103 protein-coding genes, 13 tRNA genes and 10 pseudogenes (1 of these 126 running past the window's edge) are annotated in these 104,071 nt (G+C 61.5%); 78 read left to right on the forward strand and 48 right to left on the reverse strand.

From position 1 onward, the window contains the following. The 3 genes from EXE52_RS03540 to EXE52_RS03550 all read left to right on the forward strand — a co-directional run. Nucleotides 1-860 carry the 3' portion of a zinc-dependent alcohol dehydrogenase family protein gene (locus EXE52_RS03540; protein ID WP_049931862.1) on the forward strand. It extends 181 nt beyond the left edge of the window, so 860 of the gene's 1,041 nt are visible here — the last part of the coding sequence; its start codon lies beyond the left edge, outside the window; it ends in the stop codon at nucleotides 858-860. 101 nt (nucleotides 861-961) lie between these two features. Next, nucleotides 962-1,873 (forward strand): CoA ester lyase, encoded by a 912-nt coding sequence (locus EXE52_RS03545; RefSeq protein WP_049931863.1) that lies wholly within the window; start codon nucleotides 962-964, stop codon nucleotides 1,871-1,873. A gap of 67 nt (nucleotides 1,874-1,940) precedes the next feature. Beyond that, nucleotides 1,941-2,210, forward strand: a complete 270-nt coding sequence (locus EXE52_RS03550) for a hypothetical protein (protein WP_086220733.1) — start codon at nucleotides 1,941-1,943, stop codon at nucleotides 2,208-2,210. A 156-nt stretch (nucleotides 2,211-2,366) separates the two neighbouring features. Here EXE52_RS03550 and EXE52_RS03555 read toward each other — a convergent pair whose 3' ends face one another. Continuing rightward, nucleotides 2,367-2,735 (reverse strand): VOC family protein, encoded by a 369-nt coding sequence (locus EXE52_RS03555; protein ID WP_049931864.1) that lies wholly within the window; start codon nucleotides 2,733-2,735, stop codon nucleotides 2,367-2,369. A gap of 220 nt (nucleotides 2,736-2,955) precedes the next feature. On the opposite strand from EXE52_RS03555, the gene EXE52_RS03560 reads away from it, so the two are divergent. The 9 genes from EXE52_RS03560 (at nucleotide 2,956) to EXE52_RS03595 (ending at nucleotide 10,179) form a co-directional block, all read left to right on the forward strand. Next, a complete protein-coding gene (locus EXE52_RS03560) occupies nucleotides 2,956-6,042 on the forward strand; it encodes an FAD-binding and (Fe-S)-binding domain-containing protein (protein ID WP_137703437.1) in 3,087 nt (1,028 codons plus the stop codon). 164 nt (nucleotides 6,043-6,206) lie between these two features. Further along, nucleotides 6,207-6,383 carry a hypothetical protein gene (locus EXE52_RS18425; RefSeq protein ID WP_167373103.1) on the forward strand — a complete coding sequence of 59 codons (177 nt, stop codon included), beginning with the start codon at nucleotides 6,207-6,209 and terminating at the stop codon, nucleotides 6,381-6,383. A gap of 147 nt (nucleotides 6,384-6,530) precedes the next feature. Next, on the forward strand, nucleotides 6,531-7,175 hold the full coding sequence (locus EXE52_RS03565) for a class I SAM-dependent methyltransferase (RefSeq protein WP_049931868.1): 645 nt from the start codon (nucleotides 6,531-6,533) through the stop codon (nucleotides 7,173-7,175). Continuing rightward, entirely contained in the window at nucleotides 7,172-7,438 is a 267-nt protein-coding gene (locus EXE52_RS03570; protein ID WP_089308860.1) for a hypothetical protein, read from the forward strand. The genes EXE52_RS03565 and EXE52_RS03570 overlap by 4 nt, the downstream gene beginning before the upstream one ends. Before the next feature lie 291 nt (nucleotides 7,439-7,729). Beyond that, a complete protein-coding gene (locus tag EXE52_RS03575; RefSeq protein ID WP_089308861.1) occupies nucleotides 7,730-8,674 on the forward strand; it encodes an ABC transporter substrate-binding protein in 945 nt (314 codons plus the stop codon). A 335-nt stretch (nucleotides 8,675-9,009) separates the two neighbouring features. Next, on the forward strand, nucleotides 9,010-9,309 hold the full coding sequence (locus EXE52_RS03580) for a hypothetical protein (RefSeq protein ID WP_089308862.1): 300 nt from the start codon (nucleotides 9,010-9,012) through the stop codon (nucleotides 9,307-9,309). A 2-nt stretch (nucleotides 9,310-9,311) separates the two neighbouring features. Then, nucleotides 9,312-9,584, forward strand: a complete 273-nt coding sequence (locus EXE52_RS03585; RefSeq protein WP_199237918.1) for a hypothetical protein — start codon at nucleotides 9,312-9,314, stop codon at nucleotides 9,582-9,584. Beyond that, nucleotides 9,581-9,979, forward strand: a complete 399-nt coding sequence (locus tag EXE52_RS03590; protein ID WP_089308864.1) for a hypothetical protein — start codon at nucleotides 9,581-9,583, stop codon at nucleotides 9,977-9,979. Before EXE52_RS03585 ends, EXE52_RS03590 begins: the two co-directional genes overlap by 4 nt. Continuing rightward, nucleotides 9,976-10,179: a helix-turn-helix transcriptional regulator gene (locus EXE52_RS03595; protein ID WP_049931877.1), complete on the forward strand. Its 204-nt coding sequence runs from the start codon at nucleotides 9,976-9,978 to the stop codon at nucleotides 10,177-10,179. The genes EXE52_RS03590 and EXE52_RS03595 overlap by 4 nt, the downstream gene beginning before the upstream one ends. A gap of 55 nt (nucleotides 10,180-10,234) precedes the next feature. On the opposite strand, the gene EXE52_RS03600 is transcribed toward EXE52_RS03595, so the two are convergent. Both EXE52_RS03600 and EXE52_RS03605 read right to left on the reverse strand, forming a co-directional pair. After that, the gene (locus EXE52_RS03600; protein WP_089308865.1) at nucleotides 10,235-11,503 is read right to left on the reverse strand and encodes a hypothetical protein; all 1,269 of its coding nucleotides are present in this window, start codon (nucleotides 11,501-11,503) and stop codon (nucleotides 10,235-10,237) included. Nucleotides 11,504-11,618: 115 nt separating this feature from the next. Further along, nucleotides 11,619-12,077: a hypothetical protein gene (locus EXE52_RS03605; RefSeq protein ID WP_049931879.1), complete on the reverse strand. Its 459-nt coding sequence runs from the start codon at nucleotides 12,075-12,077 to the stop codon at nucleotides 11,619-11,621. A gap of 56 nt (nucleotides 12,078-12,133) precedes the next feature. Here EXE52_RS03605 and EXE52_RS03610 point away from each other — a divergent pair, with 56 nt between their 5' ends. Both EXE52_RS03610 and EXE52_RS03615 read left to right on the forward strand, forming a co-directional pair. Beyond that, nucleotides 12,134-13,201, forward strand: coding sequence for an ABC transporter ATP-binding protein (locus tag EXE52_RS03610; RefSeq protein WP_086215459.1), 1,068 nt, complete (start codon nucleotides 12,134-12,136; stop codon nucleotides 13,199-13,201). After that, on the forward strand, nucleotides 13,198-14,061 hold the full coding sequence (locus EXE52_RS03615; protein WP_049931883.1) for an ABC transporter permease: 864 nt from the start codon (nucleotides 13,198-13,200) through the stop codon (nucleotides 14,059-14,061). The genes EXE52_RS03610 and EXE52_RS03615 overlap by 4 nt, the downstream gene beginning before the upstream one ends. On the opposite strand, the gene EXE52_RS18210 is transcribed toward EXE52_RS03615, so the two are convergent. From EXE52_RS18210 to EXE52_RS03625, 3 genes are all read right to left on the reverse strand, one after another. Next, nucleotides 14,055-14,231 (reverse strand): hypothetical protein, encoded by a 177-nt coding sequence (locus EXE52_RS18210; protein WP_155120039.1) that lies wholly within the window; start codon nucleotides 14,229-14,231, stop codon nucleotides 14,055-14,057. The two genes, EXE52_RS03615 and EXE52_RS18210, sit on opposite strands and share 7 nt — an antisense overlap. 75 nt (nucleotides 14,232-14,306) lie before the next feature. After that, on the reverse strand, nucleotides 14,307-14,945 hold the full coding sequence (locus tag EXE52_RS03620; protein ID WP_049931885.1) for a bifunctional 4-hydroxy-2-oxoglutarate aldolase/2-dehydro-3-deoxy-phosphogluconate aldolase: 639 nt from the start codon (nucleotides 14,943-14,945) through the stop codon (nucleotides 14,307-14,309). Between the two features lie 60 nt (nucleotides 14,946-15,005). Further along, nucleotides 15,006-15,752, reverse strand: a complete 747-nt coding sequence (locus tag EXE52_RS03625) for an IclR family transcriptional regulator (protein ID WP_049931886.1) — start codon at nucleotides 15,750-15,752, stop codon at nucleotides 15,006-15,008. A gap of 324 nt (nucleotides 15,753-16,076) precedes the next feature. On the opposite strand from EXE52_RS03625, the gene EXE52_RS03630 reads away from it, so the two are divergent. The 6 genes from EXE52_RS03630 to EXE52_RS03655 are packed head-to-tail and all read left to right on the forward strand — an operon-like array spanning nucleotide 16,077 to nucleotide 22,520. Further along, nucleotides 16,077-17,420 carry an extracellular solute-binding protein gene (locus EXE52_RS03630; RefSeq protein WP_137703438.1) on the forward strand — a complete coding sequence of 448 codons (1,344 nt, stop codon included), beginning with the start codon at nucleotides 16,077-16,079 and terminating at the stop codon, nucleotides 17,418-17,420. A gap of 18 nt (nucleotides 17,421-17,438) precedes the next feature. Next, nucleotides 17,439-18,509: a carbohydrate ABC transporter permease gene (locus EXE52_RS03635; RefSeq protein WP_049931889.1), complete on the forward strand. Its 1,071-nt coding sequence runs from the start codon at nucleotides 17,439-17,441 to the stop codon at nucleotides 18,507-18,509. Continuing rightward, nucleotides 18,509-19,345, forward strand: coding sequence for a carbohydrate ABC transporter permease (locus tag EXE52_RS03640; RefSeq protein WP_049931890.1), 837 nt, complete (start codon nucleotides 18,509-18,511; stop codon nucleotides 19,343-19,345). The genes EXE52_RS03635 and EXE52_RS03640 overlap by 1 nt, the downstream gene beginning before the upstream one ends. A gap of 3 nt (nucleotides 19,346-19,348) precedes the next feature. Beyond that, nucleotides 19,349-20,470 (forward strand): ABC transporter ATP-binding protein, encoded by a 1,122-nt coding sequence (locus tag EXE52_RS03645; RefSeq protein ID WP_086215462.1) that lies wholly within the window; start codon nucleotides 19,349-19,351, stop codon nucleotides 20,468-20,470. Between the two features lie 6 nt (nucleotides 20,471-20,476). Next, the gene (gene dgoD / locus EXE52_RS03650) at nucleotides 20,477-21,625 is read left to right on the forward strand and encodes a galactonate dehydratase (protein ID WP_049931892.1); all 1,149 of its coding nucleotides are present in this window, start codon (nucleotides 20,477-20,479) and stop codon (nucleotides 21,623-21,625) included. A 40-nt stretch (nucleotides 21,626-21,665) separates the two neighbouring features. Next, nucleotides 21,666-22,520 (forward strand): SDR family NAD(P)-dependent oxidoreductase, encoded by an 855-nt coding sequence (locus EXE52_RS03655; protein ID WP_094494349.1) that lies wholly within the window; start codon nucleotides 21,666-21,668, stop codon nucleotides 22,518-22,520. A gap of 640 nt (nucleotides 22,521-23,160) precedes the next feature. Here the strand turns inward: EXE52_RS03655 and bga are convergent. Next, on the reverse strand, nucleotides 23,161-25,272 hold the full coding sequence (gene bga / locus EXE52_RS03660; RefSeq protein ID WP_137703439.1) for a beta-galactosidase Bga: 2,112 nt from the start codon (nucleotides 25,270-25,272) through the stop codon (nucleotides 23,161-23,163). Between the two features lie 121 nt (nucleotides 25,273-25,393). Between bga and EXE52_RS03665 the strand changes: the two genes are divergently transcribed. Continuing rightward, nucleotides 25,394-27,415 (forward strand): glycoside hydrolase family 36 protein, encoded by a 2,022-nt coding sequence (locus tag EXE52_RS03665; RefSeq protein ID WP_137691265.1) that lies wholly within the window; start codon nucleotides 25,394-25,396, stop codon nucleotides 27,413-27,415. 89 nt (nucleotides 27,416-27,504) lie between these two features. Further along, nucleotides 27,505-28,461 (forward strand): bifunctional 2-dehydro-3-deoxygluconokinase/2-dehydro-3-deoxygalactonokinase, encoded by a 957-nt coding sequence (gene kdgK1, locus EXE52_RS03670; RefSeq protein WP_137703440.1) that lies wholly within the window; start codon nucleotides 27,505-27,507, stop codon nucleotides 28,459-28,461. Nucleotides 28,462-28,536: 75 nt separating this feature from the next. On the opposite strand, the gene EXE52_RS03675 is transcribed toward kdgK1, so the two are convergent. After that, nucleotides 28,537-28,986, reverse strand: a complete 450-nt coding sequence (locus EXE52_RS03675; RefSeq protein WP_049931896.1) for an acyl-CoA thioesterase — start codon at nucleotides 28,984-28,986, stop codon at nucleotides 28,537-28,539. Between the two features lie 180 nt (nucleotides 28,987-29,166). Here EXE52_RS03675 and EXE52_RS03680 point away from each other — a divergent pair, with 180 nt between their 5' ends. The 3 genes from EXE52_RS03680 (at nucleotide 29,167) to EXE52_RS03690 (ending at nucleotide 32,912) form a co-directional block, all read left to right on the forward strand. Beyond that, on the forward strand, nucleotides 29,167-30,774 hold the full coding sequence (locus EXE52_RS03680; RefSeq protein ID WP_137703441.1) for a methyl-accepting chemotaxis protein: 1,608 nt from the start codon (nucleotides 29,167-29,169) through the stop codon (nucleotides 30,772-30,774). Next, on the forward strand, nucleotides 30,767-31,507 hold the full coding sequence (locus tag EXE52_RS03685) for a bacteriorhodopsin (protein WP_137703442.1): 741 nt from the start codon (nucleotides 30,767-30,769) through the stop codon (nucleotides 31,505-31,507). The genes EXE52_RS03680 and EXE52_RS03685 overlap by 8 nt, the downstream gene beginning before the upstream one ends. Nucleotides 31,508-31,652: 145 nt before the next feature. After that, nucleotides 31,653-32,912, forward strand: coding sequence for an RNA-guided endonuclease TnpB family protein (locus tag EXE52_RS03690; protein ID WP_137703443.1), 1,260 nt, complete (start codon nucleotides 31,653-31,655; stop codon nucleotides 32,910-32,912). A 59-nt stretch (nucleotides 32,913-32,971) separates the two neighbouring features. On the opposite strand, the gene EXE52_RS03695 is transcribed toward EXE52_RS03690, so the two are convergent. From EXE52_RS03695 to EXE52_RS03705, 3 genes are read right to left on the reverse strand one after another with little or no spacing between them, the layout of a single operon-like run. Continuing rightward, nucleotides 32,972-33,799, reverse strand: a complete 828-nt coding sequence (locus EXE52_RS03695) for an undecaprenyl-diphosphate phosphatase (protein WP_049931899.1) — start codon at nucleotides 33,797-33,799, stop codon at nucleotides 32,972-32,974. A gap of 45 nt (nucleotides 33,800-33,844) precedes the next feature. After that, nucleotides 33,845-34,507, reverse strand: coding sequence for a hypothetical protein (locus tag EXE52_RS03700; protein ID WP_094520790.1), 663 nt, complete (start codon nucleotides 34,505-34,507; stop codon nucleotides 33,845-33,847). Nucleotides 34,508-34,567: 60 nt separating this feature from the next. Next, nucleotides 34,568-35,668, reverse strand: a complete 1,101-nt coding sequence (locus tag EXE52_RS03705) for a DUF4330 family protein (protein ID WP_137703444.1) — start codon at nucleotides 35,666-35,668, stop codon at nucleotides 34,568-34,570. A gap of 128 nt (nucleotides 35,669-35,796) precedes the next feature. Here EXE52_RS03705 and EXE52_RS03710 point away from each other — a divergent pair, with 128 nt between their 5' ends. Both EXE52_RS03710 and EXE52_RS03715 read left to right on the forward strand, forming a co-directional pair. Then, nucleotides 35,797-36,243, forward strand: coding sequence for a VanZ family protein (locus tag EXE52_RS03710; RefSeq protein ID WP_049931902.1), 447 nt, complete (start codon nucleotides 35,797-35,799; stop codon nucleotides 36,241-36,243). Further along, entirely contained in the window at nucleotides 36,240-36,713 is a 474-nt protein-coding gene (locus EXE52_RS03715; RefSeq protein WP_199237899.1) for a hypothetical protein, read from the forward strand. The genes EXE52_RS03710 and EXE52_RS03715 overlap by 4 nt, the downstream gene beginning before the upstream one ends. 3 nt (nucleotides 36,714-36,716) lie before the next feature. On the opposite strand, the pseudogene EXE52_RS18675 reads toward EXE52_RS03715, so the two are convergent. Together EXE52_RS18675 and EXE52_RS18970 are read right to left on the reverse strand one after the other, a co-directional pair. Then, nucleotides 36,717-37,211 (reverse strand): annotated as a pseudogene (locus EXE52_RS18675) (UDP binding domain-containing protein); the annotation flags it as partial. A 3-nt stretch (nucleotides 37,212-37,214) separates the two neighbouring features. Continuing rightward, nucleotides 37,215-39,428: pseudogene (locus EXE52_RS18970) on the reverse strand (nucleotide sugar dehydrogenase); the annotation flags it as partial. On the opposite strand from EXE52_RS18970, the gene EXE52_RS18690 reads away from it, so the two are divergent. The 3 genes from EXE52_RS18690 (at nucleotide 39,415) to EXE52_RS03735 (ending at nucleotide 40,607) form a co-directional block, all read left to right on the forward strand. Continuing rightward, nucleotides 39,415-39,750, forward strand: coding sequence for a hypothetical protein (locus tag EXE52_RS18690; RefSeq protein WP_085682621.1), 336 nt, complete (start codon nucleotides 39,415-39,417; stop codon nucleotides 39,748-39,750). The pseudogene EXE52_RS18970 and the gene EXE52_RS18690 overlap by 14 nt on opposite strands. Before the next feature lie 123 nt (nucleotides 39,751-39,873). Continuing rightward, nucleotides 39,874-40,179, forward strand: a complete 306-nt coding sequence (locus EXE52_RS03730) for a DUF6516 family protein (RefSeq protein ID WP_049931908.1) — start codon at nucleotides 39,874-39,876, stop codon at nucleotides 40,177-40,179. A 23-nt stretch (nucleotides 40,180-40,202) separates the two neighbouring features. Next, on the forward strand, nucleotides 40,203-40,607 hold the full coding sequence (locus EXE52_RS03735) for a hypothetical protein (RefSeq protein WP_049931933.1): 405 nt from the start codon (nucleotides 40,203-40,205) through the stop codon (nucleotides 40,605-40,607). A gap of 48 nt (nucleotides 40,608-40,655) precedes the next feature. Here EXE52_RS03735 and EXE52_RS03740 read toward each other — a convergent pair. Further along, nucleotides 40,656-40,865 (reverse strand): annotated as a pseudogene (locus EXE52_RS03740) (UTP--glucose-1-phosphate uridylyltransferase); the annotation flags it as partial. Nucleotides 40,866-40,955: 90 nt separating this feature from the next. Here EXE52_RS03740 and EXE52_RS03745 point away from each other — a divergent pair. Both EXE52_RS03745 and EXE52_RS03750 read left to right on the forward strand, forming a co-directional pair. Then, nucleotides 40,956-41,474: a hypothetical protein gene (locus tag EXE52_RS03745; protein ID WP_049931910.1), complete on the forward strand. Its 519-nt coding sequence runs from the start codon at nucleotides 40,956-40,958 to the stop codon at nucleotides 41,472-41,474. Further along, nucleotides 41,471-41,911 carry a hypothetical protein gene (locus EXE52_RS03750; RefSeq protein ID WP_049931912.1) on the forward strand — a complete coding sequence of 147 codons (441 nt, stop codon included), beginning with the start codon at nucleotides 41,471-41,473 and terminating at the stop codon, nucleotides 41,909-41,911. Before EXE52_RS03745 ends, EXE52_RS03750 begins: the two co-directional genes overlap by 4 nt. Nucleotides 41,912-42,015: 104 nt before the next feature. Here EXE52_RS03750 and aglF (EXE52_RS03755) read toward each other — a convergent pair whose 3' ends face one another. Continuing rightward, complete coding sequence (gene aglF / locus EXE52_RS03755; protein WP_049931913.1) at nucleotides 42,016-42,786, reverse strand: UTP--glucose-1-phosphate uridylyltransferase AglF; 771 nt, start codon at nucleotides 42,784-42,786, stop codon at nucleotides 42,016-42,018. A gap of 273 nt (nucleotides 42,787-43,059) precedes the next feature. Here aglF (EXE52_RS03755) and EXE52_RS03760 point away from each other — a divergent pair, with 273 nt between their 5' ends. From EXE52_RS03760 to EXE52_RS03855, 21 genes and pseudogenes are all read left to right on the forward strand, one after another. Next, nucleotides 43,060-43,311, forward strand: coding sequence for a hypothetical protein (locus EXE52_RS03760; protein WP_137703446.1), 252 nt, complete (start codon nucleotides 43,060-43,062; stop codon nucleotides 43,309-43,311). Between the two features lie 15 nt (nucleotides 43,312-43,326). Continuing rightward, on the forward strand, nucleotides 43,327-43,599 hold the full coding sequence (locus EXE52_RS03765; protein ID WP_129452297.1) for a hypothetical protein: 273 nt from the start codon (nucleotides 43,327-43,329) through the stop codon (nucleotides 43,597-43,599). 43 nt (nucleotides 43,600-43,642) lie between these two features. After that, on the forward strand, nucleotides 43,643-44,035 hold the full coding sequence (locus EXE52_RS03770) for a hypothetical protein (RefSeq protein WP_089309112.1): 393 nt from the start codon (nucleotides 43,643-43,645) through the stop codon (nucleotides 44,033-44,035). A 2-nt stretch (nucleotides 44,036-44,037) separates the two neighbouring features. Further along, the gene (locus tag EXE52_RS03775) at nucleotides 44,038-44,598 is read left to right on the forward strand and encodes a hypothetical protein (protein WP_137703447.1); all 561 of its coding nucleotides are present in this window, start codon (nucleotides 44,038-44,040) and stop codon (nucleotides 44,596-44,598) included. Nucleotides 44,599-44,662: 64 nt separating this feature from the next. Continuing rightward, nucleotides 44,663-45,106 (forward strand): annotated as a pseudogene (locus EXE52_RS03780) (zinc ribbon domain-containing protein); the annotation flags it as partial. A gap of 627 nt (nucleotides 45,107-45,733) precedes the next feature. Then, nucleotides 45,734-45,809 (forward strand) — tRNA-Gln (locus EXE52_RS03785). A 3-nt stretch (nucleotides 45,810-45,812) separates the two neighbouring features. Then, nucleotides 45,813-45,886: transfer RNA gene (locus tag EXE52_RS03790), tRNA-Asp, on the forward strand. Nucleotides 45,887-46,138: 252 nt separating this feature from the next. Beyond that, a tRNA-Pro gene (locus EXE52_RS03795) sits at nucleotides 46,139-46,211 on the forward strand. Nucleotides 46,212-46,215: 4 nt separating this feature from the next. Further along, nucleotides 46,216-46,298 (forward strand) — tRNA-Ser (locus EXE52_RS18215). A 369-nt stretch (nucleotides 46,299-46,667) separates the two neighbouring features. Continuing rightward, a tRNA-Ser gene (locus EXE52_RS03800) sits at nucleotides 46,668-46,753 on the forward strand. Nucleotides 46,754-46,800: 47 nt separating this feature from the next. After that, nucleotides 46,801-46,882 (forward strand) — tRNA-Leu (locus EXE52_RS03805). Nucleotides 46,883-46,924: 42 nt separating this feature from the next. After that, nucleotides 46,925-47,007, forward strand: a tRNA-Leu gene (locus EXE52_RS03810). 80 nt (nucleotides 47,008-47,087) lie between these two features. Further along, nucleotides 47,088-47,214: transfer RNA gene (locus EXE52_RS18220), tRNA-Thr, on the forward strand. Nucleotides 47,215-47,248: 34 nt separating this feature from the next. Beyond that, nucleotides 47,249-47,321, forward strand: a tRNA-Glu gene (locus EXE52_RS03820). Nucleotides 47,322-47,425: 104 nt separating this feature from the next. Continuing rightward, a tRNA-Met gene (locus EXE52_RS03825) sits at nucleotides 47,426-47,496 on the forward strand. 12 nt (nucleotides 47,497-47,508) lie between these two features. Next, nucleotides 47,509-47,913 (forward strand): hypothetical protein, encoded by a 405-nt coding sequence (locus EXE52_RS03830; protein ID WP_137703448.1) that lies wholly within the window; start codon nucleotides 47,509-47,511, stop codon nucleotides 47,911-47,913. Between the two features lie 47 nt (nucleotides 47,914-47,960). Beyond that, nucleotides 47,961-48,036, forward strand: a tRNA-Glu gene (locus EXE52_RS03835). Nucleotides 48,037-48,516: 480 nt separating this feature from the next. Continuing rightward, nucleotides 48,517-48,591: transfer RNA gene (locus EXE52_RS03840), tRNA-Arg, on the forward strand. 68 nt (nucleotides 48,592-48,659) lie between these two features. Then, the gene (locus tag EXE52_RS03845) at nucleotides 48,660-50,189 is read left to right on the forward strand and encodes a TROVE domain-containing protein (protein WP_137703449.1); all 1,530 of its coding nucleotides are present in this window, start codon (nucleotides 48,660-48,662) and stop codon (nucleotides 50,187-50,189) included. 24 nt (nucleotides 50,190-50,213) lie between these two features. Continuing rightward, nucleotides 50,214-50,286 (forward strand) — tRNA-Gly (locus EXE52_RS03850). A gap of 59 nt (nucleotides 50,287-50,345) precedes the next feature. Continuing rightward, complete coding sequence (locus EXE52_RS03855) at nucleotides 50,346-50,657, forward strand: hypothetical protein (RefSeq protein ID WP_137708407.1); 312 nt, start codon at nucleotides 50,346-50,348, stop codon at nucleotides 50,655-50,657. A 101-nt stretch (nucleotides 50,658-50,758) separates the two neighbouring features. On the opposite strand, the gene EXE52_RS03860 is transcribed toward EXE52_RS03855, so the two are convergent. Genes EXE52_RS03860 through EXE52_RS03870 form a run of 3 tightly spaced genes read right to left on the reverse strand, consistent with a single transcriptional unit; the run spans nucleotide 50,759 to nucleotide 52,041 of the window. Next, on the reverse strand, nucleotides 50,759-51,040 hold the full coding sequence (locus tag EXE52_RS03860) for a hypothetical protein (RefSeq protein ID WP_089309116.1): 282 nt from the start codon (nucleotides 51,038-51,040) through the stop codon (nucleotides 50,759-50,761). Continuing rightward, on the reverse strand, nucleotides 51,018-51,620 hold the full coding sequence (locus EXE52_RS03865; protein ID WP_089309117.1) for a hypothetical protein: 603 nt from the start codon (nucleotides 51,618-51,620) through the stop codon (nucleotides 51,018-51,020). The genes EXE52_RS03860 and EXE52_RS03865 overlap by 23 nt, the downstream gene beginning before the upstream one ends. A gap of 22 nt (nucleotides 51,621-51,642) precedes the next feature. Further along, nucleotides 51,643-52,041 (reverse strand): hypothetical protein, encoded by a 399-nt coding sequence (locus tag EXE52_RS03870; protein WP_089309118.1) that lies wholly within the window; start codon nucleotides 52,039-52,041, stop codon nucleotides 51,643-51,645. A 1,031-nt stretch (nucleotides 52,042-53,072) separates the two neighbouring features. On the opposite strand from EXE52_RS03870, the gene EXE52_RS03880 reads away from it, so the two are divergent. The 3 genes from EXE52_RS03880 to EXE52_RS03890 all read left to right on the forward strand — a co-directional run bounded on the left by EXE52_RS03880 (nucleotide 53,073) and on the right by EXE52_RS03890 (nucleotide 55,787). Further along, nucleotides 53,073-54,017 (forward strand): hypothetical protein, encoded by a 945-nt coding sequence (locus tag EXE52_RS03880; protein ID WP_089309120.1) that lies wholly within the window; start codon nucleotides 53,073-53,075, stop codon nucleotides 54,015-54,017. A gap of 220 nt (nucleotides 54,018-54,237) precedes the next feature. Then, complete coding sequence (locus EXE52_RS03885) at nucleotides 54,238-55,431, forward strand: RNA-guided endonuclease TnpB family protein (RefSeq protein ID WP_089309121.1); 1,194 nt, start codon at nucleotides 54,238-54,240, stop codon at nucleotides 55,429-55,431. 92 nt (nucleotides 55,432-55,523) lie between these two features. Then, nucleotides 55,524-55,787 (forward strand): nucleotidyltransferase family protein, encoded by a 264-nt coding sequence (locus tag EXE52_RS03890; RefSeq protein WP_089309122.1) that lies wholly within the window; start codon nucleotides 55,524-55,526, stop codon nucleotides 55,785-55,787. 48 nt (nucleotides 55,788-55,835) lie between these two features. Here the strand turns inward: EXE52_RS03890 and EXE52_RS03895 are convergent. Beyond that, nucleotides 55,836-56,183 (reverse strand): annotated as a pseudogene (locus EXE52_RS03895) (hypothetical protein); the annotation flags it as partial. A gap of 112 nt (nucleotides 56,184-56,295) precedes the next feature. Here EXE52_RS03895 and EXE52_RS03900 point away from each other — a divergent pair. Further along, nucleotides 56,296-57,588, forward strand: a complete 1,293-nt coding sequence (locus EXE52_RS03900) for an RNA-guided endonuclease TnpB family protein (RefSeq protein WP_089309123.1) — start codon at nucleotides 56,296-56,298, stop codon at nucleotides 57,586-57,588. On the opposite strand, the pseudogene EXE52_RS19090 reads toward EXE52_RS03900, so the two are convergent. Then, a pseudogene (locus tag EXE52_RS19090) lies at nucleotides 57,587-57,832 on the reverse strand (hypothetical protein); the annotation flags it as partial. The gene EXE52_RS03900 and the pseudogene EXE52_RS19090 sit on opposite strands and share 2 nt — an antisense overlap. Before the next feature lie 127 nt (nucleotides 57,833-57,959). Here EXE52_RS19090 and EXE52_RS03910 point away from each other — a divergent pair. Then, nucleotides 57,960-58,373 (forward strand): PadR family transcriptional regulator, encoded by a 414-nt coding sequence (locus tag EXE52_RS03910; RefSeq protein WP_089309124.1) that lies wholly within the window; start codon nucleotides 57,960-57,962, stop codon nucleotides 58,371-58,373. A gap of 143 nt (nucleotides 58,374-58,516) precedes the next feature. Here the strand turns inward: EXE52_RS03910 and EXE52_RS03915 are convergent, their stop codons facing one another. From EXE52_RS03915 to EXE52_RS03965, 12 genes are all read right to left on the reverse strand, one after another. After that, nucleotides 58,517-58,948, reverse strand: coding sequence for a nucleotidyltransferase domain-containing protein (locus EXE52_RS03915; protein ID WP_158228701.1), 432 nt, complete (start codon nucleotides 58,946-58,948; stop codon nucleotides 58,517-58,519). A gap of 324 nt (nucleotides 58,949-59,272) precedes the next feature. Continuing rightward, nucleotides 59,273-59,440 carry a hypothetical protein gene (locus EXE52_RS18225; RefSeq protein WP_158228702.1) on the reverse strand — a complete coding sequence of 56 codons (168 nt, stop codon included), beginning with the start codon at nucleotides 59,438-59,440 and terminating at the stop codon, nucleotides 59,273-59,275. 137 nt (nucleotides 59,441-59,577) lie between these two features. Then, a complete protein-coding gene (locus EXE52_RS03920) occupies nucleotides 59,578-60,045 on the reverse strand; it encodes a hypothetical protein (RefSeq protein WP_089309125.1) in 468 nt (155 codons plus the stop codon). Continuing rightward, the gene (locus EXE52_RS03925; protein WP_089309126.1) at nucleotides 60,042-60,374 is read right to left on the reverse strand and encodes a ribbon-helix-helix domain-containing protein; all 333 of its coding nucleotides are present in this window, start codon (nucleotides 60,372-60,374) and stop codon (nucleotides 60,042-60,044) included. Before EXE52_RS03925 ends, EXE52_RS03920 begins: the two co-directional genes overlap by 4 nt. 71 nt (nucleotides 60,375-60,445) lie before the next feature. Then, complete coding sequence (locus EXE52_RS18430; RefSeq protein WP_199239132.1) at nucleotides 60,446-61,054, reverse strand: restriction endonuclease; 609 nt, start codon at nucleotides 61,052-61,054, stop codon at nucleotides 60,446-60,448. A 38-nt stretch (nucleotides 61,055-61,092) separates the two neighbouring features. Next, the gene (locus EXE52_RS19105; protein WP_158293615.1) at nucleotides 61,093-61,440 is read right to left on the reverse strand and encodes a type II toxin-antitoxin system PemK/MazF family toxin; all 348 of its coding nucleotides are present in this window, start codon (nucleotides 61,438-61,440) and stop codon (nucleotides 61,093-61,095) included. A gap of 30 nt (nucleotides 61,441-61,470) precedes the next feature. Then, nucleotides 61,471-61,971, reverse strand: coding sequence for a BlaI/MecI/CopY family transcriptional regulator (locus EXE52_RS03940; protein ID WP_137703450.1), 501 nt, complete (start codon nucleotides 61,969-61,971; stop codon nucleotides 61,471-61,473). A 128-nt stretch (nucleotides 61,972-62,099) separates the two neighbouring features. Continuing rightward, nucleotides 62,100-62,750, reverse strand: a complete 651-nt coding sequence (locus EXE52_RS18235) for a restriction endonuclease (protein ID WP_158413984.1) — start codon at nucleotides 62,748-62,750, stop codon at nucleotides 62,100-62,102. After that, nucleotides 62,743-63,000, reverse strand: a complete 258-nt coding sequence (locus EXE52_RS03950) for a hypothetical protein (RefSeq protein WP_137703452.1) — start codon at nucleotides 62,998-63,000, stop codon at nucleotides 62,743-62,745. Before EXE52_RS03950 ends, EXE52_RS18235 begins: the two co-directional genes overlap by 8 nt. Then, nucleotides 62,997-65,855, reverse strand: a complete 2,859-nt coding sequence (locus EXE52_RS03955; protein ID WP_137703453.1) for a helix-turn-helix transcriptional regulator — start codon at nucleotides 65,853-65,855, stop codon at nucleotides 62,997-62,999. Before EXE52_RS03955 ends, EXE52_RS03950 begins: the two co-directional genes overlap by 4 nt. Before the next feature lie 32 nt (nucleotides 65,856-65,887). Then, nucleotides 65,888-66,358 (reverse strand): hypothetical protein, encoded by a 471-nt coding sequence (locus tag EXE52_RS03960; RefSeq protein WP_137703454.1) that lies wholly within the window; start codon nucleotides 66,356-66,358, stop codon nucleotides 65,888-65,890. Next, nucleotides 66,355-66,672 (reverse strand): helix-turn-helix transcriptional regulator, encoded by a 318-nt coding sequence (locus EXE52_RS03965; protein ID WP_137703455.1) that lies wholly within the window; start codon nucleotides 66,670-66,672, stop codon nucleotides 66,355-66,357. The genes EXE52_RS03960 and EXE52_RS03965 overlap by 4 nt, the downstream gene beginning before the upstream one ends. A 400-nt stretch (nucleotides 66,673-67,072) precedes the next feature. Between EXE52_RS03965 and EXE52_RS03970 the strand changes: the two genes are divergently transcribed. The 3 genes from EXE52_RS03970 (at nucleotide 67,073) to EXE52_RS03980 (ending at nucleotide 70,709) form a co-directional block, all read left to right on the forward strand. After that, the gene (locus EXE52_RS03970; RefSeq protein WP_137703487.1) at nucleotides 67,073-67,390 is read left to right on the forward strand and encodes a MarR family transcriptional regulator; all 318 of its coding nucleotides are present in this window, start codon (nucleotides 67,073-67,075) and stop codon (nucleotides 67,388-67,390) included. A gap of 722 nt (nucleotides 67,391-68,112) precedes the next feature. Further along, nucleotides 68,113-69,387 carry an RNA-guided endonuclease TnpB family protein gene (locus EXE52_RS03975; protein ID WP_137703456.1) on the forward strand — a complete coding sequence of 425 codons (1,275 nt, stop codon included), beginning with the start codon at nucleotides 68,113-68,115 and terminating at the stop codon, nucleotides 69,385-69,387. Between the two features lie 209 nt (nucleotides 69,388-69,596). Continuing rightward, nucleotides 69,597-70,709 (forward strand): glycosyltransferase family 4 protein, encoded by a 1,113-nt coding sequence (locus tag EXE52_RS03980; protein WP_137703457.1) that lies wholly within the window; start codon nucleotides 69,597-69,599, stop codon nucleotides 70,707-70,709. Nucleotides 70,710-70,876: 167 nt separating this feature from the next. Here the strand turns inward: EXE52_RS03980 and EXE52_RS03985 are convergent, their stop codons facing one another. After that, on the reverse strand, nucleotides 70,877-72,133 hold the full coding sequence (locus EXE52_RS03985; RefSeq protein WP_137703458.1) for a hypothetical protein: 1,257 nt from the start codon (nucleotides 72,131-72,133) through the stop codon (nucleotides 70,877-70,879). 120 nt (nucleotides 72,134-72,253) lie between these two features. On the opposite strand from EXE52_RS03985, the gene EXE52_RS03990 reads away from it, so the two are divergent. After that, nucleotides 72,254-73,339, forward strand: coding sequence for a glycosyltransferase (locus EXE52_RS03990; protein WP_137703459.1), 1,086 nt, complete (start codon nucleotides 72,254-72,256; stop codon nucleotides 73,337-73,339). A 120-nt stretch (nucleotides 73,340-73,459) separates the two neighbouring features. On the opposite strand, the gene EXE52_RS03995 is transcribed toward EXE52_RS03990, so the two are convergent. Then, complete coding sequence (locus EXE52_RS03995) at nucleotides 73,460-73,720, reverse strand: hypothetical protein (protein WP_137703460.1); 261 nt, start codon at nucleotides 73,718-73,720, stop codon at nucleotides 73,460-73,462. 160 nt (nucleotides 73,721-73,880) lie between these two features. Between EXE52_RS03995 and EXE52_RS04000 the strand changes: the two genes are divergently transcribed. Together EXE52_RS04000 and EXE52_RS18695 are read left to right on the forward strand one after the other, a co-directional pair. Continuing rightward, nucleotides 73,881-74,765 carry an IS1595 family transposase gene (locus EXE52_RS04000; protein ID WP_137703461.1) on the forward strand — a complete coding sequence of 295 codons (885 nt, stop codon included), beginning with the start codon at nucleotides 73,881-73,883 and terminating at the stop codon, nucleotides 74,763-74,765. Further along, nucleotides 74,758-75,247, forward strand: a pseudogene (locus tag EXE52_RS18695) (IS6 family transposase); the annotation flags it as partial. The gene EXE52_RS04000 and the pseudogene EXE52_RS18695, both read left to right, overlap by 8 nt. Before the next feature lie 42 nt (nucleotides 75,248-75,289). On the opposite strand, the gene EXE52_RS04005 reads toward EXE52_RS18695, so the two are convergent. After that, a complete protein-coding gene (locus tag EXE52_RS04005) occupies nucleotides 75,290-76,498 on the reverse strand; it encodes a glycosyltransferase (RefSeq protein ID WP_137703462.1) in 1,209 nt (402 codons plus the stop codon). Between the two features lie 449 nt (nucleotides 76,499-76,947). On the opposite strand from EXE52_RS04005, the gene EXE52_RS19110 reads away from it, so the two are divergent. The 4 genes and pseudogenes from EXE52_RS19110 (at nucleotide 76,948) to EXE52_RS04020 (ending at nucleotide 80,338) form a co-directional block, all read left to right on the forward strand. After that, nucleotides 76,948-77,187 (forward strand): transposase, encoded by a 240-nt coding sequence (locus EXE52_RS19110; protein WP_394347640.1) that lies wholly within the window; start codon nucleotides 76,948-76,950, stop codon nucleotides 77,185-77,187. Between the two features lie 121 nt (nucleotides 77,188-77,308). Beyond that, a complete protein-coding gene (locus EXE52_RS18975) occupies nucleotides 77,309-77,443 on the forward strand; it encodes a hypothetical protein (protein WP_255510311.1) in 135 nt (44 codons plus the stop codon). A 280-nt stretch (nucleotides 77,444-77,723) separates the two neighbouring features. Continuing rightward, nucleotides 77,724-79,142 (forward strand): sulfatase, encoded by a 1,419-nt coding sequence (locus tag EXE52_RS04015; protein WP_137703463.1) that lies wholly within the window; start codon nucleotides 77,724-77,726, stop codon nucleotides 79,140-79,142. 367 nt (nucleotides 79,143-79,509) lie between these two features. Further along, nucleotides 79,510-80,338, forward strand: a pseudogene (locus EXE52_RS04020) (IS5 family transposase). A 35-nt stretch (nucleotides 80,339-80,373) separates the two neighbouring features. Here EXE52_RS04020 and EXE52_RS04025 read toward each other — a convergent pair. Together EXE52_RS04025 and EXE52_RS04030 are read right to left on the reverse strand one after the other, a co-directional pair. Then, on the reverse strand, nucleotides 80,374-81,729 hold the full coding sequence (locus EXE52_RS04025; RefSeq protein ID WP_137703464.1) for a sulfatase: 1,356 nt from the start codon (nucleotides 81,727-81,729) through the stop codon (nucleotides 80,374-80,376). Nucleotides 81,730-81,743: 14 nt separating this feature from the next. Further along, nucleotides 81,744-83,288 carry a flippase gene (locus EXE52_RS04030; RefSeq protein ID WP_137703465.1) on the reverse strand — a complete coding sequence of 515 codons (1,545 nt, stop codon included), beginning with the start codon at nucleotides 83,286-83,288 and terminating at the stop codon, nucleotides 81,744-81,746. A 191-nt stretch (nucleotides 83,289-83,479) separates the two neighbouring features. On the opposite strand from EXE52_RS04030, the pseudogene EXE52_RS04035 reads away from it, so the two are divergent. From EXE52_RS04035 to EXE52_RS19115, 4 genes and pseudogenes are all read left to right on the forward strand, one after another. Next, a pseudogene (locus EXE52_RS04035) lies at nucleotides 83,480-84,117 on the forward strand (IS6 family transposase). A gap of 138 nt (nucleotides 84,118-84,255) precedes the next feature. Next, nucleotides 84,256-84,720 carry a dTDP-4-dehydrorhamnose 3,5-epimerase family protein gene (locus tag EXE52_RS04040; RefSeq protein ID WP_137703466.1) on the forward strand — a complete coding sequence of 155 codons (465 nt, stop codon included), beginning with the start codon at nucleotides 84,256-84,258 and terminating at the stop codon, nucleotides 84,718-84,720. Continuing rightward, the gene (locus EXE52_RS04045) at nucleotides 84,717-85,790 is read left to right on the forward strand and encodes a glucose-1-phosphate thymidylyltransferase (protein WP_137703467.1); all 1,074 of its coding nucleotides are present in this window, start codon (nucleotides 84,717-84,719) and stop codon (nucleotides 85,788-85,790) included. The genes EXE52_RS04040 and EXE52_RS04045 overlap by 4 nt, the downstream gene beginning before the upstream one ends. Nucleotides 85,791-85,792: 2 nt before the next feature. Continuing rightward, nucleotides 85,793-85,972: a hypothetical protein gene (locus EXE52_RS19115; RefSeq protein WP_137703468.1), complete on the forward strand. Its 180-nt coding sequence runs from the start codon at nucleotides 85,793-85,795 to the stop codon at nucleotides 85,970-85,972. 1 nt (nucleotide 85,973) lies between these two features. Here the strand turns inward: EXE52_RS19115 and EXE52_RS04055 are convergent, their stop codons facing one another. Then, nucleotides 85,974-86,864, reverse strand: coding sequence for an NAD(P)-dependent oxidoreductase (locus tag EXE52_RS04055; protein ID WP_137703469.1), 891 nt, complete (start codon nucleotides 86,862-86,864; stop codon nucleotides 85,974-85,976). A 51-nt stretch (nucleotides 86,865-86,915) separates the two neighbouring features. On the opposite strand from EXE52_RS04055, the gene rfbB reads away from it, so the two are divergent. After that, the gene (gene rfbB, locus EXE52_RS04060; RefSeq protein ID WP_137703470.1) at nucleotides 86,916-87,842 is read left to right on the forward strand and encodes a dTDP-glucose 4,6-dehydratase; all 927 of its coding nucleotides are present in this window, start codon (nucleotides 86,916-86,918) and stop codon (nucleotides 87,840-87,842) included. Nucleotides 87,843-87,845: 3 nt separating this feature from the next. Continuing rightward, nucleotides 87,846-88,292: pseudogene (locus EXE52_RS04065) on the forward strand (NUDIX domain-containing protein); the annotation flags it as partial. Nucleotides 88,293-88,471: 179 nt separating this feature from the next. Here EXE52_RS04065 and EXE52_RS04070 read toward each other — a convergent pair. The 6 genes from EXE52_RS04070 to aglF (EXE52_RS04095) form a co-directional block, all read right to left on the reverse strand. Further along, nucleotides 88,472-89,668, reverse strand: coding sequence for an orc1/cdc6 family replication initiation protein (locus EXE52_RS04070; protein WP_137703488.1), 1,197 nt, complete (start codon nucleotides 89,666-89,668; stop codon nucleotides 88,472-88,474). 288 nt (nucleotides 89,669-89,956) lie between these two features. After that, nucleotides 89,957-90,943 (reverse strand): NAD-dependent epimerase/dehydratase family protein, encoded by a 987-nt coding sequence (locus EXE52_RS04075; protein WP_137703472.1) that lies wholly within the window; start codon nucleotides 90,941-90,943, stop codon nucleotides 89,957-89,959. 300 nt (nucleotides 90,944-91,243) lie between these two features. Further along, a complete protein-coding gene (locus tag EXE52_RS04080; protein WP_137703473.1) occupies nucleotides 91,244-91,570 on the reverse strand; it encodes a DUF5615 family PIN-like protein in 327 nt (108 codons plus the stop codon). After that, the gene (locus EXE52_RS04085) at nucleotides 91,570-91,845 is read right to left on the reverse strand and encodes a DUF433 domain-containing protein (protein ID WP_137703474.1); all 276 of its coding nucleotides are present in this window, start codon (nucleotides 91,843-91,845) and stop codon (nucleotides 91,570-91,572) included. The genes EXE52_RS04080 and EXE52_RS04085 overlap by 1 nt, the downstream gene beginning before the upstream one ends. 151 nt (nucleotides 91,846-91,996) lie before the next feature. Beyond that, the gene (locus EXE52_RS04090) at nucleotides 91,997-92,227 is read right to left on the reverse strand and encodes a DUF433 domain-containing protein (protein WP_137703475.1); all 231 of its coding nucleotides are present in this window, start codon (nucleotides 92,225-92,227) and stop codon (nucleotides 91,997-91,999) included. Between the two features lie 285 nt (nucleotides 92,228-92,512). Then, on the reverse strand, nucleotides 92,513-93,295 hold the full coding sequence (gene aglF, locus EXE52_RS04095) for a UTP--glucose-1-phosphate uridylyltransferase AglF (protein WP_137703476.1): 783 nt from the start codon (nucleotides 93,293-93,295) through the stop codon (nucleotides 92,513-92,515). Nucleotides 93,296-93,476: 181 nt separating this feature from the next. Between aglF (EXE52_RS04095) and aglM the strand changes: the two genes are divergently transcribed. Then, a complete protein-coding gene (gene aglM / locus EXE52_RS04100) occupies nucleotides 93,477-94,781 on the forward strand; it encodes a UDP-glucose 6-dehydrogenase AglM (protein ID WP_137703477.1) in 1,305 nt (434 codons plus the stop codon). A 250-nt stretch (nucleotides 94,782-95,031) separates the two neighbouring features. Here aglM and EXE52_RS04105 read toward each other — a convergent pair whose 3' ends face one another. From EXE52_RS04105 to EXE52_RS04115, 3 genes are all read right to left on the reverse strand, one after another. Continuing rightward, on the reverse strand, nucleotides 95,032-95,559 hold the full coding sequence (locus tag EXE52_RS04105) for a hypothetical protein (RefSeq protein ID WP_137703478.1): 528 nt from the start codon (nucleotides 95,557-95,559) through the stop codon (nucleotides 95,032-95,034). Next, nucleotides 95,556-96,092: a helix-turn-helix domain-containing protein gene (locus EXE52_RS04110; RefSeq protein ID WP_137703479.1), complete on the reverse strand. Its 537-nt coding sequence runs from the start codon at nucleotides 96,090-96,092 to the stop codon at nucleotides 95,556-95,558. Before EXE52_RS04110 ends, EXE52_RS04105 begins: the two co-directional genes overlap by 4 nt. A 197-nt stretch (nucleotides 96,093-96,289) precedes the next feature. After that, nucleotides 96,290-96,583, reverse strand: coding sequence for a hypothetical protein (locus tag EXE52_RS04115; RefSeq protein WP_137703480.1), 294 nt, complete (start codon nucleotides 96,581-96,583; stop codon nucleotides 96,290-96,292). A gap of 220 nt (nucleotides 96,584-96,803) precedes the next feature. Here EXE52_RS04115 and EXE52_RS04120 point away from each other — a divergent pair, with 220 nt between their 5' ends. Beyond that, complete coding sequence (locus tag EXE52_RS04120) at nucleotides 96,804-97,163, forward strand: ArsR family transcriptional regulator (RefSeq protein WP_394347641.1); 360 nt, start codon at nucleotides 96,804-96,806, stop codon at nucleotides 97,161-97,163. A gap of 179 nt (nucleotides 97,164-97,342) precedes the next feature. Here EXE52_RS04120 and EXE52_RS04125 read toward each other — a convergent pair whose 3' ends face one another. Continuing rightward, nucleotides 97,343-98,053 carry a hypothetical protein gene (locus EXE52_RS04125; protein ID WP_137703482.1) on the reverse strand — a complete coding sequence of 237 codons (711 nt, stop codon included), beginning with the start codon at nucleotides 98,051-98,053 and terminating at the stop codon, nucleotides 97,343-97,345. A gap of 155 nt (nucleotides 98,054-98,208) precedes the next feature. On the opposite strand from EXE52_RS04125, the gene EXE52_RS04130 reads away from it, so the two are divergent. Further along, nucleotides 98,209-100,590, forward strand: coding sequence for a hypothetical protein (locus EXE52_RS04130; protein ID WP_137703483.1), 2,382 nt, complete (start codon nucleotides 98,209-98,211; stop codon nucleotides 100,588-100,590). A gap of 41 nt (nucleotides 100,591-100,631) precedes the next feature. Beyond that, a complete protein-coding gene (locus EXE52_RS04135; RefSeq protein WP_137703484.1) occupies nucleotides 100,632-102,662 on the forward strand; it encodes a hypothetical protein in 2,031 nt (676 codons plus the stop codon). Nucleotides 102,663-104,071 lie beyond the last annotated feature (1,409 nt).

Below are 104,071 nucleotides of genomic sequence, written 5' to 3' on the forward strand. Positions count from 1 at the left end.
CGATGGGGATCGTCGAGGCGGTCGGAGAGGCCGTCACCTCGGTCGAGCCCGGCGACCGGGTGCTCGCGCCGTTCGCGATCTCCTGCGGCGAGTGCGAGTTCTGCCGGAAGGGGCTCCACACCTCCTGCGAGAACGGCGACTCCTGGGGCGGCGACAACGGCGGCGGACAGGGCGAGTACGTCCGGTCGACCCACGCCGACGGGACGCTCGTGCGCGTGCCCGACCGCTACGCCGACGACGAGGACACGCTCCGCTCGCTGCTCCCGCTCACCGACGTGATGGGCACCGGCCACCACGCTGCGGTCAGCGCGGGCGTCGAGGCGGGGTCGACCGTGGCCGTCATCGGCGACGGCGCGGTCGGGCTCTGCGGCGTCCTCGCGGCGCGTCGGCTCGGCGCGGAGCGCATCGTCGCCGTCGGCCACCACGAGGACCGGCTCGAACTCGCCGAGGAGTTCGGCGCTACCGAGACCGTCTCCGAGCGCGGTGAGGCCGCGGTCGAGCGGATCCGAGAGCTCACCTACGGCGGGCCGAACCACGTGATGGAGTGCGTCGGCGCCGCGAGCGCGATGAACACCGCGATCGACGCCGTCCGTCCCGGCGGCACGATCGGGTACGTCGGCGTCCCCTACGGCGTCGAGGAGGAGGGGCTCGACGTGTTCGGGATGTTCGGACAGAACGTCACGCTCGCGGGCGGAGTCGCCCCGGTCCGCGCATACGCCGAGGAGCTGATGGCCGACGTGCTACAGGGAACGCTCGACCCCGCGCCGATCTTCACCGAGACGGTCGACCTCGACGGCGTCGCCGAGGGGTACCGGCTGATGGACGAGCGCGAGGCGATCAAGGTGCTGGTCAAGCCGTAGCGGCCGCGGCTCGGCGGCCGTTAACTCGTTTTCGACCCGGCGAAAATACCCCGCGTAAGGTAGCTTTATTTTCATGGACGAGCGTGATAGATTCGACACAGATGACGGACGTTACCCTTCGCCGGACGCAGCTCGCGACCCCGGCGAGCGACGAGAAGATGATGCACTCAGCCGCCGACAGCGACGCCGACGAGGTGTTCCTCGACCTCGAGGACTCCGTGGCCCCCAACGCCAAGCCGGACGCCCGCGAGCCCCTCATCGAGGCGGCCCGCGAGGAGGACTGGAGCGACAAGGTCCTCAGCTTCCGGATGAACGGGATCGACACGGAGTGGTGGTACGACGACGTGATCACCGTCGTCGGCGCCGCGGGCGAGTCCATCGACGACATCATCATCCCCAAGGTGAAGTCCGCCAGCGACATTCACACCGTCGAGAACCTGCTCCGGCAGGTCGAGGTGAACAACGGGCTGGAGGTCGGCGCCATCGGCCTCGAGCCCCAGATCGAGGACGGCGAGGGGATCCACAACGTCCACGATATCGCGCACGCCTCCGACCGGCTCTCCTCGATCATCTTTGGGCCGGGAGACTACTCCGCGGCGATGGGCACGCCCGGGCTCGACATCGGCCAGTTCCCAGAGTACCCCGGCCACTACTGGCACCACGCGCTCTCCGAGTGTAACTCGGCGGCGAAGTCGGCCGGCCTGCCGTGTCTCGACGGCCCGTACGCCGACATCGAGGACGCCGACGGGTTCCGGCAGTCCGCCGAGCGCGCCAACATGATCGGCTGCGACGGCAAGTGGGCGATCCACCCATCGCAGATCGAGATCGGCAACGACGTGTTCGCGCCCGACCCGGAGACCGCAGAGCGCGCCAAGCGCATCGTCGACGCCTACGCCGAGGCGATGGAGGAGGGCAAAGGCGCCGTGAGCGTCGACGGCCAGATGGTCGACGAGGCGACCAACAAGATGGCCCAAGACATCGTCGAGACGGCCGAGGCCGCCGGGATCCTGTAAGGAGTCGCGCGCCGCACTCCCTGTTCTGGCGTCCGCTTTTTTTGCGATTCGGAGCCACGCTAATGGTATGGGTGACGGCAGGTGGGGAGCGCTCGTTCACCACGTCGTCGCGGTGCCGACGTTCGTCGCGGCGTTCTGGCTCTTTCGGCTCTCCTCGCTCCCGGGACTCCCCGTGACGGTCGCCGGGCTCGAGTACGTGGCGCTCCGCGCCACGGGACGGAGGCGAACGGGCGAGGGGGCTGGCTGCTGGTGTGGGTGGGCTACGCGGTGCCGTTCGGCCACGCCCTCGGAACGGAGGACGCGGGGCGGTTCGGCCGCCTCTTCGTTCTCGCGCTGATCACGGTGCTGGTCTGGGCGGTCGTCGAGGACCGTCCGCGTTCTTCGACGACGTCGACGTGGACGTGTGGCCCGGCGATGACGACGACGGGTGGTGACCGCCGAAGTACGCGCGTCGTCCGGTCCGGACGCACCGCCGCCTTCGGTGCCCGACCGCTCACAGAGGCTCGATCAGCTCGACGACGTGGCCGTCCGGGTCCTTCACGAAGGCGGTCCGGGCCCCCGCTTCCGGCTGGTCGCCCGGCTCCTTCACGACGCCGTGGTGGTCGATCGTCTCGAACGCGGCGTCCACGTCGTCGACGCCGACGGCGACGTGGTCGTAGCGGTCGCCGTCCGCGCTCGGCGCCGCGCCGTCCGTGTCAGACAGCTGGAACTCGACGCCGCCGTCGCCGGCGACGTACACGTTGCGCGTGTCGCCGTCGGCGGTCGTGAACTCCCAAGCGCGTTCGAACCCGAGCTGCTCGACGTACCAGTCCGCGGCGCGGTCGGCGTCCGCCACGTTGAGACACGTGTGGAGAATCTCCATGCGTCGTGCTGTCGCGGCGACGGCATAAATCCCGACGGCAAGCCGGAGGACGCCTCGGGTAGACACAGCGAAGGGACGCCTCGGACGGACGCAGCGAGGCAACACGCGACGAGAGCGACTGCGCCCCGGAGCGACGACACGGGGCCGACGTCGGACCCCGCTCCCCGCCGAAACTATCATGAACAAAGGTTTTATTCTCTGTTCTCCCCCGGTCGTTAGCATGGCAAGCGAGCCCACGAGGGACGGTGACACACCTGCCCCGGACACGTCGGCGGCCGCGCTCGGCCACGATCGGCCGGACGTGCCCGCGTATCGGGCGCTCGCGGCGGACCTCCGCGAGCGCGTGACGGGCGAGGTCCAGTTCGACGAGTACGCGCAGGTGCTGTACGCCACGGACGGGAGCGTCTATCAGGCCCGGCCCGCCGGCGTCGTCGTCCCCCGCTCGATCGACGACGTGCGGGCGGCGATGGCGGTCGCGGCCGACCACGGCGTCCCCGTCATCCCGCGGGGGGCCGGCTCCTCGCTGGCCGGGCAGAGCGTCGGTCCGGGCTGTGTCGTCCTCGACTTCTCGACGCACATGGACGGGATCGTCGAGGTGCGCCCGGACGACCGGAGGGCGGTGGTCCAGCCCGGGGTCGTTCAGGACCGACTCGACGACCGGCTGGCGGAGGACGGGCTGAAGTTCGCGCCGGATCCGGCCTCCTCGGCGCGGGCGACGGTCGTCGGCGGCATCGGCAACAACTCCACCGGCGCGCACTCGGTCCGGTACGGGATCACCGACGCGTACACGGAGGAGCTGACAGTCGTGCTCGCCGACGGGTCGCTGATCGAGACCCGCGAGGTTGTCCTCGACTCGCCGGAGTACGAGGCGATCGTCGAACGGGACGACCGGGAGGCGGCGCTGTACGAGACGACCCGCGCGCTCATCGAGGCGAACGAGGCCGCGATCGACGAGAAGTACCCGAACCTCAAGCGCTCCGTCTCCGGGTACAACCTCCACAAGGTGATCTACGAGAACGACGACGGCGAGCGGGTGATCAACCTCTCGAAGCTGTTCGTCGGCGCGGAGGGGACGCTCGGGACGATCGTCGAGGCGGAGGTGTCGCTCGTCACGCGACCCGAGGAGACGGCGCTCGCGCTGTACGCCTTCGACTCGCTGGTCGACGCGATGAAGGCGGTCCCGGAGGCGCTGGAGTTCCCCGTGAGCGCGGTCGAGCTGATGGACGACGAGGTGTTCTCGCTGGCGGCCGGGTCACAGGAGTTCGCGCAGTACGCGGAGCCGATCCCGGAGCGCGCGGCCGCGGCGCTCATGCTGGAGTGGGACTCGGAGCTGGTCGACGACTTCGCGGACGGGATCGCCGACACGACGGCGCACTTCGTCGCCGAGGGCGACGCGTTCGACGTACTGGAGGCGTACGCCCCCGAGGCCCAAGAAGACCTCTGGAAGCTCCGGAAGGCCGCCATCCCGCTCCTGATGAGCATGCGGGGCGACCCGAAGCCGTACCCGTTCATCGAGGACGCCACGGTCCCGCCCGAAGAGCTCGCGGAGTACGTCGGGCAGTTCGAGTCGGTCCTCGCGGATCATGACACCTCGGCGGCGTACTTCGCCCACGCCGGGAGCGGGACGCTCCACATCCGGCCCATCCTCTCGCTGAAGGAGGAGGAAGGCGTCGAGAAGATGCACTCCATCTCCGAGGACGTCACCGACCTCGTCTTGGAACACCACGGCGCCTTCTCGGGCGAACACGGCGACGGGCTCGCGCGCACGGAGTTCAACCCGAAGATGTACGGCGAAGCGCTGTGGGCGGCGTTCCAGGAACTCAAGTCGACGTTCGACCCCGAGTGGCGGATGAATCCCGGGAAGGTCGTCTACGTCGACGGCGACACCGCGGCCGAGCGGGGCTATCCCGACACCGCCGCCGAGACGGACATGCGCGAGAACCTCCGGTACGGCCCCGCCTACGAGTCGATCGAGCCGCAGACCGAGCTGGACTTCTCCGACGAGGGCGGGCTCTCGCACCTCGTCGAGCTGTGTAACGGCTGCGGCACCTGCCGAGAGACCGACTCCGGCGTGATGTGTCCGACCTACCGCGCCTCCGAGGAGGAGGTCCAGTCGACCCGCGGCCGGGCGAACATGCTCCGGGCCGCGATCAGCGGGGAGCTCGACGACGACGAGATCCACTCCGACCGGTTCCAAGAGGAGGTGCTCGGGCTCTGCGTCGGCTGTAAGGGGTGTAAGAGCGACTGCCCCACGGGGGTCGACCTCGCGAAGCTCAAGGCCGAGGTGAAACACGACCACCACGAGCGGGAGGGGGCGGGCCTCCGCGAGCGCATCTTTCGCGACATCGACCGACTCTCCGCGCTCGGCAGCGCGCTCGCCCCGCTCTCGAACGCGGCCACGAAGCTCCCGGGCGCCCGCAAGGTGATGGACGCGGTCGCGGGGATCGCCCCGGACCGCGAGCTCCCGACGTTCCGCGCCGAGAGCTTCGAGGAGTGGTTCGACGCGCGCGGGGGCTCGACGGTCGACCCCGCCGACGCGACCGACACGGTCGCGCTGTTCCCCGACACCTACACCAACTACAGCTACCCGGCCGCCGGCAAGGCCGCCGTTTCGGTGCTGGAGGCGGCCGGCGTCCGCGTCGAGGTGCCGGACGACCTCGCGCCCTCGGGCCGCGCGGCGTTCTCGACGGGATTCCTCGACGCGGCCCGCGAGCGCGCCGAGGCCAACGTCGCGGCGCTCGCGCCCCGCGTCCGCGACGGGCAGTCGGTCGTCTTCGTCGAGCCCTCGGACGCGGTGATGTTTCAGGACGAGTACCTCGACCTGCTCGACGGCGACGAGGTCAGAGCGGTGTCGGCCGCCGCGTGCGGCGTCCTGGAGTACCTCGACGCCGGCCGCGTGGACGAGCGGCTGGCGTTCGACGCGCCCGCGGAGTCGCTCACCTACCACGGCCACTGTAACCAGAAGGCGACGAACAAGGACCACCACGCGGTCGGCGTGCTGCGGCGCGCCGGCTACGACGTGTACCCGCTCGACTCCTCCTGTTGCGGGATGGCGGGGTCGTTCGGTTACGAGTCCGAACACTACGACCTCTCGGCGGCGATCGGTCGGATCCTCTTCGATCAGGTCGACGAGAGCGACGGCGAGACGGTGACCGCCCCCGGGGCCTCCTGCCGGTCACAGCTCGGCGACCGCGACGCCGCGGCCGCGGCCCCGCCGCACCCCATCGAGAAGGTCGCCGAGGCGGTCGCCGGGCCCGCGCCCGACGCGGGCGCCGACGCGACGACTCCGTCCCCGGCCGACGACTGAGCCGGCGTTACGGTCGACGCCCCCGCCGATCGGCCCGGCGTCCGCGACCGTCAGTTCGGCGCCCGGGCCGATCTGTCCGTCCCGTCGACACCGCGCTTTGCGGGCTCTCACCCCGCTTAACCGACGTAACGCTTATGAGCGAACAGAGCTTGTCAATAGTTGCCATGTGCCACCATTACGACGAGGCGATGACCTGGGAGGAGGTCCGGGCACGCCACCGATCCGAGGAGGCGGACGAGGAACCCGACGCGATCCCCGACGCCGACGCGGTCGACGAGCCGGCGGGTGAGACGGAGGAGCCCGAGCCCCCGGCGGAGCCGCGCGCCCCGGCCGACGACTGACGCGGTCGGGCACGACCCCGCCTCGAACCCCGACAATCTTTTCGCGCGCCCGGAACGCCGAGCGGCGGCGCCGGCGTGCCTCGACCGCCGGCGCCAGCGTGCCCCGACCGCCGACGAAATCAAGCCGCTCGCGCCCGTCACGTCGGTATGGACCGCAACGCGGTGCGCCGCGCGTGGGACGAGGTCGCCGAGACGTACGCCGCCCGCCGCGACCCCGACGGCTCGGACGCGGCGCTGATCGACGACCTGCTCGACGCGCTGGCAAGTGACCCCGCGGTCGGCGACGGCGACCCGCTCGTCCTCGACGTCGGCTGCGGCGACGGCGCGCGCACGCTCGCGAACCTCCCGCCGGGCAGCGTCGGGATCGACATCTCTCGCCGGGGGCTCGACATCGCCCGAGAGACCGTCCCCGAGGCCCGGCTCGTCCACGGCGAGATGTCGGCGCTCCCGTTCGCGGCCGACCGCTTCGACGCGGTCACGGCGTACCACGCGGTGTTTCACGTCGAGCGGGAGCGCCACCCCGAGGTGTACGCGGAGTTCGCCCGCGTCCTCCGTCCCGGCGGGCGACTCCTCACGACGCTGCCGGGCGGCCGCTTCGAGACGGTCCGGCGCGGCTGGATGGGCGGCGAGATGTTCTTCTCCGCACCTGGCCGCGAGCGCACGCTCGACCAGCTCCGCGCCGCGGGGTTCACCGAGGTCGAGACGCCGACCGCGACCGACCCGCTCGGCAGCAGTACCGAGTTCGCGCTCGCGACGCTCGGCGAGACACCCGACAGGGAAGCAAACTCGTGACCGACGCCGACGAGGTCCCTCACGACGTGCGAGCGAGCCTCGAACAGCTGCTCGTCGCGGCGTCGACCGCGGCGGCCGAGGGCGACGAGCCGACTGCGCGGGCCGCCCTCGACACGGCCGAGACGGTAGCGACGAACAAGCTCCCGGCCGGCGAGCGTCGCGACCGCGTCCGGTGGGGCTGCGGGGCCGCGCTCGACGCCCTGCCGAACGGCGACCTCGCGGCCGCGTACGCGACGGCGACCGCTGAGGCCGTCACGGAGTAGGCGTCGCGTCGGCCGCGAAACCACCGACCATTTCACCAGCTCCGTTCCACGGCCGGGCACGGACCGGCGGGACGCGCGGTTCGTCCTCCTGAGTACCCTGCTCGCCGTCACGCTGCTAAACACGCTCGACGCCCCGACGGCGCGGTGGTTCCAACGGCGTCAGCCGCCCTGGCGGTCGCGACGCTGCTGTACGCCGGCTACGTCGTCTCGCGGCCCCTCCTCGCGTGGCTCCCCGCCCAGTAGCGCGGGCCGGCCCCCTCGCTTTTGCCCGTCGAGCGCGTTCTTTCGGGCATGCGCGTCGCCTCACTGCTGCCTTCCGCCACGGAGACGCTGTTCGCGCTCGGTGTCGAGCCGGTCGGCGTCTCTCACAGCTGCGACCACCCGCCCGCCGCCCGCGAGTTACCGACGCTGACGAGCACGGTCGTCGACCACGCGGACCGCTCGGCCGCCGACATCGACGAACAGATGCGCGCGGTCGACGGCGCGGTCTACGACCTCGACGAGGAGCGGCTCGCGGCCCTCGACCCCGACCTGCTGGTCACGCAGGCGACCTGCGACGTCTGCGCGGTCGACGCGAGCGAGGTCCGCGCGGCCGCCGAGCGGCTCGACCCCGCGCCAGACGTGCTCGCGTGCGACCCGCACTCCTTCGCCGACGCGCTCGACGACGTGGTGCGGATCGGCGAGGCGGTCGACGCGACCGACGCCGCGAGCGCGCTCCGGGGCGACCTCCGCGATCGCGTCGACGCGGTCCGCGAGCGCGCCGAGCGCGCGGTCGCCGACGAGGGCCGCCCCCGAGTCGCCGTCCTCGACTGGACCGACCCGCCGATCCGCGCGGGCCACTGGGTTCGCGACATGGTCGAACTCGCGGGCGGCGACCCGTCGTTCCAGCCGGACGGCCCCTCGGAGCCGGTGGCGTGGGACGACGTGCGCGAGGTCGACCCCGAGGCCCTCGTCATCGCGCCCTGCGGCTTCGACCGCGACCGGGCCGTCGACGCGGTCGGCGACCTCGCGGCGCGGCCCGGCTTCGACGACCTCGCAGCGGTCCGCCGCGACCGCGCTTACGCTGTCGACGGCAACGGGCTGTTCAACCGCCCGAGCCACCGGCTCGTCGACTCGCTGGAGGCGCTGTTCGCGTGTCTCCACCCCGAGCACGCCGCGACGCCGCCCGCTGCGCACGACCGGATCGCGCGCGTCGACGCGGCCGCGACGCCTTCGGTGCGCGCCGACGGCGGATAACGGCGACTGCGGTCCGGCGTTCTCGCCCCGCCACCGTTCTCAGGGACAGACGGGGACCGCTCGCTGAGCACGGAGCGGTGTCGTCAGCGGAGCGGAACGGCGAGCGCGTGCCGCCCTTCCGAACGGCGGTTTCGTCGAGACCATCGACTGCTTAGGACCTCTTTCTCCGGCTCGTTCCGACTGACCAACACATTTAATACTGAGGTGTAAAGTACGCTTTACTGTAAAGCGCGCTTTACGACGCCGCCGATTTACCGGAAACCACCAATGAACGACGCTCTCCGCTCTCGAACGCATCGACAGGGAACCACCGCCGTTGACGGGGGTGAGCGCTGATGGCCACCGCACTCCTCGCGAGTATCGCCGTGTTCGTGGCTGTACTCGCGGCCGGATTCGCCATCGAACGGCGGCTCGGCGACCACGCGACGCTGGAGGCGCTGCCCTGGTACCTCCAGCTGCTCGTGGGCGGCGTCGCCATCACCCCTCTCGTCCACTTCGAAGACCGGCTCGCCGTCGGGCCGATCGACGGCCTCGTGGTCGCGTTCGCCGTCTCGGCCGCGTGCTGGATCGCGCTGCCGGCCCTCCTCTCACAGCTGGTCGATCACGACGGGACCGTGGCGTCACAGGGGTGCTGACCGTGGACGTCGGCGCACACTACCGCCCCACTGACGGCGATCACGACCCCGGCGTCTATCGCGTCGTCGGGGCCACCGACGGCGCGACGCTCCTCCGGGTCGGCGACGCCGACGGTCGTCGGGTCCACACGGGAGCGGTGTGCCGCGTCACGGCGTCCGCTCTCCGGACCGAGTTCGAGCCCGCCGCGGACCCCGACGCGGGGCTGTCGCCGACCGGGGCCCTCCGAGACGCCGCACAGGGCCTGTACTGGAGCGTCCGGAGGTTGCTGCCGTGAGCGGCTCGTCCAGACAGGCCCGGATCCGCCGGTACCGCCGGCTGATGGCCGGTAGCGTCCTCGCCGGGACCCTCGGGTTTATCTCCGCCGAGTCTGTCGGGTACCCCGTCGTGGGAGTCGCGCTGTACTGGGCGGGGTTCGCCGGCTTTCTGGCGGTCTGGCAGGGGACCTCAGTCCCCCTGTTCGACGAGCGCGACCGCGCGCTCGAACGCCGGGCGATAGCCCTCGCTGCGACCGTCTTCACCTTGGGGATGATCCTGCTCTGGCCGACGATGGTGGTCCTCTCGGAGATCGACGTGTACACGCCGCCGCCGGCGTTCGACGGGGCGCTACTGGCGATCGCGGTCCAGTCGGGACTGTTCGCGCTCACCTACGGCTGGTTACGATACAGATGAAAAACAGCGTCAGGGAGCGCCGAGAGGAACGCGGTCTCAGCCAGGCCGACCTCGCGGACGCCGTCGACGTGTCCCGCCAGACGATCAACGCGATCGAGCGCGAGCGGTACGACCCCTCGCTCGAACTGGCGTTCAAACTCGCCGCACACTTCGACTGCCGGGTCGAGACGCTCTTCGACCCGACCCTCGATACGAACTGAGGCGACGCACGGTCGAGGGGCGCGCTCGAAACCGAACCGCCGCCGAGGCCGGCGGCTACGCGGCCTCGGTGGAGACGTTTACCGCCTCGCCCTCAGCCGAAATACGGAGGCTCTCGACGGTCGTTGACTCACCGACGACGAGCCCCAGCGTCTCCTCGTCCACCCGCACGACCCGGTATGCGATGTCCGACGGTCGGCCGATCGGATCGGTGGCGGCCGCGAGCCCGTCGACGTGGGACTCCAGCGCCGTTTCGAGATCGGAGGCGTTCGCGGCGTCGTCCATCCGCACGATCCAGACGTAGTCGTCACCGCGTCGCAGGAGCGTGTCGTTGCCCCACCCCGCCGCGGCCTCGGCAGCGCGCGATTCTGCCACCCCCTCCGTCAGCGCGACCTGGAGGCGGAGCTCGCCGACGGTCCCGCGGGATTGCCACTTCTCTCCGGCTCGGACTGACAGGGGAACCGGCGGCGCTTCGTCGGGTCGCAGCCCGTGAACGAGCTGCTCCGTCGTCTCCGGGGGCGTCTCGTACACGGCCGGCAGCTGTCGCGGCGACTCGGCGCGGGCCGCGACGTGGCGATAGCCGTAATAGTAGCCGGCCCTGGACAGCTTCCAGGCGTTCGGTCTGGCCCGCTCGTAGGCCGCCCGGCGCTCGGCCCTGAGATCGATCCCCTCCAGGTAGCGCTCGGCGTAGACATCGGCGACGTACTCTGCGGCCCCCTCGCGGACGGCGGCGAACATCCCCGGTGAGACGTTCGCCTGAACCTGTGTCAGTTCCTCGTCGGTCAAACAGAAATCGGTCTCGATCTGGACGACGTGTACGTACTCGTGGGCGAGCGTGGCCTCGACGTCAGCGACGGGGTCGTCCCCGCCGATCCCCACGTTCACTCTCGAGTAATTACCGTCGGTGAAATCCGGGGGAGCGACGTAGCCGTCGGGGCTGGTCAGCGTCACGTCTCGACTCTGGTTCTCGTTTAACCCGATCAGGTTGCCGAAGCGGTCCATGTTCCCGTCCAGATCGGTCTGCGAGAAGGTCTGCTCGCTGGCCGGAGCGACCCTGACAACAGGGGCGGGAACCTCCGCGGGCGACAGTCCGTGGAGGTCGAGCACGCGCAGCCAGACCACGGTGGCGTTCACCGGGAGCCTGTCTCCGTCACCTCGGACCTCGACCCGGGAGGCGTCGGGAGGCGCAGTGCTGGCTACCGACTCGGGAGTCTCGGCCCCCGTGGCCCCGCGGCAGACGTCGTCTGCCGGCGCCGACCCGGGTCCGAGCGACCCGCCGCATCCCGCGAGTACCACGCAGAGGGCGAGGAGGGCACCGTACCGCATCGTGAACGCCCTGAGTCTCGTCGATAATAAAATTCGGTCTGCTCAGGTGCCGTCTCGCGGGTCCGCCCGGCCGTCGCGGCGTATCTCAGTAGAGCCGGTGATCACGACCGGCCGGTCAGGTCTCCGCCCGCTCGCGCAGCGCCGACAGCGTCCCGGCCTCGCGGAGGTCGTCGACCGCGCAGTACCACGCGCCGCGCACGCCGTTCAGGTCGTTCTCGACCGGGCGCTCCAGCGGCACGAGGTCGTCGAACTCGAAGACGACGACCACGCGCTCCTCCGAAAACGGGTCGATGAGCGCCTTCCAGTCGGCCTCGTCCATCGGGCCGGGCTCACCGCGGGTCTGCTCGGTGCGGGCCGTGACGCGGGCGTAGTGCGTGACCGCCGACACCGGTTCGGTCCGGTAGAAGGCCATGTACGCGAAGTCGGCGCGGGTGCGGTCGTACGAGCGCGGCGCGGGGTAGAAGCCGGCGCGACAGCGCTCGAAGGTGTCCGGCTGGGTCGCGACGACGCAGACGCGGGCGTCGCCGGGCGCGTCGTCGTCGGGGGCGTCCGCCGCGAACTGGTCGAGGTCCATGTCCGCGTTGGGGCGCGAGCGCGGATATATCCCCGCTCGGCTCGTACCCCGGATCAATGGCACGGAGCGCGGCGAGCGCGAGCGATGGTCCCCGCAAGCGCGACGAGACCCGGAGCGCGGACGACGACGCGTCGACGGACGGGCTGACCGGCCCGCCCGCCCTCTCGGTCGAGCGGCTCACGAAGCGGTTCGGCGACGGCGACGACGCGGTGACGGCGGTCGACGACGTGAGTCTCGCGGTCGAGCGCGGCTCCGTCGTCGGGCTGCTCGGACCGAACGGCGCGGGTAAGACGACGCTGATCAAGTGCGCGCTGGGCATCGTCGTCCCCGACGCGGGGTCGGTCCGGGTGTTCGGCAACGACGTGGGCGACGGCCGCCGCGCGGCCTACGCCGACGTGGACGCGATGTTGGAGGGCGCGCGCAACGACTACTGGCGGCTCACGGTCCGGGAGAACCTCCGGTACTTCGCGACGATCAGCGGAGTCGACCCCGACTCCGTGGCGGCGCGTCACGACCGCCTGCTCGACCGGCTCGACCTGGCCGACAAGGCGGACACGCCCGTTCGGGACCTCTCGCGCGGCATGAAACAGAAGGTGTCGCTGGCGAGCGTGCTGGCGGGCGGCGCGGAGCTGGTCTTCCTCGACGAGCCGACGCTCGGGCTCGACGTGGAGAGCGCGCGGACGCTCCGGGCCGAGTTACGCCGGCTGGCGGTCGAGGAGGGGCTCACCATCGTCGTCAGCAGCCACGACATGACGACGATCGAGGCGGTGTGCGACCGCGTCGTCATGCTGTCGAACGGGCGGATCGTGGCGGACGACAGCGTGGAGGCGCTGCTCGGCGCGGCCGCGAGCGACGCGGTGCGCGTGGCCAGCCCGGACCTCGACGCCGAGGCGGTCGCGGGCCTCCGCGAGGCGTTCGAGGTCCTCGACGTCGACCGCGAGGCGCGCCCGCCCGCGGTGACGGTCGCGGCCGGCGGCGACCGGCTGTACGACCTGACCGACGCGCTGCGGGCGGCCGGCGTCACCGTCTCGGACATCCGCACGGTCCAGCCCGACCTCGAAGAGGTGTTCCTCGAACGCACGGGGAGCGACCTCGGCGCCCCGTCCGGGGGTGACCGGCGATGAGCGCGGACACGAGCCCGCCGGAGGATCCGGGCGGCGCGGCCGCGGCCGAACCCGGCGACGGAGTGCGGCCGGACGACGAGCCCCGGCCGGCCACCTACTACCACTTGGCGCGGGCGGTCCTCTATCGGGAGTTCCTGATCTTCGTGCGGTACCCGGCCAACGCGATCGGCGGGATCGTGGTGTCGCTGTTCTTCTTCGCCGCGCTGTTCCTCGGCGGGCAGCTGCTCGCCGGACAGGCGCTGGCGGACTCGATCGAGGGGATCGTCGTCGGCTACTTCCTGTGGACGCTGTCGGTGGGCGCGTACTCCTCGGTGTCGAACGACATCGGCAGCGAAGTGCAGTGGGGGACCCTCGAACGCCACATCACCACGCCGTTCGGCTTCGCGCCCGTCGCCCTGCTGAAGGGGGTCGCGAAGGTGGTGCGCACCTTCCTCACGAGCGCGGTGATCCTCGCCGTGATGCTCCTCGCGACCGGGACGCGGCTCAGCCTCGCGCCGGTGACGGTGGTCGCCGTCGCCGGGCTGTCGATCGTCTCGGTCCTCGGGCTCGGCTTCGCCGCGGGCGGCGTGACGGTGCTGTACAAGCGGATCGGCAACTGGCTCAACCTCCTCCAGTTCGGGTTCGTCGGGCTGATCTCGGCGCCCGTCTTCGATCTCCCGTGGACGCGCGTCCTCCCCTTGGCGCACGGCAGCGCGATGCTCCAGCGCGCGATGGTCGACGGGACCCGACTGTGGGAGTTCCCGCCCGCCGACCTGGCGCTGCTCGTCGCGGTCGCCGGGGGCTACCTCGCCGGAGGATACCTCGTCTTCCAGCTGGCGACACGCCGAGCGCGGCGGCTCGGCGTGCTCGGCGACTACTGAGCGTCGTCGTCGGCCGCTGTCATCACGGCGTACGTCAGCGCCACGGGGATCGCCGCGCCGAGCGCGCCGGTCGGGACCAGCGAGGTCGGCGCCCCGACCAACAGCAACAGTCCGACCGCGACGCCCGCCGCCGCGACGCCGGCGAGGAACACCCGTCCGGACTTACGCATACCCGAACGACGTTCGCGGCGGCATATGTGCATGTCGGGTCGGAACCCCCCCTCGTCGAGTCGGAGCCACCCGGTTCACTCCCGCGCGGCCGACACGGCCTCGACCACCGCCCGCGCGTCCGCGGCGATCCGGTCGTACGCCCCCGCCTCGATCGCGTCGTGATCGACGATGGCGCCGCCGACCCCGACCGCCGCCGCGCCAGCCTCGACGTACGCGCCGGCGTCGTCCGCCGTCACGCCGCCGGTCGGGACGAGCGGGACCTGCGAGAGGGGCCCGCCGAGCGCCGCGACGTGGGCGGGACCGCCGGTCTTCGCCGGGAACACCTTCACGAAGTCCGCGCCGGCCTCGAACGCCTCGATCGCCTCTGTCGGCGTGTACGCGCCGGCCGCGATCGGCGTCCCGTACCGGTTCGCGGTCCGGATCACCTCTCGGTTCACCGTCGGCGTCACGACGAACTCGGCGCCGGCGAGCTGCGCCGCGCGGGCGGTCTCCGCGTCGAGGACGGTGCCGACCCCGACCGCGGCGTCGTCGACGCGCTCGGCGACCGCCTCGATCGCGGCCGTCACGTCCGGCGTGTCCGCCGTCACCTCCAGGGCCGTCACGCCGCCGTCGGTGACGGCGTCGGCGACCGCCGGGGCCTCTTCGACGCCGACGCCGCGGAGGATGGCGATCACGCCGCTGTCCGTGATCCGGTCGAGTCGGTCGGTTCGCATGGCGAGTATCTTTCGGGGAGGGGTATTAAATTAAACCGTGTTGAGCGCGGTCGCGCCGCGTCACAACAGTTCGAGTTCAATAGTCTTCGCGGCGCTGGAGACGAGTCCGGCTGTGTCTTCCTCCAACCGCTTCCCCTGCATCTCGTCTGACGGGCCGGAGACGCTGACCGCGCCCACAGGGTCGCCGTCGACGACGACGGGGGAGGCGGCGCACTGCCAGTCCGGGTCGAGTTCGCCGCGGTCGAACGCGATGTTCCGGTCCCTGATAGACCGAAGTTCGGAGCGGAGCGTCGCCCGGTCGGTCACTGTCCGGTCGGTTTTCGGGTCGAGGCCGTGACGGCCGACGTACTCGTCGACCGCGTCCGCCGACCGGAACGCGAGGATCGCCTTGCCGGCCGCGGCGGCATGGAGCTTGACGCTCCCACCGATCGAGATCGGGTGGTCTCGGGCGCCGATTCGATGTAGATAGACGGCGTCCGCGTTCTCCGGAACCACGAGGTTCGCGACCGCGTTTGTGTTCCGCGCCAGTTTTCGTATCTCGCTTTGCGCCGCCTGATAGACGGGATTGCGTTCTCTCGTCCCGAACCCGATCCGCAGGAATCGATGGGTGAGCTCGTAGGTCCCGTTGGTGTTCTTCACGTAACCGAGCGTACGGAGCGTCGAGAGGTGGTTGTGAACCGCGCTTTTCGAGACGTCCATCGCGTCGGCTAACTCGGTGACTCCGGCGCCGTCACGGTCGTATAGTTCCTCGACGATCTGCATGGACGTCTCCGTCGCCTGAACAGTGATGGTGTCCGTATCTCCCATCGTTTCTGAGAGTGGTATGAGAGACAGCGGTATAACACTTGTTTAGTATAGGAGAACACAGTCACCGATAAGAGTATTATATTATGGTTGTAGTCTATAAATTAATTACATTATGCTCACACTATTGGGTTCGGACGGAACAAATTCGAAAAAACGCATATATATCGCCTCTGTTCACCTCGTGAAAACACAAATGAAGCGGTTCTGAGCCGTTTTTAGGACAAATGCCCAGTAATTTTATATAGCTGTAACGCAAGAGACTGATAGTCAGGTTCGATCATGACTAACAAACCAAACTACGCCCAATACGGGCGACGTAGACTCATGAAAGGCGCGGGACTCGCGGGGCTCGCGGGACTCGCAGGGTGTATCGGAACCGGCGACCCAGGAAGTGGGGGAGACGGCGGCGACGGCGGCGACGGGAGCGACGGCAGTGACGGGAGCGACGGCAGCGACGAGAGCGACGGCGGCAACGGCATGGCGTCGGAGATCAACGTGTGGGGGTGGGATGTTGCCGCGCGAGCGCTGATGATAACCTCTGAGGAGTACGAGTCCGAGAACGACGCGACGGTTTCCGTCGAGGAGTTCGGTCGGTCCGCGATGAAGGACCGACTCCAGACGAACCTGCTCTCGGGCTCCGGCGCGCCGGCGGTCTCCATGTTGGAGTCCGTCGACGGCCCGTCGTTCATCGACACGGGCTCCGTCGCGCCGCTCACCGACGAGATCGAGGAAGCGGGCGTTCAGGACGACTTCGTCTCCGGGAAGTGGGAGGCCCTCACCGTCGACGGCGACATCTACGCGCTCCCGTGGGACACCGGTCCCACGGCGGTGTATTACCGCCGGTCGGTGTACGACGAACACGATATCGACCCGGACAGCATCGAGACGTGGGAGGAGTTCATCGAGGAGGGCCAGAAGCTCCCGGATGACCAGTATATGCTCAACCTCCCTGAGGGGGACCTCTCCGGCGTCTGGCGGTATCAGTTCCGCCAGCTGTCCGGCGAGCCCTTCCTCGAGAGCGGCGAGGTGAACATCCACAACGAGAAGTCGCTCCGTGTGGCCCGCAATATAAAGGAGATCTATGACGCCGATATCGCGGCCAACATTGAAGGATGGACGTCCGCCTGGTTCAGCGCCTACGGCGACGCGACGATCGCCTCGCTCCCCTCGGCGGCGTGGATGGAAGGGACTCTGCGGGCCGAGCTTCCCGACACCGCGGGCGACTGGGGAGTGTTCAAGATCCCCGCGCTGGAGTCGGGCGGGCCGCGCGCGTCGAACTGGGGCGGCTCCAACCTTATGATCGCCGACCAGGTGTCCGACGAGGCCCATGCGCGTGGGTGGGACTACATGGAGTTCTCGCTGGCGACCAAGGAGATGCAGCTGGCGATGTATGACGAGTACGGTCTCTTCCCGGCGCTGGAGACCACCTACGACGACCCGGTTTTCGACGAGGAACTGGACTTCTACGACGGTCAGCCCGCACGAGCGCTCTTCGCTGAGGTCGCACAGGACGCGCCCGGATACCGGTTTACCGCGGACACGCCAGAGGTGTCACAGGCCATCGAGACCGAGTTACAGCGGATGATCAACGGCGAGCAGTCGCCCGAAGAAGCCGTCCAGGCGGCCGCGGAGACTGTCGCCGAGAACACCGATCGGGACCTCGCGTAACTCGGAGGGACCGATCGAATGGCCACTTCTGACGAGACAAACGACCGCGTCGAGCAGACGTACCGCCGACGCGCCCGGGCGAGGATACAGAGCGTCGGGAGACGGCTCAGACGAGCGGCGCGACCGGGATGGGACAGAGTGCGGTTCGCCAGGCAGGATCTGACGGCGGCGATGCCGGCGCTGCCGCGCGTCGCGTACCTGTTCATCGCACCGTTCTTCGTACTGTTCGGGCTGTTTCTCGCCTTCCCGGTGTTTTACACGCTGTATCTGTCGTTCTTCGAGTATCAGGGCGTCGGCGAAGGATCGCTGTTCTGGATCGACCTCGGCCCGCTGTACGTCGAGATTCCACAGATCGCGCAGCTGAATTTTGTCGGGCTCGGGAACTACGCCCGCCTGCTCGGCAACGATCTGTTCTGGCAGTCGATGTTCAACACCTCGTACATCCTCGCGGTTCAGGTCCCGCTTATGATTGGGCTTGCACTTGCGCTCGCACTCGCGCTGAACGCCTCGTTCATGCGTCTCAAGGGAGTGTTCCGCACCGCGATCGCGCTGCCGGTCTCGGCGAACCTCGTCGCGTACTCGACGGTGTTCCTGCTGCTTTTCAACGAGCAGCTGGGATTCCTGAACTACGTCCTCTCCGGTGTCGGGCTCGGTCCGATACCGTGGTTGACCAGTGAGTTTTGGGCTCGGAACACGATCATCGCCGCGGTGACGTGGCGGTGGACGGGGTACAATATGATTATCCTCCTCGCTGGTCTCCAGACGATCCCACAGCAGCTGTACGAGGCGGCTGAGATCGACGGAGCGAACCGGTGGGAGAAGTTCCGCTACGTCACGCTCCCGCAGCTTAAACCGGTGCTGCTATTCGTCGTCGTGTTGTCGACGATTGGGACGTTCAAGCTGTTCGCCGAGCCGTACGTCATCACTGGCGGCGGCCCGACGAACGCGACAATCACGATCGTCCAGTACATCTACCGGCAGGCGTTCGTCAACTTCAACCTCGGCTATGCGAGTGCGCTTACGGTCGTGTTCGTGGTGGTCGTTAGCATCTTCTCAATCATCCAGATCAAGCTCGGGGGTGAGGACTGATGCGCGATCAACGCCGGAAGGACGCGGTCTGGCGGTTCCTCACCTACGCCTTCGTCATCACGATGGTTGTGGTGATGATGGTACCGCTGTACTGGATGCTGGTGGCGGCGACGCTCCCACAGGAGCAGTTCCTCCAGTTCCCGCCGCGGTTGATTCCCGGCACCGCATTCCTCGACAACTTCGCGGCACTACAGGAGCGGCTCGACTTCGTCCGTACGATCCGGAACAGCGTCTTCATCGCCGTCGTCTACACGCTGCTCTCGCTCGTGTTGTGTTCGATGGGTGGCTTCGCGTTCGCCAAGTACGAGTTCAAGTACAAGGAACCGATCTTCTATACGATCTTGGCGACGCTCGTGTTGCCGATCCAGCTGCTCGTCATCCCGCTGTTCCTGCTGATGGCACAGCTGGACTGGACAAACACCTTCCGGGCGATCATCCTCCCGTGGGCGGCCAACCCCATCGGAATCTTCCTCATGCGGCAGAACATGAAATCGATCCCGGACGCGCTGCTCGAATCCGCCCGGATGGACGGCGCGACGGAGTTCCAGATATTCTATCGGATCGCCTTACCGACAATGCGGTCGTCGCTGGCCGCGCTGGCGATCATCCTGTTCCTGTTCCAGTGGGACCTGTTCTTGTACCCGCTCGTGATCCTCGAGTCGGCAGACATGTACACCATCCCCATCGGACTGGCGCAGCTGACCGGGTTCCAGCGGATTTACTACGACCAGATCATGGTGGCGGCGACGCTTGCCATCGTTCCGATGGTCGTGTTGTTCTTAGTGCTACAGAAACAGTTCGTCAGTGGCATCCTCGCGGGGTCGCTCAAAGAGTAACCAATGTCAGGAATCAACATTACCGAATTAGACAAGGTGTACGACTCCGGAACCGAGAACGTGGTCGCCGTGGAGAGCCTCTCCGTCGATATCGACCACGGCGAGTTCCTCGTATTGGTCGGGCCGTCCGGCTGCGGGAAGTCGACGACGCTCCGCTGTCTCGCCGGTCTTGAGGACGCGACGGCGGGGACGATACGGTTCGACGGCGAGGATGTCACGGAGTACCGGGCCAGCGAACGGGACGTGGCCATGGTGTTCCAGAACTACGCGCTGTACCCGCACATGACCGTCCGGGGTAACATCGGCTTCGGGCTGAAGCTCTCGACGAAGCTGACCGGCGACGAGATCGAAGCGAAAGTTGAGGACGTCGCCGAAATGCTCGGGATACGCGAGTTGCTCGACGAGAAACCGAAGGCACTCTCCGGGGGGCAACAGCAGCGCGTGGCCCTTGGACGGGCGATCGTTCGAGAGCCGTCTGTGTTCCTGATGGACGAGCCGCTCAGCAACCTCGACGCCAAGCTCCGCTCAGAGATGCGGACCGAGCTACAGGAGCTACAGGCCGACCTTGACGTGACGACGGTGTACGTCACCCACGACCAGACGGAGGCGATGGCGATGGGCGATCGGATTGCCGTGATGGACGGCGGTGTACTCCAGCAGGTCGGGTCGCCGGAGGAGGTGTACCGCTCGCCTGTGAACCGGTTTGTCGCCGACTTCATCGGATCGCCGAGCATCAACCTCCTTACGGCCGACGTGGAAGACGGTACCCTTGCGGGTCCCGGGGGGTTCGCGTACGAGCTCGACGACTCGGAGCCGGTCGACGGACACGAACGGGTCAGTGTCGGTGTCAGGCCGGAGGACATCGAGGTCGTCGAATCGGGTCGGAACGCGGCCGACGTGACGGTCGTGGAGCCGATGGGGAACGAGAACTTCCTCTACATGGAGATTGGCGGCCACGAGCTCACCGCCCGCGTCAGCCCAACGGTCCGGCCGGCGGAGGGGTCACAGGTCGCGTTCGACTTCGACGAGGCGGCGCTGTACCTGTTCGACGTCGAGACCGGCGACGCGCTGAAAACCAAAACGGACTCCGTCGACAGCGCTGTCGTCGGAACGACACAGAACTAAGCGATCATGTACATCACCGACTACGAGCTGTTCGAAGTACCGCCTCGCTGGCTATTCTTGAAGCTCACAACGAGCGACGGTACCGTCGGCTGGGGAGAGCCGATCGTGGAAGGGCGCTCGCACACGGTCGTCGCGGCCGTTGAGGAGCTGCTCGACAACTACCTGCTCGGCGAGGACCCGACGCGGATCGAGGACCACTGGCAGGCGATGTATCGCGGGGGGTTCTACCGCGGGGGCCCCGTGCTGATGAGCGCCATCGCCGGCGTCGACCAGGCGCTGTGGGACCTCAAGGGGAAGCAGTTCGGCGCGCCAGTCCACGAGCTGCTCGGCGGCCGCGCGCGCAACCGTATCCGCGTCTACCAGTGGATCGGCGGGGACCGGCCGGCAGACGTCGGCGAGGCCGCCAGCGAGAAGGTCGACGCGGGGTTCTCGGCGCTGAAGATGAACGCGACCGCGGAGCTGCGGCCGATCGACACCCCGGCCACCGTGAACGACGCGGTCGACCGGATCGCGGCCGTCCGGGAGTCCGTCGGCGACGATGTCGACATTGGGGTCGACTTCCACGGGCGCGTGTCGAAGCCGATGGTTCGGCGGCTTGCGGCCGCGTTGGAGCCCTACGACCCGATGTTCATCGAGGAGCCGGTGTTGCCCGAGCACAACGACTCGCTCTCGGGGATCCGGCAGTCGACGACGATCCCGATCGCGACCGGCGAGCGGATGTACTCGCGGTGGGACTTCAAGGAGGTGCTCGAGGCGGACGCCGTGGACCTGATCCAACCCGACGTCTCGCACGCGGGGGGGATCACCGAGATGAAGAAGATCGCGTCCATGGCCGAGGCGTACGACGTGTCGATTGCGCCGCACTGCCCCCTCGGGCCCATCGCGCTCGCGTCCTGTATTCAGGTCGACGCCTGCACGCCGAATGCGCTGATCCAGGAGCAGTCGCTCGACATCCACTACAACGAGACGAGCGACGTGCTGGACTACCTCGCCGACCCGGCGGTGTTCGAGTACCGCGACGGCTTCGTCGACATCCCCGGCGGCGACGGGCTCGGGATCGAGATCGACGAGGAGCACGTCCGGGAACAGCACGGCAACGTTGACTGGCACAACCCCGTCTGGCGGCACGACGACGGCTCCGTGGCGGAGTGGTGATCCGGATGCTGACACAAACGCGGCGACGCGGGAGAGAGCGATGACCCGCCGACACGAATCACCGACCGACCACGCGGTGCCCCGACGCTTCGCCGGGAAGACCGCTATCGTCACGGGGTCGACGCGCGGCATCGGTGCCGGAATCGCGGAGCGGCTGGCCGCCGAGGGCGCGAACGTCGTCGTCAGCGGCCGCACCGTCGAGGCCGGTGAGGCCGTCGTCGACCGGATCGCGGACCTGTCCCCAGATGAGTCGGCCGACCGCGCGCCCGCCGGCGACGTGACGTTCGTCCGCGCCGACATGCGCGACCCGGACGACGTGGCGGCGCTCGCCGAGGCGGCCGTCGAAGAGTACGGCTCGCTCGACGTGCTCGTAAACAACGCCGGCGTCCAGACCGAGACCGCGGCTGACGAGGCGACGCTCGACGACTGGGCGTTCGTCGTCGAGACGGACTTCCGTGCGTACTGGCTCGCGGCGCGGGAGGCGCTCGACCACATGGACCGGGGGGCGATCGTGAACGTCTCGTCAAACCACGCGTACGCGACGATGCCCGCGCACTTCCCATACAACGCGGTGAAGGCGGGGATCAACGGCATGACGCGGTCGCTCGCCGTCGACTTCGGCCCCCGGGTCCGGGTGAACACGGTCGTGCCGGGCTGGGTCGAGATCGAGCGGACGCGCGACGAGCTCCCCGAGGGGCGGTTCGAGGAGGTCGAGTCGATCCACCCGACCGGCCGGATCGGCACGCCGGCCGACGTCGCCGGGGCCGTTTCCTTCCTCGCGAGCGAGGACGCCGCCTTCGTCACGGGCGCCGCCCTCCTCGTCGACGGCGGCCGCGGCGCGGTGATGCAGGACGACACCCTCCCGGACTACCGGGCGCGAGAGCGCTCGGAGTAGCCGGTCGAGGAAGATTCCGAATTGGTGGCTGTTGAACTGCTCCGACGATCACACACTGTGAATCGTCGTGATCAATACGGGGACGGCAACGGGTGAGGGCGGGAGTGCGTATCGCAGGTCGCGAGTGCGGTCGTTTATAACTGATCGAGTGGTGTTGCTGGTAGCTGTTTATAGGCGCTCGACGACGCGGTGAACACCTCTAAAGCCCCAGTCGGGAGGACTCGATGCGCTCGCTGCGGTCCTCAGTCGGTCGTTGCCACTCCCTCCCTGCGGTGCTTGCGTCGCCTGTGGCGGTTTCGCGGCTGCCCCTTCGATTCCCGCCCCGGAACAGCACCGCAGCCTCAACCTCCCCATCCTCGTCGCTGGCGGCCGTCGCTTCGCTCCGCCCGCCACCGACTCCCTCGCGCGGCGCCGCTCGCGGGCCTCCGGCCCGCTCCCGGGCCCGCGCCGACCGCTTCGTCCATTTATAAACGATCGACGCCGTGGCGTACGCCTATTTAAATATCTTATTCGCACCACCGATCTGCAACACTCACTCCCGCTATCGATCAGGTAGCACTCTTCAACGACCGGCTGTTTCAGGCGAAAAGGTTTAAGAATGGGATTCAGCGGAGCCGTATGTTTCGACTGACGTGTCCGACTACGGCTGAGCGACCCGCAGACCGTCCACGCGGTCGCCCTCGATGACGACGACTCCGTACGACCCCACAACAGCGGTGTCAGCGCGCGATTCCTCGCCGCCGTCACCCGCCGCGTCGACGGCGTCCCGGTCGGCGTCGTCGACCGCGAGCGAGTCGGGGTCGATCCCGGGCAGTCGGAGCCGGTCGCCCGTGAAGTTGGTCACCCACGTGTGGCCGCCGCGGTAGCCGACGCGGACGCCGTCCGGAAGCCGATCGGCGTAACGAATACCCGCGCGGTCGAGCAGGGCCGACGCGAGCGCGTCCGCCAGGTCCGGGTCGGGCCAGACCCCGCAGTAGGTGACGCGTCCGTCGCCGACCGCGTTGGCGACGACCGCCGGTCGACCGTCCGCCGGCCCGTCGACCTCGTACGTGTACCGGACCTCAGCGGCGTCCGGGTCGAGCCACTCGGCCCAAGTCCGGAACGAGGCGGACGGCGCCGCGCCGTCGTCGGCATCGCTCCCGTCGTCCGTGGGACCGTCCGCCCGCCGGACCGCCGTTTCGAGGCGCCGCGGCAGCGACTCGTGCTGGTCGACGGCCGCGCCGACGAGGTCGGTCAGCGGGCCGGGCTGCGACGTCGGTCGGAGCTTGTTCTCCGCGTCCTTCACGCCGGTTCGGGGTCCGAAGAGGACCTCCCCGCCACCGGCGACGTAGTCGGTCAGCCGGTCGGCGAGGTCCTCGGTGACGAGGTGGAGCGCGGGCGCGACGACGGCGGCGTATCCGGAGAGGTCGGCGCTCGGCGGGACCACGTCCACCTGGACGCCGCGACCGCGGACGGCGCCGTAGAACGCCTCTTGGAGCGCCCAGTAGTCGAACTCCGGGGCGTGGGGCTGCGCGTCGAGTGCCCACAGGGAGTCGTAGTCGAAGACGACCGCCACCGGCGCGTCCACGTGGTCGGCGCTGTCGAGCGCCGCGAACTCTTCGCTAGCGCGCGCGGCGTCAGCGTACCCGCGGTCGGGCGAGCCGTCCGCCTTCCGGAGGCCGGCGTGGTACTGCTCTTGCCCCTCGAGACAGCGCCGCCACCTGAAGTAGAGCACCGCGTCGGCCCCGTGAGCGGCGGCGTGGTGGGCCCACAGCCGCATCGCGCCCTCGCCCGGCTGGGGGCAGTGCGGCGGCCAGTTGACGTCGCCCGGCTGCTGTTCCATCACCCAGAACGGCCTGTCGAGCGCGCTCCGGTAGAGGTCGTGGTCCATCCCCACCTGGTCGGGGTCGCCGGCCCGCAGCTGGTCCGGCGACGCCTCCCCGTCGTAGCGGTCCTGAACGAATCCCGTCGGGTAGGAGTCCCAGGCGACGCGGTCGAGGTCCGCGCTCACGTCGTAGGCGTTCAGCGTTGGGAACCGTCCCATGAAGTTGTGAGTAACGAACCAGTTTGGGTCGGCCTCGCGTATCAGGCCGGCCTGGAGGCGGTTGTACTCGACGACCGAGTCGCTGGCGAAGCGCGCGTACGCCAGCAGCCGTGAGGGGTGGTGCTCCGCGGGGGTCGGCCCCGGCGGGTCGACCTCCTCGAACGAGCCGTACTGCTGGCTCCAGAACGCGTTCCCCCACGCCTCGTTGAGCCGGTCGATGTCGCCGTAGCGGTCCGCGAGCCACGTCCGGAACGCCTCGGCGCAGTCGTCGCAGTAACAGCGGACGGTCCGATGACAGCCGAACTCGTTGTCCGTCTGCCAGCCGGCGACGTGCGGCGAGTCGGCGTACCGTTCGGTGACCCGCTCGACGATCCGTGCCGTCTCCTCGCGGTAGGCGGTGGAGTTGAAACAGTAGTGGCGGCGGCTGCCGTGTTGACGGACGGTGCCGTCGGGCTCTTCCTGCCGGATCGACGGCCGCTCGTCGACTAGCCACTTCGGCGGCGTCGCCGTCGGCGTACATAACACCGCCTCCATCCCGTGGTCGCCAACGAGCTCGATCGCCTCGTCGAGCCACCCGAAGTCGAACTCCCCGCGCTCGGGCTCAAGAACTCCCCACGAGAACTCCGCCATCCGCACGTATTCGAGGCCGGCGTCGGCCATCGCGGCGATGTCGCGTTCCCACTCTTCGCTCGGCCAGTGTTCCGGGAAGTAACAGACTCCGGTTCGCATGGCTCACCGTGTCGACCGTGTCACCTAAGCGTTCGGATAGGCGGAGTCGACGGCGGTCGGCCTCCGCCCGACGGGGCGCTCGCGTGGCAGGGTATTTGTGGGGGCACGGAGAGGGTGTGATATGAACGAGGGCAGGGCGCACACCACCGCAGTCACGTACGACCCGACCGACCGCGAGGTCACGGTCGCGGACGACGCCGGCGACCTCCTCGTCGGGAGCCTCCACGCGGCGGCGACCGACGGGGAAGACGGGCGGGTGCGGGTCGCAGCGGTGTCGCTGTCGACGGAGGGCGGCGGCGTGACCGCGACCGTGACCGTCGAGAACGCCGGCAAGGAACCGGTCCGAGTCGGCGACGTGACGTGCGCGTTCGACACCGCGTTCGGCGCTGACGCGCGTGTGTACCGGCACGGGTACCAGTCGTGGACGCCGACGGGGACGCTCTCTGTCGGAGAGCGGTTCCCGATCGAGGACCCCGACAACGCCCCGATGATGAACGACCTCGCGGCGTCGACAGACGACCGGGTCAGCAGCTACCTGACCGGGCTCGTCGAGGGGGATCGCGGCGTCACGGCGGGGTTCCTCGAACACGACCGGTTCTGCACGCGGTTCGAGGTGGCCGACGACGCCGACGGGGTCGCGACGCTGCGCGCGGTGTGTCCGCTGGAGGGGACGCGCTTGGCGCCCGGCGAGCGGACCGAGCTACCGCCGTTGTGGGTTGACGCCGACCGCGACCTGCGGGAGGGACTGGCCGCGCTGGCCGACCGCGTCGGCGAGCGGATGGACGCCCGCGTACCCGAGCGCGCGCCGACCGGGTGGTGTTCGTGGTACCACTACTTCACCGATGTCACCGAGGCGGACGTGCGGGAGAACCTCGCGGAACTCAGAGGGTGGGAGATCCCGGTCGACGTGGTCCAAGTCGACGACGGCTACATGGAGGCGTTCGGTGACTGGCGGTCGATCGCCGACGGGTTCGAGGATATGAGCACCGTTGCGGGTGACATCGCGACCGCGGGGTACCGCCCGGGATTGTGGCTCGCGCCGTTCTACGTGGAGGCCGGCGCTGACCTGTATGCCGACCACCCGGACTGGTTCGTCACGGAGCCGACGGACGGCGCTGGCGACGGTCCGGGAACGCCGGTCGACGGCGGCTTCCGCGCCGGGTCCGAGCTGTACGGGCTCGACACGACGCACCCAGAGGTCCTCGACTGGCTCCGCGAGACCGTCTCGACGGTTGTCGACGAGTGGGGATTCACCTACCTGAAGCTCGACTTCCTCTTCGCGGCGGCACTCCCCGGCGAGCGGCACGACCCCGAGGCCACCCGGATCGAGGCGTATCGGCGGGGCGTGGAAGCGATCGCCGAGGCGGCCGGCGACGACGCGTTCCTCCTCGGCTGCGGCGCGCCGATGGCCCCGAGCGTCGGGCTCTTCGACGCCATGCGGGTCGGCCCGGACACTGACCCGACATGGGAGACGCCGGGGGAGTCGGGGAGTCAGCCGGGGCTGAAAAACGCCGTCCGCAACACACTCACCCGAAACTTTCTCCACCGGCGGTGGTGGCTCAACGACCCCGACTGCCAGCTCGTCCGAGACACGAGCGACCTCACCGCGGCCGAGCGTGAGTCGTTCGCGGCGCTCGTCGCCGCGACCGGCGGCGTGAACGTGTTCTCTGACCGGCTCGCGGAGATCGGTGCGGCCGGCCGCCGGCTTCTCGAACGGACGATCCCGCCCGCGACCGGCGGCGAGGTCGGGCGACTCGACGAGGAGCGGTTCCCGTCGCGAGTCGTCTGCGACCGGCCGGGCGACGGGGCCACGACCGTCGCCCTGTTTAATTGGGCGGACGAGCCGTCGACCGTCAGGTTCGACGCGCGCGAGCACGGGTGGAGGGGGGGACCAGAATCGGACCGGGTCGTCTGGGACGGGCTCTCCGGCTCGGTTGTTGCCGGTCCGGTCGTCGAGCGCGAGCTGCCGCCGCACGGCGCGGCCGTGTTCGCCGTCGTCTCGGCCGAGGACGGCGACCTGCTCGGCGACGCCGCGACGCTCACGGGGGGGTCGGACCGCGCGTCGGGGGCGACCGTTCGAGACGGGGCCCTCACGGCGGCGGTCGACGGGGAGCGCGTGACGTTCGCGCTCGACCGCGAGTGACGACCGCCGCCGATCACCCGTTCTTATAATTGGTCGAGCGTAGCACCGGGTATGAACACGTTCGAGACCTGCTGTGTGGGGTGGCGCCGATGACTGACCTCGTGACCTTCGGCGAGACGATGCTCCGGCTGTCGCCGCCGCGCGGCGACCGGCTCGAGACGACGCGCGAGCTGGCCGTCCAGGCCGGCGGCGCGGAGAGCAACGTCGCGGTCGGCGCGGCGCGGCTCGGCGTCGACGCCGCGTGGCTGTCGAAGCTCCCGGACTCGCCGCTCGGCCGGCGGGTGACGAGCGAGCTCCGAAGTCACGGGGTCAGCCCGGAAGTCGCGTGGGCGGACCCGGACGAGAGTCGGGTCGGGACGTACTACCTCGAACACGGCGGCGCCCCGCGCGGGACGAACGTGATCTACGACCGCGCAAACGCCGCGATCACGACCGTCGAGCCCGACGAGCTCCCCGCGGCGCCGCTCGACGGCGCGGAGTGGTTCCACACGACGGGGATCACGCCGGCGCTGTCGCCGGCCGCCGCGGAGACAACGACCGCGCTGCTGCGCCGCGCGGGCGAGGCGGGCGCCACCCGCTCGTTCGACCTGAACTACCGGTCGAAGCTGTGGGGGCCCGACGAGGCACGCGACGCGTACGAGACGCTGTTCGAGCACGTCGACACCCTGTTCGTCCCCCACCGGGACGCGCGGGCGGTGCTGGACCGCGACGGCGACGCCGTCGAGGTCGCCCACGGCCTCGCGACCGACCACGCCCTCGACACTGTGGTGGTCACCCGCGGCGACGAGGGGGCGACGGCGCTCACGGGCGGCGACGTGTACGAGCAGACGGTGTTCGAGGCGGAGACGTTCGACGCGATCGGCACCGGCGACGCGTTCGTCGCCGGGTTCGTCGCCGAGCGACTGCGGGGCGGCGACGTCTCCGCGGCCCTGGAGTGGGGGTCGGCGACGGCGGCCGTGAAGCGGACGACCGACGGCGACCTCGCGGTCACGACCCGCGCGGAGGTCGCGTCCGTCATCGACGGCGCCGACCGGATCAGCCGCTGACGCGTCGAGCGTCGCGCGCGCGGCGGTCGGCCCGCACGTTCGGTGGTCCTCGTTTGGATCGGTCGTCTCGGCCGCTCAGCGGTCCTCGTCTGGCTCCGCAGCGAGCGCCTCGTCGCGGAGTTCGCGGCAGCGCTCGCCCGCGACCTCCAGGTCCGGGACGGGCGTCGGCTCCCCGTCGGCGTCGACGGCGACGAACACGAAGTACGACTCCGTGGTGAGCTCGCGCTCCCCGGTCCGCGGCGACTCGCGGTACGCGCGGATCCGCGTCCGGAGGCTCGTCCGCCCGACTGCGTACACGTACGACTCGATGACGCAGGTGTCCCCCTGCGGCACCGGCCGCTTGAAGTCGAGCTCGTTGATCTTGGCCGTGACGCAGGTCTCGCCCGCGGCGCGCATCGCCGACATCGCGCCGATCTCGTCCATCCACTTGACGACGTTCCCCCCGTGGGCCGACGCGTAGTTGTTCGTGTGGGTGGGCTGGACGCGCTGGCGGTTCTCGATGTAGGTCTCGCTGACGCTGGGCATGGATACGGGTGGCACGGCCGAGGGAAAAGCCCGCGCCCCGGCGCGTCGCCGGCTCGCAGTCGCTCGATTTCCGATCGCCGACCGCTCTGCCCGCGGCTCGCACGCTCGCCGCTCTGATTATCGATCCCGGTAATTTCGCCTGTACTCCTAAGTAAGGTGGTTATTACTCTCCGATCATACATGCTGAACGTAATCACCGGGCGGTACGGTCGACGCGTCGGGGCGGCGGTGCTCTCGACCCTCGTCGTCACGCTCGGGTTCGTCGGCCTCTTCGCGGGCCACGTCGCGACGGTCGGGACGCCGGAGGCCGCGACCGCGTCGCTCATGGGGATCGGCGTCGTCCTCACCCTGAACCTGGGCCTACTGGGGATCGTCATAGTCGGCAACGTCGCCGTCGAGCTCCGGCGGCTGACGCAGACGGCCGAGGCCGTCGGCCGCGGCAAGTTCGACGCGAGCGCCAGCTCCGACCGCGGCGACGAGATCGGGCGACTCTTCGACGCCTTCGACGAGACCCGGCGGTCGCTGCGGGGCGCGGTCGCCGAGTCCGAACGCGCGAAGTCGGAGGCGGAGACGGCCCGTGAGGAGGCCGAGGAGCTCTCCGACACGCTGCTCGAACGCGCCGACGAGATCGGCGGCGCGATGGAGCGGGCGGCCGACGGCGACCTCTCCCGACAGCTCTCCGAGGAGAGCGAGGTCGACGCGATCGAGCGCATCACGGCCGCGTACAACGAGATGACCGGCGGGCTCTCGACGACGATCGAGGACATCCAGACGTTCGCGGGCGACGTGGAGGCGACGAGCGAGGAGATGGCCGCCGAGGCCGACGACGTGGCCGCGATGAACGAGGAGGTGGCCGACGAGATGCGAACGCTCGCCGACGAGTTGGACGAGCAGACCGACCGGCTGCGCGAGACGGCCGCCGACACCGATGACTTCTCGGCGACCGTCGAGGAGATCGCCTCCACCACCGACGAGGTGGCGGGCGACGCGAGCGCCGCGGCCGAGCTCGGCGAGGAGGGCGAGCAGCGCGCGACCGAGGCGGTCGAGGCGATCGTCGAGATCGGCGACCTGCTGGCAGAGCTCGACGACCTCGTCGCCGGGCTCGACGACCGGATGGACGGCGTCGCGGAGACGACCGACGTGATCGCCGACATCGCTGAGCAGACCAACATCCTCGCGCTGAACGCCTCCATCGAGGCGTCGCGAGCGGGTGGTGACGGCGACGGATTCGCGGTCGTCGCCGACGAGGTAAAGGGGCTCGCCGAGGAGACGCGCGAGTCGACGACGGCAATCGAGTCGACGATCGGCGAGGTGACCGACGACGTGTCGGCGGTCGCCGGAGAGATGGACCGGACGATGACCGAACTGGACGACACGACCGCCGCGGTCCGGGCGGCGGGCGAGGCGATCGAGGAACTCACCGGCACCGTCGAGGACGTCGACGTCGCGATGGGGGACATCGCCCGCGCGACCGACGAGGGCGCCGAGGGGATCGAGTCGGTCGCGGCCCGCGTCGAGGAGGTCCACAACTCGGCGACCGACGCGGCCGACCGCGCGCGGACGCTGGCCGAGACCGCCGACGACACCGCTGAGACGGTCGGCGACCTCGCGGAGACGGCGACGGCGCTCGCCGAGCGGACCGCGTCGCTCACCGAGCGGCTCGCGCAGTTCGAGACGCGCGGAGACGCGGCCGACGTCGCGGCCGCGACGACCGCGACGGGGACGGACGCTGGGACGGAGCCCCCGGCGGGCGCCGCCGGCGACGCGGAGGTGAGCGCCGATGATTGAGCCGTCGACGGTGCGGTTCGCCTCGGCGGGGGTCTACGCGGTCTCCGCCGTCGTCCTGCTCGCGCTGGCGCGGCGTAAACCCCCCGAGCTGCGGCGGTACTGCTACCCGTTCATCGCGGTCGTGGCGCTCGCGGGCGTCGGGATCGGGACGTGGGGCGCCGGGATCGGGGCGTTCTCGGTCGGGAGCGGCACGCTGGAGGCGGGGCAGCTGCTCTCCGACTACGTCGCGTACCCCTTCCTGTTCGGGTTCGCGGCGTTCGTCTCGGGGGCGGGCCGGCGGTACGTCTGGGGGATCGTCGCGCTCACCGTCGCGATGCGGCTCGGCTACGACTTCGCGGAGGTGTTCGAAGGCGCGCTCGCGACGGCGGGCACCCTCGGGATCCTCGTCGGGTACCTTGTCCTGATCGGGCTGTTCTTCGGCCCGATCGCGGGCGCGGCCGCCCGACAGCCGCCCGCCCGGGAGCTGTTTTACAAGAAGACGCGGAACCTCGCGCTGTTCGCGTTCGGCGTCCTGATCGCGTGGGCAATGTTACAGATCGCCGGGCTGTTCGATCAGTTCTCCGCGGCGGTGACCTTGGAGTACCTCGACCTCCTGCTCCGGGTCGGGTTCGCGGGCTTCGTGTTCGCGAACGTGGAGACGCTGGCGGCCGAGGCCGACTCCGAGATCGGCGAGGAGGACGGTGATGCGGGTCGGGGCACGACCGCAACGGTGTCGGTGTCGAGCGCGGACTGAGTCGGCGTAATCGGACTTTTTACCAGAATTGAGGCGAGAATGCCCCTTCCTCAAGGAGCGACTATCGGGAGCGAGTAGGGAGGAGATGAATCGCCGCACGCAGTACAAACCATTAAATAAACATATCCCAAACTGAGGGACAGCGATGGAATACAGTCACCGCTACCACGCCTATCCGACACAAAAGGTGGCGGAGACTGTCGAACAGCACATCGACGTTCATCGCCAAGCGTACAACTTCACGCGGTACGAGTACACGAATCACAACGACGCCGACAACGTTGGGTCGGCGTACAAGCATCACGACCGTCTCACCGACTGGAAAGACGAGTTTTCCGTGTTCACAGAGGTTCACTCGAAAGCACTCCAGCGAACCGTCACGCGGTTCTATCAGAACCTCTCGAATCTCTCTGAGAAGAAACGGAATGGTCAGAAGGTCGGGATGCTCAAGTGGAAATCGCCAGCGGAGTTTCAGAGTATGACGTATTCGCAGTCCGGTTTCGAACTCAAAAACACGAGTGGCCACAACGCGACACTCTGGCTCTCCAAAATCGGTGACATCCCGATCCGCTACCACCGCGAACTCCCAGATACAGCGGAGATCAAAGAAGTCACGATTAAAAAAGAGACAACCGGTGAGTGGTTCGTCTCTTTCGGTCTCGAAACCGATGAGGCCGATCTACCCGAGAAACCCAGCGTAGATGCACTCAACACGAACAACAGCGTTGGAATCGATCTCGGTATCCGTAACTACATCCACACCTCGGACGGGAAAACTGTAGATTGGCTCGATCTCGGAGACGAGTACGAACAACTCCGTCGCAAGCAACGCAAACTCTCTCGCAAAGAGGAAGGGTCAAACAACTACGAGAAACAACGACTGAAGGTTGCGAAAATCAAGCGTCACATCCGGCGGAAGGTGCTGGACTACCAGCACAAACTCACGACGTGGCTCGTCCGCGAGTACGACGCGGTGTTCGTCGAGAACTTGGATGTGAAGGAGATGCTGGAACAGTCGTACAACGCCCAGAACAAGCAGGATGCGGCGTGGCGACAGTTCATCACTCTGCTCGAATATAAAGCCGAGCTGTACGGGACGCACGTGGTTCAAGTCGAAGCGCGGGGCACGACGAAAGAGTGTGCGTCGTGTGGCGTGGAGACAGCGAAACCTATCTGGGTTAGAGAGCATTCGTGTCCCTCGTGTGGGTTTGAATGTGACCGTGACGCGAATGCGGCGATGAACGTCTTGCAGAGAGGCTTTGCTGAATTAGGGCTGGGATGGCCCGAAGATACGCCTGTGGAGACTGCGCTCCCTGCGGACACCCATTCGGTGTCTGCAAAGCGCGTCGTAGAAGCAGGAAGCCCTACCCTCAAGGAGCGAGCGGCGTCAGCCGTGAGCGAGTAGGGTAGGGTAGTTCACGCAGCCGGGAAACCCGTAGACGGGTTGCCGTCGCGTGATTCAGTTCACACGAGCAGCGCGATCCCGCCCCCGCCGACGATCGCGAGCGCGCCGAGGGCGAAACACACCGTCGCGAAGGGGACGCGCTCGACGACGCGCATGAGCGCGTCGATCGTCAGGTAGCCGACGACGCCGCTCACGCCGAGCGCGACCGCCGCGGGCACCGGCGCGATCCCCGGCAGGCCGCCCGCGCTCGTGACGGTGAGCGCGGCCGCGCCGACGCTTGCGGGAATCGACAGCAGAAAGGAGAGCCGAAACGCGGTCGGGGGGTCGTAGCTGCGGAACAGCAGCGTGCTCGCGGTCACGCCCGACCGGGAGATGCCGGGGAGGATGGCGAACCCCTGCGCGGCGCCGACGAGGACCGAGTCGACGAGCGAGGGCGTCTCGCGGCCGCCCATGCTCACCGTGTCCGAGGCCCGCTGGAGCAGGCCGGTGACCACGAGGAGGACGCCGATCGCGGCGACGAAGACGCCGCCCGTGAGTTCGCTGACGAGGTCGACGGCGAGGACGTATAACGGAATCCCGACGAGCCCGGTGAAAAGTGACGCCACGACGACGTACGTCGCGATCGCGTGGTCCGCGTCGTACGCCGTCGCGGGGCGCCACCCGGGGATCGCCCTGAGGATGGTCGCGATCTCCGCGCGGTAGTACGTCGCGGCCGACAGCGTCGTCCCCAGCTGGAGGAATAAGGCGAGCTGGACGGCCACCGCGGGGTCGGTGCCGACGAGCGTGAGCACGAGCGAGAGGTTCCCCTGACTCGAGACGGGGAGCCACTCGACGACCCCCTGAACGATCCCGGCGAGTATCGCAACGAGCAGCTCCGTGGTGGTCACTACCCGAATCGGGCGCGGGCAGTCACTTAAGCGACCCCGTTTGGCCTAGCGGCCGGAGCGGGTCCGCCCGTCGACCGACGAGTCCGGCTCGGACGGTTCCGTCCCGTCGGGGTCGCCCGCGTTCGCGTCCTCGTCCGTCGAGCGGTGCTCCCGTCCGGTCTCAGTCGCGTTCGCGTCGGCGGTCGCTCCCTCCGGCGGCTCCGGGGGTTCGAGCGCGGCGACGAGGAGCTCGACCGGACGCGTCTCGCGCAGCGCCGCCCAGCTCCGGCGCTCGCGGGTGGCGAGCACGCCGGCGGCGACGAGGCCGCCCGCAACGACGAGGCGAGTCGTCCCGAGCGTTCCGGCCGCGACGCTCGCCAGTCCGAGGGCGAGGCCCGCCGCGAGGAGCGCCAGCCCGACGGCGACCGCCGGCGCCGCCAACGTCTGCCGCACGCCGGCCCGGACCGCGGCCGCCAGGCGAGAGTCGTCGAGCGCGGGGAGGAGCCGGTCGAGGACCGCATCGAGGAGGCGAATGAACGGGCCGACCGTCCACGTCTCCCGGAGATCGATCACGATCACATCCGGGTCCGGCTCCGCGGTGAGCCAGCGGTACAGGTACGAGTCGCGCACGGCGTCGGCGGTGCGCCGCGATAGGCGACCGAGACGCGACTCGCGGGCCGCCCGCCGTACGCCTCCGGCCAGCGTACCCGCCTCCGTCTCGTCACTCATCTGAATCGATCTTCGGGTGGGCGCTCATGTGTGTTGCGACTGTGGCGGACTTGGACGTGGTTACCGCCCCACGGTGACGACCGTCGCCTCCACAGTAACCGTGCCGAGATCGAGCGCCACGGTCGACCCCTGCCGGATCTGGTCGCCCTTGAACGCGAGGCCGCTCGGCATCTCTCGGAGCTGGAGGTCCGCGGTGATCGTCACCTCGCGGTTCACCGGGTGGTCCACGACGTTGACGCTGCCGTTCTCGCCGGTGGTGATGATGAGCGACGGCTCCGTCTCCACGCCGGTGACGCGAGCGACGGTGGTGTCGCCGGTCCGCTCGACCATCCCCGGTTCGATGGCGTCCGCGAAGTCCTCGCGAACCTCCTCCATCCGGAGCGTCACGGTCCGGGTCGTTGTCGCGTCCATGTCGATATCGTGGCTGACCTGTTCGATTCGCGCGTCGAGTGTGTACTTATTTGTGGGAAGTGTTACGCTCTGTCCTCGCCTGACTGGACTGCCGCCGAACCGGAGCCGGTCCTGCTGGCGGTGCCCGGCGAGCGTCGCTTCAACGAACAGCTGTCGTTGGGTCGATCGGTTGGTCGTGTAGGTGGTGACGTTGTTGATGCGGGCCACGGTGCGGTCGCTGAGGCGAATCTCGTCACCGGGGGTCACCGCCTGCGCGGTGCCCGCATCGACTTGACTCGAGAGCAACACGCGCTGTTGTTCGGTAGCCAATGCGTCGCTGTCGCCGACGTCACGAATCTGGCCGTTGACCTGATAGCGGTCGGTCGTGATATCGAGCGTCCGTCCGAGTCGTGGTGGGGCCCCTGCGTACGTGAGACTTCCTTGCTCGTTGCGTTCGCCTTCAAGCGCTACGCGGAGGACGACGCGAGTCTGACCGTCCTGTGGCGTGAGATGAACGTCTGTTATCCGGAGTGTTGATGTGCTATCGGAGTCGTAGGCATCACCCTCCTCGATAGCGTCGACAACGTACGGCGAGACGGTGCCAACGTCGAGCGTCGCGTACGTGGTGTCCGTCTCCGGTGGCGGCGCTGGGTCGTCGGTGAGCACGAACGCGGCGCCTGCGACGACGACGGCGGCGATCAGCAGCACGACGAGCGCGTCGATGACGTTAACGCGGCCGAACAGCCGTCCCTCGTCGTCGATCAACTCCATGGAGGTCCCTCCGAGCGCGGCATTACCAACGACGACCGGCGCGCGCGTAAAAAGCGTATTCGTTCGGCGTGCGCTCAACTGCGCGGATCCGTACCCTTTTGCCGGCGCCCACAGAGGAGCGTGGTACGATGAGTCGGCTCCGACTCCCGCTCGTGCCGCGGTGGCTCCGCCTCGCCGGCGTCGTCGCGGTCGCGTCGACGATCCTCTACTACTCGGTGTTCACGCCGCCAGGAAGCGGCGTGATACGGACCGGTCCCCTCGGCGTGTTCCCGTACGGCACGTGGCTCCACGGGCTGGCGTACGCCGGACTCGCGGTGACGCTCGCGTACGCGTTTCAGGACTCGCCGTGGCGCGACCGAACCGTGTTGGGCGTCGTGTTCCTGCTCGCCGTCGGCTACGGCGGGAGTATCGAGCTGCTCCAGTCGACGCTCGACGCGCGCACGGCCGACTTCGGCGACCTGCTCACCAACGCGGTCGGGGCCGCCGTCGCGGCCGTGTGCTGGCGCGTACTGACGCGCAGGGTTCGGTTCTATCGGATGCGGCGGGTTGGCGAGATCGAGGCGCCGGTCCAGTGAGCATGGTCCAGTTCAACCGAACGCGAGTCTCCCTCCGCGTCGCGCTCGGCTGTTGCTGCCTACTCGCGTGTCTTGGCGGCGCGTACCTCGGGCTACCCGCCTACGAGACGTCGATCGATGCGCAGGCACCCACCGAGGAGGCGATGGCGGCGTCGCTCGACGCGTACTCGCCGAGCGAGATCGAGCCGATCGAGTTCGCGGCCCTGTCTCCGGAAGAACAGGCCGCAGTCAGGGGGGCGGTCAACTCGGCAGACCGCATCTACTCGGACCGCGGGCCGTCGGATGAGGGTACTCGGTTCGCGTACCGCAACGACGTGACGAACCACTACTTCGTCGGGTACGAGGGGTCGATCTACCTCGTCCGCGTCGTCATCGATATCGGCTATCCCCTCTTGGCCGGGTCGCTCGCCGCTGGCGGCGTCGGGGCGCTCCTCGTCGCGAGCGGCCTATGGCGTCGTCGGTCCGAGTGATCGCTACCAGGTGAGTCCCTCGTAGGTGAGTCCGTCGCGCCGTTCGATGATCCGCCGGCCGTCGACGACGATCGGGGCGTCCATCGCGTCGAACTCCGCGTCGAGCGCGGCGAACTCGTCCCAGTCGGTACAGACGACGCACGCGCTCGCGCCGTCGAGCGCGGCCGCCGCCGAGTCGGCGTACTCCACGTCCGGGAAGTGCGCGCGCATGTTCTCCGTCGCCACCGGATCGTACGCGACCACGGTCGCACCGCGCGCTTGTAGCCCCTTGATGACGGGGATCGCTCGGGAGTTCCGGACGTCGTCGGTGCCCGACTTAAACGAGAGCCCGAGGACGGCGACGCGCTCGCCGCGCACGTCGACGTGGTCGTCGAGCAGCGCGAGCAGCCGATCCGGCTGCCCGTCGTTCACGCGCACGGCCGCCTCGAGCAACTCGGGGTCGTAGCCGGTATCCTTCGCGGCCGCAATTATAGCATTCGTGTCCTTCGGGAAGCAGTTGTGAACGACTAGTCCGTCGGTCGTCACGAACGTATGGTCCTCGGCGACTTCCAGCGAGTAAACGTCCGTCGTCGTCTCCTCGACGGTGACATCGCGAACCGGAACTGAGGTAAATCCGCCGTCCGCCGTGTGCCCCGTCGGTGCGATGTCCCGATCATACGCGTCGAGCCGATCGTCGATCCGGTCTTGCTCTTCGGGCAGGAACAGCTCCTTCAGCGCCGCGATCTGGCGTTTCGAACTCACACGCAGGAAGTGGGCCGGCCGCGTCGACTTCTCCGACTGCGAGGTCTTGTAGCTCGGGACGATGCCGAGACTGTGGAGTAGCAGAGTCATCCCGTCGATCAACTCCTCGCTAACGGAGCCATAGTCGTAGACAACGGCGTTCGAGTGATTGGTGTACTCGATATGCCCGTCACCGCGGAACAGTCCCGAAAGCAACGCCACGCGTTCGTCGGCCGTCGCTTGGAACGCGTCGTCGGGGATCGCCGCGGAGTAGGAGCCGGTACCACAGCCGAGCCACTCGAGGAACGCGGCGAAAACCCGGCTGGAGACGCTGATCGCCGTCGTAGTCTCCTGTTGCCTTGTTTGATACCGAATCCCCAGATCCTCGTAGTACGACTCAACATCGCTGACGTACTCCGGTTCATCGCTTGGATGGAAACTCAACTGAATCCGTCTTCTGGTGGTCGACCCGTGTCCAGAGGTGTCGTCGTTGATGTGGCCCTCACTGAGATAGTACCCGATGAACCGCCAGAACTGCTCGTCTGCGCGGAGTATGGCTGGCACGTACGTCTGCCCACCGTCCCGCGTCGTGTAGAGAGACAGGTCTTCCCTGTCGACCGGTAACTCCTCCTCGTAGGTGAGGAACACGTCGAGCGGCAGGTAGTTATCTCGAACGAGATCGGAGAGCTTGTGATAGTCGAACTGACGGTTGTACGCGCGAAGCACCTCGTACACCTCGTCTTTGTTCGCCTCCAACGGCGTCGACGGTTTCAGATACACCCGATCGTTCTCGAAGTCGGGCGACTCGGCAACGATCTCGATGAGGTCAAACTCCGAAACGGGATCGCTCGGGAGATCGGCCAACACCGGCACGGAATCTCCCGCTTCGAGCTCCGCAGCCGGCTTGACCGCGGTATCGTTCCCCTTTAGCGTAATCATCGGATGGTCGTGCGTGACGGTCACCCGTTTGTTCATTTTCGTCCGGATCGTGTGTAGCGGACCGTCGTATCGGCGGCGCGTCGCCACCTTGACGGGCTTGAACGCGAACTCGCCCTGTTCCGACCGACTGAGTACCGAAACGTCGTCGACGGTCCCGTCGGAAACGTACTCGTCGAAGAACTCGCCGAGCGTGAGATGTCTCGTACCTGTCTCGTCTTTCGCTAGAACACGCTGATCGCCCGTCAGACAACTTCCCCCCCACCCTAAGCCGGAGCGGAGGAAGCGCTCGCCGATGCGGTCGTCGAGGCCGACCGCGTCGGCCACCTCGTAGGCGTCGACGCCGAACTGCTTGCAGACGTTCCCGATGTCGTTGATGAGGCTGACCTTGCTCGCGAGGAACGCGTTGTTGGCGTACTTGATCATCTCGGCCTCGGCGATCCCCGTCTCGACGACCGCGGCGTCGGTGGCGTCGAGGAGCGGTTCGAACACCCCACGAAGGGCGTCGAGCGCGACCGCGTCGTCGGGCCGCGTGCCGAACACGACCTTGTCGGGCGACTGGAAGTCCGCGACGGCCGTCCCCTCGCGGAGGAACTCTGGGTTCATCGCCACATGGAGGTCGTCGCCGAACTCCTTCCCCGAGGCTTCGACGAGGATCGGGGCGAGTGTCTCCCCGGTGGTCGTCGGGACGACGGTGCTTTTCGTCACGACGACGTGGTCGCCGTCCTTCGTCCGGAGGGCGTCGCCGAGCGCCTCGGCGCCCGCCTCGATGATCGACGTGTCGATGCTCCCGTCGTCGTTCGCGGGGGTCGGCAGCGCGAGGAACGTGAGGTCGGTGTCGCGGACGGCGGCGTAGTCGGTCGTCGCCGTGAGCGTGCCGCCGCCGTGTTCCGCGAGGAGGTCGTCGAGACCCGGTTCGTGGATCGGCGCGCGGCCGTCGTTGATCGCCGCGACGATCTCCTCGTCGATGTCGACGTTCACCACCTCGTGGCCCATGTCGGCGAAGCAGGCCGCGACGGTCGTCCCCACGTAGCCGCTGCCGACGATGCTCACGCGCATTAGATGGGGGTTCGGGGACGGGCGTTTTAGGGTTTGGCACCGCGTCGGGCTCGTCGACATCCTCGATGCTGGTGTCGGATTCTGCGATCTCGTCGCCGGCGAGGCTCCACTTGGCTTTGTCGCGGTCCTCGGGGTAGTCGACGTCGAAACAGCCAACCAACTCCGTGCGAGCCTCAGCCGGACAGAAGACCTCACAGATGAACGCGACCGTCGACAAGCGGCCCGTGAGTGGGACCACCTCGAGACGCGCCGGCGCCTCGTCGAAGACGTACTCCGCCTCCACGACCGCTTCCCCGGCGAACGACGCTCCGCGTCCGCATGAGTATCGGAGCGGAAACCCAGCCCTCTCTTGAACCTCTCTCGGATATGTTCGGCTTCTATCTCCAAACCTATGTTCTTTCGTCCACACCTTTATTTCTATGGAGATGACAACATAGGGTGACGGATGGCGTCCTACACCACCATCGAAGATTGGAAGGATGTCGAAGATGGCTACGTCGTTGATGTGACCATCCGGCAGACGGAGGCGGCAAAATACCCGAGTGGATGGGACTACGGCCTACACCTCGGAGAGGTTGGCGGCGACACCATCCTTCGCTACGATAACGCCCACGAACGGACGAAGGGTCACGAACGCCACACAAGAGATGATGACGAAACCATTCCGTTTCCGGGAATGCTGGCCCTGTATGACCGCTTCAAGCGGGACGTCGAAGAGCTGACCCCCGTTTCGTGGGACTGGCCGGAGTAGGACGCTTCCAAGAGAGACACACCATGCCCACGCTCAAAATCACCGTCGGCAAACGCGATCGCCTCGACCAGCGTACGCGCAGCCGTATCAAGGCCGCCCAAGAGGATGAAGACCTCGACGACGCTCAGCCAGTACTCAACTTCGGCTCGTACGCTGAACTCAACCGCCTCCTTAGTCCGAAGAACTTGGAGCTACTGGAGGCAATCTTCGAACACGAACCCGAAAGCATTCGTGAAACTGCGGGCCTGGTGGATCGAGACTACAAGCAAGTACACCACAATCTCTCCGAACTCGAAGATATCGGCGTCATCGAGTTCGAAGGCGGCGGCACAGGACAAGCGAAGAAGCCGCTGCTGGCTTACGACGGTCTCGAGATAGATATCCCCTTCGCGAGTTCGAACGGGAACGTCGGCACAGCAGCACCGTGAACGAGAGACTTTCGTAGCGCTTTCACGATACCGCTCGTCCTCGGCGCCCTACGCGTCGGACTCGACGACCGCGTCGGCGTCAGCGTCGTCACCGTCCGCGTCGGCGTCGTCGCCCCGGAGCCGGCGCTCGGCCTCGTCGCGGTCCTCGGGGTAGCCGACGTCGACGCGCCAGCCGTTGAGGCCGACGGCGTCGATGATGTGACCCGACTGGATGAGCAGATTCACGGCGTCGCCGACCTCGTACTCGTCGCGGTTCGAGGACAGACGCGGTGGACCGAGAGCCGCCGTGTATCACATTTAATTTGAACTACCTCAAATTATTTCTACGTAGGGACTATATCAGCGGTCATGAGCGACGAACCGGACCGGAGCTGGACTAACGGTCTGTCGGCGGCCGATCGCGTCGAAGCGGTCGCCCTCACGGTCGGGAAACCCCGAACAGCCAATTGGATAGCCGAAGAAGCCGAGGTCGCCCACGAGACGGCGACGAAGTACCTCACACGACTGGTCGACGACGGTACACTGCGATCGGACACGCGCGGTCAGCAGACGACGTACGAGCCGGATCCGGTGGGTCAGTATCTCGCCGAGATGCGCGAACTCTACGAGGAACACTCGCCCGACGAACTCGCTGCGAGCCTCGAAGACATAAACGAGCAGATCCGCACGTGGAAGACGAAATACGACGTCGAAACGGCCAATCAGCTCCGTGCGAGCCTCGGCCGGACAGACGACGTCACAGACGAACGCAATCGTCGACAAGCGGCCCGCGAGTGGGATCACCTCGAGACGCGCCGGCGTCTCGTCGAAGACGCACTCCGCCTCTACGACCGCTTCCCCGGTGAACGCCGCTCCGCGTCCGCATGAACCGCGGTGCGGAAAATCCGGCCCTCTACCGGACGCTCAAGGACGTCTTGGAGCGACAAGCGGAGGTCACCTCCGTCCGCTTCGAACCGGACGCGATCCAGAAGCGGTACCTCGCCGCTGCGATCGACTCACAGCGGGTCGTCCCGCCGACCGGCTCCGAGTCACCGCAGCTCGAGGTCCACTGGAAGCTCACGCCGCCCCATGACGAGTTCAGGATCGACTACGCCGATCCGAACGCGGAGTTCCACTGCGGCTGGCATCAAGACGACGACCACGACGACCTCGGCGCAGCGCATTTCCAGTACCAGACAGCTTCGATGGAAACTCCGGCGTATGAAGCGGTCGTGTTCGAAGCGGCGTCTCCTCCGAAACTCCTCTGGGAGTGCTGTGAGGACCTCTTCAACAACGTCATTCCCGACTACACGGGAGAACTGTAGTACGGGAACTGTCCCGATCCTACGGCTATGCTCCGTGAGATTCTCCAGCGGATGGCAACAAAGACCGCGTTAATGGCGTCGCGATAGCTCTCGTTCTCGTCGCCCTACGCGTCGGACTCGACGACTGCGTCCGCGTCCGCCTCGTCACCGTCCGCGTCGGCGTCGTCGCCCTGGAGCCGGCGCTCGGCCTCGTCGCGGTCCTCGGGGTAGCCCACGTCGATGCGCCAGCCGTCGAGGCCGATGGCGTCGATGGTGCGGCCCGACTGGATGAGCAGATCCACGGCGTCGCTGATCTCGTACTCGTCGCGGTTCGAGGGCTGGACGAGGTGGCAGGCGTGGAAGATCGCGGGCGTGAACGTGTAGAAGCCGGTCATCACGAGGTTGCTCGGCGGGTCCTCGGGCTTCTCGACGACGTCCGTGATCTCGCCGTACTGGTTGGTGTCGCAGACGCCGTAGCGGGAGGCCTCCTTCCAGGGGACCTCCTCGACGAGGAAGGCGGCGTCCGCGCGCTCCTCGCGCTGGCGACGGACGACGTCCTTGAGGTTCGCCTGGAAGATGTTGTCGCCGAGGATGAGCATGAAGTCGTCGTCGACGTGTTCCTCGACCGTGAGGAGCGCGTGGGCGAGTCCCTTCTGCTCGCGCTGGTGCGTGTAGGTGATCGGGACGCCCTCGTAGGCGTCGCCGTAGTGGTCGATGATTACCTCCTTCATGTAGCCGACGACGACGATGAGCTCGTCGGCGCCGAGCTCGATCAGCTGATCGAAGCAGTGGGTGATGAGGGGTTTGCCGTCGACCTCGACCATCCCCTTCGGTTTGTCGTCCGTGAGCGGGCGGAGGCGCGTGCCCTTGCCGGCCGCGAGTACGACTGCTTGCATGATTCGAGGATTCTGGTCAGGCAATCATAAGGATTCTGCCTTTCCGAGTCGGCTGGTCGCACTGTCCACACGACTTGTAGTGTGTGACTGGCGCCGATGGAGTTGATGCTGTACTGGAACTTATGTACTCTACAAAAAGTATTTGTCATAGGTCTCGGCACACGCTATCATGAATCTCCGAACGTTGGTCGGAAAGCCACACACTCGGTGAGACGGTCCGTGCGACCGCCCTTCCGGGGCCGTAGCGGGCTGTACTCCGGTGTGTGCCAACCCATGGACGACGATGAACTCATCCGTCGAGAACTGCGCAGCGCTCGTGAAAAACTTGTCCGCAAACGCGCACGACAGTCGGACGACCTGCCGGCATCGACGAGTCAGCTTCCGTTGATGCCGGAGCGGGACGACGCGTTCCTCCGTCTCGCTCTGATGAGCGTCGAAGACCTCGAAACGCACATCGATCGGCTCGAACGCGATCTCGCCGACTTGGAAGCCGGTATCGATCGCCCGGACGCAGAGATTGAATAAGCACGTCGAACGCGTATGAATCTCACTGAAAATACAATCTACCGCCACGACGAACTCGGAGAAGTACTCGTGCTCGGTGTCCACCACATCTTCGAAACGTACGATCCGGACTCGGCGGACGGCCGTCTTCGATCGAGAGTCGTCCGCTACACTGCGGAGTGGGACGATTATGGTCCGATGCCCTCCAGTGTCCGTACCACGCCGGTCGATGAGTTTCGGACGGTCGTTGGCGACACCGTTCGAACGTGGGAGGGCGTTGAGTGGTCAACGAATGATCCACTCGATTGAACGGCAAAGAAACTATGTGTGTGTAGATTCTACACATAGTGTGATGGCTGAGGAAAAAACACGCGTCGATTTTAACGCCCCGAAGTCCCTCGTTGAGCGCGCCGATAGCGCGATTGAAATCCTCGACATCTCTCGTACCCGTCTCATCATCGACGCACTTGAAGACGAACTCGAAGAGCTTGTAAACGACGAGGAGTTCCAGCGACGGCTGAGCGACGCCTACTACGACGGCCGGGTCGATTACGACACCGTCGAAGCAATTCTGGGCCGTGAGGAGGCACTGCGATTGAAACTCCTCCGAGAGTCGATCGATCGGACGCCCGCTATACCCACACTCGAGGATGGGCTCCCGAGTGACGATGCCTTCTACGACGGCGAGATTTCCGAATGGACGGATTCAAATTCGGCTGATTCTGATGACGAGTCGCGTGCCTGATAATGTCGGAGCACGCCGTTGCCGTCGTCGATACGAATGTACTGTTGAATCTCGCCACGCCGGTCGTTGACGGGCGGCCGAAGGCTCCCTCTGGCGGGGACCCACTCAAAACACTCCTCACCGGGTACGACGTCCACGTACCAGCGAGTGTTCTCGGCGAGGTCACCCATGCCACGGGAGATGATGACCTCCTAGCTGCTGCCGCGGATCTCATCCTCCAAGCTGCCCATCATATAACAACACACGATGTCGACAACCGGGCCGACGAGCCGATCGACTATGGGCTTGATCAGGAGGAGGCCGAAGGTGTCTGGCTGGCCAACGAGTTGGAGGCAGAACTCTTCATCACGGACGAATTCAACACTACCAACTACCTTTTCATTAATCTCGCACTTGACGACCGGAACACACTCTTCACGACACCACACATGCTCTGTATCCTCGCAACTCACAAGATCCTGCCCATAGAATACGTCGACGCTGTGCTCAGCTACTACGTCGAAACCAAAGGCTGGGATACACAATATGTGGCGCAATTGCGCCAAGAGTATCTCCACGGTTGATTTCTTCGAGTACGACCTGTGTTTCGGGCTGAGCCACAACAGCCCCACCGTCGATAGCGGGTTCGTGACTGCGTTTGAGGACTTGACAGACATCCGCAACCGAACGGGTGCGTCGTGGGGTCACAAGTGGGCGTTCCGAACCCTGTACGAGCAGGTAGAATACAAAGCCGAAGCGGTCGGCATCTCGGTGAAGCAAGTCGGGTCGGCGTACACGTCACAGCGGTGTGCCGAGTGTGGATTCACAGCTGAGGAGAATCGCACGACTCGGATCGGCTTCCGGTGCGTGAAGTGTGAGTCGGAAGCCAACGCGGACTACAATGCGGCGAAGAACATTGGGATGCGGTACGTCCGTCGAGGCCAACAGTCGTCTCGACGGACGGGAAACAGTCAGCTTGCCCTCAAGTCTGGAACAGTGACGCCGAGTGACGGATTCACCGCCCACCCGGACGGGTTCGAGGCCGAGTTCACGGACAAGCCCCATCACCAGAAGTCACAGACTTCTGGTTAGCAGCCAGAACTCGAAGAGTTCTGACGACACCCTCCACGAGCGAACCCGTCAGAGTGAGCGAAGTAGGGTGGGGTAGTTGACTGATCGGACCGCGAACTAGATTCGTCAAAATAGTGCCTATAGTTACCACACCCTGACTAATTTTAATACAGTTCCCACAATAATCTGTGACAGACGTCCAAAACAAACCTCGTAAACGGAGAATCCCGCAACATGGTCGATACTCGCTTCAAACCGCGGCGTGCTTGCTCTTGTTTAGCCGCGGGTCGCGTGTTCAGCGAGTACCTACAAGACCAGCGTGCGGAGAGACCGGACGAGAATCGTCGAGCCTGCGTCACCATCGAACACGAGAGCGCGACGCACTCCGGCGATCTCCGGACACTCTCACCCGCATAACCTGGCTCCCACGCGGACTACCCGTCAGGGGCTGGGGAACACGGGAGTGCCGCCTGCTTTCGCCTCGTACTCGCTTAGCTCACAGCGTCACGCGAGTACGGCGACTGAAGCTCGTGGCAGTTTGGTCTGCGTTCGTTCCTGACAATGGAACGAACGAGCGATTCCGTACGCGCTGAGCGTACGAGGAGTCGCTAGCACACACCCCCCGCAGCGTTAGCTGCGGCTACGTCAAGCCCCGGAGTCTCCGCTGGCGAGGGACGCCGGACTTTGAATCCGGAAGTCGCCGGTTCGATTCCGGCCGGGGCGACATGCCGGCGTGGTGTAATCCGGCGATCATACGGTCCTGTCACGGCCGTGATCCGGGTTCAAATCCCGGCGTCGGCGTGGACGCGTGGACAAACCACGTGGGGATACCCATCGAGGTAGGCAGCCCGTTGGTGCGATCAGCTGGATCGTTCCGACGATGCTGGGCCCAGCAGGGTCTGCAACCTACATGAGCCGGTGTGGTATTCCCGGGAACCTCCCGAAGTACGCCCCCGCGATGAGACGCGCAACCACGACTACTCGGTCGCGGTTGCGCAGTTGGAAACAGTCCTACAGATAGATAACTAACTGCCGAACGCTCGGCAGTCCCGTGAGCCGATGGTCCAGCGGACGACGAACTGTGCCTTGGGCGCACAGGACCGAGGTTCGAATCCTCGTCGGCTCAGTGTGCCGTGACTGGGGAATGGTGACCCCACTGGCCTGCTACGCCAGCCCCGGCGACGGGTTCCCGGTTCGAATCCGGGACACGGCGTGATGCCAACGAATGTCTGCCCTGACTGCGAAGAAGAAGCGTTCCGCCACGTTCCACTCGGTGAGACAACGTCCATCGACACGATTGGAAGTGTGAGAATCTGCGTCACCGAGGACGGCGCGTACTTCCACGGAACGAGGTAACCGTCATCCATCCCTGCTGTGACTGGGTGCTGATGAACACATTCGCCTCGGTAGTAAAGCTCAGAAGCTGAGTAATGCGCGTCTTCCGGTGTCCTGGTGAGAAACGCGAGGCGGGCTCATCGGAGCAAGTTCTGACGGAGATGGTGAGACATGCGGATAGGCGACCGCGCTCGGTTTGAAACCGAGAGCCAGGAGGCTTCGGAGTTCGACTCTCCGTCTCACCGTTGGCGGGGTTTCCCTAGCTTGGTCAAGGGACTGCGTTGGAACCGCAGCGTCCGCAAGGACACGAGTGTTCAAATCGCTCTCCCGCCGCTGCGTGCCAAAGTGATTCGCAGAGTCGCCGGCGATTCTCGAATTGCGCCGCCATGCCAGAGTGGTCAAACGGACACGGTCGAGACCCGTGTGGTTAGTCCTTCCCAGGTTCGAATCCTGGTGGCGGCATCCGGCCATCGTGCCTGGAGACAATTCTCGCTTCACCGTTACGTCGCCGTACTCAAGTGGTCAACGAGAAGCGGCTCAGACCCGCTGGCGTAGGTCCTTCCGAGGTTCGAATCCTCGCGGCGACATTTTCTCCCTGTGGTCTAACGGCTACGATGCCTCCCTGTAGAGGAGGAGACGCACGTTCGAGTCGTGCCGGGGAGACTACGGGACGATGGAAGAGCCTGGCATTCACACACTCTCGCCGAATTTTCACCGGAGATCCGGTGCGACGGTGAGAGTTCCTTCATCTCACTTGTAACGAGAACACGCAGGTTCGAATCCTGCCCGTCCCACTGACCGATGACCCGTTCCAGGAGAGGCCCACCCGCTCCAGTGGAGTAGCGGCCAAACTCACGGCCCTCTCACGGCCGAGCCCCCGGTTCAAATCCGGGCTGGAGCATTCTCCAACAGTCCGAGACCTCTCACTTCCAGCCGACGAGACTGAGGGACGGACAGCTGTGGAGAACTGAGAGATACCCATGAGTGAGTTCCGAATTGTGGTGCTGCGGGATAGGATAATGGTAGTCCACGGGGCTCATATCCCCGAGGTCCAGGTTCGACTCCTGGTCCCGCAATGGAGGACAACGATGGGACTATTCGATACAGTCGAACTCTACGACGACGTCCACCTACCGGAGTACCCCAAAGGGATGACTCCTGCCGAGGACGTCGACTGGCAGACGAAAGGTATCGACCGACCGACTATGACCACATTTCGGATTACGGCGGACGGTCATCTCTTAGAAGAGGAGTGGCACACCGAAGACGTGCCGCCCGAGGACCGGCCATACGCGAGCCGAGACGACGTCGACGAGGAAGATATCCGCTACATGGCCGGCAGTCTGAATCGAGTCCACGACGGCTGGATCGAACGAGACGACTACCACGGACGCTTCAAGCTCACACACTCCTTCGAGGATCTCGAGACACTCGTCGCGTATCAAGTGACGTTCACGCACGGGCAACTCGAGGGCTTCGAACGCCGGCGATAATCCGTGCGTGTCCGCCGCACCTCAGCGCTTGATATCGTCCCTACCGCGCTCCCGGAGTCTCCGTTGGCGAGAGACGCCAGTTTTTCAAACTGGAGGCCAGGGGTTCGATTCCCCTCGGGAGCACTCGGGGGCTGGCCCTGACAGCGTTTTCCGTGTCTGACATAGCGGGCAGCCACGGATCCGTGACGCTGTCACGGCCGGCTTTCCCCAAGCGTGTGGTCGTCGAGGTGGTGCGTTTCTTCGCCCGCAAAGCACATCCAACGGGAGTCATAGCCCGTCGCACCACCGGTTGCCCGACTGCACGTGGCGACCGTCGAGTCGGGGCGTTGCTTCGCTAGGAACTCGCAGGTTCAAATCCTGTCGGTGGCGCCGTCCATCGATAACATCCCGGACAAAGAGAGCACAAGAGTGTTCTTGACACCGGTCCCGCCCCGACAGTGTTCCGGTCGCCATCACTCATCTCGTGGCCGTCGAGTTGGAGTCATCCTTCGCCTCAGGAGCCGGAAGTCCGGGTTCGAATCCCGGCGGTGGAATCCCACTGTTCCACCGTGGTGTAAAGGTAGCACGCTGTTCCGGCTCCAGCAGTTTCCCGGCCACGTCTTTGTCTCCGTAGCTCAGCCAGGACAGAGCACCGGCTTTCGAAGCCGAGTGTCGCACGTTCGAATCGTGCCGGAGACGTTCGCTGCTCGCAGCACGTGTGAGCAGCACCGGTATCGGAGTCGCCTGTTGCGGCTCCGAGTGATAGGATGGAATTCAACACGCCAAAACAAACGGTCGCGGAGGCGACGCGAACCACCAACTACGAGGGTGGAGAAGCGTTCGAGCCTGCCGACCCACGACTCGCACTGTACAAGCGCACGATCAACCAACTGCTGGAGGGCTCGTTCTACGAAACCGATGACGAGCAGCTCGCTGCTGTCGTCCGGCGGTTCGACGCCGCGGCAGACGAGGATCCGGAGTTCGTCCTGAAGCTCGCCGCGTACGCGCGCCAAGAACTCTCCCTGCGGGACATCCCACAGGTCTTGCTCGTGCTGGCAGCCAACGACGACCGATTCAAGGACGACTCCCCCGAATCACTCACCCGAGAGTGGGCCCCGGCGATCATCCAGCGGATGGACGAGACGGCGACCAGCCTCGCTATCCACGACCAACTCTTTGGCGGGACTGCCCCGTGGCCACTTCGACGCGGGATCGAAGACGCGCTCGTCTCGATGGCCGACGCCTACACGCTGGGCAAGTACGAACTGTCGCGGCGTGAGGTGACGCTACACGACGTGTTCAACCGCGTCCACCCCACGCCCGTCGACACCGACCAAGAGGTGCTGTTCGAGCGATTCATGCGCGGCGATCTCGACGACTATCCCGGCGTCGACCCGTTGCCGTCGCCGAACACCTGGGAGACGGTTATCTCCGAGCGCGGCAACACCCAAGCCGCCTGGGAACTGCTCATCGAGGACGACGAGTACACGCTGCCGATCTTCGCGTCGATCCGGAACCTCCGGAACATGCTCGAAGCCGGCGTCGACGAGGACACCATCGTGGACCACCTTGACTTGGACGCAGTCCGGTACGCGCCGCTGTACCCGTTCCGGTACTACCAGGCGTACACCGCGCTCCAGAATGCTGACGTCCAAGCACCAGCGGTCGAGCGGTGGCTGGAAAAGGCGATCGACGTCGCTGTCGAGACGGTGCCCGATGGACTCGGAGATACATTCGTCGCCGTGGACCTCTCAGGGTCGATGGACATGGCGCTATCCACGAACAGCACGCTCCGCCTGAAAGAGATCGGCGCGTTATTCGGGGCGATCCTGGCCGATCAAGGTGCCGAGGTCGGCGGGTTCGGCGACGATTTCCAGACCGTTCCGATGCACGTCGACACGCCAGTACTGCAGCGCCAAGATGCTGTGCTGGCCATCGACGAGGATGTCGGGAACTCGACGAACGGCTGGAAGGCAATCGATTACCTCCGCGAGCGAGGTGAGCCCGTTGAGCGCATCGTCGTCTTTACCGACATGCAGATCTGGGACAGCACGCCGTTCACGGCGCGCGATGCCCAGACCGTCAAGTCGGCGTTCAATGCCTACCGAGCGGAGGTCGCTACAGACACGGCGTTGTATCTCGTCGATCTTGCCGCCTACGGTGATCTGGTAACACCGGAAGGCTACGAGAACGTCTACAATATCTCTGGCTGGACGGAAAATGTGCTCACGTTCATCAAGCACGCCGAGAAGCCGGCGCAGGTTCTCGGCGGCATCGGTGCGTTCGAGCCTGTATAGTCTGGTTCTCTCATTTTTCACCATGCGCGAGTGGTGGCGTTCGGTACCACGCGGTCCTGCCACGACCGAGACGGGCGTTCGAATCGTCCCTCGCGCACTCGGAGCACAGCTCTGGACCAATTAGCCCATGCGGTGCTCCTCTACGGAGATGATAGAATGGCTGTAACCAATACCAACGACACAGCTTCGACGACAACTGCCGTCGTGACGATCCGTATCCCCTGTGGCGCAGACGGTGATCTCGTTACCGACGCCGAAGACCGTCTCTCACAGACGGCAGCTGTCGATGACGTACTGATAGACGAACTCCACAGTATCGAGCCAAAACTGTCGGCCACGGTCATTACCGTTGGAGTCGCAGTTCGTTGGACGACGACAATGACTCAAGCGGAGATCAGAGACCGACTTGCCGAGGTTCCGGGTCTTGAGTCGATCCAACGAATCGGATGGGATCAGGGTCTGCCTTGATGACGCAGGCTACCACATCGTTCTTGAGAGGACGTTATTCCGGCCGGGGAGGATAACGTTGGTCGTCACGAGCGACTCGTGTCACCTGATCGGTCGCTTGATCAGTCGTGATCGTCTCGTACGGTCGATGTCTCGGTGTCGCTCTCCTGAAGATCACGAATCTCTTGGGCAACTGCTGTCACGTGTTGTTGATGGGCTGCTGAGGTTGCGACGTGTTGGGCAGCAGTGAGCTGTCCATTGACCACTGCGTTCTGCTGTGGCCCCCACGTTTCCGGTGGCTCTGCGTTGATATACGCCACCCAGCGTTTGATCGCGGTGATGCGCTGCTGCCAGTCACCATCGTGTTTCGCGTCGAGAGTGTCAGGCTTGAGTGAGTCGCTCATATTCGGCCTCAACGTCGAGTCGCTGTGCCCATCGTTCGAGGCGGGCCGCACTAAGTGTTTCCTCGAAGAGGGTATACAGGTGGACGGCGTCTTCAATGTCTTTCTGTGCGCCGAGATGTAGTTTGTACGCGATTTGGAGTTCGAGTGGCCCGATTGGAATCGATGTGGACCCGATCTGTGCGGTGATCGCCTGCGAAAGCGATGCCTGATCGAACTCATCGCGGACCGTTTTCACTTCGAGATGCGGGGTGATTTGATCCGTTGGCGCAACCCAGACTGGATCGCCGTTCTCAAGCATACTGTACAGTGATGACAGCGGCATTGCTGGTCCCCAGAAGTTCTCCGCCTCAAGATGTGTTGTGAGAGTGTCTGCTGTCGCCTCATCAATCGGCTCGATCAGTACATCGACATCTTCGGTTGAGCGTGCTCGGCCAGCAAGAATCGAGACGTATCCCGCAATGTAGACGTGCTCAATTCCGACCTGATCAAGGATATCTGAAAACGCGATAGCCAGCTCATCAAGTTGGTTCAGTGCACGGTCGACAGAGAGCGTCTCATCTCGAAGCTCGATACCACTCATACATGTTGGTTGTCAGGATTGGTCATAAATCGTCTGGCGAGCGTGCCAGCGAATGCCCAGCCGTTGTGTGCGTGTGGAGGGCGCTCGCGAACGCCGGACCAGGGACGATGACGTCCGCCTGCTCGTCGTCCCAGGCGATAACGCTAGTTCGGATGAGCGGTGGGAGATGTGACCGCTTGAGGTTCGTTCTGACCGTCCGTACTTGCGCTGTCGAGAGCGTTTGGTGTTCCGCATCCGCTTCCAGGAGCGTAAGCATCTCTGCGAGTTGCCGCAGGTGGACGCGACTCCACGGCGCTACGGCGAGCGTGAGCACGACGGTGCGCTTGCGGTGGTGGCTCAGCAGATAGAACAGATCTGTCTCGCGATACAGCGGGAGGTCTTCGTCCTCGCCCGGCCCGTCGTATGGGCCGTCACCGCTCATGGGGACCTCTCTGATCGGCTAGTGTGACTCGGAGATCGACGTGATCAACGACTTCACGGCCGACTGGCCGCCAGCGACAGCCGACCCACTCGTTTTCGAAGCGCCACCAACCAGGCCCGCTCTGTCTGGGTTCGAACCGGAAGCGACGGCGTGGCCCTCGCTGGATCGTGAACCGAACCTCAAACCCGAAAACGTACTCGGGGGAGTCTCCGTCCTGTCTAGTTGAATCCGCATGGTACAGCCTATCGAGATCCACACTCCGTGTGGATGTGTCTCGTCGTCTCGTCATATCTCACAGGAGCCTGAACTGCCAACTCCTACATCCCAATCGGGAGATACAAACTGAACTGGAGCACCGAATCCGACAGCGCTGTGAATCGTCTTGAGATCGCGCCCCGGGGCATTCGTCTTGTTTATTTGTAGCGGGTACAACAAAGTGGGACATCCCCGTCGGGTACACCATGTCGCTTCGACAATTTCGCATCGCAGAGTACAGGTTGAATGTGGAACTGACCGCTAGGTTCTCTGAAGTGTGCTAATGGGATTATTCGATCGATTAACGTTCGAAGACGGCCTGGATGTAGCATTCCCAGATATCGGTGCCGATCCATTCGAGATCACGTGGCAGACGAAATCGCTCACACGTCACCAGCCGATGCTGGAGAACTACAAGGTCACGTCAGCGGGGCGGTTGTTGAAGCAGGACACCGAGTATGAGCACGTCCCTGAGGAAGAACGTCCCGGGTACAACGAGGAGACAGATGGATTTGACACCGAGATCGAACGGGCCGGGGAAGTATGCGGAAGATCCACCACGGGTGGTCGGATACGGCATATCACGGCACATTCGAATTCCACCGATCTATCGATGGTGACTACGTCAGTCTCGACGCGAAATTCACTGACGGCCAGCTCGTCGAGATCTCACGCAACAAGTAGACCGAGCGTATGCCACCTAGCTGGGGAGCGCGAACAGCTGCGAATCATCGATCCGCGCTGGTTTACAATTCCCGCGAACGAGGCCCACAATAATGACATACAACACCCCTGAACCGGCTGAATTACCCCCATTAAATGAGGACACGCCCGCACCGGATGACCCTGTAGCCGTTGAGTGGTGGCACAGGTACGATGACGATGGATCTCCTAAGTTGGACACGTTCCATGGGTTCCACAATGCTACTCGGATAACAGACGGGGATCCGCCAGCCGTGGAGACGGGCGAACTCGTCACCGAATCCGGGGTACGAGTGACGACAGCACAGCACTCTGATGTCTCGACGGAGTCACGATACCTCTATCTAACACACGAGGAAGCGCTTAACCGAGACCTGTCTCCGTGTTCTGAGTGTTTCCCAGCGTACGCGACAGAAATGCGCCTGTCGAAAGAACGAGGGGACGGTGGGCTGTTGACCGAGTCCGGTGTCGAAGGTGCGGTGTTTCTCGTCCAGATACGGCGCGATATGAGCGCGTCCTGGAATGTCGACTCTGTCCACGAGACGTACACGTCGATGCTGTATCGGGCACGCGCCATTCGCCAACAAGTCGGATCTGCGGCGGATCGTCTTCGGCTCTCGTATATGCCCGTGCGGCGGTGTGACTATGGATCGTTCGATGACGCGATGGGGTTCGAGCCCGCGATGGATCACGTCTCGGAGCTTCGTGAAATTCAGCCCGACCAACTACCGGCCATACGTGACTCTGTTGGTGAAGAAATCCTTTCGACACCGGTAGAGATCGATAGTCAGTATACTGCGGCACAAAAGTCAGGACCGTCGATCGTCCACCGAGCCGAAAATCCTCCCTGTGGCTACGAGCGTGAGTTGGGATTCGATGTGTTCGACGAGACCGACGAGGATCCGCGAGACCAACTACAGCGTGATGCCCAGACTGTCTCGGACGTAATCGAGCGTGGGATGGTGGTGGAATACTGTCTCGAGTGTTTTCCCGAACTCGCCAATTGGGTCGCAAAATAGCTCATCAGCTACAGCGCATCGATCTCGTTGAGATACGCCTGTACGTCGTGTAGGAAGTCCCGATAGCGTTCGAGGTCTTGTAGTGCGGCGTATACATCGTCGTGATCAACTAATCACAAGGCGGAGTCCCCTTCCTCAAGGAGCGACCGAAGGGGAGCGAGTAGGGAGGGGAGGAGCCGACACCACAGAATATAGATACTGTTAGCACTTTATTGAATATATGGCGTCGGACGACAAGTACCACCGTCGCACGCTCATTACCCGGCTTGAGCTTCGTTCAGCCGAGGATGCGCAACTGCTACTCGATACCATTGACGAGTGGCGCGACGGCTGCAATATTGGCAGCGACCTCGCATGGGAAACCTGCCACACCAAGTCCGATGTCAGAAATCACGCTAAGGAAACGATCAAGAAGGAAACCGAGCTGGGCGACCAACACGCTACGCTCGCCTGTCATGAGGTTGCTGGGGTGATTAAGTCCTGCATCGAACGCCGAAAACAGGATAAGACGGCCACACAACCGCAGTTCACCAGCCGGTCGATGGTCTTTGACCGGCGAACACTCACCGTCTTTCCCGACCAAGGGAAGATTACGCTCACGACGCTAGGCGACCACTCCAGGGTCCACGCGGATCTCGCACTACCGGAGAACCCGGATGGATACCAGTACGACTATCTCACCGATGATGAGTGGGAGTACACTGAGTCCACGCTACATTACCGTAACGGTGAGTGGTACATCCACCTCGGGTATCGAACGCCAAAACAAGACGCTGATGAGTCAACGACGGAGTACGGAGCGGTACTGGGTGTTGACTTTGGCGTCAACCAGATCGCCGTCACCAGTACGGCACGATTCTTCGGTGCTGGTGAGCTGAACCACTATCGCCGCGAGTGTGAGCGTGTCCGTGGTGAACTACAGGGGACAGGCACGCAGTCGGCCCATCGCACGATTGAGCAGCTATCGGGCCGCGAACAGCGGTACGTAAAGCACGTCCTCCACAGTGTAGCGAATGGGATTGTCGAAGAAGCCCTCGCCCACGACTGCGCTGGGATCATCCTCGAAGACCTCAGTGACATCCGTGACGACTTGCCGTTCGCGCAATGGCACTCGGAGTGGGCCTTCCGGAAGCTCAAGGATTTCGTTGAGTATAAAGCCGAGTACGAGGGGTTGTTCGTGGATACAATCGACCCACGAAACACATCCAAGCGGTGCAACGAGTGCGGGTTCGTCCATGGTAAGAACCGCCACAGCGAAGCCTTCGAGTGCCGTCACTGCGGGAAACAGAATCACGCCGATTACAACGCAGCGAAGAACGTGGCAGAACTGTATCTCCGGCGGGGCCATCAGCCGCCCTGTGGGAGGAGTGTCAGTCAATACGCTCTGAAGTCAGGATCGCGGACGCCGAGTTAGGGCATACAGCCCTCACCTCTATGGGTTAGAGGCCGAGATCACTGACAAGCCCCACCCTCAACGAACGAGGTCGCTAGACCGAGTGAAGTAGGGTGGGGTCGTTGACGCCGAAACTTGAGCAGGAGTATCCGATCAGCGAGTTGGGTATCTTCGGATCGTATGCCCGTGGTGAACAAGAATCTGATAGTGATCTCGATATACTTGTCGCGTTCGACAAGCCAGTAACGTTATTCGATCTCGTTCGATTGGAAAACGAACTGGCGGAGGAGTTTGGTATTGAGGTCAACCTCGTGACGAAAGACTCGTTGAAGCCACGGATTGAGACTCGTGTCCGTGACGAGCTCGTCACCGTATGACAGCGGCTTTGGATCATCTCGATGACATCCTTGACGGCGTCGAGAACATCAAGGTAGTTTGCTCGCCACCTCAACGAGATCCTCCTCGGTCCGCCAGCAATAGAGCCGTTCCTCCTGGTCAAATAGTTCGAAGACACCGTCTTGCATCCAGCCAAACGGATGCTCCTCATCCTCGTACGTCCGCTTGAGAACATGACTTTTTGAGAAGTACTCAGTCGTCCCGACGAGCAATCCCTGTTCGACGAGGAAGTCACTTGGCTCCTTCTCGGCGACACCGACGAGATGCGTCACGATATCCGCAATCAGACAGAATTTTTGGATGCTGTTGTCCCATTCTCCACGGATATCGACCATTCGGAACGCGTACGCATCGGTGCGACGGTTGAGACGGTCTACAGAGTTCGAGGCAGAGTGCCTCGGGGCTTGACCCCGAGGGTGAATGCCGACAAACACTACACAAACAACAGAAGCCGGTAGCTTTAGAAGACAACATCTCGTATAATTGACCATGGAAGCGGATGGACTCACCCACACTCTCGATTTCCAGCTCGACATTCGAGAGGGCGATCCATCCCTCCTAACAGACGGCACACTCGAATCCCGACGAGTCGTCAACGAGATCTTCCGTCTCGACAAGGAAGGCTGGGATTGGGACGACATCGAAGACGCCGTCGTTGACCGCAGCGACCACGTCCAAAACACCACTCAACGACTCGTCGCCAAAGCGACCACCGCACTCCGAGAATACTACGGCGACGAGGATCACAACTACGGACGCCCCAACAACAACGTTCGCGAACCATTCCCCATTCGGATGAATCACGGAGAGGGATACGACCTATCTCTTGACGGGGACACCAACGACATCCACTTCAGAGTTAGTGCACTCAAACACAACCACGTTCGCGGCGTTCTCACGGGCAGTCCCGATCACGTGGAACAACTCCAAACCGCACTTCAAGATGAAGATGACGAATGGCGTGTCGGTACCGCAGAAGTCGTTCCCGTAGACGGCGGCCACGAACTACACGTGAACGTCACGCGGACAACTGCTGACGTAGCTCCCAAAGAGGACGCTCAGACCGTTGTTGGCGTGGACATCAACGAGGACTGTGTTGCGCTCGCCGTATTGGACGAAGACGATATCATTGCCTCCGTGATCATCGACTACACACGGATCAAGGAACGCCGTCACGAGTTCTTCACGATACGGAAGCGAATGCAACAGAACGGACAAACCGCGTTCGAGACAGTTCTTCAAGACCGTGAAAAGCGGTACGTTCACGACCAACTCCACAAAATATCACACGGCGTTGTGGAGTGGGTCAGTCAGTTCGAAAATCCGATCATGGTCTTTGAGGACTTGACCGACATGCGTGAAGACATCGAGTATGGGACTCGAATGAACCGGCGGCTACACTCGCTTCCGTTCGCCAAGCTTCGGTCGTACATCACGTACAAAGCGGCATGGGAGGGCATCCCGTCAGATGCGGTTGATCCAGAGTACACGTCCCAAGAGTGTCCGAGAACGGAGTGCGAACACCGAGTCCGAGCGAATCGGCGTGGGAAGCGATTCAAGTGTGTTGTGTGCGGGTGCCAGGACCACGCAGATCGTGGTGCTGGCATCAGTATCGCGAAAAAGTGGATGTCGAAAGAAGAGAGAAATGTGCCTCTTCTCAAGATCCTGCCGGGATTCCAGCAGGTGCGACGAGAGGCATCGGGGCGTGTGGACCGCCCGACTGCGACCCCGTCACTCGTTGGAGGTCACCAGACCGAGAGTGGCGCGGGAGTGTTACGCTAAGCCGCAGGAAGAAGCCTCGGGGCTTGACCCCGAGGCAGTTCACCACTAAGTTCAGCCGTCGGATCGGATCTCGATCATAGTTCCCAAGGACGAAGTACGACCGATCGTTCTCGTAGGCCGGCGTCAACTCGCTCAAGGCGTGGAGAACTTCCTCATTGTCAGCTAGCGATATCTCCTCCTGATCAAGCTGGTCTTTGGCACTTTTGAGAACGTCACCAGGAACCGGCGACTCCTCATCAGGCATACTGTGAGGTTTTCATAGTAGAGAGATATAGTTTATGTCGTAAATTACCTTTTCAAGTACTTTGGGTTGTCGTAGCGTGATTTACTCGAGAGTAAACTACTTGTCGCCACGTCGTGTACTGTACGGTATGAGCACCGAACTTGGGACTGCTGAAGAGATGGAGTCGCGTGAACTCGTCCACTTCGTCACCCAGCAGACGCGATTTTCCCTCATCAACAACATCCTCCAACATCCCGATCAGCTTCCATCGATGTACGAACTTGAGGAGCTCAATCCCAGCGTCAGCGACGCCACCGTCTACAAACACATCCAGAAACTGATCGACGCTGGTATGGTCAACGAAGTCGCCCTCGACGCCGACGAACGTCGACAAGGGTACCCGTGGAAATTCTACGGCCTCACTACGGAAGGGCGGGAGTTCCTCGACGGTCACAACCTCCTTGCAGCCGAAGAGACGCTCCAACAAATCTACGAGACAATCACAGACAAGTCTGAGAAGATGGTCAAGTACGAGAACGCACCACGCCCCACCGAGTCGTAGCTGTACAGGCGGTTCGAGGCGACTGTCTCGGGGCTTGACTCCGAGGCGATTCACTCGAGAGGAACTCTCGACGGGAAAGTTTCGCGTTGAGGTTGGCGTAGTACTGTTCGATCTGTTCGAGCTTGACCGCAACGACGCGTTCGTCAACCACGCAATCCATCCTCCGCTATCCGATCGATGACCGTACGCTGGTGCCGGCGAAGCGTCTCACGTTGCTCGTCAAATTCCGCCTCAATGTCTGTTTTGAACTGCTCGAAGGCCTGTTTATCGCCACAGAGTAGCTCGCCATTTACCACGTCGTGTGCGACATCCAGCGGGAGCGAGTCAATATCGGACACGTCGATGAACGGGCGATCCTCTCCTTGGAGCTCACCAGACAGTACACACCGCTTTTTGAACCGGTCCCGTTCAGAACAGTCTGCTGTGAACTTGACCGCGATATCAAAATCTGATGAGTGCGTTACTGTTCCCGAAAGCTGTGATCCGAATACAACGGCGAAGACGATGTCCGGATCAGCACAGACCACATCCTTGAGAGCGGAGCGTATCTGTGACTGATCAGCATTCGGTTCCATACGAGGATCCTCATCGTATCATCACAAAAGAATTCCGCCAAGTCACATTCCAACACGGTACTGGTGGCATTCGTCTTTAGTTAATATCTTCAGTAATACTCGATAGCTGTGGTTTTCGCTCAAATACGGCCCAGCCACACCAGATACGGCAAGAAAACGCCGTTTGTGATGGTTGCTTATCGCTCGATCTCGCCGGTACTGGTGTCTCATCTGTGGCTTCTCCTACATCTAATACTGACAAGCATACTTTTCGGGATTGTATTACTATCAAGCTTAACTAAAGACGAATGGTACTGGTGGTAATGTGACCGGAAGCGCCCGCTCTCACCCGAAGTCGTAGTCGCTGTCGTGGGCGTCAACATACTCGTCGTTACCCGACCGATCCGGCGCGTAACCCGGGCCCTGCCCACCAGCGAAGAACACCAACGCCTCGATGTTGAGATCACTCTGTCGGATAAACAGCGGCGGCACACGATCTCGAAGTTCGCTCACGTGCGGCTCTCGGCGGGTGCGGAACGTTCCTCTCGGCGGTCGATGTTCGGTCAGTGGAGGGAGCGACTCCTTGGTGAGGTCGTCGATAGTAAGGATTCGGACATCAAGTAGTTGGGTGAGAGACCATGCTGGTGTGGTCAGGAAATGTGGGTAATAGTTATCTCAGGAAGTGAGTGTGCTGCCGGCTCAAATTCTGCGAAGGACTGATCATTCGTGAGAATAGTCGGTTTGCGGTCACGGTGCTCAAACGCCAACACAAGGATTGGAACGTCTTTTGGCTGGATGCCACAGACGCGGGCCAGTGTTCGCACTGTGGGCGCCGACCGCTGTTCTCGAAGAAGCGCATCGCTCGCATCACGACTTGATGGCGCTTCGATAAGGCCCGTCATCCGGGTGAGGCGTGTCACAAAATTGGTTTTGACAGCGTCTCGTTCTGCCGCAGAGAGGCCCTTCGTGCGATCGAATGCGGCGAACGCCTCTTGGAGCATATACGCACTAATCGCCGATGTTGTCTCACCGCGATCGATTGCTGTCAGCAATTCGGTTGCCTGTTCGTTGGTTCGCAGTGTACCGAATACCCACAGATTCGTGTCAAGGATCTTCACGAATCAGATCCGTACACTTGTGTGGCCGTTTCCTCACGGGCCTCTTCGATGGCCCGTTCAAGATCGTCTGCATCGACTTTCTCGCCGAGTGCCGTGAGCTCGTCATCGATATCGGCATCTGATTGGTGGCTCTGCTCAGCCTGCGCGAGTAGTTGCTCTAGGCGAAGCGCAGTGATTGCTGTGTCGTCATTAAGTTCGCGAAGATGCGACCGGCAGGCTTCCTTGATGAACTCGCTTTTATTGGTGTAAATACCTGTCTCATCAAGGAACCGCTCGATCTCGGTATCTAATTCAACCGGGAATTTGACACTGACACTCGCGTACTTCATGGTAGTACGATGGTATTACAATTAAATAAGTCTATGGCACCGATGAGGTGTGACCTCCCCAGCGTCCGCTCTTACCCAAAGTCGTAGTCGCTGTCGGCGGCCTTGACGTACTCGTCGTTGCCCGTCCGGTCCGGCACGTAACACGGACCGTGATCCGCGATGTGGAAGACAGGGGCTTCGATATCGAGGCTGCTTCGACGGTGAACCAGAAGCGGGAGCCGGTCACGCACGTCGTGGATGAACGGTTCCCGCCGTACGTGGAGCGTTCCACTCGGCGGCCGGCGTTCGGTCAGCGGCGGGAGTTGGCCTTTGTCGAGATCCTGTTCGGTGACGATCCGCACGTCGAGTAGTTGGGCTAACCGCCACGCACTCGCACTGACACGGCGGGAGAAAGCGAGGACGGGCATTGCCCGCATGAGCGCGGCCCGCAGCGCGACTGCTTCGACGGCGTCCCGCTGGACCGGGACTTGGTGCCAGTCTTTACACTCGACGACGAGGAAATCATCAGGGTCACCACGGAGGTCGTCCCGTCGGGCAATTACGTCGGTTTCGAGCCCGAAACAGTACTCGTTGCGGGCCGTCCTGTACCCCCACTGTTCGAGTGTCTCGGCGACCCGAGTCTCGAGCCAGCGACCGTTGGTTGGATCGTGGTCCGGATCCTCGCCGTCGGGGGTTCCCACGGTGTCAATTTCGTCCGTGAAATCAGGGCTGTCGTTACCTATGGTCGGACCATCTGATCAATCACATCCGCAATAAGCTGTATTCCCTCATCAGTGAGGGTCCCAGACGGGAGATTATCTCGGATCGACGATAGTGGAATCGTATAAATCGCCCACGGCATCACATAACTCGTCTTCCGCAGCTCCACCCCTTCAAGTACGCCGTCGGGCAACCGTGTAACCTCGTATGAGTACTCGGCCTGTGTGGTCAGGCATACAACCGTGGCTTCTTGCTCAACGTACGGCCGATCAGCATCGGATATCACGATTACTGGGCGCGGATTGCTATGTGCCCCGGTTGGATCCGCAGCAAACACGAGACTGCCCTGCGGGTAGTAGTACGTCATGTGAGGGGTATGCGGTCTAATCCCATCGTGTTACTCTCTGTCACCGGACGCTGAGTCAGCGTCAGTGTTACTCTCCGTTGTTGAAGGAGCAGCGGTGCTGTTGACCCAGTCCGCGGGTGCTGGTTCCTCCCCGGACTGATCCTCTTCGGTGTCAGCGCGATCACGTGGAATCGATCTTCGTGCGCCCGCACCAGTTTGTTTAACGTCATCTGGAGTGAGGCCCGGTTCTGGGTACCGATCCGCCATCTCGTCAAGTTGAACGAGGCTCCGTGCGAACCGCCTCACGTCATCCCGTCGCTCAAGTCCGTGGTAGAGACCATCATTCGTTTTGCCGATCAGTCCGTCATCATGGAGGCGAGATAGCGTCGTCGACGTGGTGCCGCGCGGCAGATCAAGTGCGTTTTGTATCTCTGCCGGCGTGTACGCAAGGTTCGTATTCCGATAGAGGAGTTTGACGATTGCGGCTTTGTTTGTGCCCGGGCGGATATTGATCGCGTCGTCCGGGTCGTGTCTTCGAAGATCGATGGGCATGAGTCCAACTGTATGTGTTTGTATGCGTTTGTAATATATAAGTATCATGGTGGTCAGATTTGTGTGACCGTAAGGAGGCATATTCAGGATACCCTACGAACGGTCGTGTACCCCCTCTACCACCGTACCTACCCGAACTCGTAGTCGCTGTCGGCGGCCTTGACGTACTCGTCGTTGCCCGTTCGGTCCGGCACGTAACACGGACCGTGATCCGCGATGTGGAAGACAGGGGCTTCGATATCGAGGCTGCTTCGACGGTGAACCAGAAGCGGGAGCCGGTCACGCACGTCGTGGATGAACGGTTCCCGCCGTACGTGGAGCGTTCCACTCGGCGGCCGGCGTTCGGTCAGCGGCGGGAGTTGGCCTTTGTCGAGATCCTGTTCGGTCATAATCCGCACGTCGAGGAGTTGGGCTAACCGCCACGCACTCGCAGTTACGCGGCGGGAGACAGCGAGGACGGGCATTGCCCGCATGAGCGCGGCCCGCAGCGCGACTGCTTCGACGGCGTCCCGCTGGACCGGGACTTGGTGCCAGTCTTTACACTCGATGACGAGGAAATCGTCAGGATCACCACGGAGGTCGTCCCGTCGGGCAATTACGTCGGTTTCGAGCCCGAAGCAGCACTCGTTGCGGGCTGTCCTGTACCCCCACTGTTCGAGTGTCTTGGCGACCCGAGTCTCGAGCCAGCGACCGTTGGTTGGATCGTGGTCCGGTTCTGCGTTGTCGGGCGTGCCTACGGTGTCAATGTCGTCCGTGAAATCAGGGCTGTTGTCACTCATCGGTTGGGTCCTCGAGCGTGTCTGCGGCGGCTGCCTGCTGGGCTGCCTGTTCGAGGGCTGTCGCGACCGTTTGGGCTTCTGTCGGTGTGAGGACGGTGAAGGTGACCTCACGGTCATCGCCGAAGCCGAGGAGGACACGCGATCCCTCGGTGACGTCGGTGCTGTCGGTGCTAACCTGGATACTTCCGTCCGTCGCTGTCGGGCGATCGCGTCTGATCGTGGTTTCGAGATCGAGTGTTTGGTCGCTCACTGTTGGTCACCCCCGTTCGGGAGCTGTGTTTGTGGCGTTGCGACTGCTGTCGTCGGATGTGATGTCGGTGTCATGGTGTCGTGTGGGTGGTCTCGGGTGTCTGCGAGCTGGTGGGCGTGGCTGTTCGGCTGTCGGCTCTGGTTGGTGGTCGTCATCGGATGTATGGTGTCATCGGCGTCGCCGCCGGGTTCGGCGGGGATCGAGATCGGTGGCTGTCTGTCCCATCCACCCCGATCGTCTCTCCCGGTGCGGCCTGGGGGAGGACTGTTCGGCCCGGCGGGTGTGGTTGATTGTCGATGCGTCACCAGCGTCAGCGCGGTCAGATCGCCGGTCGCCGGGAGCCACGCCGTCACAGGGGGTGTCTTCGGGGGTGGCGTCAGATTCGTCGTGGTCCACCGGCGGTGGCCCCCTTGCTGGACGGGCGTGACGCGATCGAGATCGCGGACATCGCTCAGGCGACGGTCATAGCTGCTCGCGGAGATGCCTGCTTGCTCGATGAGCTCCGAGCGGCCGAGTGGGCCGTCGGCACACAGTAGGGTGGCGTACAGCTTCGTCGCCGTCGGCGTGAGCTCGGGCCGGAAGCGCTCCGGTGAGAGTGTGGCCGCGGCGCGCTCGACTGCGCCCAGCGTCGGTGTGGGTGACTCGTTCAGCGCTCGCAGGAGGCTCACCACGACGTCGTACGGACACGCCCTTGAGGTGTCCGCCGGGCCGAACGAGCGTAGACAGAGCCGCACGAGTCGCTGGCGCTCGCGGGGTGTCCACTGGGCGTCGTGGGTCATCGCGACCTCGTCGATCACCCGCCGGATGGCGGGGTAGGTCGTCCCGTCGACAACCGGGATTTCGAGTGTCGGTGCGGCTTCGGTGCCGTCGGCGATTGCTTCTCGGACCGTCGTGAGTTCGCTCGCGAGGGTATCGGTGATCTCGTCGTGGAGTTCCGTGATCGTCGGGCCGGCAACCACCCACGACATGGTGAGATCCACCGTCGCGTCGTGGTCCGTTTCGGCGGGGAGTCGCCGGCACAGCTTTGCGGGCCGGTCTTCGAACAGCATGCGGTAGCCCGAGTGAATTCCGTAGACGGACTGTTTGGGCGCCGTTTTGGCGAGGAACTCACAGAGGTCCTGCAGTTGGGTAGAGTTGCGTGCGATGGCGTCGGTATCGGGCACTCTAAGGGTGGTCGTGAGATCGATGCCGGCCGCGTGATACAGCTGGGTCGCTGAGGCGATCAGGCCGTGGAGATCTTCGAAGAGGTTGGCGCGGGCCGCTGTGTCGTCGCTGTTCGTGAGTTCGGCGACTTGTGCGAGGAGGCAGTCTCGAACTGTGGTTATTCGCTCACGCCACGCTCCGTAGGTGGTTTCGGCGTCGCTGTACCAGCCGACTTGGTGGCCACGGCGGAGGATGCGCTCGACGGGATACGCTTGGGTGTCGTCGTCGATCGCTTCGAATTCGTGGCCGAGCCGTGATGGGGAGAGGATTTTCGAGAGGGCTTGCTCGCTCAGTAAGGCTCCCGCGAGACGTCCCAGGGTGGCGAGAGGCCCACCCCACTGGAGGACGACAAGGGTTTCATCGTTGGTGTGGCTCAGGTACGCGACACGGCCGTCGTCGAACGAGTGTAACTGGTCGTCGACGAGCGTGATGGCATCGTCGTGGGCGACGGTGGCGAATCGCTCGTGGAGGTTGGTTGGAGCGTTTGCAGGGCCGGTGAGCCACTGGACGTAGTCGGCGTCTGCGTCGGGGTCGCCGGTTGCCGCCACCCACTCGTCGGGAGTGGGTATCTCCCCACCTGCCCGGCGGGGCGACACTGTACTTGTAGATTCCTGAGGGGTCGCAGTAAGATGCCCATCGAGCCGTCGCTGATCCGGGTGGACGAGGTCGTAGGTGTCGTCGAGACACTGCTGGACGGCTCGCTCTCCGAGCTCGGTGAGTCGGACGGTGTTGTGCTTCCCACGGCGGTCGATCGTGACTAACTCACGGTCTTCGAGATAGAGGACGTATCTGCTAATGGTGCCCTCGGCGACATCGATCGCATGGTCGGTGGTGAGATCCCGGTAGCTCCGGGTGTGCTCGGGGTTGAGGTTCCCGAGGAGCCGACGTTTCCCTGGTTCGGTGTCGAGATCACGGATGGCTTCCCACGCGGCCGCAGCAGTTTGGTCGTGGTCGGTGTGGGGGGACCGATCCCGGCTGGCGGTAAGATCGAGGTGACACTCGGTCCAGGTGGGATACCGTCTTGAGAGATGTCGATGGACTCTCGGGGAGACGACGAGTCTGACGTCGAACCCATCGGCGAGCACGGCGATCGCCACGAGTGCGCGGACGCCTGTGCGGCGGTCTGTAAGGGAGGTCCACGCGTCGCCGTCCAACTGGAGCGTGAGGACGGTGGGCTGGGCGTCGAGTTCACGATGGAGTGCGACCGGCCCCTTTGCGAGCGCGCCGAGGCTGGCGTTCACTGGGCCGCGGCCCGTGCCGATCGCGGTGACGGTCTCGGTGAGGTTCGCGCGGCGCTGTTGATGGTACGCCGACAGGGCCTCAGTATCCGTGTCGTAGGTGAGCGCACGCGCGGTGATCGCGCGGATGTACGCGACGGCTTCGGCGATGTCGTCGGTCCACGTCTTGTCTGTGTCGGTCCACTCCGGGTGGAGACGGGTGAGCAGTTGGGAGCTCGCCCGCCACGGGTCCTCGGTGGTGGTGTGATCGCGGATGGCGCGCTCGGTGTGCGGCGTGAGCTTTTCGAGGAGGTCCGGAAGCCACTCGGTCAGGCACGGTGACACCGCGGGACAGCGAATCCCGTCAGTGGGAACGCCTGTGGGGCTAGCGAGCCGAATCCCTCGGCTAGGGGCCGCAGGCTGGCAGGAACACATTAGTGATCACCAGAGCGTGAGGATCTGGTGGATCACTGTGGGCCCTCGTGGGAGGCGCCACCATCAGACCGAGCGCGCTCGCGGACGGCACTGAGTAGTGCGAGAGGCTCCTGGTGTGGTGAGTGAGTTGGATCCCGTGGGGTTGGCGCGTCCGCGTGGACGTGAGGTTCTGTGGTCGTCGTGGGGCTCGTGACGACAGCGGTGGGATCGAGCAGGACGGCCGTCGTCGATTGGGTGTGGGTGTTCGTACACGTCCCGATGTGGCCTGTGAGGACGTACTCGCGAACACCGCGGGTAAACACCGTCGGGTGTTCGTGGGTATCCGACCCGCACATGATGTAGCCGATCGCGTACGCGGGTTCGCCCGCAGCCCGGTAGGCGTATGCGGTGATGTCGTCGCCCTCGTTGAGGGTACGTCCACAGACTTGGCAGGCGAGGTGGGTGTCCAGCGGGATGCGCGCGAGTTGCTGGCGATCAGGGAGCTTGTCGGTGGGGCGGGTCATTTGGAGCCCTCCTTCGAGTTGGTGGTGCCAGCTTGCCACGCTTGCCGGGCGGAGAGTGCGCGTCGGGCTGCTTCCGTGAGTTGGTACGTTGTGGTGTCGTCAATGGTGACGAAATCGCGTTCGATGAGTTCTTCTAGTGCGTCGTAGACTTGGCTGTGGTTGATGTCGTCGGTGTGGTAGGTGGTGAGTGCTTGCTGGAGGTGACGGTTCTCACAGGGGCCAGTCTGTGCGAGTATCCAGAGCAGGTCGCGGTGGACAGCTGAGAGGTCGGCGACTGAGTTAGTCGAGTCGCACTCGGTGTGAGGGCTACTCATTGTGCCCCTCCGCGGTGTTCTCGTTAGTGTTGCGCGTCTCAGCGCATGTCGTACAGAGTGGGGCGTTTAGGGTAGCGTCGTACCCGTCGGCCTCGGTGGGACAGAGAGTACAGGTGGTACTGTTCGATGCGCTAGTCGTCTCGCAGGGCTTAAGCCCCGCAGTTGCCAGCGTTAGCATGGTTCTGTGTTGCGGCACAGAACCCGTCCCGGGTGGGTGTTCCAGCACCGCAGCCGGGGTTTCGACACTTTCTCACGAGCCGAGGATTCGTCACTCGGGTTCCGTACAATAACGATTAGTCTCTAGTAACATATATTTGACGGTGTAGTTTGAAATGTGCTTTGTATAGCTTATAAGTGCTATTCGTCCGTACTATAGACTGTGATATTGGATATGTGCTCTATGAGGCACTCAGGCAAGTGGATGACTTCTCTTGACGATCGGATTTTGGAGTTCCTTCACGAGAATAAGCCGACAACACCTACGAAGATGACTACAGAGGCATCTCTACCTTACTCTAGACAGCATGTTGATCGGAGGTGTAAGAAACTGGATGAAGAGGGCCTCCTCGAAAATTTAGGTAATGGTGTCTATATGATCTCTGAAGACGGTGAGGCATATCTCAAAGGACATCTGGACACTGAAAATTGGAAGTATATTGATGAAGATGGTGAGGACGCACATAACGATTTAGCTGAAGACACTGGTACAGACAGCTGAACGGTAGTTTTCTGATTCTGTGTGGATTACTCTGAGTAGGCAGATCACGCTTAACCAACATCGGGCCAATCTGAGAGCAGTTGTTGGTTAACAAGATACGTGACTAACCCGAACCGGTACGTTTGTACGCGGGCGTCGGGTACCATCGGTAATGCGAATTCTCCGTGTCGCGCCGTGGATCTACAAGTGGACCAGGTCGAGTGTTCGAGACTTGACCCCGAGGTGAAGATCGTATGCTCCGCCAAGTGTGTTCTGAATACTCGGTATACAGCTCAATCGTCTCGGCTGAAGCGTTGCCCGCTGTCCGCGTGTAGTACGATTCTCCCAAGAACCCACGCCCTACAGACACTCCTGTAAGAATGATTCGTGCTGTTCTCACATTTTTCGCACCGTGATGTTCCTTACCGTTCGCACGATCTCGCTCGGCGCGTGTCGTCCAAGAATCGAAGATTTGTGGGTAATAAATCCTCTATTGACGACAGGAAGTGGTAGTTGACGCTCTACACCGTGTGGCTTGACCCCTTCTCACCCAACCAACCAGTATGTGGGCAAATATTAAGGATTTCAGTATATAAGTAAATTTGTGAAATGACAAAACGACTCTCTGTGGACTTTGAGGACGACGTGTACAAGAAGTTCTCGAAGAAGTGTATAGAGGTTGACGAAACTAAGTCTGATGTAGTACGTGGACTTGTAACCGATTCGCTCAACGAATCCGAATAATGAGCGACCCACAGGCTCTCGTCAAGACACTAGACTTCCAACTCAATATCCAGAGTGACAACGAGAGTCTGTTGTACGACGCTACCCTCGAAGCTCGCTCGGTGTACAACGAAAGCATCCGCCTTGCCAAACAGGACGTGGACTGGGACGCGATCTCCAGCCGCATAGCTGATGACACCAATCTTGTAAAAAACACAACTCAGTGCCTCGTCTCGAAGGCTCTTGGTGCGATGGAGAATTACTATGAGTACGACGACTTTGGACTTCCGAGTCACACCAAAGATGGTTATTACCCACTTCGTGCGAACTACGAGGAAGGGTACAATCTGTCGCTCACCGACGACCGTGACGTGACGTTCCGCATCAGCGCGAAGCCGTACAAGCACGTCAAGGGCGTTCTCGAAGGGAGTGACGCTCACCTTGACATTCTCAAGACCGCGCTCGAAAGTGACGAGTGGAAGATTGGGACGGCAGAAGCCCTGTTCCACAGCGACAACCCTGAGCTACATGTTAACGTCACCAACACCGAACAGACTGTTCGAGACAAGTACGACTCACGGACGCTCGTCGGTGTCGACGTGAACGAGGACAATGTAGCCCTGAGCGCGCTTTCTGAAGATGGCGTCGAAAACACGTTGGTTATCGACTTCCCCGAGATCAAGTTCGCGCGCCACCGCTACTTCACGATGCGAATGCGTGTCCAGAACGCGGGGAAAGACAGCATCCACGACACGCTCGAAGGGCGTGAGGAACGCTTTGTCCACGACCGACTCCACAAGGTGTCTCGGCACATCGTGGAGTGGAGCCAGCAGTTCGAGAAGCCGTGTATTGTCTTTGAAGACCTCAAAGACATGCGCGATAGTATCGACTATGGAGTCCGCATGAATCGACGCTTACACCACCTCCCGTTCCGTGCCCTCCAATACTACACGTCGTCCAAGGCCGCCTTCGAGGGGATTCCGACTGCATGGATTAACCCTGAGTATACGAGCCAACGGTGTCCGATCTGTGGACACACAGAGCGTGCGAACCGAAACAAAAAGCGGTTCAAATGTAAGGACTGTGAACATCAAGACCACAGCGACCGTGGTGCAAGCGTCAATATCGCCGTGAAAGGCATCAAGAAACTCGATAGAAATGTGCCTGCTCTCAACAGCCTTCCCACTGTGCGGAAGGTGCGACGGCAGGCATCGGGGGCTGTGGACGCCCCGACCGTGACCCACGACACCGTTCGAGGCTATCAGACCGATGGTGTCGCGGGAGTGTCCGACTAATCCACGGGAAGCCTCGGAGCTTGACTCCGAGGTGGTTCACCCCGACACGAAGGGTGTAAAGTTTACTTCTCAGACACATTGTGCTTGCGACGCCGGGGTATCCCGCGTCATATCCCAGGCAAACCGGGCGGCGCAGGCGGCGCGTGATGGGGTGGATTGGACGCACCGGATCGCAACGTTCCTTTACAGGCCGGGTGTAGCCCGGGTTGATGCGAATCCTTCGGGTTGCGCCGTGGATCTACCCTGACACCAAAGGGGGCGGGGATTACCATGTCCACGCGATGAGCCGTGATCAGGCGGCGATGGGTCACGAAGTGACGGTACTGACGACGCGCGAGGACGACTCGCTGCCGCGGGTCGAGGAGACCCACGGGTATACGATCTACCGGGTCGACCCCGGCGTGACCCTGCTCGGTAACGACGTCTCGCCCGCGGTGGCGCGCTTTCTGTGGCACGCCGACAGCGGGGGGTTCGAGGTGATGCACGCGCACTCGCACTGCTACTTCGTGACGAACCTCGCAGCGCTGAAACGACGTCTGGGGGATATCCCGTTGGCGATCACGAACCACGGCTTGTATACCCAGAACGCGCCCGAGCAACTGTTCACGCTGTATCTGAAGACGGTCGGGCGGTGGACGTTCAATCAGGCGGACGTGGTGTTCTGCTATACGGACGTGGACAAAGAGCGCGTGCGAGAGCTGGGCGTGAGCTCGCGGATCGAGGTCGTCGCGAACGGGATCGATACGGAGCGGTTCACGCCGGAGGGCCCGGAGAGCGGGTTGATCGATGCCGAAGGCCCGGTGGTGTTGTTCGTCGGGCGGTTCACGGACGGGAAACAGCCGTGGTTAGCAGTCGAGGCGTTCGCGGAGGTGTTAGACGAGTACCCGGACGCGGAGCTGTACCTGTGTGGCAAGGGCGGGTTACGTGAGGACTTGGAGGCGCAGGTGGCGGAGTTGGGGATCGGAGAGTCGGTGACGTTCCTCGGGCACGTGTCCTACGACGAGATGCCGAAGGTGTACCGGAGCGGGGATGTGTTGGTATTGCCGAGTCGGGCGGAGGGCGTACCGCGGACGGTGTTGGAGGCGATGGCGAGCGGACTGGACATCGTGATGAGTGACCTGGACCAAGTCACATCGATGCTCGGAGAGCGAGGCCACGTGGTGGCGGACGACGACGACAGATCGTTCGCAGAAGTGCTCCTCGGAGCGATCACAGCTCCTAATGAGACATCTGGACAGATCGCATCGGATAGCCATCAGTGGGAGGATACCGTCGGGCGTACGACTCGAACTCTCCAGTCGATCGCCGAGAACAACTCATAAGTAACCACTCCTCCTGTCAATTTGTAATGGGGCTGAGCCCGGTAGAGGTCATCAAGAACTCCCTTCTGTATCGCGTCTCGGCACAGGTTGTCGAGTGGGCTGAACAGAGTCTACTGGTTCGGGCACTGAACGACGAGCGTGTACTGGTGGGGCTTCTCGGGCTGGGGTTACTCGCCAGCCTCGTTCGGATACTCTCCTCGGGCCTTCACGTGACCGTCCAATTCCTGAGCTTCGCGCTGCTGTTCGTCGTACTCGTTGCCGTGACGTGGAACTACACCGAGCCACTCACGAACGAGTAGCTCCCAGCGCGCGATCACGGGAGCAGCAACGACGACGAGAATGAATTCGAAGGTCATTCGGTGCCGAACCCCGGTCCCGAAGTTCGAGTTGATCGCGCCGTAGCCGGCGGAACCGGCGAGGAAGACGACGATTAGGAGGACCGCGACCGTCTCGTCGAACTCACATTCGTACAGCGACCGGACCGCGCCGACGAACAGAACGATCACGATCGGGACTGCGGTAAAAGCGAGCAGGTGAAACACCGATTCGACGTGGAGGGGAAACGGCGTGAAGACGAAGTAGAGCGCGCGCCCGGGCGCGGCAAGCAGAAAATCGAACCACGAGCTGTACTGCATCCCGTCGAGGTAAACTGCGCCACCCTGTGCGCGGTAGGCGAGTTCTGCGTTCACACGCTCGAAGGAATACAGTACTTCTGCAAATAGGCCAAACCCAAGCGCGCCGAGACCACCCAAAACGACCGCTAACGAGGGGATCGATAATTCCAGTTTGAGTGTCCGAATGAGATCGACGCTCCCTGCCGCACCGAATCCGAGGAGACCGACGAGGCCGAGTTCAGGGCGTAGCAGAAAAACCATCGCCCACAAGGGGACCATGGTTAACCCCATCGCAACGTCCCGTTCCCGAAATGCGTACACTCCGAGCGCGAGGAACGAGAGGAAACTGAACGCCGAGAGCGCGTCCCGCATCGGGAGGCTGAAAAAGAGGAACGGGAGCGGGAGATAGAGTATTAGTGCCATCACTCCGTAGTTGTGTTCCGACATCCACGGGTAGAGCGACCGATAGAGATAGGCGACCGGGATGTACACCAGCACGGCGAAGAGACCGTTGAACACCGCTGCGGTCACCGGCTCTGCCGGGAAGAAGACGTAGAGTAATCCCTGAAATGTACCGTAGGTGGTAACTGTGGAGGACGCTGAGACTAACTCACCACTGATCAAACTGATAGCAACATTATGATACTGTCCGATGTCCCATACATATGGGAGTCGAGGAAGTATGAATACTGCTACAAATGTGTGACCACAGAATGCGAGCAAGGCAGCAAACCGGTACGCCTTGGGCCCATATAATCTTAAGAATAGTAGAAGTAAAACAAGTGCGGTAAGAACAGCTGATACGACCATATCCACACGTGTTGACCGAGCTAATAAAAATCGCTCGTTTGATTATGATGGAAACGACATACACAATATGGAAAGTCCAGAGCACAAGCTACTGCAAGTGGGATCCTAAGCCGATAGTCTATGACAGACATATCCGTTTTATTTCTCACAAAATACGATAGAAAGGGTGCTAGTAGCCGATATCGGGCGTTCAAATACTTTCCTTATTTGGAAAAAGAAGGAATAAAATGTTCATATGAGTCGTTATTTACTAATAAATATTTAAAAGACCTGTTCGAGAACCGTAATAGAAAAATAAGCCACATCGTAAAATGCTATATTAGACGAATTTATGATCTTTTTTCAGCCCATTCGTATGACTTGGTCTTCTTACAGAAAGAACTATTTCCGTATCTCCCTGCGGTTGTTGAACGACTTTTTTCTTCGATAGGTATCAGATATATTTTAGATATTGACGATGCTGTATTCCACAACTACGATATATCTGATAATTTTTTCGTAGAATATATTTTAGGGAAAAAGATAGATGTATCAATGCGAAATTCGGAGGTAGTCATCGCAGGTAATGAATACCTCGCTTCAAGAGCCCGTCAGGCAGGAGCACCATCAACTGAAATTATTCCTACCGTAATTGACTTAGATCAATATCCTACTGAACTTCCTGAGCAGCATGAGGATACATTTGTGATCGGCTGGATCGGTTCGCCTTCGACATCACATTACATCGAAGAAATGGATGATGTACTTCGTCAAGTCGCTGATCAGCGTCAGATTGAGGTTCGGTTGATAGGATCCGGTGATGTTTCATTACCTAATGTTCCGCATGAGGTCCGAAAGTGGTCTGAGGATACTGAGATTGACAATCTTTGTGACATCGATGTTGGAATTATGCCTCTTCAAGATACACCGTGGACCCAGGGTAAGTGTGGATTTAAATTGATCCAATATATGGGTGCGTGGAAACCCGTAGTTGCCTCCCCAGTAGGTGTAAACACCGAAATTATACAAGATGGGGTTCATGGGTACCTTGCTGACTCGAAAGAAGAGTGGATAGAGTCATTATTAGATTTATGCGATAATCCAAACCGAAGGCGTATGATGGGCAGACATGGACGGAGACGTATTCAAAACGAGTATTGTTTTGAGATCACCGCACCGAAAATGTCCAAAATCATCAAAGAAGTGTCCAATAGCTCTTCTAAATGATTGGCTCTGTTGAAATCCTATTCTTCAGACATAACATCATGTGAAACAGCCGGTCATACTGAGCCGATTTAGTATCTACCACTCGCTTAGACGAAAGCCAGCAGTTAGTACAATACCGCGTTACTCCACCTTTTTAGAGAATTTCTTGAGTACGTAGTCTGCGACTTTTCCGGCAGCTGAGATGCCGATCAAGAAGGCTACTGCCAGCAGGAGTATTTGCCACAAGAAAGCGGCACCAAGGTTCAGGTTAAACAGAATAGCTGTATCTACGAAAAACACATACACAGCATACATCAATGGAAGCCCGACTACGAGAACAGCTCCGAAGTAAGTCAGGCCGGCTATTGCCAACGGACGACGGCTGTGCGTGGAGGTGCTCATCACGTGTGAATGCGTACTTTTAACGTAAATTCTTTCGGGCAGATTGCTCCAAATGGACTCTTTCACTCATCGCTCTTCTGTAGGAGATTGTTGATACTGCTGAGCTGCGGCTGTCGAGTCGAAGAGGACAAGGACACCGCGTCAGCGGTGTCCGACACGGATGATTCCGCTAGATGCGTTTGGGTCGGAATCGGTCGCAGCGGACCTGTTACAGCAGGCTCGCTGGCGTGACGGTGTTTCCTGTCCTCGCTGCCGTTCTGACCGAACGGTCAGAAACGGCAGCTACGGGCACTTTCAACGGTATCTCTGTAAGGATTGCGACCGCACGTTCAACGATAAGACTGGCACGATCTTCGCTCATTCGAAGATTGCGCTCCGCAAATGGTTGTTCTCGATCTACGCCTTTTTGCGGTTTAACACGAGCCTCAGGCAGTTACAGTGCGAAATTGAGGTCACCTACAAAACGATCCACAGGCGTGTCGAGCGCTTCACCGAAGCGCTCGACGCGCCGTCACTCGATCTCCGTGGCCCGGTTGAAATTGACGAGTTCTACGTCTCTGCCGGCCTAAAAGGCCGCGAGCGCGACCGATGGTCGCGCTCTCGCGGCCTCTCTCGACGCGGGCGCGGGACGTATGAACAGGACAAACCGCCGGTGTTCGTCCTCGTGGATCGCGGCACCGAGCAACGGTACATCGTGCCGGCGAAATCCGCAGACGAATCGACGGTTCGGCTCCTGCTGGCTGACCGCCAGCAGGAGCCTCTCACCGTCTATACCGACGGATTTCGCGCGTACGATCCGCTTGAGGAAGACGAGAGTTTCGAGCGCGAATACGTCGTTCACGGAGACGGTGAATACGCCGACGACACGGTCCACGTGAACACCTGCGAGAGCCACGCGTCGCTGGCGCGACGGTGGCTCTCGCCGCATCGAGGCATCTCAAAAGATCGCCTCACACAGTACTTCAGAGCGTTCCAACTCAGACGAGAACTCTACCGCAAACCTGGACGAGAAGCGCTCAAACATGCCGTCAAAGCCACGCTCTGAAATCAACAATGTGCTACACAAGAGCGAGGCTAATTTACAGCCGGAATCTGGTCGGAGTCCGAATCACGTTGGCGTTGATCAGACCGTGATTCAGCTTGACGACGAACATTATTGGCTATACGCCGTCGTTGACCCTCAATCAAACGACTTGCTACACATAATGCTTGGACCGATAAAAACGAACCTGATCGCAGATTAGTTTTTTTTGCGGAGCTCCGTCAAAACACGACGTAGATGAGTCGATCTTTCTTGTAGATGGTACCACTTCATCGATCCTGTCGTAAACACTGCCTCAATTTTAGATGCGGACGACATAGAAATCGGAACGGCTTCCAACGTGTTTTCCATGGGACCAAACGACGAACTGTCTGTTCTCAAACTTTTTCAGCAACGGCGGATCAGACACTGATGACGAGTGGCTGGAATCTTTCGCTTTCGCGTGGAATCAGCTTATCTGTACACTACCCGGAATCAACTACTAGCTGCTTATAACTTTCACCTGTCAAATATGTGTGCCCATTCGATCATGTTAAGGAGTCGTAGATGGCGTCATACTCCTCTACGCCTGTTGAGAGAGAGTAGTATTCCTCCGCGAAGCTCCGGCAACGGTGGTCGATACCGCCAGCCGTCGCCAACTCAATCAGTTCCTTCATTGCTTCCTCTTTCTCTTCTGAGGTGAAGTTGTCGAGAACCACACCGATATCGTTGTCAGTCAGTAGTGATTCTACGTCACCCACTCCGACATTACTTATGCACGGAATACCGCTGGCCAAGAACTCTCCCATCTTCGTCGGAGATGTACCCTTCTTCGAAAAGGTTTGACGATAGAAAAATATCCCTGCGTCCATTTTCCTCACTTTCTCGGGAACCCGCTCGTGTTCAACACTCTCTACAGTAACATTTTCAGATGAAATACCGTACTCATCGAGTTTTTCCTGTATATAGTCGTGTTGCCCTTTGTTGAGGATGTGTAGTTGAGCGCCTGGTTTCAACTTTTGAAGAATCTGGAAGCACTCGAGTACATCCCCGAATTTGTACCAAGTACCCACAGAACCAACGTATCCGAGCGTAAATGGACCATCGCTTGACTGATCGGCACAAGGATAGAAATTGTCAAGATTAGTACATGTTGGGATTTGTTCAAATCTCGTGTCTTCGTCGACGTACGAGAACTCTTTCATCGCCTCAATCCCTACGTCAGTGAGTGAGAGGACAACGTCAGCGTTTTTTATAAATTGACGTTCGAACCACTTAGTCATTCGGTAAACGTAGTCTTTCTCGTTCCAGAGGTTTCCATCGATACGTTCATCTGCCCAAAACCCGCGCATATCGAAGAGAAATCTAGTTTTATAGCATTTTTTACAAGCTAGAGCGATAACCGACGGGATATAACTTCTGGCGTGAATAATCTCTACTTCGTGTTCTCGAATGAGATGAAAACTCTCCCAAATTCCAGTGAGAATATCCCACACTGTTGCCGGAAGTGAAGGATTATTATGATACTTGAGTGGTCTCCAGTCGATATCGTGTGACTCGACCGCTCTCCGCATTTTCTCGAATTGTTTTTGATCTTTCAAATTATCCGGATTCTCGAAGGTAATTAGTGATATATTATACTTATTTGAGAGATTTTTCAGATACGAATAGACTTGGGATTTCCCGAGAGGTTCAAGTAAGCCTGTATACGAGATATAGAGGACAGATGGATTCTCTGCTCTCTTTTGGCTCTTCATATACGGAGTAGATTCCAATCGATGAAGTAAACTCTACTGATATCTCTGCTCTGTTGAATCCGCAGAAGGCAAGGCATAGCATCACTGTAAACAGAGTAGCGAAGCGGAAAAGTGGAATGTGACCAACCTACTCTTCTGCTTCGTTAAGCAAGCCGCGTCGCTGGCTCAAAAGCGCTGAGACGCCAGTCCAACGGCGGTGAGTGATCCGACTGGCATGTATTTCCCGGCTGGAAGGGTGTCACTTTCCATTTTTGCGGGTTGACATGGACGCGACATACCGCGAGATCGTGGATTGGGCGAGTGAAATTGATCGTGTTCGTGGTCTGTTACAACTCGCTCGAACAGCATTCCTCGCACCCTCAACACTGTATCGGTCGTTTGAGAGGGTCCATGTCCGTGTGGTGTGAATTCCTTCGGGACTCCACAAACATCTGCGATTCGGACTCGCACTGAGCCATGATGCCACATTCTTCGACCGCGAAACGGAATCGAAACACTACCAACATCACTCGGGTCGCCACATACGCACGCTCAAAACGAGGGTCCTCGTTGACGCAGATACGTCTGCCATCCTCGATCTTCACTGTTCGGCACACTGGTCTCACGACACGCAAACTGGCTGTCAAGTCGTTCTTCACAACACCGAGAAAATTAAAATTCTCTCCGCCGACAAAGGCTATGACGACTAATCTCTCGAGAACGCCCTCTGAACGGAGGGCGTGTGGCCCCTGCTGCGCCATCGGTTGTTCGCTGCGTACGACACGGACACAACGCGCACGGTTGGACAGCGGGCTATACGGCCAGTACTAGATGGCCGAAACCGCCTTTTCAGCCACCAAGCTTCGGTTCGATCCCGCTGCCCACCCTCACTCAGGGTACCGCGCGTTCCGTGAACTCGTGGTGACCGCCACAGTCTACAACCTCGAACAGGCTCTCAAAAAGTGATCCCCATGCTGTCATCGGATTCAACAGAGCGCAATTGACTGTTTCGATGAGTCATATGTAGGCAGTCGGGCAAGTGCCCGCGTGGCTTGAACAGCTCATATACAACTATAATCGTCAACAATCACATTAATCACATAACGATCGAACGCCAGACAAGGAGGGGCAAAGTAGACAGTGCCGAATCGAAGGGTATCAAAAATATCAAGTAGTCTGGAGTGGTATTCCGTTCAAGTAACTTAGCGAGCACAAATCCAAGAGATTATTCCCATACTTTCTGCTAATGACTGATCCCAACATCCTCTGTGTCTCCGTTGATAGCGTTCGAGCAGACTTCTGCAATATCAACGGCGAAAACGGAGAGAACACGACGCCGTTCCTCAATTCTATAGCTTCGGAGGCTACCGTATTTCGAAACGCAATCACTCCCTCGACATGGACGCTTCCGGTTCACGCGTCAGTTTTCACCGGTCTCTATCCTCCGGAACACGGAATATTGACTGGAAATGAAACACTCGGTGACCATCCGACGTTCGCTCAATGCCTATCCAAAAACGGGTACTCGACTGACGCATTCTTCAAGAACGGATGGCTAGAGACCGGCGATATTTTACGTGGATTCGACCATTCCGACGGAACAGACGAATCGAAGTCCGACTCGGGGATTAAAACCCAAATGAAACGAAGGATCGCCGATGAATTAGAGAATTTTCCAGAGCTGGCCGAACAGACAGCGCAAATTCTGTATCACGCTCAAAAACAGTATCGAGAGTGGTCGGGTCTTGGGTCAGTGTCATCCCGGGGAGGTGAAAGAACGATTCGAGAGTACGTAAATCATCTTTCCGAAGGGAACGAACCGTTCTGCTCGTTTGTTCATTTTAACGACGCTCACTGGCGCTACAATCCGCCAAATCCTTATCAGAACGCATTCTCTGAGCGAACCTCCCTCGGTAACGTCTATAACTATGCATGGTGGCAGTATCAAGTTTACGCGAGTAGGACAAACCGGCTGAAGGCCGCTGTTGGTGACACCTCTCCTCCCGATCGTGAGGTCGAGACGTTCAAGAATCTATACCGGAGCAGTATCCGCCATACCGATAGCCTTGTCGAGGAATTGATAGATAGTCTCAAGCGACAGGGTGTCTGGGACGATACGATACTCATCCTGTTCGGTGACCACGGTGACAGTTTCGGGGAAGACGGCATCTTCGGTCATCACTTCTCTGTCCACGATTCTATTATCCACGTCCCCTTTATGATCCGTGACCCAACTGGACAGTTAGATACCGGGACAGTTTCTGATCCCGTTTCGCTCGTGGACATCTACCCGACGGTGCTAGAACTCGCTGGTGTGTCCGGTCCTGAAACAAGTGGGATCAACCTACTTCGGGACAGTCGGGATATCGCCTACTCCTACTACGACGTTTCTGACCACGACCTGTACCTCGGGGCGTCGGACCGAGGCATCGATCCTGACCGATTGCCTCCTGCAAAACAGTACGTCGCGTGGGCGGCCGAGGGTCGAAAAGTCATTGAATACCCTGAGGAGGACGAATACGTGATTGTCGGCCACGGCGACAGCACCCTTCGCGCCCGTCTTGAGGAACACAGAGACCAACTGGACACGATTGATACTAAAGAGGGTTGTATAACTGACGACGTGGCCAAACGTCTAGAGGGCATGGGATATCTGCGAGAGTAACCCTTCCTCGTTTGCCCGGTCGGAATACCCGGGTATCCGATTCTGCGTCCACTAGCCGCAATGGAATCGATCGGCCTTGTTTAGACGCAGTACAGATTGGCCATTACGGCCGTTATCCAAACGACGAAACCGGTTCGAGAGGCACTTTCGGACGGGACCTGTTCACCCGACGTAGCCACTAATCGTCTCATTCAGGAGCGTCTAAACAAAGCCAAATCGATCCAATTGAGTTAGAAACAGAATGTTTAAGCCAAACGCATTGTCGCCACTTAGCAGCTTTTCTACTTGTTCGGCTGTGTTGAATCGCTATACAGCAGCGAGGTAGGTCACTAAATCAAGGAGTTGAAGCAGAAGACTTCAGTTGTTCATGCCCCATATCTCCCGATTCATTGTGGAGGTTGTGCCGGTTGCTCAAAGAGTTACTGACGATGGACGCGAATCCGCCGTCTCGGAAGATAGTGGCGGATTCGCCGACTATGCACTCGTTTCGCTTCAGTGTCTGCGGGTTTACCTCGATTCATCGTACCGCATGACGATCAATTTTCTCAAAGATATGATACAAATAACCGGAGAGATCGACCGCTTTGAGGCCGATCTCTCCATAAATTCTACGTTGTGTAAGGCGTTCGGCCGGATCAGTATAAGCGTGTGTCAAGGGCTGCTGCGCCAGTCGGTGTAGATGTATGATCTCTCCGAACACGCTGGATCGACGCCACGTTCTACGATCGTTCAACAGTGAGCCGCCACTACTACCAATGGCTCAGCTACCGCGTTCAGAAGTTGAAGGTCACGAAGATCGTCGATGCAGCGTCTCAAGGGATCCTTGACGCTCTCTGCTCAACGAACCGGGAAGGAAACGACATAGACCTCGCTGAGCGGATCGCCCGCTGAATACGGTCTATCTGCGGTCTCTTGTAGCCGATAAGGGCTACGACAAGCAATCGCTCCGTGAAAGTCTGGATGATCTTGGGATCAGACCGCTGATCAAACATCCGATCTTCGCTCCGTACGGCCATGTACACAACGCCAAAATCGACGATAACCGCTACAACCAGGGCTCTATGACCGAAACCGTGAATTCGGCTGTGAAGCGCTCTCACGGTGAAGCCGAGCGAACGCGGTCGTGGTTTCGTGAGTTCCGCGAGATTGCGTTGATGTGTGTCTTCTATACCATCAAACGCTTCGTCAAACAGTGAATATCTCCGCCTTATAGCGATTCAACACAGCTGTTTTATTCTAAATAGCCAAGTCCCTGTAAACGCTCTTCAACACGATCATTTGTCACGTGATCCATTGATTGCTGCTGGTTAAACAGATTGGTTGGAATCGTATTCTGATATTCGGCTATGATTTCAGTATTTTCCTCAGCAAGATTCTCTTGTTCAAATTGGTCGCTCCGTAAATCATAGAGTTCATCTCCGTTTTCCGTGTAGATGTACTTCCATCCACCCCACCTTCCGGCAACAACCGGACCAGATTCGGCAAACGCGCCTCTGGTAATCACCTGTCTTGTCTCCGGCTGATTAAGTGGACTTCCCTGAAATTCTGAGGATATATTAGTATTCATGATACTACAGATCGTCGGTGCGACATCCAACAATTCTCTTGCCTCGGTAACTATATTATCGTCGTACTGAGGAGCTTTAACAAAGAGAGGGACATGAATGAGTTCCTCGTACGGAAGATTTCGGTGGAAATAGTTACCATGCTCGCCAAATTCTTCCCCATGATCAGCGGTACATATTACTGCTGTCTCGTCCCAAATATCGAGATTTTCAAATTCGTCAAAAAGGCGACCAATCTCTCGTGATGTGTAGCGCAAATCTGAATCGTAAAGATCGACCATCCGTTTGCGTTCTGCTTCGGTCACGGACGACGGATTCATTCCAGCCTTCGACATCAGGTTGCGTATCTCACTGGTATCTGCAGGTTCACAATAAACTGGGTCGTCAAGATCAATCCCATACGGTCGATGGGGATCAAGATAGTGTACCCAGAGAAAAAATGGCTCGTCAGAATGCTTCTGCAACCATGTGATAACGGAGTCGGTCAACTCTTCGGCACTTACGTAATAGGTCATTGAGTGTAATACTTCTGCTGGGAGAATCATATCTCTAATCCGCTTAGCTGCGGGCTTGATCCCAAGCTGTTTAACGACTGGTTTTATCATATCAACGCTCTTAGCGTACATCTGGCGTGAGAGTGGTGAACGGTCAAGCTCAGAGTCTTCTTCTGTCACTCCGAAATCCTGAAACTGATCGAAGCCACTCGGTTGACCGATGATACTGGCAAATAGTGTATTTGAGTGAAAGCCCGCGGTCAAAAAGCCCGCGTCTTGCATGGCGTTTGCGACTGTTTGACCCTGAACGCAAGGATTGTTGCCTTGATACTGTGAACTCAATAATGATGGAAGGGAGATGCCGGTGTTAGTTCCGTTAGCGAATGCAGCCTCGTAGCGAGTTCCCTGACTGTCAAGCCGATCAAATGCGGGCATCGTCTCACGTTCGTACCCGTATTGAGACAAATGGTCGGCACGAAGTGCGTCAACGGTCAACAGTATCGTCCGAGAGACATCGCGATCAGCCATTATTTCTAGCAAGACTATGATCCTACAAAATAAATTCGGTTGTTGCGCACCATTTCACTGATCGATGTCTTTTCATCCTGAGAAAGTACGCCACCAAACCAAACAATCACGAACTCAACGATCAAAAATACAAGTCCAAAAGCAGGGGGGGCAACTGGTATATCAGCAACCGGTATCATGAGATCACCGACAAAAGTACTTACCAATAAAAAGAGGGGTAGACTTGCGACGATAATAGCCAGAGCGCCAACGATGTATCGTAATGAATAGGGAAGAATGGAAATGTAGCGATAGACAAGAAAGACCTGAACGGTATTTAGGAATAGGATGCTGGCCAACGTACCGATAGCAGCACCTAAAATTCCAAATTCTGAAATTAGAAGATAACTTAAAACCATATTTATTAACATTGTCAGAAATGTTGTAATAAAATCGGCTCTGGTCCGACCGATAGCTTGGAGGGTTGCTGAGGCAGGTCCCATCCCAACTCGAAATAGAACGTCGACTGCGAGCACAGTCAGTACGATGGCGCCAGCTACGTATTCAGCACCGAATAGGAATTGAATGAGTTGCTCTGAAAAATACAGCATTGGAAGGACTAATGGAAATGTAAGGAACGTACCCCACTTTGTCGCTCGACGATAGAGGTGTACCACCCCTTCTCTATCGTCGTTATCATGTCGGCGGGCAACACGGGGTGTGTAAAGGTACGTGATAGAGACTAGCGCAACCATTCCAAGTTGGGAAATTACGTATCCGACTCGATAGTAGCCGACGGCAGATGAAGCCAACAAGGCACCGACAAGAACGATATCTGTATTGCCGAGCAGACGACGAGTCGCGTTCTTAAACGCCAGTGGCCACGAGTAAGAGAAGAATTGGCGCGCGTCCTCACTGAATCGATCGAGGCTCATGACTCGCGTGAGTTTTGTTTTGAGGAGATAGACTGCGTATCCTCCGGCAAACACACCACTCAATAGGTGCTGACCGAGATAGAAAGATAGGAATATTAATATATTATTGTTGTACCAAATCGCGAGCCCGATTGCGCCGAACGCGATCAGTTTGTTCAGTACATCGCCGGAGAGTACCTTCGGTACTGAGCGATCATAGCCGCGCATGATACCGAAAGACAGTTGTGAAACGGGGTAGGCAATTGCGAGCGGGGCCAGTAACTCGATCCATTGCCATTGGGCGCGTGAGATGCCGGCCCTTTCGATGAGTGCAACTGGGATAGCGTAAATAGAGAAAACGCCGATGCCGAGGATGACGGTAATTATACTGATGCCTGACACAACCATTCGAAACGCGGCGCCTGCGTCGCCCCGGTCGTCCAGAATGGAGAGGTAATAGGTGAAGCCCTCTGGAATGCCGACGAGTGCGATGCCGCCGATCGTGAGCAATACCGTGTAAGCGAAGATTGCAGAACCGAATTCAGCAGTGGCCAGTTCTCTGGCGACTACGACCTCTGCGAGCAGGCTAATGGCCTTCGAAAAGACCATTCCAGCACCGACAACGAACGCGCCTTTGAGGATGCCGCGGAAGCCGTCGTCCGGCATAGATGACTTTGTATGAAACTGGATACCGGCCAATGTAATAGTAGCATCTATTTCCAGACATCCATATGCGGATCTGATATTTTGAACTCGCTCTTCTGTCTCCACTACCCCGATTTTATACAAAGTTGATGCGGAGGTGAAGGTCGGCGATGTTAAGTTAAGAACGAGGCGGTCGGTATTTCGAGTGTTCTATGTCCGAATCCAACCGCCTCAACGCCTCTAACGATTGGATAGACTTGGAGTTTGTGGAGCTAGAGCGGACACCCCACGAGATCATTGAAACCGGTATTCAGCTCCATCTTGCTGGACTATCACTTTCGAATACCAAACAGTATCTTGAGAAGTTGGGTGTCAAACGAAGTCGGACAGCAATTCACAACTGGATTCAAAAGGCCGATCTACAGCCAGCTAACGGTGCGAGCCCGAATCGCGTTGCGGTTGACGAGACAGCGATTCAGATCGACTCAGACAGATTCTGGCTGTATGCTGCCGTAGATCCTCGAACGAATGAATTCCTCCATGTTGACGTATTTCCCGTCCAAAACCAACAATTTACGCTGGTGTTTCTCCGCGATCTCAGAGAGAAACACCATGTTGAGAATGCACTCTTTCTCGTTGATGCTGGTGGACATCTCACAGCTGCACTCTCACGAACATCGTTCCGATTTCAAATCACTCGTCATGGAAATCGAAATGCCGTCGAACGTATCTTTCGAGAAGTAAAACGTCGAACTTCTTCTTTTCAAATACGTTCCGAAATGCGGAGCCGACGGCGGTAGAATCGTGGCTCCGAGCCTTCGCCGTCTGCTGGAACCGATGCTTAAGTTAACACGACCGGTCGTCCGAACGAAAGACAAATATTGCTGACCTATCTTACATCTCTGTATTAGTATTTTAACCTCTTGTTGATGAACCGGTCCCGCTCGCAGAATTAACACTTATACATGGTTACTGCGAGTCGATATACATGATCGAAGGCGTCGAAGCCCGCAACCTCCAAGTCAACACCGACGAACGCGGACATCTCGTCGAAATGTTCCGCGAGGACTGGGACGAGTACGACCCCGAACCTGCCATGTCGTACTTCTCGATGAGTTATCCCGGAGTGATCCGAGCGTGGCACCGACATACCCGCGGGCAGATCGATCACTTCGTCTGCCCACAGGGTCGGATCAAAGTCGGCGTGTACGACGATCGCGACGACTCCCCGACGAAAGGTGAGGTGAACACCTTCGTTATCGGCGAACACAACCAGCGCGTCGTCCGGATCCCCGGAGCGTGCTGGCACGGGTTCAAAGTGATCGGTAACGAACAGGCACTTCTCGTGAACTTCCCGACGAACCTCTACGACTACGAAGACCCCGACGAAGAGCGGCTTCCACACGACACGGACCAGATCCCACTTGATTGGGAAGCTGAACCCCACGAATGAAGGGTGTACTACTTGCTGGCGGGACAGGGTCGCGCCTCCGCCCCATCACGCATACCGGTCCGAAACAGCTCGTCCCGGTCGCAAACAAACCAGTTCTTGAGTACGCAATTGAAGACTTCAAAGAGGCGGGAGTCACCCAAATCGGAGTCGTACTCGGGAATAAGGGTCGCAAAGAGATTCAGGAACTTCTTGGCGATGGTTCAAAGTACGACGTCGACATCACTTACATCATTCAAGGCGAGCCGCTCGGATTGGCACACGCCGCTGGCTGTGCCCGTGATTTCGTCGGTGACGACGACTTCGTAATGTACCTCGGAGACAACATCCTCAACTCCGGGATTACCGATCTCGTCGAGAGTTTCCAAAACGGCGAGTACGGGGCAGGGATCGCTCTCCAAAAAGTCGACAACCCGCAGGCGTTCGGTATCGCCGATGTCGACGAGGCAGGCAACGTCACGGAACTCATCGAGAAACCCGACGATCCCCCAACGAATCTCGCACTCATCGGGATGTACGTCTTCTCGCCTGCCGTGTTCGGCGCCATCGACGAGCTCGAACCCTCGTGGCGCGGCGAGTTAGAGATCACCGACGCCATCCAGTCGCTCCTCGAGGACGGCTACGAGATCGACTCGCACGTCGTCACGGGCTGGTGGAAGGATACCGGAAAACCCGAAGACATCCTCGAAGCGAACCGACTCGTCCTCGAAGACACCGAACTCGACACCGCAGGGACTGTCGAAGACGGCGCAGAGGTCGACGGCCGTATCGAGCTGGCGGAATCCGCGACCATCGAGGACGGTGCCGTCGTCCGAGGCCCTGTCTCCATCGCGGCGGACGTGACGATCAAAGCCGGGACCTACGTCGGCCCGTATACGTCCATCGGCGCAGACTCCACGCTCGAAAACATCCACATCGAGAACAGCGTGGTCATCGGCGAGTCAGAACTCACGGCGTCCGGCCGAATTGTCGACAGCTTGCTTGGCCGGAACGCGGATGTCGAAAGCGCCGACGAACTGCTCCCGGAGGGACGCCGGCTCGTTGTCGGTGAGAACTCACAGCTCAAACTCTAACGATGCGAATCATTACACACACCTGCCCGGCCTGTGGAACAATCGTCGCAGCGAACGAGCTTGAGGACAATCGAGTAATGAAGTGTCCGGGTCTCGACTGTGAGGCGGTGCTTCGGTTTACAGACCTCCCCGAAGACGCACGTGGTTACTTCCTCGAACACAGAGAACAGTATCGAATCTAAGCTATTCCACGAGGTCCCACACTGCGTCGATATCGTCTGACAACGTCGGCTGAGGTCGCCCGAGTACTTCTTCGACTGTCCCGACCGCCAGGCAACTGTGTGAGGGTCGTTCCGCATCACGCTCCACGTCCGTAGTTGATCCTTCGAGTAATTGATCTCGTGTCACACCGACCTGCTCTGCGAGTAGCTCCCCGAATTCGTGGGGTGTTACACAGGAGCGGCACGCCACGTGATGGGTCCCGGCCGCATTTTCGACAATCAGGTCCAGTATCGTTTCGGCTGCCTGCCCTGCTCGCGTTGGCGTGATCCACTGATCCGTGAATAACGGGACAGTCTCCCCACTCCGCAACTGGTTGCGAACCCACGATGGAAATCCCGTTAGCTCCCCGGTACTGCGATGGATGCCCCAGACGAAGGACAGTCTCGGGATCAACGCGGAGGCGTGGTTCTCCTGTACAGACTGTTCTCCCGCCAGCTTCGATTCGCCATATGTTTGGATAGGATTCGGGTCAACTGATTCATCATACCGAGTTTGAATGCTCCCATCGAAGACATAGTCCGTCGAGACGTGGACGAACTCAGTATCAGTTCGCTCGCATCGAGCGGCGAGCTCACCCGGCGCTTCTCCGTTGAGAACGAGCGCTTGATCTGGGTTCTGCTCACACGAATCCACGTCCGTCATCGCGGCACAGTTGATGACGACGTCGGGGTCGTGTTTCGCGAGCAATTCGTCGAACGCCGCGAACGATTCCAGAGAGAACTGCGAGAGTGGGATATCGAAGGACGGTCGAGACGAATGATACGTGCCGTGGACCTCCCACTCTCGTTCTCGTGCTTCGTGGATCACATTACTCCCGAGTAATCCGTTTGATCCGACGACGAGCAACCGCATACTGGAGCGTTCCAACAGAACTGTAAATAGGTGCCGCTAAGAAGGCCACGTATGCGTATTCTCGTCAGCGGTGGGGCCGGATTCATTGGGTCGAACTTCGTACACCACGTTCTCAGCGAACACGATGACGACGAGGTCGTTACGCTCGATGCGTTGACGTACGCCGGCTCACGGGACAACCTCGACGGCGTTCTCGACGATCCACGACACACGTTCGTAGAGGGGGATATCCGCGATCGAGAACTCGTCAGCGAACTCATCGCGGACGTCGACGCAGTCGTCAACTTCGCCGCGGAGTCACACGTTGATCGTTCGATAGCGGGCGCAGAGCCATTTGTCTCGACGAACGTTCAGGGTACACAGACGCTGCTCGATGCTGCCAATGACGCGGACATCGACAAGTTCCTCCAGATCTCGACCGACGAGGTGTACGGACAGATACTCGACGGGAAGTTCTCGGAGGGAGATCGACTCGATCCGCGGAATCCCTATGCGGCCACCAAAGCCGGTGCTGACCTCCTCGCGAAGAGCTATCGAACGACCCACGATCTCCCCGTTCTCATCACTCGAACGTCCAACAACTTCGGCCCACGCCAACATCCGGAAAAACTCATCCCGAAGTTCATTTCCAACGCCGCTGCTGGTGAGACACTCCCGGTGTACGGGGACGGGTCGAACGTGCGCGAGTGGATCTACGTCGAGGATAATTGCCGAGCCCTCGATCTAGTGCTCCGAGAGGGAGAGAACGGTGAAATATACAACATTGGGTCCCACGCGGAGAAGACGAATCTCGAAGTCACCGAGGCGATCCTCGATACCGTCGGTGTCGACGACGATCTTATTGAGTTCGTGGAAGATCGTGCCGGCCACGACCAGCGCTACGCGCTCGAAACGGACAAGATCGAAGCGCTCGGTTGGAAACCGACATACACCTTTGAGGAGGGACTCGAACAGACTGTCCGCTACTACCTTGACTGATCGATGAGCGACGAGAAGCCAATTCCGCCCGAGGAGTGGGAGACGATCGTCGCAAACGTGCCGCTCGTTTCAGTCGATCTCGTCGTCGAACACGACGGCGGCATCCTCTTGGGCAAACGCGAAAACGAACCCGTCAAAGGCGAATGGTTCGTGCCTGGTGGGACAGTGCTGAAGAACGAATCGCGGAGTGATGCGGTCCATCGCGTCGCAGACGAGGAACTCGGTGAATCAGTTGTCATTAAAGATTACCTCGGCACCTATGAACACTTCTACGACACGTCCGAGGTCAAGGGTGTGAACTCAAAACACTATGTCGCGACTGCGTATCACTGTCATCTCGAAGATGAGAATCCAGACTTCAGCGGTGATGGCCAGCATAGCGTACTCGAACTATTCTATCCACCATTCAACGACTATCACCCATACGTTGAACGCTATCTAAAAGAGCTCGATGAGCGATCGGACGAGACGCAATCAGATGCCTTCCAAGGTCGCTGCGATAATTCTGATCAGGATACTCCGCCATAGTGAACTGAGAAACAACCGGAGTGAGAGAGTACGTTTCGTGTGCTTTTCAGCTCACATACCTCCGGACTCAGACACACACAGAGAGTATATTTCGTGTGCTTTCACTCAGTATGCTCGGCGATCTCTGCCCGGGTCGCTAACACGATCTCCGGATCGAGGTCCAGTTCGTACTCGTAGTACTGCCCCCCACTCAATCCCTTGTTCTGCTCGTGGCGTCGAAGGAACCCCAGCATGTGAAGGTCCGAGAGGTGGTCTTGAATACTCTTCAAAGTCGACAGCGGCGAGGCGGCGTGCGAATCCGCCACCTGCTCGTACGTTCGCTGAATCTCTTTCGACCGCGCCGGAACCTCACCGCTGGTCTGGAGGTTCGCGATCGCTTCCAAGATGTACTGGGCGTGCTCAGTCTGATCCCGGATCTTGTTCGCGACCCGCCCCCGCTGGACGCGGTCCCGAGCAGCCTCGATGTGGTCGTCCGTGACCGGTGTCTCACCGTTCTGCTCGGCCAGTTCTGCGCCGACACGAAGCAGATCGAGTGCCTGCCGCGCGTTTCCCATGTCCTGTGCGGCCAGCGCCGCCGCCTTTGCGATTGCGGACGTGGCACAGGCCTCATCGACGAACGCCCGGTCCGCCCGATGCTCCAAGATGGTTCGGAGTTCGCCGGCATCGTATGGGCTGAACGAGATCTCGGTCTCCATCAGCGTGTCCTTGACTTTCGGCGAGAGCGTCCGACGAAACGTGTAGTCGTTGCTGATTCCGATCATGCCGACTTTCGCGTCCGAAATATGCCCGTTTGCTTTCGCTCGAGGGAGTTCGTACAACAGCGTGTTCGCGTCCTCCAAGTGGTCGATCTCGTCGAACACAACGAGGTGTGTCCCACCGATGCGATCGAACTGTCGGTACAGCTCATCGAACGCGTCCCCCGTTCCGAGCCCCCGCTCCGGGAATTGGCTGGCGTGGTCCGGGAGCAGTTCGTTAACGAGGCTGCGAACCACCATGAACAGCGTCCGCCCGTTACAGTTGACTGTATGGGTGTGAAGCTCGTCGGCCGCCGCTCGCGTTCGTACCTCTTCGTGAAGTTCCGTCAGCATGTACTTCGTGACGGCGGTCTTTCCGAGTCCGGCTTTGCCGTACACGAAAACATTCTCCGGCTTCCGACCGAACAGCACGTCCTGAAGCGCGTGACTGTACGCGTCGATCTCCTCGTCACGTTCAAGGATCGTCTCCGGCTGGTAGCTTTCCGTGAGCACCGCTTTGTCCGCAAACACGGTTTCGGTGAGATCGTCGAACGGGCCACCCATAGATATCGTACCCAATTCGAGAGTATATATAAAACCACACGTTGTTTGCTTCGGATGCTTTTCATGAGATCCGTCTTCGACGACTATCCCCACTACATCGTCGTATCTCTGGCAGAGGGCGGACAGAAGCACACGAAATGTACTCTCTCCGTGATACCCCCGAGGGAATCGCCGGCCGAAAGCATACGAAACGTACTCTCTCGGTTTGCCGGTGAGCGAGTGGTAATCGAACGATTTGATCGGAACACTGTCTAGGACAGACGAGATGAGGTGTGTCTCCCGACCTGTCTACGACGACCGCACCAACGGCTCGTACCACTCCCGATTCGCCTCGTACCACTCGATGAACTCGCCGACACCCTCCGTGATCGTCCGCGAGGGCTCGTACCCGATCAACTCGCCTGCCTTCCCCACAGACGCATGCGTGTGCTCGGCGTCGGCCTCCCGCGCTTCCTCGTATTCGATCTCTAGGTCGGGCGCGACCTGGTCCCGAACCACCTCGGCCAGCTCCTGAATCGAGATGTTGTCCGAACTCCCGATGTTCACCACGTCCCCGTCGGCCGAATCGTCTGTCAACAGCGTCCGGTTCGCGTCCACCACGTCGCCCACGTACGTGAAGTCCCGCGTCTGCTGGCCGTCGCCGTAGATCACCGGCGGCTCCCCGTTCACGCACCGCGAGACGAAGTTCGAGATCGCCATGTTCGGCCGCATCCGCGGCCCGTACACCGTGAAGTACCGCAACGCGACGGCCGGCAACCCGTGTAACTCTGTATACACCCGCGCCATGTGCTCCTGAGCGAGCTTCGTCACCCCGTACGGACTCACCGGCTCCGTGGGATGATCCTCCTCGTACGGCAGCGACTCCGGTTTCCCGTACACCGACGACGAACTCGCGAGGATCACGCGCTCGACGTCGGCCTCCTTCGCAGCCTCCAACAGCGTCACCGTCCCGCCCACGTTGATGTCGGTCACCTTCCGCGGCTCCGCAACGCTCGTCCGGACGCCCGCCTGCGCCGCCTGGTGGACCACCACGTCGGCGTCGGCGACGACCTCCCGGACCGTCTCAGCGTCACGCACGTCCCCCTCGCGAAACGTGTACGAGCCCGCGTGCTCGCTTGCGACCTCGTGGTGGACGTCGAGCGTGTGCTCTTTCAGGCGCACGTCGTAGAACGGTTCGAGATTATCGAGGACGGTCACGTCGTGGCCGTCGCGGAGGAACGCCTCCGCGAGGTGGCCGCCGATGAAGCCGGCCCCGCCGGTGACAAGAATGCGCATATCGAGAGGGTCGCTTCCCTGCGTAAAATGTGTCCTGATTTTGTCGGGAAGAGGAGGGAGGGTGATGGTCGCGTCGTCGAACAACGCACGAGATCAGTTCCACCCGCTTCCAAACGTCAGCACGGTTGCCGTGGTCGATCGGTTGTCTGTATCGGATCTCACACCCGTCATCGGGAATTCTGTACTTCCGTGGGCCGACAACAGGGTGGGCGAGTTGTGGGAGTCGACAACCACCGACCGAGGGGGGCGCGCAGCCGGGACCGCCCACGACACCGGTCACAGTGAGGTCGTGTCCATCGCTCAGATCCACCCATCCGGTACGACCTCGACTATCGCCGTTCGATCGGTATACGCGTCATCGATCCGGCGGATAGCCGTCAGCACGTCTCCAACGGGCGGTTGGTCGACTTGGTGGAAGTAGAGACATCCGCACCGGTCGGATAGTTCGAAGAAGTCGTCATCTGCGGTCAACACCACGTACCCGTTTTCGCGAGCATGCGCCGCGATGTCGGAGTCGGTCGCACGGGGATCGAGTGCGTCCCGAACAGTCACCGCCCGGAGGTCGGACGCCTGAATACAGGCCTCGACGTACCGTCGGGCGACGTTCTGGTCACAGAGCAGCCGCATCACCGCGGCGCTCGACTCTCGTCGGCTAACCGCTTACGGAACCGATTTGCCTCCGTGGTGATCGCGTCCATCTCCTGCGGGTTCGCCTCGTAATACGCGAGAGCGGCGTCGATCTCATCTGGCGTGAGGTCGAACGCCTCGGCGACGGCCGCGGTCGACCAGCCGTGTTCACGGACCAGTGACCCGATCTGATGGACACCGACCCGTGTCCCTTCTACTCGTGGCTTGCCGCCGAGTACGTTCGGCGTTGAAACCACGGGGATCGTCACGCTCATGCGAACCGTTTCTCCGTGAATCGTGATAACGCTTTGGCGGACTGTGGTCGCTGAGTGCGGTCGGCTCTGGCGGTGCGAACGGTCCAGCCGCGACGACACAGTCCGTCCGCAACGGGTATCCAGATACTCTCGTCACAGTACAGCGGCCGCGTCATACGGAGGCGGGCTCAGACGAGGAGGATCGGAAGTCGTCGATGTGGTCGTAGTAGTACGCGAGTGCGCGATGGACATCGATGAGGCTGAGATCGGGGTGCAGCTGCGTGATCTCGTCATGACTGTACCCGCTGTGTTCGTATGCCGACGCGACGTCTTTGACGCGGATCCCGGTCCCGTCAATGGTCGGCACACCGTCGCTGTGGTCACGGTCTCGAACGATCCCCATACCGGAGAATCACCGAACAGTGAGTTGAACACACGTGGTCCGACCGATCGGACCGGCTTGCGGAGTCGAACACTCGCCGGAAGACAGGTATCGACAAGACTCGGTGTGTGCGCACAATTATCCGTGGCCATCACGGAGCAGCGCCGCCGCGGGATGACTTCCGGGGAACCCCGACCCGCCGGTGACGAAGGCGTGTATGTCTGGGGGGTTGACTCGTTCCGTGAAATGTGTCCGGATCCGGCTGTGAGGAAACGCACGTGGCCAGTGAATACGGGTGAGGAAACGTTACGAGTCCTCGGACGTCGCCGCCTCGACCGCCTCACCTTCCTCGTCGCCTTCGCTGGCGATCTCGCCGCGCTCCTCCAACAGTCGCTCTTCAGCGCGGTCGCGGTCCTCAGGATACCCGATGTCGGTCCGCCAGCCGTCCATGCGGATGGCGTCGATGGTGCGGCCGGAGGCTAAGAGCAGGTCGACCGCGTCGGAGATCTCGTACTCGCCGCGGTTAGAGGGCTGAACGAGGTGACACGCGTGGAAGATCTCCGGCGTAAACGTGTAAAAGCCGGTCATCACGAGGTTCGACGGCGGGTCCTCGGGCTTCTCAACGACCTCGACGATCTCGCCGTACTGGTTGGTGTCACACACCCCATAGCGGCTCGCCTCCTCGTAGGGCACCTCCTCGACGAGGAACGCGGCGTCGGCGCGCGTCTCCGCCTGCCGGTTCACGACGTCTTCGAGGTTCGCCCGGAAGATGTTGTCCCCGAGCATCAGCATGAAGTCGTCGTCGATCTGCTCTTCGACGGTCAACAGCGCGTGCGCCAGCCCGTTCTGTTCGCGCTGGTGCGAGTAGGTGATCGGAACGCCCTCGAACTCGTCGTCGTAGTGTTCGATGATGGCCTCCTTCTTGTACCCGACGACGACGTGAAGCTCGTCGGCGCCCAGCTCGATCAGCTGCTCGAAGCAGTGGGTCAGGATGGGTTTCCCCGCGACCTCGACCATGCCCTTGGGCTTGTCCTCGGTCAGCGGGCGGAGCCGAGTCCCCTGACCGGCGGCGAGTACGACTGCTTGCATGAGTGAACCACCACCACGTGTCGTCATATGTCTTATCACTCACAGCAACGCGCTCGACGGCGCCGAAGGCTCGCGGTGCGACGAGGGTCGCGGGACGAGTGTCGCGGCGCGGAGGCCGACCGGCGAGCGCGACCGTCAACTCATCCGAACCCTGATTATCCGCGGGTGGCTCCACCCGCGTATGGAGATCAGCATCGTCGGCAGCGGCTACGTCGGGACGACCGTCGCAGCCTGTTTCGCCGACCTCGGCCACGATGTGGTGAACGTCGACGTCGACGAGGAGATCGTCACCGCGATCAACGACGGCGACGCGCCCCTCCACGAGGAGGGGCTGCCGGAGCTCGTCGCAGACCACGCCGGGCCAGAGGGCACGGGGCGGCTCCGCGCAACCACCGACTATACGGCTGTCCTCGACACTGACGTTACGTTCCTCTGTCTGCCGACGCCGCAAAACGACGATAGCAGCATCGATCTCTCGGTCATGGAAGCAGGTGCGGCCCAACTGGGCCAAACGCTCGCGGACAAGCCGGACTGGCACACGGTCGTCGTGAAGAGCACGGTCGTGCCCGGCACGACCGAGGAGGCCATCACACCAATCGTAGAAGCCGAAAGCGGAAAGCGCGCCGGCGAGGAGTTCGGTATCGGGATGAACCCGGAGTTTCTTCGTGAGGGGACTGCCGTCGACGACTTCCGAAACCCAGACAAGGTCGTCCTTGGCGCCGACGACGAGCGAGCGCTCGGAGACATGTGCGCCGTCTTCGAACCGCTGATCGGGCAGAGTGAGGCGCCGGTCGTCGAGACCGACACGCGGACAGCAGAGATGATCAAGTACGCTAACAACGCGTTTCTCGCGAGTAAGATCAGCCTGATCAACGACCTCGGCAACATCTGTAAGGAGTTCGGGATCGACGCTTACGAGGTTGCGGACGCGATCGGATTAGACGACCGTATCGGCGAGCAGTTTCTGCGATCGGGCGTCGGATGGGGCGGAAGTTGCTTTCCGAAAGACACGCGCGCAATTATCTCGGCCGCAGAGGCGACCGGGTACGACCCCACGGTGCTTACGGCCGCCGTTGAACTGAACGACCACCAGCCCGAGCGGCTGCTCTCGCTGCTCGATGACCACGTCGACGTCGCGGGCAAGCGCATCGCGGTGCTCGGGCTCGCGTTCAAGCCCGGCACCGACGATGTGCGCAACTCGCGAGCAATTCCCGTCATCGAGGGGCTTCGCGAGCGCGGCGCCGAGGTGGTCGCGTACGATCCCGTCGCAACGGCCAATATGCGCGAGCGATTCCCCAATCTCGAATATGCTGAGTCCGCGGCGGCCGCCTTGGACGGCGCACACGGCGCGGTCGTGGTCACCGACTGGGACGAGTTTGCCGCCCTCGACGAGGCGTTCGACGCGATGGCCGATCCGGTTGTGGTCGACGGGCGGCGGATCATCGAGCGCCGCGACGGGGTCATCTACGAAGGACTGACCTGGTGAGACCTCGACGGGAAGACAGACGAAATGTCCTCTCTCCCACCCGTGTTCGCTCACACTCTCCGGTCGCGACGGAGCTGATCGAATCGAGGTCACGGGGAAATACCACTCCCCAAGTCCCCTCTGGAACAGACGAAACGAGGTGTGCCTCCCCTACCAACCCAGTATCAGAAAACCCGCAAGTTCGCAGCCGGGGTAATCAACTGGCTGGATTACCGACGGAGGAATTCTCGCCTTGAGTACGGAGAGGATGTCAATAGAACGTATCGGCCGTGACCGTTTCGAGATATTCAACGCTGACATACCGAAATTCGATACGATCGCTGAAGCCATGTTGCGGCAAGAGCGTCTCGGCCGCGTTCCCCGCCGGCTTGTCGGTCGTCAAGAGAACCACACGGTCTGCCTCTCCGACATCGAGTAGTTGGACAGCAAGCCCAACGAGTGCCGTATCCGCTTTCTCGATGTGGTCTTCGTCGCGGTCCGTCTCGTTAGCGATGAATCGGCGTGTTTCGTCCATCACCGTCGAGACGAGTGGATTGGCGTACTCAAGTTCGTCAGCGACGACGATCCATCCCTCCTCAAATCCGTCGGGATAAGGAATGTCCCCCGACGGGTACTCATCGGCTGCTGGATCGCCCCCGAGTTCCTCGTAGACGCGCTGTGGAATACACAACGAAACACCTGCCTGTCGAAGTGCTCGACGGAGCCGTTGAAACTTGTCTTTGTCCGGGCCACCACACCGAACGAAGACGCCGGTATCAGCAACGTACACCGTCGTCATACAGCAGCGTCGGCGTACTCTGTGGCGACCGGTTCGAGCGCCTGGAGGATGATTTCGGCCTCGAGGGGTGAGAGATCGAGTTCACGGGCCGCAATCCGATGGTTGACGGTTCCATCGACGTATTGCTCGGCATATTCAAGGGCGACAGCAAGGCCGTCGAGGCCGTGGCGCTCGATGTAGACATCAATATCTTCGTTTCTATCGCGACGGGCGACAGCAGCGATGAGCATCGGCGTGATCGTCTGCGTTTCGCCATCCGTTGAGAGTGTCAGCGAGAGCGATTCAGCATCGTATTCAGACGGACGTTGGTCACGGGTTTTCTCCACGAGGTCAGCTGCTTCGAGTTTCTGGATGTAGTCGTAGGCCGTTCCCTGCGGGATGTCTAATTCGTCGACGATATTGGCGACTGTCACAGGGCCATCCTGTAGGACGTGGGCGTACATCCGAGCGAGTACAGGCGTTTCGAGCAGGTCGGCGACTGTCTGGAGCTGTTGAATGGGTGGCCGACCTGACCGGGATGGTGATTGCGCCATCTTAATTATGAATTATACATAATTCGTTATAAGGGTTCTGGTGACCGACGTGATAGCTCCCAGACCGGTTTCACTGGATCCGATCCGTGAGGCAGTCGAGTTCCTCGGCGATCAGCCACCCGAGCACGCGATCGGTCACCGCCGCCTTTAGCACCGCTAGATGCGGCGCAGTCATCCCGTTATCGTAGTAGGCCCGCTTATTGGCTGAACGCCACACACGCGGTTGAGAGGGCACAGGGCGTCACGAACACCCGTATATTGTCTGTAGAGGTAGCTGAGCTTCCAGACATCCCGCGGTTGAAGTCCTCGATCACACCGACGATCCACGTCGCCTGAGCCGACAGCATCTCGAACGCTGGAGGCCACAGGCCGAGGTCGTCGGCGTCGAACTCGAACGCCTCGAGTCTGAACGTGACGGCGTCTCGGCGGTCGTCAAGCCGCGAACACACCCGTCGCCGACGGTGTCCCCGCTCACCCGATTCGCTTCCCACCACGAGATACCGACGATCCGCTGGCCACAGGTGATCGAACCGGGTCCCGTGGGGCCTGTCCGTCAGCGATCAAGTATTCATCCGTTCTTGATCCGCATCGGCGCGTACAACCCCTGAATCCGTGGAGAATGATACCGAACACGCGGTCGGAGAGGTTTTACCGGTCGCTAGGGAGAACGCGACGGAGTTCGGCAAGGAAACCGACGGCTTCGACACGTGGCTGGCGCTCCGGAAAGCAATAGACTGGAACCGGGCGAACCTGATCGTAGACATTGTCGGCCATCCGAAGGGCGCGCCGAGCGTGCGCGAACTCGACTACATGAATCCGAATCTCGGGGAGGACGCGATTCGGCGTCACCTCAGCGTGTTACGAGATGTCGGCGTAATCGAAGAGGCGGTGGTCGAACCGGGGAATCGTGTGCGGGGCTACCCGTACAAGTTCTACCGGCTTACCGACGACGCGCGGGCACTGTTCGACCGCAACGATCTCTTTCCGGTCGATGCGTGGCGCAGACAGTACGTTCGCGTCGAGAAGTCCGGCGAGATCACCGAACTCGAGGAGATGCCACGGCCGGACTGAGCGCTCCGTTCGATCTGTCTCGAACCCACAACTCGGTCAGAAGTGGTCCGGAACCCAGATGGGTTTCGCCGTCTCAACCCGCACGAAGCGCACTCTATCGTCGTTCTGTTGCTGAATACAAGCCGTATTGAGTAGTGGTCTATCTCAGCGAGTACGTCATTTCACCCCCCTGAAGTGGATTACTCATCCGTGGTGTCGTCAGTATCGTCGACGAGGTCCCGGAACTCAGACGGGACAGAGCGTTTGTCTGACCGCTTACGGGATTTGATCTCCCCAATACCCGCGATGATGTTTGCATATGCGATGCTCTTCGCTTCAGAGGGAGGATACTCTCCCGATTCGTACAGTTTCTCACCAGTTTCGGGGTCTTTCCAGTGTGCGTAGTCTCTCCACTGGGTGTACATATCTGCGATGCTGATCTCCTCAAGCGGTGGGGTCTCGTGAAGTATCGACCGTGGTGACCCATCCGAAGATGGTGAGCCGAACCAGCCAGTGTGTTCGCGAGCAGTCGAAAGACCGTCATCAAGCGCCCTCTCGAAGGTGAGAAATCGGTGAGCGCCAGGCTCGCGACCGATTGTAATGCCCTCTTGAAGATATTCGCGTTCGTTGGCAAGCGTATACAGAAAGGCGATCCCGTACGAGAGACTGTCTGAGTAGGCTCTCTCATGTTGGAGCGAAACGAGAATATCCCGGAGCAGTGATTCAGGAAGCTCCTCAGTGAGGAGTTGAAAATCACGAAGCGCGTTCGTCACACGCTCTTGGATTGCCTGCCGACGTTGGTAGTCACGCTGATTGGCGGTCCCGGGAGTCGATCCATCCGTTTGTTCGCGGAGCCATTCACGATCCGTCGCAGTGAGAATACCACGGTCCCTGTCGTCGTGTGACGCCATCACTATCGCGATTTCCTTGATACAGTGTATAAACCCCTGACGATCCGCCCCGATTCACTCCAATTCCCGCGAAATTATCAATCAAATCGGGTGGATTTCCTTGTCCGACAACGGGCCAATAGTAACACCCACGTCGGCGCAGTCGGCGCACCGCCATGTCCATTCAACCGCAGCAACCGACCGGCGAATCGAGACCGACAAACCACGACGACGAGCTCCCGGCACCGGACGACGTCCCGGACCGCCAGACGGAGATCCCGGATCTCACTGGCGCACCAACCCAACGCAAGAACGCGATCCGAATCCGACTTCCACGGGATCCAGCCAAACGCGAGGAACTCCCCGCGGCAATCCACGGCGTCCTCCTGTGGATCCTGAGCGACGTGTGCGGAGAATCCATCATCGAGAGCGTCGAGATTCTCGTGTTCCCAGGCCCCCAAGGCCTAGAGTTCGTCCTCCACCCGCGCCCGTTCGCACTTGACGGCCGCAGCGATACACAATCAACGCTCAATGACTTCACCGACGAGCTCTACTCGCGCCCGCTAAGCGTCCTCACGCAGGCAGTCAAGCGCCGCTACCCCGAATCGGTCAACGTCGAAGTCGGCCACCTCGATCTCGAACCGGTCGGGGTCACCGACGTCACGACGACGCGACTCTACTCGATCGAAGACGGGAACCGGCCGATCCCGGGGAACACCAAAGCAGAGCCGCTCGAGGAGCTGTTCGGGGCGCTCCGAGAGAACCACGACCCGTTCATCTATCAGGTGATCGTCGCCGGCGAGGACGGCAGCTACAACATGTCGGCGCGGCTCGCGACCTACCGCCCGAAGGACAACTACGTTGGGGACCGCGGGTTCGCCGAACTCGTCGCCGACGGCAAACCGACCGACCTCGCACGCGTGTTCGGGAATGGGAACCTCGTCTCGAATCACGACGCCGCGCTCGCGAATCGCTATTGGAAAACCCACTACACCCACACCATCGACGGAAACGACTCCTACGAGGCCAGATACGACTACAAACTGGCCAACCAGTACACCCCAAAATCAGAAGTCCGCCGGCAGGCAGACACAGTCCGAACAGTTGTCCTCGGGAAGCGGGAACATCGACGACTCCTGAATGGTGACACAAGCACCGAACCAATACTAAAAGACGAATTCAGCCGCTACGGCTGGTTTTCACTCTTTGAACCGCAGCTGCTCCCGTTCGTCTGGACGGTCACCCAGCGCTGGGAGACAAACCCCTGGCGTGCCGTTGAGGGCCGGTCCGCGCCGGTGTTCAACTCGGTGAAACCGATTACGATTGAAACACCTAGCGAGTTCGGCGTCGGGGAGGGATGGACCGATGCGGCCCCAGACGAGACGGCAGTCGAAAACGAGGGCGGCCCCGGCCACGGCTCGCTCGAACAGTACACGCGTCGGGTCTTCACCGAAGGCGGTGATGAGATCCACAAAGTCGATCAAACTGCCGAGTCGCTGCCGGACGAGCGACTCACAGCCGTCGATGGCACCATCAACACCCTCGGCATCGAGGTTGACTCAGACATCGTGGCCATCGAGTGTGAAGACGAAAACACCACGAAGGCCGCAAACACGCTCATTAACGCCGAGCGGGCGTACAAAGCAGATCGACACGTCGTCTTCGTCTACAAGCAACAGGATGTCGAACGAGGCTACCGCCACCTCAACAAACCGTGTAAACGCATCGAAGACAACGGCATCATCACCTACAACGGGACCAATCCGGTTCGGTCACCGGACGGCCGAACACTCGTTCGGGCCGGCGACGGGAGCACGACCTACCGGATCGAAGGCCAGACGATCAGCGTCCGTGATGACGACGGCGAGCTGACCCGCGGACCCGTCACTGATGATGTCGGCACCTTCGAGTGGCCGACAGAGCCAGCCGAAGATGACACCACAGCAACGGACACAGAAGCGAGCGAGACGCAGTGCGGGTACTACCGGAAGACCGACGACGGAACCCATCGCGTCGAAACCGCCGACGGGACGGTCATTATGGAATACAGCGAAAAGCAGGCGTTCCTCGCCGACTGGACGCGGATTCGGGAACCCCATGTGCCGATTGCGCTGAGCTACCTTGATTTCGTCACCGTGGCGTATCGAGACGAGAAGACGGGCCAGCTTCAGGTGTATGATCCGCGACCGGACTGGGAGACCACCGACAAATCCGAGAGTCAAAAGGCGGGGGTCCAACGGTTCTGTGAGGAGTTCATCGTCGAGCGCGACGGGCCCGAGCTGACCTACGACGACCTCGACGCAGCGCTCACACAGTGGTTCGAAGGCCAGTCACAGCACCCAGCGCCAATCCGGTCGGTGATTGGTGGATATCTCCCCGACGAACTGAAAACCGCAAAAACGGGGAGTGGTGGAAATGACTACCGCTATTTCGATGGGTTTGATTTGCTGTTCGAGCCGGGAATCGACTCACCCCATCAGGCGGACCCACCGGCCGATTACGACCCGGACGATCAAGAGACCGACGACGACACCGAGACTACCGAGGAGACCGACTAACCGCGGCCGACACCGCTCACAACCAGTTTTCAGCCACTCAGATGACAGCACCAGCCGACCAATCGTGGCAAGCCGTCGAGATCGTCCTCAGTCCGAACAGCGACAAGCCGTCGTACGCCACACCGATTGAACGAACACTGGCGACCGTGGTCTATGAGGCACTCTGGACGTACGACTGTGGCCCGATCACGTATCTCTCGCTGCCCGGGGTGACCCGCCAACGAACGCTGTTGTGGGCCGGCTCCGAGCCAACGGGCGACGGGGTGCGGACACTCCCGTCGCTCCCAACGGCTGAAACAACGGACCTCACCCTGGCGACACGGATCCTGGCGGGCAGTCTGCGCCAGCAGTCTACCAATCGCGTTGGCCTCAGCATCGTCGACGCCGATCCGAACCCAGTTGGAGCGAGTAGCGCCGCCACCCAACGACTACTCAGCCCAACAGGGCCCGCAACGCCGAGCTTCGAAACGGAGCCACCAGCCGTCGAATCGGTGCTTGCTGCCGTTCGTGACCGGCCGCACGCGCTCGCAGTCGTCGCGACCCGCGGGCCAGACGAGACCACCAAAATCGCCGTTCGGCTGGTCGATTTTTCACCGGAAACCCAGATCGACACCCGTGAGGCGCTCGCGCAGTCGCGTGCCGATCCACCGGTCTCACTAGCGGACCATCTCGGTGGCTCCGAGACGATCACCAACAGAGACCTGCTTGAAGCGCATAGTTGGGAGGTGACGACAGAGTACCGACTGCCCGGCAAACAGAAACCCGTACTCCGGAAATCGTCGCTACCGTCACATGAGGCGTGGCGAGCCGACCTCGCGGCCGACCTCGCCGACACCACCGAGGAGTACGCGCAGGTGTTCGCACCCACTCCCGGCGACCCGCGCGCCAACGGGTATCGACGGCTTGGGATGACCGGCCAACTCCCCGTCGCAGCCGAACAGCTCCCGGCGTTTTTCCCCGTTGTCTCCCAGCAGTATCCCCAATCGCTCTGGGACGACGTTGCTGGGCGGACAGCGCCTCACATCCGACCCGTGACACCAGTCGCCGTCCCAGACACAATGACTGTCGCCGAGCAGGATCCAACAGCCACGGGCACACGAACGACGCCGGCGTCGCTCAGTGGGGAGTATTCGGCGTTCGAACAGTCCGTGCTGCGGTGGTGTTTCGAACGCGGGATCGACGTGGCCGAGACCGACTGCTCGCTGTCGTCAGTCCCCTTCGAGCTGAACGCCCCGTCTGGGGGCCGAACGCTTGCGTATCTCATCGCGGATGAGTTGAATCGCGGGCGGCTGCTCGCCGCCGTCTGGCAGGTGGCTCATGACCCGACACTCGCAGGCATTCGCGTCTTTACCGAGACACGCGACACTGCGAACCAAACGGCACTGACGCTGCTTCAACCGTTCAAAGACGCACGACCGAGTGAGACGGTGACACCGCTGTACTCCCAACCAAGACGGTTATTCGGGACCGCTGGCGTCGTTGTGCGGCCGGCAGACACCGCCCCTGAGCAGTGGGTCGTCACCCCGGCAAACGAGCTCCAGTGTCGCGTCGACGGCACCGTCGTCGCGGCGGGAGAGTTGACTGGGTCACTCAACCCAATCGCTGACCAGCTCCCGCAGTTAGTGCCGACCAACGGAACAGTCACGCTGAGACACCCCCAAGATGGCACCACCCACGCATACGAGAGCCACGACGCCGCCCGGGCGGCAACAGCACGGATCCGCCGGCCGGCCCGACCAGCATCCCTCGCAACAGGCCTCGAGTTCGCCACCGTGTTCGCGCACACAGGGGCAGACTTCGACCAGTACCTCCCAACCGCCGCCTGGGACAGTAAGCTGACAGCGACACCTGAAGCTGCCGCCGCACGGATCTTCCGGGATACATACACGGTTCGGGACTCCGGGTCAACGCTGTCGCGTGCGACGTTGCGTCCAGAGCTTATCTCGTATCTCTCTCATCGGATGGACCGCCGCATTTCTCGATCCGTGTTGCGTGGGCGAATCGCCGATCGGTTGGCGCTGCGCACGAATCGCCAATTGCGCTATCGACCGCCGAGAAACCTCGGAAAATGAATATTTCTATCACCGGCATTGTCGGTGGGCGATCCGATTGTTGTGTGGTGGTGCTCAAATCCGTCCGGTGACTGGACGAGTCGCAGTATGTGTGTCATATACCAAATACATCTGTGAGACAAGAAGGGAGGCGTCGTTCCGGTGAGCAGTTATTCGGCAGAACTCGCAGACGGACGAGACGACCCGACAAAATCGATCGCAACCAGCCGATCCCGGTAATTAGACGGGGGGTGAAAGGGGGGACAAACAGGAGTCCCAGAGGTGGTGGGGGTTTCAACTGGAACTGCGTTGTCGTCATGCGGTTAGGGGGTCGAAGATCCGACTGATAAGAAGAAGAAGAACCGATCCGTAGTGGGGGTTGCCCTTGATCAATACCGCTCTTTCAGGGCGGAGCCATAGCCCGACTAATTATAGTGGCCGTACCAGCAGAACAGCCACCGTCCGTCCAAGGGTCGGCCACCAAATATGATATGTATAGTTCTATATGAATAGATTGGAAGCCAGACGAGTTGTGGAGGTCCCACTACTTCGGGTCGAGACAGCGATCCGTACTATCGGTCTTCGGCGAGTATGTTATCTCAAATTCCATATGATTTTGCGAAGGCCTATCGATCGATGCGAGAGAGACTGAGAGAGGTCCAGTTCCCAACAGTTCTCGTCAGCCTCGGTCGTACCCTGACTGAGCACAGCGCCAGTCCGCATTCCGCAGAGCCAGCAGCAGGTGAGTGTTTCTCATCCGTTGGTCGGTATTGTGCTCGCCTCCGCGCTGGTCTCCCTGCGTTTGTTCACAGTCGGCCATTGATCGGGCTCTTCTCCTTCTAATCAGTCGTAGGTGAGGCCCCTCTAACCGCCCCCCGTGTGGTGTATTTCCACTTGTTCCCCCTCACGTCGATACAACACCCTCTAACGGGGGTGTTAACTGGAGATTGCGTTAGCCGTTCGGCTTGTGAGTTACAAGAGAGCAAATTTCAGCTACTGTTCTCCTGGTAAACCTGAAACTCTCACCGCTCAGGATTCCTCCGCGTTCACACGGAGGAGGATGTCAATCTCGTCACCACCCCCACCCCACCGTGTCGAGTGTTCATTCCAAGATAGAGTGGAACACGCTCCGCCGAGACCCCACCGTGTCAAGTGTTCGTTACAAGATAGAGTAGAACACGCTTCACCGATACCCCACCGTGTCGAGTGTTCGAATGGGAGAGGCTAGAAGCTATCTGAATGGGTTCCGGCCGAAGTCACTGAATTACGGAGAATCAAGGAGAAAGCCTCGCGCTTCAGCGCGGGGAGGATGTCAAGTGAGCCGCGTCGCCACACCAGTTGGGAGCGCGATGGAATCGAAATCTCGAACCACGTCGCCGACGATATCGAGATCAACGTCGAACTCGTACTGGTAGTAGTGCCCGCCCGCC

This window comes from Halorubrum sp. CGM4_25_10-8A (assembly GCF_005435025.1).
GTDB classification, from domain to species: domain Archaea; phylum Halobacteriota; class Halobacteria; order Halobacteriales; family Haloferacaceae; genus Halorubrum; species Halorubrum ezzemoulense.

What these genes read in the sequence shown, in the direction of transcription:
- EXE52_RS03545 (WP_049931863.1), top strand. Translation starts at nt 962, where the DNA reads ATGACGGACGTTACCCTTCGCCGGACGCAGCTCGCGACCCCGGCGAGC.
- EXE52_RS03550 (WP_086220733.1), top strand. Translation starts at nt 1,941, where the DNA reads ATGGGTGACGGCAGGTGGGGAGCGCTCGTTCACCACGTCGTCGCGGTG.
- EXE52_RS03555 (WP_049931864.1), bottom strand. Translation starts at nt 2,735, where the DNA reads ATGGAGATTCTCCACACGTGTCTCAACGTGGCGGACGCCGACCGCGCC.
- EXE52_RS03560 (WP_137703437.1), top strand. Translation starts at nt 2,956, where the DNA reads ATGGCAAGCGAGCCCACGAGGGACGGTGACACACCTGCCCCGGACACG.
- EXE52_RS18425 (WP_167373103.1), top strand. Translation starts at nt 6,207, where the DNA reads ATGTGCCACCATTACGACGAGGCGATGACCTGGGAGGAGGTCCGGGCA.
- EXE52_RS03565 (WP_049931868.1), top strand. Translation starts at nt 6,531, where the DNA reads ATGGACCGCAACGCGGTGCGCCGCGCGTGGGACGAGGTCGCCGAGACG.
- EXE52_RS03575 (WP_089308861.1), top strand. Translation starts at nt 7,730, where the DNA reads ATGCGCGTCGCCTCACTGCTGCCTTCCGCCACGGAGACGCTGTTCGCG.
- EXE52_RS03580 (WP_089308862.1), top strand. Translation starts at nt 9,010, where the DNA reads ATGGCCACCGCACTCCTCGCGAGTATCGCCGTGTTCGTGGCTGTACTC.
- EXE52_RS03595 (WP_049931877.1), top strand. Translation starts at nt 9,976, where the DNA reads ATGAAAAACAGCGTCAGGGAGCGCCGAGAGGAACGCGGTCTCAGCCAG.
- EXE52_RS03600 (WP_089308865.1), bottom strand. Translation starts at nt 11,503, where the DNA reads ATGCGGTACGGTGCCCTCCTCGCCCTCTGCGTGGTACTCGCGGGATGC.
- EXE52_RS03605 (WP_049931879.1), bottom strand. Translation starts at nt 12,077, where the DNA reads ATGGACCTCGACCAGTTCGCGGCGGACGCCCCCGACGACGACGCGCCC.
- EXE52_RS03610 (WP_086215459.1), top strand. Translation starts at nt 12,134, where the DNA reads ATGGCACGGAGCGCGGCGAGCGCGAGCGATGGTCCCCGCAAGCGCGAC.
- EXE52_RS03615 (WP_049931883.1), top strand. Translation starts at nt 13,198, where the DNA reads ATGAGCGCGGACACGAGCCCGCCGGAGGATCCGGGCGGCGCGGCCGCG.
- EXE52_RS18210 (WP_155120039.1), bottom strand. Translation starts at nt 14,231, where the DNA reads ATGCGTAAGTCCGGACGGGTGTTCCTCGCCGGCGTCGCGGCGGCGGGC.
- EXE52_RS03620 (WP_049931885.1), bottom strand. Translation starts at nt 14,945, where the DNA reads ATGCGAACCGACCGACTCGACCGGATCACGGACAGCGGCGTGATCGCC.
- EXE52_RS03625 (WP_049931886.1), bottom strand. Translation starts at nt 15,752, where the DNA reads ATGGGAGATACGGACACCATCACTGTTCAGGCGACGGAGACGTCCATG.
- EXE52_RS03630 (WP_137703438.1), top strand. Translation starts at nt 16,077, where the DNA reads ATGAAAGGCGCGGGACTCGCGGGGCTCGCGGGACTCGCAGGGTGTATC.
- EXE52_RS03635 (WP_049931889.1), top strand. Translation starts at nt 17,439, where the DNA reads ATGGCCACTTCTGACGAGACAAACGACCGCGTCGAGCAGACGTACCGC.
- EXE52_RS03640 (WP_049931890.1), top strand. Translation starts at nt 18,509, where the DNA reads ATGCGCGATCAACGCCGGAAGGACGCGGTCTGGCGGTTCCTCACCTAC.
- EXE52_RS03645 (WP_086215462.1), top strand. Translation starts at nt 19,349, where the DNA reads ATGTCAGGAATCAACATTACCGAATTAGACAAGGTGTACGACTCCGGA.
- dgoD (WP_049931892.1), top strand. Translation starts at nt 20,477, where the DNA reads ATGTACATCACCGACTACGAGCTGTTCGAAGTACCGCCTCGCTGGCTA.
- EXE52_RS03655 (WP_094494349.1), top strand. Translation starts at nt 21,666, where the DNA reads ATGACCCGCCGACACGAATCACCGACCGACCACGCGGTGCCCCGACGC.
- bga (WP_137703439.1), bottom strand. Translation starts at nt 25,272, where the DNA reads ATGCGAACCGGAGTCTGTTACTTCCCGGAACACTGGCCGAGCGAAGAG.
- EXE52_RS03665 (WP_137691265.1), top strand. Translation starts at nt 25,394, where the DNA reads ATGAACGAGGGCAGGGCGCACACCACCGCAGTCACGTACGACCCGACC.
- kdgK1 (WP_137703440.1), top strand. Translation starts at nt 27,505, where the DNA reads ATGACTGACCTCGTGACCTTCGGCGAGACGATGCTCCGGCTGTCGCCG.
- EXE52_RS03675 (WP_049931896.1), bottom strand. Translation starts at nt 28,986, where the DNA reads ATGCCCAGCGTCAGCGAGACCTACATCGAGAACCGCCAGCGCGTCCAG.
- EXE52_RS03680 (WP_137703441.1), top strand. Translation starts at nt 29,167, where the DNA reads ATGCTGAACGTAATCACCGGGCGGTACGGTCGACGCGTCGGGGCGGCG.
- EXE52_RS03685 (WP_137703442.1), top strand. Translation starts at nt 30,767, where the DNA reads ATGATTGAGCCGTCGACGGTGCGGTTCGCCTCGGCGGGGGTCTACGCG.
- EXE52_RS03690 (WP_137703443.1), top strand. Translation starts at nt 31,653, where the DNA reads ATGGAATACAGTCACCGCTACCACGCCTATCCGACACAAAAGGTGGCG.
- EXE52_RS03700 (WP_094520790.1), bottom strand. Translation starts at nt 34,507, where the DNA reads ATGAGTGACGAGACGGAGGCGGGTACGCTGGCCGGAGGCGTACGGCGG.
- EXE52_RS03705 (WP_137703444.1), bottom strand. Translation starts at nt 35,668, where the DNA reads ATGGAGTTGATCGACGACGAGGGACGGCTGTTCGGCCGCGTTAACGTC.
- EXE52_RS03710 (WP_049931902.1), top strand. Translation starts at nt 35,797, where the DNA reads ATGAGTCGGCTCCGACTCCCGCTCGTGCCGCGGTGGCTCCGCCTCGCC.
- EXE52_RS18690 (WP_085682621.1), top strand. Translation starts at nt 39,415, where the DNA reads ATGCTCACGCGCATTAGATGGGGGTTCGGGGACGGGCGTTTTAGGGTT.
- EXE52_RS03730 (WP_049931908.1), top strand. Translation starts at nt 39,874, where the DNA reads ATGGCGTCCTACACCACCATCGAAGATTGGAAGGATGTCGAAGATGGC.
- EXE52_RS03735 (WP_049931933.1), top strand. Translation starts at nt 40,203, where the DNA reads ATGCCCACGCTCAAAATCACCGTCGGCAAACGCGATCGCCTCGACCAG.
- EXE52_RS03745 (WP_049931910.1), top strand. Translation starts at nt 40,956, where the DNA reads ATGAGCGACGAACCGGACCGGAGCTGGACTAACGGTCTGTCGGCGGCC.
- EXE52_RS03750 (WP_049931912.1), top strand. Translation starts at nt 41,471, where the DNA reads ATGAACCGCGGTGCGGAAAATCCGGCCCTCTACCGGACGCTCAAGGAC.
- aglF (WP_049931913.1), bottom strand. Translation starts at nt 42,786, where the DNA reads ATGCAAGCAGTCGTACTCGCGGCCGGCAAGGGCACGCGCCTCCGCCCG.
- EXE52_RS03760 (WP_137703446.1), top strand. Translation starts at nt 43,060, where the DNA reads ATGGACGACGATGAACTCATCCGTCGAGAACTGCGCAGCGCTCGTGAA.
- EXE52_RS03765 (WP_129452297.1), top strand. Translation starts at nt 43,327, where the DNA reads ATGAATCTCACTGAAAATACAATCTACCGCCACGACGAACTCGGAGAA.
- EXE52_RS03770 (WP_089309112.1), top strand. Translation starts at nt 43,643, where the DNA reads ATGGCTGAGGAAAAAACACGCGTCGATTTTAACGCCCCGAAGTCCCTC.
- EXE52_RS03775 (WP_137703447.1), top strand. Translation starts at nt 44,038, where the DNA reads ATGTCGGAGCACGCCGTTGCCGTCGTCGATACGAATGTACTGTTGAAT.
- EXE52_RS03830 (WP_137703448.1), top strand. Translation starts at nt 47,509, where the DNA reads ATGGGACTATTCGATACAGTCGAACTCTACGACGACGTCCACCTACCG.
- EXE52_RS03845 (WP_137703449.1), top strand. Translation starts at nt 48,660, where the DNA reads ATGGAATTCAACACGCCAAAACAAACGGTCGCGGAGGCGACGCGAACC.
- EXE52_RS03855 (WP_137708407.1), top strand. Translation starts at nt 50,346, where the DNA reads ATGGCTGTAACCAATACCAACGACACAGCTTCGACGACAACTGCCGTC.
- EXE52_RS03860 (WP_089309116.1), bottom strand. Translation starts at nt 51,040, where the DNA reads ATGAGCGACTCACTCAAGCCTGACACTCTCGACGCGAAACACGATGGT.
- EXE52_RS03865 (WP_089309117.1), bottom strand. Translation starts at nt 51,620, where the DNA reads ATGAGTGGTATCGAGCTTCGAGATGAGACGCTCTCTGTCGACCGTGCA.
- EXE52_RS03870 (WP_089309118.1), bottom strand. Translation starts at nt 52,041, where the DNA reads ATGAGCGGTGACGGCCCATACGACGGGCCGGGCGAGGACGAAGACCTC.
- EXE52_RS03880 (WP_089309120.1), top strand. Translation starts at nt 53,073, where the DNA reads ATGACATACAACACCCCTGAACCGGCTGAATTACCCCCATTAAATGAG.
- EXE52_RS03885 (WP_089309121.1), top strand. Translation starts at nt 54,238, where the DNA reads ATGGCGTCGGACGACAAGTACCACCGTCGCACGCTCATTACCCGGCTT.
- EXE52_RS03900 (WP_089309123.1), top strand. Translation starts at nt 56,296, where the DNA reads ATGGAAGCGGATGGACTCACCCACACTCTCGATTTCCAGCTCGACATT.
- EXE52_RS03910 (WP_089309124.1), top strand. Translation starts at nt 57,960, where the DNA reads ATGAGCACCGAACTTGGGACTGCTGAAGAGATGGAGTCGCGTGAACTC.
- EXE52_RS03915 (WP_158228701.1), bottom strand. Translation starts at nt 58,948, where the DNA reads ATGGAACCGAATGCTGATCAGTCACAGATACGCTCCGCTCTCAAGGAT.
- EXE52_RS03925 (WP_089309126.1), bottom strand. Translation starts at nt 60,374, where the DNA reads ATGAAGTACGCGAGTGTCAGTGTCAAATTCCCGGTTGAATTAGATACC.
- EXE52_RS19105 (WP_158293615.1), bottom strand. Translation starts at nt 61,440, where the DNA reads ATGACGTACTACTACCCGCAGGGCAGTCTCGTGTTTGCTGCGGATCCA.
- EXE52_RS03940 (WP_137703450.1), bottom strand. Translation starts at nt 61,971, where the DNA reads ATGCCCATCGATCTTCGAAGACACGACCCGGACGACGCGATCAATATC.
- EXE52_RS18235 (WP_158413984.1), bottom strand. Translation starts at nt 62,750, where the DNA reads ATGAGTGACAACAGCCCTGATTTCACGGACGACATTGACACCGTAGGC.
- EXE52_RS03955 (WP_137703453.1), bottom strand. Translation starts at nt 65,855, where the DNA reads ATGTGTTCCTGCCAGCCTGCGGCCCCTAGCCGAGGGATTCGGCTCGCT.
- EXE52_RS03960 (WP_137703454.1), bottom strand. Translation starts at nt 66,358, where the DNA reads ATGACCCGCCCCACCGACAAGCTCCCTGATCGCCAGCAACTCGCGCGC.
- EXE52_RS03965 (WP_137703455.1), bottom strand. Translation starts at nt 66,672, where the DNA reads ATGAGTAGCCCTCACACCGAGTGCGACTCGACTAACTCAGTCGCCGAC.
- EXE52_RS03970 (WP_137703487.1), top strand. Translation starts at nt 67,073, where the DNA reads ATGAGGCACTCAGGCAAGTGGATGACTTCTCTTGACGATCGGATTTTG.
- EXE52_RS03975 (WP_137703456.1), top strand. Translation starts at nt 68,113, where the DNA reads ATGAGCGACCCACAGGCTCTCGTCAAGACACTAGACTTCCAACTCAAT.
- EXE52_RS03980 (WP_137703457.1), top strand. Translation starts at nt 69,597, where the DNA reads ATGCGAATCCTTCGGGTTGCGCCGTGGATCTACCCTGACACCAAAGGG.
- EXE52_RS03985 (WP_137703458.1), bottom strand. Translation starts at nt 72,133, where the DNA reads ATGGTCGTATCAGCTGTTCTTACCGCACTTGTTTTACTTCTACTATTC.
- EXE52_RS03990 (WP_137703459.1), top strand. Translation starts at nt 72,254, where the DNA reads ATGACAGACATATCCGTTTTATTTCTCACAAAATACGATAGAAAGGGT.
- EXE52_RS03995 (WP_137703460.1), bottom strand. Translation starts at nt 73,720, where the DNA reads ATGAGCACCTCCACGCACAGCCGTCGTCCGTTGGCAATAGCCGGCCTG.
- EXE52_RS04000 (WP_137703461.1), top strand. Translation starts at nt 73,881, where the DNA reads ATGATTCCGCTAGATGCGTTTGGGTCGGAATCGGTCGCAGCGGACCTG.
- EXE52_RS04005 (WP_137703462.1), bottom strand. Translation starts at nt 76,498, where the DNA reads ATGAAGAGCCAAAAGAGAGCAGAGAATCCATCTGTCCTCTATATCTCG.
- EXE52_RS18975 (WP_255510311.1), top strand. Translation starts at nt 77,309, where the DNA reads ATGGCCGAAACCGCCTTTTCAGCCACCAAGCTTCGGTTCGATCCCGCT.
- EXE52_RS04015 (WP_137703463.1), top strand. Translation starts at nt 77,724, where the DNA reads ATGACTGATCCCAACATCCTCTGTGTCTCCGTTGATAGCGTTCGAGCA.
- EXE52_RS04025 (WP_137703464.1), bottom strand. Translation starts at nt 81,729, where the DNA reads ATGGCTGATCGCGATGTCTCTCGGACGATACTGTTGACCGTTGACGCA.
- EXE52_RS04030 (WP_137703465.1), bottom strand. Translation starts at nt 83,288, where the DNA reads ATGCCGGACGACGGCTTCCGCGGCATCCTCAAAGGCGCGTTCGTTGTC.
- EXE52_RS04040 (WP_137703466.1), top strand. Translation starts at nt 84,256, where the DNA reads ATGATCGAAGGCGTCGAAGCCCGCAACCTCCAAGTCAACACCGACGAA.
- EXE52_RS04045 (WP_137703467.1), top strand. Translation starts at nt 84,717, where the DNA reads ATGAAGGGTGTACTACTTGCTGGCGGGACAGGGTCGCGCCTCCGCCCC.
- EXE52_RS19115 (WP_137703468.1), top strand. Translation starts at nt 85,793, where the DNA reads ATGCGAATCATTACACACACCTGCCCGGCCTGTGGAACAATCGTCGCA.
- EXE52_RS04055 (WP_137703469.1), bottom strand. Translation starts at nt 86,864, where the DNA reads ATGCGGTTGCTCGTCGTCGGATCAAACGGATTACTCGGGAGTAATGTG.
- rfbB (WP_137703470.1), top strand. Translation starts at nt 86,916, where the DNA reads ATGCGTATTCTCGTCAGCGGTGGGGCCGGATTCATTGGGTCGAACTTC.
- EXE52_RS04070 (WP_137703488.1), bottom strand. Translation starts at nt 89,668, where the DNA reads ATGGGTGGCCCGTTCGACGATCTCACCGAAACCGTGTTTGCGGACAAA.
- EXE52_RS04075 (WP_137703472.1), bottom strand. Translation starts at nt 90,943, where the DNA reads ATGCGCATTCTTGTCACCGGCGGGGCCGGCTTCATCGGCGGCCACCTC.
- EXE52_RS04080 (WP_137703473.1), bottom strand. Translation starts at nt 91,570, where the DNA reads ATGCGGCTGCTCTGTGACCAGAACGTCGCCCGACGGTACGTCGAGGCC.
- EXE52_RS04085 (WP_137703474.1), bottom strand. Translation starts at nt 91,845, where the DNA reads ATGAGCGTGACGATCCCCGTGGTTTCAACGCCGAACGTACTCGGCGGC.
- EXE52_RS04090 (WP_137703475.1), bottom strand. Translation starts at nt 92,227, where the DNA reads ATGGGGATCGTTCGAGACCGTGACCACAGCGACGGTGTGCCGACCATT.
- aglF (WP_137703476.1), bottom strand. Translation starts at nt 93,295, where the DNA reads ATGCAAGCAGTCGTACTCGCCGCCGGTCAGGGGACTCGGCTCCGCCCG.
- aglM (WP_137703477.1), top strand. Translation starts at nt 93,477, where the DNA reads ATGGAGATCAGCATCGTCGGCAGCGGCTACGTCGGGACGACCGTCGCA.
- EXE52_RS04105 (WP_137703478.1), bottom strand. Translation starts at nt 95,559, where the DNA reads ATGACGACGGTGTACGTTGCTGATACCGGCGTCTTCGTTCGGTGTGGT.
- EXE52_RS04110 (WP_137703479.1), bottom strand. Translation starts at nt 96,092, where the DNA reads ATGGCGCAATCACCATCCCGGTCAGGTCGGCCACCCATTCAACAGCTC.
- EXE52_RS04125 (WP_137703482.1), bottom strand. Translation starts at nt 98,053, where the DNA reads ATGGCGTCACACGACGACAGGGACCGTGGTATTCTCACTGCGACGGAT.
- EXE52_RS04130 (WP_137703483.1), top strand. Translation starts at nt 98,209, where the DNA reads ATGTCCATTCAACCGCAGCAACCGACCGGCGAATCGAGACCGACAAAC.
- EXE52_RS04135 (WP_137703484.1), top strand. Translation starts at nt 100,632, where the DNA reads ATGACAGCACCAGCCGACCAATCGTGGCAAGCCGTCGAGATCGTCCTC.